This window comes from Ensifer adhaerens, from assembly GCF_028993555.1.
In the GTDB taxonomy this organism is placed as follows: domain Bacteria; phylum Pseudomonadota; class Alphaproteobacteria; order Rhizobiales; family Rhizobiaceae; genus Ensifer; species Ensifer adhaerens_I.
In genome coordinates, this window is record NZ_CP118610.1 from 1570427 (window position 1) to 1685769 (window position 115343).

At 62.2% G+C, this 115343-nt stretch carries 104 protein-coding genes, 1 tRNA gene, 2 pseudogenes and 1 riboswitch (2 of these 108 running past the window's edge); of the genes and pseudogenes, 58 read left to right on the forward strand and 49 right to left on the reverse strand.

The features are described 5' to 3' along the window. Positions 1-290, reverse strand: the 5' portion of a protein-coding gene (locus tag PWG15_RS07675; RefSeq protein ID WP_043614306.1) for an Lrp/AsnC family transcriptional regulator. It extends 181 nt beyond the left edge of the window; the window shows 290 of its 471 coding nt (coding positions 1-290); its start codon is at positions 288-290; its stop codon lies beyond the left edge, outside the window. Between the two features lie 659 nt (positions 291-949). On the opposite strand from PWG15_RS07675, the gene trxB reads away from it, so the two are divergent. The 5 genes from trxB (at position 950) to PWG15_RS07700 (ending at position 5884) form a co-directional block, all read left to right on the forward strand. Next, positions 950-1924, forward strand: coding sequence for a thioredoxin-disulfide reductase (trxB, locus tag PWG15_RS07680; protein WP_275023810.1), 975 nt, complete (start codon positions 950-952; stop codon positions 1922-1924). 117 nt (positions 1925-2041) lie between these two features. Next, entirely contained in the window at positions 2042-2938 is an 897-nt protein-coding gene (locus tag PWG15_RS07685) for a LysR family transcriptional regulator VtlR (RefSeq protein WP_034791460.1), read from the forward strand. A gap of 620 nt (positions 2939-3558) precedes the next feature. Then, the gene (locus tag PWG15_RS07690; RefSeq protein WP_058324177.1) at positions 3559-3849 is read left to right on the forward strand and encodes an ArsR/SmtB family transcription factor; all 291 of its coding nucleotides are present in this window, start codon (positions 3559-3561) and stop codon (positions 3847-3849) included. A 44-nt stretch (positions 3850-3893) separates the two neighbouring features. Continuing rightward, positions 3894-5015 carry an alkene reductase gene (locus tag PWG15_RS07695; RefSeq protein WP_275023811.1) on the forward strand — a complete coding sequence of 374 codons (1122 nt, stop codon included), beginning with the start codon at positions 3894-3896 and terminating at the stop codon, positions 5013-5015. Positions 5016-5080: 65 nt separating this feature from the next. Then, positions 5081-5884, forward strand: a complete 804-nt coding sequence (locus PWG15_RS07700; RefSeq protein ID WP_275023812.1) for an aminoglycoside phosphotransferase family protein — start codon at positions 5081-5083, stop codon at positions 5882-5884. A gap of 2 nt (positions 5885-5886) precedes the next feature. Here PWG15_RS07700 and PWG15_RS07705 read toward each other — a convergent pair whose 3' ends face one another. After that, entirely contained in the window at positions 5887-6456 is a 570-nt protein-coding gene (locus PWG15_RS07705; protein WP_275023813.1) for a helix-turn-helix domain-containing protein, read from the reverse strand. A gap of 37 nt (positions 6457-6493) precedes the next feature. On the opposite strand from PWG15_RS07705, the gene PWG15_RS07710 reads away from it, so the two are divergent. Next, a complete protein-coding gene (locus PWG15_RS07710; RefSeq protein WP_275023814.1) occupies positions 6494-7003 on the forward strand; it encodes a GNAT family N-acetyltransferase in 510 nt (169 codons plus the stop codon). 52 nt (positions 7004-7055) lie between these two features. After that, a complete protein-coding gene (locus tag PWG15_RS07715; RefSeq protein ID WP_275023815.1) occupies positions 7056-8054 on the forward strand; it encodes a lytic transglycosylase domain-containing protein in 999 nt (332 codons plus the stop codon). Between the two features lie 74 nt (positions 8055-8128). Here PWG15_RS07715 and PWG15_RS07720 read toward each other — a convergent pair whose 3' ends face one another. Further along, entirely contained in the window at positions 8129-9142 is a 1014-nt protein-coding gene (locus tag PWG15_RS07720; protein ID WP_275023816.1) for an SDR family NAD(P)-dependent oxidoreductase, read from the reverse strand. A gap of 92 nt (positions 9143-9234) precedes the next feature. Here PWG15_RS07720 and PWG15_RS07725 point away from each other — a divergent pair, with 92 nt between their 5' ends. Beyond that, on the forward strand, positions 9235-10170 hold the full coding sequence (locus PWG15_RS07725) for a LysR family transcriptional regulator (RefSeq protein ID WP_275023817.1): 936 nt from the start codon (positions 9235-9237) through the stop codon (positions 10168-10170). Here PWG15_RS07725 and PWG15_RS07730 read toward each other — a convergent pair. The 3 genes from PWG15_RS07730 to gyrA form a co-directional block, all read right to left on the reverse strand. Beyond that, a complete protein-coding gene (locus tag PWG15_RS07730) occupies positions 10140-10556 on the reverse strand; it encodes a YybH family protein (protein ID WP_275023818.1) in 417 nt (138 codons plus the stop codon). The genes PWG15_RS07725 and PWG15_RS07730 overlap by 31 nt on opposite strands. 77 nt (positions 10557-10633) lie before the next feature. Beyond that, positions 10634-10798, reverse strand: a complete 165-nt coding sequence (locus tag PWG15_RS07735) for a hypothetical protein (protein WP_275023819.1) — start codon at positions 10796-10798, stop codon at positions 10634-10636. A 28-nt stretch (positions 10799-10826) separates the two neighbouring features. After that, positions 10827-13604, reverse strand: a complete 2778-nt coding sequence (gene gyrA / locus PWG15_RS07740) for a DNA gyrase subunit A (protein WP_275023820.1) — start codon at positions 13602-13604, stop codon at positions 10827-10829. A 422-nt stretch (positions 13605-14026) separates the two neighbouring features. Here gyrA and PWG15_RS07745 point away from each other — a divergent pair, with 422 nt between their 5' ends. After that, positions 14027-14656, forward strand: coding sequence for a MarC family protein (locus tag PWG15_RS07745; RefSeq protein WP_275023821.1), 630 nt, complete (start codon positions 14027-14029; stop codon positions 14654-14656). 110 nt (positions 14657-14766) lie between these two features. Here the strand turns inward: PWG15_RS07745 and PWG15_RS07750 are convergent, their stop codons facing one another. After that, positions 14767-15321, reverse strand: a complete 555-nt coding sequence (locus PWG15_RS07750; RefSeq protein ID WP_275023822.1) for a single-stranded DNA-binding protein — start codon at positions 15319-15321, stop codon at positions 14767-14769. Positions 15322-15600: 279 nt separating this feature from the next. Here PWG15_RS07750 and uvrA point away from each other — a divergent pair, with 279 nt between their 5' ends. From uvrA to PWG15_RS07770, 4 genes and pseudogenes are all read left to right on the forward strand, one after another. Then, positions 15601-18522, forward strand: coding sequence for an excinuclease ABC subunit UvrA (gene uvrA / locus PWG15_RS07755; RefSeq protein ID WP_275023823.1), 2922 nt, complete (start codon positions 15601-15603; stop codon positions 18520-18522). Between the two features lie 45 nt (positions 18523-18567). Continuing rightward, positions 18568-19019, forward strand: a pseudogene (locus PWG15_RS07760) (GNAT family N-acetyltransferase). Between the two features lie 42 nt (positions 19020-19061). After that, positions 19062-19865 carry a DUF72 domain-containing protein gene (locus tag PWG15_RS07765; RefSeq protein WP_275023824.1) on the forward strand — a complete coding sequence of 268 codons (804 nt, stop codon included), beginning with the start codon at positions 19062-19064 and terminating at the stop codon, positions 19863-19865. A gap of 774 nt (positions 19866-20639) precedes the next feature. Next, on the forward strand, positions 20640-24446 hold the full coding sequence (locus PWG15_RS07770) for a vitamin B12-dependent ribonucleotide reductase (RefSeq protein WP_275023825.1): 3807 nt from the start codon (positions 20640-20642) through the stop codon (positions 24444-24446). A gap of 368 nt (positions 24447-24814) precedes the next feature. Here the strand turns inward: PWG15_RS07770 and PWG15_RS07775 are convergent, their stop codons facing one another. Further along, on the reverse strand, positions 24815-27163 hold the full coding sequence (locus PWG15_RS07775) for an ethanolamine ammonia-lyase (protein WP_275023826.1): 2349 nt from the start codon (positions 27161-27163) through the stop codon (positions 24815-24817). Between the two features lie 211 nt (positions 27164-27374). Beyond that, on the reverse strand, positions 27375-28400 hold the full coding sequence (adhP, locus tag PWG15_RS07780) for an alcohol dehydrogenase AdhP (RefSeq protein ID WP_275023827.1): 1026 nt from the start codon (positions 28398-28400) through the stop codon (positions 27375-27377). Between the two features lie 392 nt (positions 28401-28792). Here adhP and PWG15_RS07785 point away from each other — a divergent pair. From PWG15_RS07785 to PWG15_RS07805, 5 genes are all read left to right on the forward strand, one after another. Continuing rightward, positions 28793-28868 (forward strand) — tRNA-Ala (locus PWG15_RS07785). Between the two features lie 203 nt (positions 28869-29071). After that, positions 29072-29737 carry a CBS domain-containing protein gene (locus PWG15_RS07790; protein ID WP_275023828.1) on the forward strand — a complete coding sequence of 222 codons (666 nt, stop codon included), beginning with the start codon at positions 29072-29074 and terminating at the stop codon, positions 29735-29737. A gap of 211 nt (positions 29738-29948) precedes the next feature. After that, entirely contained in the window at positions 29949-32411 is a 2463-nt protein-coding gene (locus tag PWG15_RS07795) for a phosphoketolase family protein (protein WP_275023829.1), read from the forward strand. Between the two features lie 123 nt (positions 32412-32534). Then, the gene (locus PWG15_RS07800) at positions 32535-33854 is read left to right on the forward strand and encodes a glucoamylase family protein (protein WP_275024379.1); all 1320 of its coding nucleotides are present in this window, start codon (positions 32535-32537) and stop codon (positions 33852-33854) included. Between the two features lie 26 nt (positions 33855-33880). After that, positions 33881-35554, forward strand: coding sequence for an ABC transporter ATP-binding protein/permease (locus PWG15_RS07805; protein WP_275023830.1), 1674 nt, complete (start codon positions 33881-33883; stop codon positions 35552-35554). A 174-nt stretch (positions 35555-35728) separates the two neighbouring features. Here PWG15_RS07805 and PWG15_RS07810 read toward each other — a convergent pair whose 3' ends face one another. Both PWG15_RS07810 and PWG15_RS07815 read right to left on the reverse strand, forming a co-directional pair. Further along, positions 35729-35854 carry a hypothetical protein gene (locus PWG15_RS07810; protein WP_275023831.1) on the reverse strand — a complete coding sequence of 42 codons (126 nt, stop codon included), beginning with the start codon at positions 35852-35854 and terminating at the stop codon, positions 35729-35731. A gap of 216 nt (positions 35855-36070) precedes the next feature. Beyond that, a complete protein-coding gene (locus PWG15_RS07815) occupies positions 36071-36313 on the reverse strand; it encodes a hypothetical protein (RefSeq protein ID WP_275023832.1) in 243 nt (80 codons plus the stop codon). Positions 36314-36527: 214 nt separating this feature from the next. Between PWG15_RS07815 and PWG15_RS07820 the strand changes: the two genes are divergently transcribed. After that, the gene (locus PWG15_RS07820; protein ID WP_275023833.1) at positions 36528-37448 is read left to right on the forward strand and encodes a DnaJ C-terminal domain-containing protein; all 921 of its coding nucleotides are present in this window, start codon (positions 36528-36530) and stop codon (positions 37446-37448) included. Beyond that, on the forward strand, positions 37445-37759 hold the full coding sequence (locus PWG15_RS07825) for a chaperone modulator CbpM (RefSeq protein WP_275023834.1): 315 nt from the start codon (positions 37445-37447) through the stop codon (positions 37757-37759). Before PWG15_RS07820 ends, PWG15_RS07825 begins: the two co-directional genes overlap by 4 nt. Here PWG15_RS07825 and PWG15_RS07830 read toward each other — a convergent pair. Beyond that, positions 37723-38184, reverse strand: a complete 462-nt coding sequence (locus tag PWG15_RS07830; RefSeq protein ID WP_275023835.1) for a nuclear transport factor 2 family protein — start codon at positions 38182-38184, stop codon at positions 37723-37725. The two genes, PWG15_RS07825 and PWG15_RS07830, sit on opposite strands and share 37 nt — an antisense overlap. 208 nt (positions 38185-38392) lie before the next feature. Between PWG15_RS07830 and PWG15_RS07835 the strand changes: the two genes are divergently transcribed. After that, on the forward strand, positions 38393-38749 hold the full coding sequence (locus PWG15_RS07835) for a hypothetical protein (RefSeq protein ID WP_275023836.1): 357 nt from the start codon (positions 38393-38395) through the stop codon (positions 38747-38749). A 22-nt stretch (positions 38750-38771) separates the two neighbouring features. Here PWG15_RS07835 and PWG15_RS07840 read toward each other — a convergent pair whose 3' ends face one another. Both PWG15_RS07840 and PWG15_RS07845 read right to left on the reverse strand, forming a co-directional pair. Then, positions 38772-39758, reverse strand: coding sequence for a copper chaperone PCu(A)C domain-containing protein (locus PWG15_RS07840; protein WP_275023837.1), 987 nt, complete (start codon positions 39756-39758; stop codon positions 38772-38774). A gap of 96 nt (positions 39759-39854) precedes the next feature. Further along, positions 39855-40244, reverse strand: coding sequence for a hypothetical protein (locus tag PWG15_RS07845; RefSeq protein ID WP_275023838.1), 390 nt, complete (start codon positions 40242-40244; stop codon positions 39855-39857). Between the two features lie 162 nt (positions 40245-40406). Further along, positions 40407-40494: riboswitch (glycine riboswitch) on the forward strand. A gap of 99 nt (positions 40495-40593) precedes the next feature. Here PWG15_RS07845 and gcvT point away from each other — a divergent pair. From gcvT to gcvP, 3 genes are read left to right on the forward strand one after another with little or no spacing between them, the layout of a single operon-like run. Then, the gene (gcvT, locus tag PWG15_RS07850; protein WP_275023839.1) at positions 40594-41775 is read left to right on the forward strand and encodes a glycine cleavage system aminomethyltransferase GcvT; all 1182 of its coding nucleotides are present in this window, start codon (positions 40594-40596) and stop codon (positions 41773-41775) included. Between the two features lie 16 nt (positions 41776-41791). Then, positions 41792-42154 carry a glycine cleavage system protein GcvH gene (gene gcvH / locus PWG15_RS07855; protein ID WP_275023840.1) on the forward strand — a complete coding sequence of 121 codons (363 nt, stop codon included), beginning with the start codon at positions 41792-41794 and terminating at the stop codon, positions 42152-42154. Then, on the forward strand, positions 42154-45018 hold the full coding sequence (gene gcvP / locus PWG15_RS07860; protein ID WP_275023841.1) for an aminomethyl-transferring glycine dehydrogenase: 2865 nt from the start codon (positions 42154-42156) through the stop codon (positions 45016-45018). Before gcvH ends, gcvP begins: the two co-directional genes overlap by 1 nt. 165 nt (positions 45019-45183) lie before the next feature. Here gcvP and PWG15_RS07865 read toward each other — a convergent pair whose 3' ends face one another. The 10 genes from PWG15_RS07865 to PWG15_RS07910 form a co-directional block, all read right to left on the reverse strand. Then, on the reverse strand, positions 45184-45612 hold the full coding sequence (locus PWG15_RS07865; RefSeq protein ID WP_275023842.1) for a response regulator: 429 nt from the start codon (positions 45610-45612) through the stop codon (positions 45184-45186). Between the two features lie 10 nt (positions 45613-45622). Beyond that, positions 45623-47128, reverse strand: coding sequence for a sensor histidine kinase (locus PWG15_RS07870; protein ID WP_275023843.1), 1506 nt, complete (start codon positions 47126-47128; stop codon positions 45623-45625). 93 nt (positions 47129-47221) lie between these two features. Next, the gene (gene sufA, locus PWG15_RS07875) at positions 47222-47614 is read right to left on the reverse strand and encodes a Fe-S cluster assembly scaffold SufA (RefSeq protein WP_275023844.1); all 393 of its coding nucleotides are present in this window, start codon (positions 47612-47614) and stop codon (positions 47222-47224) included. Positions 47615-47712: 98 nt separating this feature from the next. Continuing rightward, a complete protein-coding gene (locus PWG15_RS07880) occupies positions 47713-48093 on the reverse strand; it encodes an SUF system Fe-S cluster assembly protein (protein WP_275023845.1) in 381 nt (126 codons plus the stop codon). Between the two features lie 69 nt (positions 48094-48162). After that, positions 48163-49404: a cysteine desulfurase gene (locus tag PWG15_RS07885; protein WP_275023846.1), complete on the reverse strand. Its 1242-nt coding sequence runs from the start codon at positions 49402-49404 to the stop codon at positions 48163-48165. A 128-nt stretch (positions 49405-49532) separates the two neighbouring features. Continuing rightward, positions 49533-50813, reverse strand: coding sequence for a Fe-S cluster assembly protein SufD (gene sufD, locus PWG15_RS07890; RefSeq protein ID WP_275023847.1), 1281 nt, complete (start codon positions 50811-50813; stop codon positions 49533-49535). Between the two features lie 22 nt (positions 50814-50835). Continuing rightward, a complete protein-coding gene (gene sufC, locus PWG15_RS07895; RefSeq protein WP_034794631.1) occupies positions 50836-51591 on the reverse strand; it encodes a Fe-S cluster assembly ATPase SufC in 756 nt (251 codons plus the stop codon). A gap of 10 nt (positions 51592-51601) precedes the next feature. Then, positions 51602-51826, reverse strand: a complete 225-nt coding sequence (locus PWG15_RS07900; RefSeq protein WP_275023848.1) for a hypothetical protein — start codon at positions 51824-51826, stop codon at positions 51602-51604. A 15-nt stretch (positions 51827-51841) separates the two neighbouring features. Further along, the gene (gene sufB, locus PWG15_RS07905; RefSeq protein ID WP_104664075.1) at positions 51842-53311 is read right to left on the reverse strand and encodes a Fe-S cluster assembly protein SufB; all 1470 of its coding nucleotides are present in this window, start codon (positions 53309-53311) and stop codon (positions 51842-51844) included. A 151-nt stretch (positions 53312-53462) separates the two neighbouring features. After that, entirely contained in the window at positions 53463-54629 is a 1167-nt protein-coding gene (locus tag PWG15_RS07910) for a cysteine desulfurase family protein (protein ID WP_275023849.1), read from the reverse strand. A gap of 224 nt (positions 54630-54853) precedes the next feature. Between PWG15_RS07910 and PWG15_RS07915 the strand changes: the two genes are divergently transcribed. Next, a complete protein-coding gene (locus PWG15_RS07915) occupies positions 54854-55531 on the forward strand; it encodes an alpha/beta hydrolase (RefSeq protein WP_043614433.1) in 678 nt (225 codons plus the stop codon). A gap of 304 nt (positions 55532-55835) precedes the next feature. Next, on the forward strand, positions 55836-56693 hold the full coding sequence (locus PWG15_RS07920) for an alpha/beta fold hydrolase (RefSeq protein ID WP_275023850.1): 858 nt from the start codon (positions 55836-55838) through the stop codon (positions 56691-56693). Positions 56694-56703: 10 nt separating this feature from the next. Here the strand turns inward: PWG15_RS07920 and PWG15_RS07925 are convergent, their stop codons facing one another. Both PWG15_RS07925 and PWG15_RS07930 read right to left on the reverse strand, forming a co-directional pair. Continuing rightward, positions 56704-57903, reverse strand: coding sequence for a GGDEF domain-containing protein (locus PWG15_RS07925; RefSeq protein WP_275024380.1), 1200 nt, complete (start codon positions 57901-57903; stop codon positions 56704-56706). A gap of 135 nt (positions 57904-58038) precedes the next feature. Then, the gene (locus PWG15_RS07930; RefSeq protein ID WP_275023851.1) at positions 58039-59166 is read right to left on the reverse strand and encodes an anhydro-N-acetylmuramic acid kinase; all 1128 of its coding nucleotides are present in this window, start codon (positions 59164-59166) and stop codon (positions 58039-58041) included. A gap of 98 nt (positions 59167-59264) precedes the next feature. Here PWG15_RS07930 and tyrS point away from each other — a divergent pair, with 98 nt between their 5' ends. After that, positions 59265-60518 carry a tyrosine--tRNA ligase gene (gene tyrS / locus PWG15_RS07935; RefSeq protein WP_275023852.1) on the forward strand — a complete coding sequence of 418 codons (1254 nt, stop codon included), beginning with the start codon at positions 59265-59267 and terminating at the stop codon, positions 60516-60518. A gap of 54 nt (positions 60519-60572) precedes the next feature. Here tyrS and PWG15_RS07940 read toward each other — a convergent pair whose 3' ends face one another. Continuing rightward, positions 60573-63965 (reverse strand): YhdP family protein, encoded by a 3393-nt coding sequence (locus tag PWG15_RS07940; protein WP_275023853.1) that lies wholly within the window; start codon positions 63963-63965, stop codon positions 60573-60575. Positions 63966-64377: 412 nt separating this feature from the next. Between PWG15_RS07940 and PWG15_RS07945 the strand changes: the two genes are divergently transcribed. The 5 genes and pseudogenes from PWG15_RS07945 (at position 64378) to PWG15_RS07965 (ending at position 69283) form a co-directional block, all read left to right on the forward strand. Next, on the forward strand, positions 64378-64845 hold the full coding sequence (locus PWG15_RS07945) for a peroxiredoxin (protein ID WP_275023854.1): 468 nt from the start codon (positions 64378-64380) through the stop codon (positions 64843-64845). A gap of 7 nt (positions 64846-64852) precedes the next feature. Next, complete coding sequence (locus PWG15_RS07950) at positions 64853-65680, forward strand: ferritin-like domain-containing protein (RefSeq protein WP_275023855.1); 828 nt, start codon at positions 64853-64855, stop codon at positions 65678-65680. A gap of 122 nt (positions 65681-65802) precedes the next feature. Further along, positions 65803-67134, forward strand: coding sequence for a M23 family metallopeptidase (locus PWG15_RS07955; RefSeq protein WP_275023856.1), 1332 nt, complete (start codon positions 65803-65805; stop codon positions 67132-67134). Between the two features lie 214 nt (positions 67135-67348). Continuing rightward, positions 67349-68857 carry a DEAD/DEAH box helicase gene (locus PWG15_RS07960; protein ID WP_275023857.1) on the forward strand — a complete coding sequence of 503 codons (1509 nt, stop codon included), beginning with the start codon at positions 67349-67351 and terminating at the stop codon, positions 68855-68857. Positions 68858-68864: 7 nt separating this feature from the next. Then, positions 68865-69283 (forward strand): annotated as a pseudogene (locus PWG15_RS07965) (NUDIX domain-containing protein). 100 nt (positions 69284-69383) lie between these two features. Here the strand turns inward: PWG15_RS07965 and PWG15_RS07970 are convergent. The 7 genes from PWG15_RS07970 to PWG15_RS08000 all read right to left on the reverse strand — a co-directional run bounded on the left by PWG15_RS07970 (position 69384) and on the right by PWG15_RS08000 (position 75151). Beyond that, entirely contained in the window at positions 69384-69701 is a 318-nt protein-coding gene (locus PWG15_RS07970) for a TfoX/Sxy family protein (RefSeq protein WP_275023858.1), read from the reverse strand. 4 nt (positions 69702-69705) lie between these two features. Further along, positions 69706-71322, reverse strand: coding sequence for an NTP transferase domain-containing protein (locus PWG15_RS07975; protein WP_275023859.1), 1617 nt, complete (start codon positions 71320-71322; stop codon positions 69706-69708). Continuing rightward, the gene (locus PWG15_RS07980; protein ID WP_275023860.1) at positions 71319-72026 is read right to left on the reverse strand and encodes an XdhC family protein; all 708 of its coding nucleotides are present in this window, start codon (positions 72024-72026) and stop codon (positions 71319-71321) included. The genes PWG15_RS07975 and PWG15_RS07980 overlap by 4 nt, the downstream gene beginning before the upstream one ends. A 2-nt stretch (positions 72027-72028) precedes the next feature. After that, the gene (locus PWG15_RS07985; protein ID WP_275023861.1) at positions 72029-72361 is read right to left on the reverse strand and encodes an XdhC family protein; all 333 of its coding nucleotides are present in this window, start codon (positions 72359-72361) and stop codon (positions 72029-72031) included. A gap of 25 nt (positions 72362-72386) precedes the next feature. Beyond that, complete coding sequence (locus tag PWG15_RS07990; protein ID WP_275023862.1) at positions 72387-73643, reverse strand: vWA domain-containing protein; 1257 nt, start codon at positions 73641-73643, stop codon at positions 72387-72389. Positions 73644-73645: 2 nt separating this feature from the next. Then, on the reverse strand, positions 73646-74575 hold the full coding sequence (locus tag PWG15_RS07995) for an AAA family ATPase (protein WP_275023863.1): 930 nt from the start codon (positions 74573-74575) through the stop codon (positions 73646-73648). A gap of 126 nt (positions 74576-74701) precedes the next feature. After that, positions 74702-75151: a flavin reductase family protein gene (locus PWG15_RS08000; protein ID WP_275024381.1), complete on the reverse strand. Its 450-nt coding sequence runs from the start codon at positions 75149-75151 to the stop codon at positions 74702-74704. 331 nt (positions 75152-75482) lie between these two features. Between PWG15_RS08000 and PWG15_RS08005 the strand changes: the two genes are divergently transcribed. The 7 genes from PWG15_RS08005 to PWG15_RS08035 all read left to right on the forward strand — a co-directional run bounded on the left by PWG15_RS08005 (position 75483) and on the right by PWG15_RS08035 (position 81550). Continuing rightward, positions 75483-76571 carry a branched-chain amino acid ABC transporter substrate-binding protein gene (locus PWG15_RS08005; RefSeq protein ID WP_275023864.1) on the forward strand — a complete coding sequence of 363 codons (1089 nt, stop codon included), beginning with the start codon at positions 75483-75485 and terminating at the stop codon, positions 76569-76571. After that, on the forward strand, positions 76568-77575 hold the full coding sequence (locus PWG15_RS08010; protein ID WP_275023865.1) for a P1 family peptidase: 1008 nt from the start codon (positions 76568-76570) through the stop codon (positions 77573-77575). Before PWG15_RS08005 ends, PWG15_RS08010 begins: the two co-directional genes overlap by 4 nt. 176 nt (positions 77576-77751) lie before the next feature. Next, positions 77752-78429: a ribulose-phosphate 3-epimerase gene (gene rpe / locus PWG15_RS08015; RefSeq protein WP_275023866.1), complete on the forward strand. Its 678-nt coding sequence runs from the start codon at positions 77752-77754 to the stop codon at positions 78427-78429. Beyond that, complete coding sequence (locus PWG15_RS08020) at positions 78426-79169, forward strand: DUF2259 domain-containing protein (protein WP_275023867.1); 744 nt, start codon at positions 78426-78428, stop codon at positions 79167-79169. The genes rpe and PWG15_RS08020 overlap by 4 nt, the downstream gene beginning before the upstream one ends. Continuing rightward, positions 79166-79726, forward strand: a complete 561-nt coding sequence (locus PWG15_RS08025) for a hypothetical protein (RefSeq protein ID WP_275023868.1) — start codon at positions 79166-79168, stop codon at positions 79724-79726. The genes PWG15_RS08020 and PWG15_RS08025 overlap by 4 nt, the downstream gene beginning before the upstream one ends. A 62-nt stretch (positions 79727-79788) precedes the next feature. Beyond that, on the forward strand, positions 79789-81090 hold the full coding sequence (gene purB, locus PWG15_RS08030; protein WP_275023869.1) for an adenylosuccinate lyase: 1302 nt from the start codon (positions 79789-79791) through the stop codon (positions 81088-81090). Between the two features lie 154 nt (positions 81091-81244). Next, entirely contained in the window at positions 81245-81550 is a 306-nt protein-coding gene (locus PWG15_RS08035) for a PilZ domain-containing protein (RefSeq protein WP_077961142.1), read from the forward strand. Between the two features lie 108 nt (positions 81551-81658). Here PWG15_RS08035 and PWG15_RS08040 read toward each other — a convergent pair whose 3' ends face one another. Further along, complete coding sequence (locus PWG15_RS08040; RefSeq protein WP_275023870.1) at positions 81659-82474, reverse strand: DUF2189 domain-containing protein; 816 nt, start codon at positions 82472-82474, stop codon at positions 81659-81661. Between the two features lie 259 nt (positions 82475-82733). Between PWG15_RS08040 and PWG15_RS08045 the strand changes: the two genes are divergently transcribed. Together PWG15_RS08045 and PWG15_RS08050 are read left to right on the forward strand one after the other, a co-directional pair. Next, positions 82734-83288, forward strand: a complete 555-nt coding sequence (locus PWG15_RS08045; RefSeq protein WP_275023871.1) for an RBBP9/YdeN family alpha/beta hydrolase — start codon at positions 82734-82736, stop codon at positions 83286-83288. 203 nt (positions 83289-83491) lie between these two features. Further along, the gene (locus PWG15_RS08050) at positions 83492-86026 is read left to right on the forward strand and encodes an EAL domain-containing protein (RefSeq protein WP_275023872.1); all 2535 of its coding nucleotides are present in this window, start codon (positions 83492-83494) and stop codon (positions 86024-86026) included. Between the two features lie 52 nt (positions 86027-86078). On the opposite strand, the gene PWG15_RS08055 is transcribed toward PWG15_RS08050, so the two are convergent. Continuing rightward, a complete protein-coding gene (locus tag PWG15_RS08055; RefSeq protein WP_275023873.1) occupies positions 86079-86393 on the reverse strand; it encodes a DUF1476 domain-containing protein in 315 nt (104 codons plus the stop codon). Positions 86394-86728: 335 nt separating this feature from the next. Between PWG15_RS08055 and purC the strand changes: the two genes are divergently transcribed. The 4 genes from purC to PWG15_RS08075 all read left to right on the forward strand — a co-directional run bounded on the left by purC (position 86729) and on the right by PWG15_RS08075 (position 89053). Further along, positions 86729-87493 carry a phosphoribosylaminoimidazolesuccinocarboxamide synthase gene (gene purC, locus PWG15_RS08060; protein ID WP_057248960.1) on the forward strand — a complete coding sequence of 255 codons (765 nt, stop codon included), beginning with the start codon at positions 86729-86731 and terminating at the stop codon, positions 87491-87493. A 16-nt stretch (positions 87494-87509) separates the two neighbouring features. After that, positions 87510-87752: a phosphoribosylformylglycinamidine synthase subunit PurS gene (purS, locus tag PWG15_RS08065; RefSeq protein ID WP_034794427.1), complete on the forward strand. Its 243-nt coding sequence runs from the start codon at positions 87510-87512 to the stop codon at positions 87750-87752. A 165-nt stretch (positions 87753-87917) separates the two neighbouring features. Further along, positions 87918-88589, forward strand: a complete 672-nt coding sequence (purQ, locus tag PWG15_RS08070; RefSeq protein ID WP_275023874.1) for a phosphoribosylformylglycinamidine synthase subunit PurQ — start codon at positions 87918-87920, stop codon at positions 88587-88589. 56 nt (positions 88590-88645) lie between these two features. Then, positions 88646-89053 carry a hypothetical protein gene (locus PWG15_RS08075; protein WP_275023875.1) on the forward strand — a complete coding sequence of 136 codons (408 nt, stop codon included), beginning with the start codon at positions 88646-88648 and terminating at the stop codon, positions 89051-89053. Between the two features lie 93 nt (positions 89054-89146). Here the strand turns inward: PWG15_RS08075 and PWG15_RS08080 are convergent, their stop codons facing one another. Then, complete coding sequence (locus PWG15_RS08080) at positions 89147-89401, reverse strand: DUF1127 domain-containing protein (RefSeq protein ID WP_275023876.1); 255 nt, start codon at positions 89399-89401, stop codon at positions 89147-89149. Between the two features lie 82 nt (positions 89402-89483). On the opposite strand from PWG15_RS08080, the gene PWG15_RS08085 reads away from it, so the two are divergent. The 4 genes from PWG15_RS08085 to PWG15_RS08100 all read left to right on the forward strand — a co-directional run bounded on the left by PWG15_RS08085 (position 89484) and on the right by PWG15_RS08100 (position 94961). Next, positions 89484-90902 carry an aminotransferase-like domain-containing protein gene (locus PWG15_RS08085; RefSeq protein ID WP_275023877.1) on the forward strand — a complete coding sequence of 473 codons (1419 nt, stop codon included), beginning with the start codon at positions 89484-89486 and terminating at the stop codon, positions 90900-90902. Between the two features lie 91 nt (positions 90903-90993). Then, on the forward strand, positions 90994-91575 hold the full coding sequence (locus PWG15_RS08090) for an acyloxyacyl hydrolase (protein WP_275023878.1): 582 nt from the start codon (positions 90994-90996) through the stop codon (positions 91573-91575). Positions 91576-91772: 197 nt separating this feature from the next. After that, positions 91773-94004, forward strand: a complete 2232-nt coding sequence (gene purL / locus PWG15_RS08095; protein WP_275023879.1) for a phosphoribosylformylglycinamidine synthase subunit PurL — start codon at positions 91773-91775, stop codon at positions 94002-94004. Between the two features lie 45 nt (positions 94005-94049). Next, positions 94050-94961, forward strand: a complete 912-nt coding sequence (locus PWG15_RS08100; RefSeq protein WP_275023880.1) for a LysR family transcriptional regulator — start codon at positions 94050-94052, stop codon at positions 94959-94961. Here the strand turns inward: PWG15_RS08100 and PWG15_RS08105 are convergent. Beyond that, entirely contained in the window at positions 94958-95413 is a 456-nt protein-coding gene (locus PWG15_RS08105) for an ester cyclase (protein ID WP_275023881.1), read from the reverse strand. The two genes, PWG15_RS08100 and PWG15_RS08105, sit on opposite strands and share 4 nt — an antisense overlap. Positions 95414-95716: 303 nt before the next feature. On the opposite strand from PWG15_RS08105, the gene PWG15_RS08110 reads away from it, so the two are divergent. From PWG15_RS08110 to PWG15_RS08130, 5 genes are all read left to right on the forward strand, one after another. Next, positions 95717-95950 carry a BolA family protein gene (locus PWG15_RS08110; protein ID WP_057248940.1) on the forward strand — a complete coding sequence of 78 codons (234 nt, stop codon included), beginning with the start codon at positions 95717-95719 and terminating at the stop codon, positions 95948-95950. A gap of 6 nt (positions 95951-95956) precedes the next feature. After that, positions 95957-96202, forward strand: coding sequence for a hypothetical protein (locus PWG15_RS08115; RefSeq protein WP_275023882.1), 246 nt, complete (start codon positions 95957-95959; stop codon positions 96200-96202). Between the two features lie 229 nt (positions 96203-96431). Beyond that, positions 96432-96770 (forward strand): Grx4 family monothiol glutaredoxin, encoded by a 339-nt coding sequence (grxD, locus tag PWG15_RS08120; protein ID WP_275023883.1) that lies wholly within the window; start codon positions 96432-96434, stop codon positions 96768-96770. 479 nt (positions 96771-97249) lie between these two features. After that, positions 97250-98488 carry a multidrug effflux MFS transporter gene (locus tag PWG15_RS08125; protein WP_275023884.1) on the forward strand — a complete coding sequence of 413 codons (1239 nt, stop codon included), beginning with the start codon at positions 97250-97252 and terminating at the stop codon, positions 98486-98488. A 49-nt stretch (positions 98489-98537) separates the two neighbouring features. After that, on the forward strand, positions 98538-99830 hold the full coding sequence (locus PWG15_RS08130; RefSeq protein WP_275023885.1) for a multidrug effflux MFS transporter: 1293 nt from the start codon (positions 98538-98540) through the stop codon (positions 99828-99830). Positions 99831-99909: 79 nt separating this feature from the next. On the opposite strand, the gene PWG15_RS08135 is transcribed toward PWG15_RS08130, so the two are convergent. The 5 genes from PWG15_RS08135 to PWG15_RS08155 form a co-directional block, all read right to left on the reverse strand. Then, complete coding sequence (locus tag PWG15_RS08135) at positions 99910-100734, reverse strand: inositol monophosphatase family protein (protein WP_275023886.1); 825 nt, start codon at positions 100732-100734, stop codon at positions 99910-99912. Next, complete coding sequence (gene ttcA / locus PWG15_RS08140) at positions 100731-101615, reverse strand: tRNA 2-thiocytidine(32) synthetase TtcA (RefSeq protein WP_275023888.1); 885 nt, start codon at positions 101613-101615, stop codon at positions 100731-100733. The genes PWG15_RS08135 and ttcA overlap by 4 nt, the downstream gene beginning before the upstream one ends. Positions 101616-101726: 111 nt before the next feature. Then, on the reverse strand, positions 101727-102674 hold the full coding sequence (locus PWG15_RS08145) for a glutaminase (protein WP_275023890.1): 948 nt from the start codon (positions 102672-102674) through the stop codon (positions 101727-101729). A gap of 150 nt (positions 102675-102824) precedes the next feature. Further along, entirely contained in the window at positions 102825-103442 is a 618-nt protein-coding gene (gene rpsD, locus PWG15_RS08150) for a 30S ribosomal protein S4 (RefSeq protein WP_034794529.1), read from the reverse strand. A gap of 227 nt (positions 103443-103669) precedes the next feature. Then, the gene (locus tag PWG15_RS08155; protein ID WP_275023891.1) at positions 103670-104197 is read right to left on the reverse strand and encodes a MarR family winged helix-turn-helix transcriptional regulator; all 528 of its coding nucleotides are present in this window, start codon (positions 104195-104197) and stop codon (positions 103670-103672) included. Between the two features lie 118 nt (positions 104198-104315). On the opposite strand from PWG15_RS08155, the gene PWG15_RS08160 reads away from it, so the two are divergent. Continuing rightward, positions 104316-104651, forward strand: a complete 336-nt coding sequence (locus PWG15_RS08160; protein ID WP_275023892.1) for a cupin domain-containing protein — start codon at positions 104316-104318, stop codon at positions 104649-104651. A gap of 67 nt (positions 104652-104718) precedes the next feature. Here the strand turns inward: PWG15_RS08160 and PWG15_RS08165 are convergent, their stop codons facing one another. Then, positions 104719-106233 (reverse strand): helicase HerA domain-containing protein, encoded by a 1515-nt coding sequence (locus PWG15_RS08165; RefSeq protein ID WP_275024382.1) that lies wholly within the window; start codon positions 106231-106233, stop codon positions 104719-104721. A 313-nt stretch (positions 106234-106546) separates the two neighbouring features. Here PWG15_RS08165 and PWG15_RS08170 point away from each other — a divergent pair, with 313 nt between their 5' ends. Next, positions 106547-106732: a hypothetical protein gene (locus PWG15_RS08170; RefSeq protein ID WP_275023893.1), complete on the forward strand. Its 186-nt coding sequence runs from the start codon at positions 106547-106549 to the stop codon at positions 106730-106732. Positions 106733-106768: 36 nt separating this feature from the next. Here the strand turns inward: PWG15_RS08170 and murI are convergent, their stop codons facing one another. From murI to PWG15_RS08185, 3 genes are all read right to left on the reverse strand, one after another. Beyond that, positions 106769-107617, reverse strand: coding sequence for a glutamate racemase (gene murI / locus PWG15_RS08175; RefSeq protein ID WP_275023894.1), 849 nt, complete (start codon positions 107615-107617; stop codon positions 106769-106771). Continuing rightward, on the reverse strand, positions 107601-108434 hold the full coding sequence (locus PWG15_RS08180) for an RNA methyltransferase (RefSeq protein WP_275023895.1): 834 nt from the start codon (positions 108432-108434) through the stop codon (positions 107601-107603). Before PWG15_RS08180 ends, murI begins: the two co-directional genes overlap by 17 nt. Before the next feature lie 65 nt (positions 108435-108499). Next, entirely contained in the window at positions 108500-110476 is a 1977-nt protein-coding gene (locus PWG15_RS08185; protein WP_275023896.1) for an FUSC family protein, read from the reverse strand. A gap of 276 nt (positions 110477-110752) precedes the next feature. Here PWG15_RS08185 and PWG15_RS08190 point away from each other — a divergent pair, with 276 nt between their 5' ends. Together PWG15_RS08190 and PWG15_RS08195 are read left to right on the forward strand one after the other, a co-directional pair. After that, positions 110753-111967, forward strand: coding sequence for an NADP-dependent isocitrate dehydrogenase (locus tag PWG15_RS08190; protein WP_275023897.1), 1215 nt, complete (start codon positions 110753-110755; stop codon positions 111965-111967). 22 nt (positions 111968-111989) lie between these two features. Continuing rightward, positions 111990-112583, forward strand: coding sequence for a demethoxyubiquinone hydroxylase family protein (locus tag PWG15_RS08195; RefSeq protein ID WP_275023898.1), 594 nt, complete (start codon positions 111990-111992; stop codon positions 112581-112583). Here PWG15_RS08195 and PWG15_RS08200 read toward each other — a convergent pair. Further along, positions 112573-113427 carry an AraC family transcriptional regulator gene (locus PWG15_RS08200; protein WP_275023899.1) on the reverse strand — a complete coding sequence of 285 codons (855 nt, stop codon included), beginning with the start codon at positions 113425-113427 and terminating at the stop codon, positions 112573-112575. The genes PWG15_RS08195 and PWG15_RS08200 overlap by 11 nt on opposite strands. A gap of 204 nt (positions 113428-113631) precedes the next feature. Beyond that, positions 113632-115343 carry the 3' portion of an alanine--tRNA ligase gene (gene alaS, locus PWG15_RS08205; RefSeq protein ID WP_275023900.1) on the reverse strand. It continues 952 nt past the right edge of the window, so the window shows 1712 of its 2664 coding nt (coding positions 953-2664); its start codon lies beyond the right edge, outside the window; its stop codon occupies positions 113632-113634.

Here is a 115343-nt window from a genome sequence, read left to right on the forward strand (position 1 = left end):
ATCTGCCATTCGGCGGTGGCCGCGGCGAAGGCCTTGAGATCGGCTTCCGACTGGCGCTTGAGGCCCACCATGCAGAAGGCGACCAGGTCGAAGCCGAGCGCCGGTGCGTTCAAGAGCGCATGATACCCCTTGATGACGCCCGTTTCCTCGAGCTTGCGCACGCGCCTGAGGCAGGGCGGCGCGGAGATGCCGACCCGTTGGGCGAGATCGACATTGGTCATCCGGCCATCACGCTGGAGCTCGCGAAGGATCTTGAGATCGATTGCGTCGAGCTCGACTTGTTTCGTCATGAACGTTCGTCCTTTTTGCGTGGTGACTTTATGCGCGAGGGCAAAGTCGAAAACTTGGTTTTTGCTGACGGCTGGGCTGGCCCCAATGGCCGGCGATGTTGACAGATGGCGTCCCCTATCCCGGCGCAGCCGCGATCGTCTCGGTCGAGGTTCTCGGTAAGGCGCGCTTCAAAAGGGCGAGGTCTCGAGTCGATGCGTGGCCGAGCGCAGCGCGTTCGCGATGGAACCAAGCACGGCCGGCATTCAACCCCATATGCTTCTCCAGCAAAGTGAATCCGCGTGAAATATCGCCAAACCCGCTGGACAACAAGCAGTCCCGCCGACTATTCGCGGGAAAATGGCTTGGCTGACACCGGTCTTGCCGCAAAAATGGGTCGCCACCGCCCGAAGCGGCACGGGCCAGGCCCGATGCGGCGTCCATTCCGGCGTCGCACCGCGCGCAGCTTGACGCTCGGTGTTGCCGATCGCAGGGCCGAACCTGGTGCACAAACGCGTCATCTGGTGGCAAAACTAGGCTTGGCGCTCAAGCACTTGTGTGTATCAGGCCCGACGCCCTTGAAAGTCATGGCAGGGAATCCCTAAACTATGGAACTATTTCCCATTGACGCAATGGAATCGGACGAGAGCGTTCCCTCTCCCCGTGAACGAAGGACAAGACTATGACTGCCCGTCACGTGAAAGTGCTGATCATCGGCTCCGGCCCGGCTGGCTATACGGCCGCCATCTATACGGCGCGCGCCATGCTTGAGCCGGTTTTGATCGCCGGCATGGAACAGGGCGGCCAGTTGATGATCACCACCGACGTGGAGAACTATCCGGGCTATGCCGATCCGGTTCAGGGTCCCTGGATGATGGAGCAGATGCTGAAGCAGGCGACCCATGTCGGCGCCGAGATCGTCAACGATCTCGTGACCGACGTCGATCTGTCGGTGCGCCCGTTCCGCATCAAGACCGATAGCGGTACCGACTGGACGGCGGACGCCCTGATCATCGCCACCGGCGCCAAGGCGAAGTGGCTCGGCATCGAGACCGAGCCGACCTTCATGGGCTTCGGCGTCTCGGCCTGCGCGACCTGTGACGGTTTCTTCTACCGCAACAAGGACGTGATCGTCGTCGGTGGCGGCAACTCGGCCGTGGAAGAAGCGCTGTACCTCTCGAACCTCGCCAAGACCGTCACCGTCGTGCACCGCCGCGATTCCTTCCGGGCTGAAAAGATCCTGCAAGAGCGCCTGTTCGCCAAGCCGAATGTCAAGGTGATCTGGGACCACGAGGTCGTCGAATATCTGGGTGCGCCCGCCAAGCCGCCAATGCCCGCATCGGTCAACGGCGTGAAGCTGCGCAACACCAAGACCGGCGAGACCTCGGACATGGTGACCGACGGCGTCTTCGTCGCGATCGGTCATGCCCCGGCGGTCGAACTTTTCAAAGGCAAGCTTCGGCAAAAGTCCAACGGCTATCTGTGGACCGCGGCCGATTCGACGGCGACCGACGTGCCCGGCGTTTTTGCCGCAGGCGACGTGACGGACGACATCTATCGTCAGGCGGTGACGGCGGCCGGCATGGGCTGCATGGCAGCGCTTGAGGCCGAGAAATACCTGGCGGGTCATATGCCCGTCGCAATTGCAGCCGAATAGAAGCTGCGAATCGGGGTGGTGCCGCTGAGGCACCTCGCCCCGTGTGGGAACAGACGCATCAGCCACATCCGGGAGACAAGACCCCGTCTCCCGGAGTGGTTTCATATGGGGGACTTCATGTCGCTGGACTGGGACAAACTGCGCATTTTTCACGCGGCGGCCGAGGCTGGGTCGTTCACCCATGCGGCAGACAAGCTTCATCTCTCTCAGTCTGCGATCAGCCGGCAGGTGAGTTCGCTAGAGCAGGACGTCGGCATCAAGCTTTTCCACCGTCATGCGCGCGGCCTGATCCTCACCGAACAGGGCGAGATCCTCTACCGGACGGCGCACGAAGTGCTGATGAAGCTCGAGAGCGTCAAAGTCCAGCTGAGCGAAACCACCGACAAACCGAGCGGCAAGCTGCGCATCACCACGACTGTCGGTCTCGGCCAGGGATGGCTCACGGACAAGATCCAGGAATTCATGTCCCTGCACCCGGACGTGCAGGTCCAGCTCATCCTCGACAACGAGGAGCTCGACGTGAACATGCGTCATGCCGACTGCGCCATCCGCCTGCGCCAGCCGCAGCAGTCGGACCTCATCCAGCGCAAGCTCTTCACGGTGCACATGCACGTCTACGCAGCGCCGTCCTACATCAACAAATACGGTGAGCCGCAGTCGGTCGAGGACCTCGACAATCACCGGATCATCACCTTCGGCGAACCGGCGCCGAATTATTTGCTCGACGTCAACTGGCTCGAGATCGCCGGGCGCGATTCCGACAATCCGCGGGTGTCGCACCTGCAGATCAACAGCCAGACCTCGATCAAGCGCGCCTGCCTTCTGGGCATCGGCGTCGCCATGCTGCCGGACTATATCGTCGGCCGCGACCCGGGCCTGATACAGTTGCCGATCAGTGCCGACATTCCGTCGTTCGATACCTATTTCTGCTATCCGGACGAGATGAAGAACGCAGCGAAGCTCAAGGTCTTCCGCGATTACATCGTCGCCAAGGCCCGAAACTGGAACTTCTGACGTCGAGCCAGCAAATGCTCTTTTTGTGAGCATTTCTTTATCATCTTTATAACTATCTGTTTTTGCTGTTTTATTTTTAATGCGCCCACATTCTTGTGCGGCGCATTTTCGTTGTGCGATGCAGAAATAGGCAGGGATGCGCACATGGCATGGCTGTCATGCATATTAAATGATTGCTGCCCGCCCAAAAAAGCAGCATACCAAACCCAGCTGATGCATCTTTGGTGGCTTCTCCTCCCAGTGCCACCGCAGCAGCTGTTCCCCTCTGGAGGTTTAAATTACCTTCACAACTTATAAGGGCCCAAGTCTTCTTGTGGCCCTCTTTTTTTGTCTACTACTGTTAGATACAGGCGAGCCGTGATGAAAATCACAGCCGGCTATTGAAAGCCGATACTTCGCTTCCCATATCAAAATGCAGCTGATGCATTCTTGGTGGCTTCTCCTCCCCCGCCACCGCATTAGCTGTTCCCCTCTGGAGGTTCTCATTACCTTCACAACTACAAGGGCCCAAGTTTTCTTGAGGCCCTCTTTTTTTGCCTTCATGCTGCTCACGGTCTTGTGATTTGAATATCGTGTTTCAGCGATACATCTATCGATAAAACACGATATGGCGATATGCGATGGACAGAGACGAGATATTGAAGGCGCTTGCCCATCCAGTGCGGGTGAACATCCTCGCCTGGCTGAAAGAGCCCCAGCTCCATTTCCCGACGCAGGAACATCCGCTCGATCTCGGCGTCTGCGCCGGTCAGTTCGAACGCTGCGGCCTGTCGCAGTCGACCGTTTCCTCGCATCTCGCGGTGCTTCAGCGCGCCGGCCTCGTAACGACGCGCCGGGTCGGCCAGTGGATTTTCTACCGCCGTGATGAAGAGACGATTGCCGCTTTTCTGAAGAGCATCGGCGATCTCTGAAGCCAGCAACTCCTCCCAAGCAGACCTCCCTGAAAGGACCTCCCATGGCCTCGCTTTTTGACCCCATCACCATCGGTGACATCGCGCTGAAGAACCGCATCGTCATGGCGCCGTTGACACGCAACCGTTCACCCGGCGCCGTTCCGAACACGCTGAACGTCACCTACTACGAGCAGCGCGCAACGGCTGGTTTGCTCATCACCGAGGGAACCGCGATCACCCAGCAGGGCCAGGGCTATGCCGACGTTCCCGGTCTCTACACGCCGGAGGCGTTGGAAGGCTGGCGCAAGGTGACGGATGCGGTGCACGCCAAGGGTGGCCGGATCGTCGTCCAGATGTGGCACGTCGGCCGAATCTCGCACAACTCTCTGCAGCCGAACGACCAGAAGCCCGTTGCGCCTTCTGCAATCCGTGCCAAATCCAAGACCTACCTGATCAATGCTGACGGTACCGGATCCTTTGCCGAAACCTCCGAGCCGCATGCGCTTGCTGTCACCGAGATCGAAGGCATCGTTGAAGACTATCGCAAGGCTGCGCGCGCCGCGATTGACGCCGGCTTCGATGGCATCGAGATCCATGCCGCCAACGGCTATCTCATCGATCAGTTCCTGCGTTCCGGCTCGAACCACCGCACCGATTCCTACGGTGGCTCGATCGAGAACCGTGCTCGCTTCCTGTTTGAGGTCATGGATACCGTGACGAAGGAAATCGGCGCCGGACGCGTCGGCATCCGTCTTTCGCCGGTCACGCCGGCCAACGACGTCTTCGATCCGGAGCCGCAGTCGGTGTTCGGCTATGTGGTCAAGAACCTGGCTCGCTATCCCCTCGCCTACATCCACATCATTGAAGGCGCGACGGGTGGCCCACGTGACCACCAGCAGGGCGACCGGCCGTTCGATTATGATGCGCTGCGCTCCACCTATGTCGCAGCCGGCGGCAAGGCGGCCTGGATGACGAACAACGGTTATGACAGGGCGCTGGCGGTAAAGACGATCGAGGACGGCGAAGCCGACCTCGTCGCTTTCGGCAAATCTTTCATCGCCAATCCGGATCTCGTCGAGCGGCTGAAGCTGGACGCGCCGCTCAACACCCCCGACCAGGCGACTTTCTATGGCGGCGGCGCCAAGGGCTACACCGACTATCCGGCCCTTGAACGGGTCGCCTGACGCTCCCACATGGCCCATGCCCCGTCACCCGACGGGGCATTTGTCCATTGGGAAATTAACCCCTTATGTTTTCTGGATATTTTGAGAAGTGGTCATTGCAGCCGGACGGCGAAATTATCGTCACGCCCTCCAGCCATCTTCATCCCGTCCGCTACCGCAACCAGTCGGCGATGCTGAAGGTCGCGCAGGATCCCGAAGAGAAATTCGGTCGCCTGCCGATGCTCTACTGGAACGGGCACGGCGCCGCCAAAGTCTTTGAGTCCGATGGTGATGCCGTCCTGATGGAGCGCGCGGACAGCCAACGCAACCTCTTCCTCATGGCGATGACGGGAAGCGATGAAGCCGTGACGCGCATCATCTGCCGCACGGTTGCCGAGCTTCACGCACCGCGCTCGACACCTGTACCGCAGGATCTTGTGCCGCTCGACAAGTGGTTCGCCTCGTTGGAGGCAGCCGCTCCTGCTCAAGGCGGCCTTTTTGCACGTGCGCTCGAGGCGGCCAAAGGCCTGTTTGTTGATCCGGAGCCGCCTGTGGTGCTTCATGGCGACGTGCATCATGCCAACATCCTCGATTTCGGCGACCGTGGCTGGCTGGCGATCGACCCGAAGCGCGTTATCGGCGATCGCGGCTACGACTATGCCAATCTCTTCTGCAATCCTGAACTGCCTCTGGTCACCGCGCCGGGCCGGCTGCAGCGGCACCTGCCCATCGTCGCCGAGGAGACCGGCCTTCACCCGCGCCGCATCCTGAATTGGGTGTTGGCCTATGCCGGGCTTTCCGCTGCCTGGTTCCTGGAGGATGGCGATGACTTCGGCGTGGAGAGCGACCTGACGATGGCGCAGATCGCAATCGCCGAGCTCGACCGTTAAGCTCAACCTGTCCTCAACAGGATGACGGCATAAATGCAGGTCTCGCCGCCGGTATTGCGGAAAACGCAATCCTGCGGCGGGCCAAGCTCCAGGCAGTCCCCCTCGCCGAGGGTGTGGGTCTCAAGGCCTTCCACGAAGGTCAGGCTGCCCTCTTTCACCCATATCCATCGACGATGGTGCGCATAGGCGGACGCCGGGATCGGTACGTCGGCGCCCGCCGGAAGCTCGACCTCGACAAGCTCGAGCGGCAGATCCGACATCGGCGACACGTGGCGCCTGAGATACCCCGTTTGCGGATCGCGCCAGACCGATTGATCCTGGCGTCGCGCCAGCCTGCCCTGGCTCATTTCTGCGCGCGCGATCAGGCTGGACATGGTGAGCCCGAACGCGCCCGCAAGCTTTGCCAGCAATGTCGCTGTCGGGCTGCTGTCGCCGCGCTCGACCTTGTGGATCATCGCGCGCGAGACACCCGAGCGCTCTGAAAGCTCGCTCAGCGACCAGCCGCGCGCTTCCCTTTCGAGCCGAATTCGTTCACTGAGCCGTTGATCCAGGCTGTCTACTTTAGTATTCATCTTGTAGTCATATAGTGAACGAATACGAGGAGCAAGCATGCTGATCCGGGCGGCCATTGAAGACGATCTGCCAGTCATCTGCGAGATCTACAACGACGCCGTGGCCAACACGACGGCGATCTGGAACGAGACCCTGGTCGATGTCGCCAATCGGACGGCCTGGCTGAAGGCCCGCGCGGACGCGGGCTATCCGGTGCTAGTGGCTGTATCCGACGAAGGCGACGTCGTCGGCTATGCGTCCTTTGGCGATTGGCGTGCCTTCGATGGTTATCGCCATACGGTCGAGCACTCCGTCTACGTTCACAAGGACCGCCGCGGCGGTGGCATTGGCCGGAAACTCATGGTCGCGCTGATCGCCGAGGCCGAACGGCTCGGCAAACATGTGATGATTGCCGGCATCGAATCGGAAAACTCGGCTTCGATCCGCCTTCACGCCCAACTGGGCTTTGTCGACACCGGCCGCATGCGCGAAGTCGGCACGAAATTCGGCCGTTGGCTCGATCTGACGTTCATGCAATTGGTGCTTCCGACAGGCTCACCACGCTAGTTCCCGGCGCCTGCCTCGACAATGGCCGTTTGTCGAGGCAGCCGGAGATGCTATGAACGCGCAGGGACAGTTTCTGGAACACCGCAACGTGGGTCTTCGACGGAAGGTGAGATCGGGCGCTTGGGCACGGGCAGCGAGAGCGGCGTTGGCGCTGCTTGTCAGTGTTCCCGCGTACAGAGCGGTCCCCGCGGCCGCTCGTATCGATGACCTCACCCTGCAACCGAAATGCGTCTATTCAGGGCTCTCGGCGGCCGACCCGGCAAAGGCACTCTGCATCAGCAAGGAGAACTTCGCCCGCGACGTCTGTGGCGTAATCGACCACTACGCCACCGTGAACGACCTGCCTTCGGCCTTCTTCGCCCGCCTGATCTGGCGCGAAAGCCTGTTTCGCCCGAACGCGGTCAGCCCCAAGGGGGCCGAAGGGATCGCGCAGTTCATGCCGGGAACGGCGAAGATGCGGGGGCTCAACAACAGCTTCGATGCCGTCGAGGCGCTCGGCAAGTCCGCGGAATACCTGAACGAGCTCAAGTCGCGCTACGGCAATCTCGGCTTTGCCGCCGCCGCCTACAATGCCGGCGAGAACGGCCTGGAGCGGTTTCTCGAGGTCGATTGGCTGCCGGCCGAAACGCGCAACTACGTACTGGCGATCACCGCCTACAGCGTCGAGGACTGGCGCGACAATCCACCGAAGACGCTCGACCTGACGCTCGACAAGGGCAAGACCTTTCTCGACGGCTGCGTGGCGCTCGCCAGCACCCGCAATCTTCGCGATATCGAGGTGATCGACGAAGCCGAATGGGCGCCCTGGGGCGTGCAACTTGCCGCACACTTTCAGAAGTCGGTGGCGCAGCGACTGTTCGTGAGCGCGGTCAAGCGTCTGCCGGAGGCGATCCGCAGCGAGAAGGCCCTCTTGCTCAGGGAGCGCAATGCCAGTTTTGGCCTGAGGATCCGCTACGCCGCACGTATCGGCCGTGAGACCCAGGCGGAAGCGAACAAGCTCTGCGCCGCCATTCGCAAGAGTGGCGGCGCCTGCCTTGTCTTCAAGAACTGACCGCGACCTGAACTCTTCGACGCGCAGCCATGCCGTTAGCCGGAACGGTTCGCCTCGCGATTCCGCGCAGCGCTTCACACTAGAACGCGATCACCAGTGGTCACGGCTGCTGACTCAACCGGCATGCAGCCCAGTCCCCTGAGCGTTGTCGCGACCGCTTCGTCGATCGGCGTATGCGGTTCTTCGCCGAGAACGGCAAGAAGTCGCTCGTTCGGCATTCTCAGAGGCTCGCGCCAAACGTAGCGCATCTTGCGCAGTTCCCTGAAGAGCGGAACGAAGGGTGAGGTAAGGCCGATCAGCCACCACGGGAAGGCCCGCACCGGCAGCTGTGGTTTGCCGGCAACGCGACGGATCGCCGCGACCATCTCCGTTCCGTCACGGTCGAGGAAGCCGCGCATGTGATAGACGGCAAAGCGCGGCAGGCGTTCGTCGCGCTCGACGAGGCGGAGCATGGTTTCGGCGACATCGGGCAGATAGGCCCATTGGTGCGCGGTGCCTTCACGGCCGGGATAGGAAATCGCCGTCAGCGGTCTTCCAGGTTTTACAAGGCCTTGCGAAAACCAGTTGTTGGCGGCGCCCGGGCCGAAGAAGTCGCCTGCCCTGACGATGATGACGCCGACCCCTGTCTCGGATGCGTCTTTCAGGCGGCGTTCCATCTCCCTGCGGATCAGGCCCTTGTCGGTATCCGGGTTCTGCGGTGCATCCTCGGTCAGAATGGGAAAGGCATCCCGGCCGAAATTGTAAATCGTTCCCGGCAGGAGGATGCGGGCACCTTCGGCTTTCGCCGCCGCGATGGTGCTGTCGAGCATCGGCAGCACCAGGGTTCCCCAGTTGCGGTAACCGGGCGGATTGACGGCGTGCACGATCAGATCGACTCCTTCTGCCGCGGCGCGAACGTCGCGCGCGTTCATGGCATCGCCTTGCCGCCAGTCGAATGCCGGCTCCGCCTGCGCCGCCTTCTCGGCGTTGCGGTTCAAGGCGCGCACCTGCCAGCCGCGCTTGCTAAGCCCGCGCGCCACGGCGCCGCCGATGCCGCCCGTCGCCCCGAGCACCAGTGCGATCTTTGTTTCTTCCTGCATCCTGGCCATGTCACGCTCCATCCGTTTCGATGGAGACAGGATCACGCATCGGTGCGCTAAACGGAATTGCCGAAAATCATTGATCGGATATACTCAAATATATGAGCAAGTTGGACCTGAGCTGGGATTTCTACAAAACGTTCCTTGCGGTGCTGCGAGAGGGATCGCTATCGGCGGCCGCCCGTGAGCTGGGTTTGACCCAGCCGACCGTTGGCCGGCACGTGGATGCCATGGAGGCAGCACTTGGCTATCCGCTCTTCGTGCGCTCCCCGCATGGGTTGCTGCCGACCGATGCCGCGCTGGCGCTCAAGCCCTATGCCGAGACGCTCTCCGCGACATCCGCGGCGCTGCTACGGGCTGCGTCCAGCCAGCGTGATGCCGTCAGCGGTACCGTGCGCATCAGCGCCAGCGAGGTCATCGGTATCGAAGTCCTGCCGCCGATCCTGGCAGCGCTTCACGAGGCCTATCCGGAGTTGACGATCGAACTCTCCGCCTCCGATGCGGTGGAAGACCTCTTGCGCCAGGAGGCCGATATCGCCGTGCGCATGGTCGCGCCCGCGCAGGAGGCTTTGATCGCCCGCCACCTCGGTGTTGTGCCCATCAGTTTTCATTCGCACCGCCGCTACATCGAGCGGCGTGGCATGCCTCAGGCCCTGGCCGACCTCGCCGATCACAGCCTGATCGGCTACGATCGGGAAACCGCGGCGATCCGGGCCATCATCGCCCGCTCGCCAGAACTGCCGGCCGCACGGTTTGCGCTCAAGGCCGATAGCAACCTTGCCCAACTGGCAGCGATCCGCGCCGGTTTCGGCATCGGCATCTGCCAGAACGGGCTGGCGGCGCGCGACCCCGATCTCCTCCCGGTGCTACCCGGCCTCTTCGAGATGAAGCTCGATACCTGGCTGGTAATGCACGAGAACTTGAAGTCGGCGCCGCGCTGCCGCGTCACGTTCGATGCGCTCGCCAAGGGCCTGCGCGACTACATTCGCGGTGTCGCGCCTGCAACTCACGACAGCGACGCTTCCGCCTCGTGCTGAGACTTACCCGGCAAGCAGCGTCGTGCCGTAGGAATTGTCGATGACACAAAGCCAGCCGGCACCCGCATTTCGAAAGACATAGGTAGCCCGCCGCACTCGGCGCCCTCCGCGTCTAGGGTGTCGAGCACCGTTTCCATGATGACAAGGGCGGTTTCGCCGCCTTCGATCACTTTCATCTCGCCCTGGCGGACCTTCAGTTGTTTCTTGAAATGTGTAGCAATCGCGACGAACGCTTTCCTGATCTCAGCCTTTCCGGTCGCATTGAGGCCGGGCTTGACGACCAGCGTCGCGTCGTCGGCGTAGAAGTCCATCAGCCTATCAACGTCTTGCGCCGTGATCGCACGGTCGGCAGCTTGGATGAGCTGTTTCAGTTCGTGATCTGACATGTCCGTCTCCTGGGCCGAAGACGGATACACAAAACCCGCCTTGCGGCGGGTTTCAGCTTCCGGAAAAAGAGCGCGCGTCAACCCACCATTCGATGAACGACGCGAATAATCGAAGCGTTGACGTTGCCGACATTTTCCATGCTTCGCGCGTAACACGCCTCGATCTCGTCGGCAAGTTGCGCCGCCCACAACGGGGCATGTGGGCTGCCAATAAAAAGCCCGCCATAACGGCGGGCTTTCAAGAAATTGGCGCTTCGATCGCGTGGACAGTTAACCCTCGGATTCGGCTGGCGTTTCCGGCGCGCCGTTTTCGATCGCCGCCTCCTCGCCTTCCTCGTCGCCCTCAGGCTCGCTGATGCGTTCGACCGAAACGACCTTCTCGTCCTTAGCGGTCGAGAAGATGGTGACACCCTTGGTGGCGCGGCTCGCAAGCCGAACGCCATTGATCGGCACGCGGATCAACTGGCCGCCATCGGAGACGAGCATGATCTGGTCGTTGTCTTCGATCGGGAAGGCTGCGACGAGTACGCCGATTTCCGCCGTCTTCGAGGTGTCGGTGGCGCGGATGCCCTTGCCGCCGCGGCCCGAGGTGCGGAAATCGTAGGAGGACGAACGTTTACCGAAGCCCTTCTCCGAGACCGTCAGCACGAACTGTTCGCGCGCTTTCAGCTCCTCGAAGCGTTCGTTCGAAAGCTCTCCGCCGTCGGTGACTTCCTCGCCGACGAGGGCGATTTCTTCCTCGTCGCCGTTCGTCGCCCGACGCTCCGCGGCAGCGCGCTTGAGATAGGCTGCACGCTCCCATGGTTCGGCATCGACATGGCCAAGGATCGCCATCGAGATGATGCGGTCGCCGTCGCCGAGGTTGATGCCACGAACGCCGATCGAGTTGCGGCCGGCAAAGACGCGCACGTCGTCGACCGGGAAGCGGATGCACTGGCCGAGCGCCGTCGTCAGCATGACGTCGTCATGCTCCGTGCAGGTGTCGACGGAGAGGATCTCGTCGCCCTCCTCTTCGAGCTTCATTGCGATCTTGCCGTTGCGGTTGACCTGGACGAAGTCCGACAGCTTGTTGCGGCGAACCGTGCCGCGCGTCGTCGAGAACATGACGTCGAGGTTTTCCCAGGTCGCCTCGTCCTCGGGCAGCGGCATGATGGTGGTGATGCGCTCGCCGGGTTCCAGCGGCAGCATGTTGATCAGCGCCTTGCCGCGCGATTGCGGCGTGCCGATCGGCAGGCGCCAGACCTTCTCCTTGTAGACGATACCACGGGAGGAGAAGAACAGAACCGGCGTATGGGTGTTGGCAACGAATAGCCGGGTAACGAAATCCTCGTCCCTGGTCGCCATGCCCGAACGGCCCTTGCCGCCGCGGCGCTGCGCCCGGTAGGTCGTCAGCGGCACGCGCTTGATATAGCCGAGATGCGAAACGGTCACGACCATGTCTTCACGGGCGATGAGATCCTCATCGTCCATGTCGGGGCCGCCTTCCATGATTTCGGACCGGCGCGGCGTGCCGAACTCGTCGCGGATGGCGACGAGTTCGTCCTTGACGATGCTCATGATGCGCAGGCGCGAGGACAGGATGTCGAGGTAATCCTTGATTTCCTCGCCGATCTTGTTGAGTTCGTCACCGATTTCATCACGGCCGAGCGCTGTCAGGCGCTGCAGGCGCAGGTCGAGAATGGCGCGGGCCTGCTCTTCCGAGAGGTTGTAGGTGCCGTCCTCGTTGATGCGGTGGCGCGGGTCGTCGATGAGGCGAATGAGGCTCTCGACGTCGTGGGCCGGCCAGCGACGCTCCATCAACTGCTCGCGCGCCGTTTGCGGGTCTGGCGCATGGCGAATGAGCTTGATGATTTCGTCGATATTGGCAACAGCGATGGCGAGACCGACGAGCACGTGGGCGCGGTCACGCGCCTTGCGCAGCAGGTACTTCGTACGCCGGCTAACAACTTCTTCGCGGAACGAGACGAAGGCCCTGAGCATGTCGAGCAGCGTCATGTGCTCGGGCTTGCCGCCGTTCAGCGCCACCATGTTGCAGCCGAAGGAGGTCTGCAGCGGCGTGTAGCGGTAGAGCTGGTTCAGGATGACGTCGGCATTGGCGTCGCGCTTCAGTTCGATGACGACGCGATAGCCCTGGCGGTCCGATTCGTCGCGCAGGTCCGAGATGCCCTCGATGCGCTTCTCGCGCACCAGTTCGGCCATCTTCTCGATCATCGTCGCCTTGTTCACCTGGAACGGGATCTCGGTGATGATGATCTGCTCACGGTCGCCGCGCATCGGCTCGATATGGGCGCGGCCGCGCATGATGACCGAGCCGCGGCCGGTCTCGTAGGCCGAGCGGATGCCGGAGCGGCCGAGGATCAGCGCGCCGGTCGGGAAATCGGGTCCCGGGATGATTTCCATCAGTTCCGGCAGTTCGATCGCCGGATTGTCGATCAGCGCCATGCAGCCGTTGATGACCTCGACGAGATTATGCGGCGGGATGTTCGTCGCCATGCCGACGGCGATGCCGCCGGCGCCGTTGACGAGCAGGTTCGGGAACTTCGCGGGAACGACGGCCGGCTCCTGGAGCGTGCCGTCATAGTTGTCGCGGAAGTCGACCGTTTCCTTGTCGAGGTCGTCGAGAAGCGAATGCGCGGCCTTCTGCAGGCGGCATTCGGTGTAGCGCTCGGCTGCCGGCGGGTCGCCGTCGACGGAACCGAAGTTGCCCTGGCCGTCGATCAGCGGCAGGCGGAGAGACCAATCCTGCGCCATGCGCGCCAGCGCGTCGTAGATCGCCGCGTTGCCGTGCGGGTGATACTTACCCATCACGTCCCCGGTCACACGGGCGCATTTGACGTATTTCTTGTTCCAGTCGATGCCGAGCTCGCTCATCCCGTAGAGGATGCGGCGGTGCACGGGTTTCAGACCGTCACGCACGTCGGGAAGCGCGCGGCTGACGATGACGCTCATCGCGTAATCGAGATAGGACCGCTGCATTTCCTCGATGATGGAAATCGGCTCGATGCCTGGCGGAGTTTTTCCGCCGCCGGGGGTGCTTTGCTCAGTCAATGGTGATCACGATCTTTGTTCAGAATCAGTCGGATATTTATAGCGGATTGCCACGGGAATCGCCAATTTGCGGCCCACAGCACCATTCGTCCGCCCGGGTGTGAAGATGTCACTGTAACGCTTTGATTCGCTGCATGATTCGTTCGAATGTCCGGATCCGGGGCCGAAGAGCCATGCGGCAGTTGTGAACAGTCTTTTGCCGCCAGAGCAGGCTTTTCTAGGGCATCACGCGGGAAATCGGAAGGCCCCCACCGCCAATGGCCGAGACGCCGTGCATTTGCGGCCCGATTGCGGAAAGGAATTGCTCATTAAGTCATTGCTGAGACTTTGTTTGCCGCCCTCTTTCCAAGCGCCCGCCGCTTGCCTAACAATGCCTTCCTGCCACCGGGAAAACCCGGGGCAAAATCCGGAAGGGGAAACGGATGTTCAATGTCGACCTCCTGGTCAATGCGCTCACCACGCTTCTCGTCACGCTCGATCCGCCTGGCCTTGCGCCGATCTTCCTGAGCCTGACGGTCGGCCTCAGCCGGCAGGAGCGCTTTCAGGTGGCGACGCGCGGTTCGCTCATCGCCTTCTTCATCCTTGCCGCCTTCGCCGTGTTCGGCAACGGCATTCTGGGGCTACTCGGCATTTCGATCGGCGCCTTCCGCATCGCCGGCGGCCTGCTGCTCTTCTGGATCGCCTTCGAGATGATTTTCGAGAAGCGGCAGGAGCGCAAGGAAAAGACCGGCGAAAACGCGACCGTCAAGGACCACATCCATAACATCGCGGTGTTCCCTCTGGCCTTGCCGCTGATTGCCGGGCCGGGCGCGATCTCGGCCACGATCCTGCTCGCCGGCTCGTTCCCGACGGCGGTCGAACGCGCGCAGCTCTTGATCGTCATAGCGCTGTCGATGTTCAGTCTGTTTCTGGCGCTTGTCATCGCCGAGCGCATCGATCGGTTCCTCGGCGTCACCGGCCGAGCTATCCTCACCCGCCTGCTCGGCGTCATCCTGGCGGCCCTTGCCGTCCAGTTCGTCGTCGATGGCGTCAAATCCGCAATGGCCCTCTAGCCCAGCCGGAAGCCGTCATCGTGAGGTGACTGCGGCCCCCTTCGGACAACAAAAAACGCCGTGCCCCAAAAGGACACGGCGCCCAAAACGAAGCGCGTTGGATACGGCGATCAGAACGGAATGTCGTCGTCCATATCGCGCGAGAAGCCGCCGCCCTGGCCGCCTTGACCACCCTGGCCACCACCCGAACGGCCTCCACCGGAGGACTGGCGCGGCTGGTCATAGTCATCGTAACCACCGCCCCCACCGCCGTAGTTGCTGCCACCAAAGTCGCCGCCACCACCACGGCTGACGCCGGAGCCACCGCCCTCGCCGCGGCCGTCGAGCATCGTCAGCGTCGAGTTGAAGCCCTGCAGCACGATTTCCGTCGAATAGCGGTCGTTGCCATTCTGGTCCTGCCACTTGCGGGTCTGCAGTGCGCCTTCGATGTAGAGCTTGGCGCCCTTCTTCACATATTGCTCGACAACCTTGCACAGGCCCTCGTTGAAGACGACGACCGTATGCCATTCGGTCTTTTCCTTGCGCTCGCCGCTGTTGCGGTCGCGCCAGGTTTCCGAGGTTGCGATGCGCAGGTTGGCGATCGGCCGGCCGTCCTGCGTGCGCCGGATTTCCGGGTCTGCCCCGACATTTCCGATCAAGATCACCTTGTTGACGCTTCCAGCCATGTTGCTTTTCCCGTGGTTTCACCGCGCCTAAGGCACGGCTTGGAATTTCAAGAGCGCGCATCTTAGCGGTCTGAACCCGCCGATACGCCCCGCCTCGCACATAATCCACAACAGTTTTGGTCGTTTTATGTGCGTTTTGTTCTTTCTTTGTTCTAGTATTTGGCTATGATCCTGTCAACCGACTCGAATTGGCCGCCTCTTTTGCCGATTGCGCCTCGACATGGGCGTTAGCGTCATTACATAGGGGGCTTTCAACCGACATGCAAAAGCTGGCTTCCGATGAGTGAACTCAAGACCATCTCCATTCGTGGTGCGCGCGAGCACAATCTGAAAGGCATCGACCTCGATCTGCCGCGCAACAAGCTGATCGTGATGACCGGCCTATCCGGTTCCGGCAAGTCGTCTCTTGCCTTCGACACGATCTACGCCGAAGGGCAGCGCCGCTATGTCGAGAGCCTGTCGGCCTATGCGCGTCAGTTCCTCGAAATGATGCAGAAGCCGGATGTCGACCAGATCGACGGCCTGTCGCCGGCGATTTCGATCGAACAGAAGACGACCTCGCGCAACCCGCGCTCGACGGTCGGTACCGTCACCGAAATCTACGACTATATGCGCCTGCTCTTTGCGCGCGTCGGCGTGCCCTATTCGCCGGCGACGGGCCTCCCGATCGAAAGCCAGACAGTCAGCCAGATGGTCGATCGCGTGCTCGAATTCGGCGAAGGCACGCGCCTGTACATTCTTGCGCCGCTCGTTCGCGGCCGCAAGGGCGAGTACAAGAAGGAACTCGCTGAGCTGATGAAGAAGGGCTTTCAGCGCGTCAAGGTCGACGGCACCTTCTACGAGATCGCCGAGGTTCCCACACTCGACAAGAAGTATAAGCACGACATCGACGTGGTGGTCGACCGTGTCGTCGTCCGCCCGGACCTGGCCAGTCGTCTTGCCGACAGCCTGGAGACCTGCCTGACGCTGGCCGATGGTCTTGCCGTGGCTGAGTTCGCCGACAAGCCGCTGCCGCCGGAAGAAACGGCTGCCGGCGGTTCGGCCAACAAGTCGCTGAACGAAACGCATGAACGCGTGCTGTTTTCTGAAAAGTTCGCCTGCCCGGTCTCCGGCTTCACGATCTCCGAGATTGAGCCGCGTCTGTTCTCGTTCAACAATCCCTTCGGCGCGTGCCCGACCTGCGACGGACTCGGCAGCCAGCAGAAGATCGACGTGGCGCTGATCGTGCCCGAGGAACACCGGACGCTTCGCGACGGCGCGATTGCGCCCTGGGCGAAATCCTCCTCTCCCTATTACAACCAGACGCTGGAAGCGCTCGGCAAGGTCTTCGGCTTCAAGCTCGGAAACCGCTGGGAGGAACTGTCCTCTGCAGCGCAGAATGCGATCCTGCACGGAACCGAAGAAAAGATCGTCTTCCATTACGAGGACGGCGCCCGCTCCTACAACACCACCAAGAACTTCGAAGGCATCGTGCCCAATCTCGAGCGCCGCTGGAAGGAAACCGACAGCGCCTGGGCGCGCGAGGAGATCGAGCGGTATATGTCGGCAGCGCCCTGCCCGGCCTGCGCCGGCTTCCGCCTGAAGCCTGAGGCGCTGGCGGTCAAGATCGACAAGCTGCACATTGGCCAGGTCACCGAGATGTCGATCCGCATTGCGCGCGACTGGTTCGAGGCTCTGCCGGCCCATCTCAATACCAAGCAGAACGAGATCGCCGTCCGCATCCTCAAGGAAATCCGCGACCGTCTGCGCTTCCTCAACGACGTTGGCCTCGAATATCTGAGCCTGTCGCGCAATTCCGGAACGCTCTCGGGCGGTGAAAGCCAGCGTATCCGGCTTGCCTCGCAGATCGGCTCGGGTCTCACGGGCGTTCTTTACGTGCTCGACGAGCCGTCGATCGGCCTGCACCAGCGCGACAACGCACGCTTGCTCGAGACGCTTCGCCATCTTCGCGACATCGGTAACACCGTGATCGTCGTCGAGCATGACGAGGACGCGATCCTGACGGCCGACTATGTCGTCGATATCGGTCCGGCTGCCGGCATTCATGGCGGCGAGGTCATCGCGCAAGGGGCGCCCACCGATATCATGGCCAATCCGAAGTCGCTGACCGGCAAGTATCTCTCCGGCGAACTTTCGGTCTCCGTTCCAGCCGAGCGTCGCAAGCCGAAGAAGAAGAAGGAAATCACCGTTGTCGGCGCCCGCGCCAACAACCTCAAGAACGTCACCGCCTCGATCCCGCTTGGCGTCTTCACCGCCGTGACCGGTGTTTCGGGTGGCGGCAAGTCGACCTTCCTGATCGAGACGCTCTACAAGGCTGCCGCCCGCCGCATCATGGGCGCGCGTGAAAACCCCTCCGAGCATGACCGCATCGATGGTTTCGAGCATATCGACAAGGTGATCGATATCGACCAGTCGCCGATCGGCCGCACGCCGCGCTCGAACCCGGCGACCTACACCGGTGCCTTCACGCCGATCCGTGACTGGTTCGCTGGCCTGCCGGAGGCAAAGGCGCGCGGCTACCAGCCGGGCCGCTTCTCCTTCAACGTCAAGGGCGGCCGCTGCGAAGCGTGCCAGGGCGACGGCGTCATCAAGATCGAGATGCACTTCCTGCCGGATGTCTACGTCACCTGCGACGTCTGCCACGGCAAACGCTACAACCGCGAAACGCTCGACGTGCACTTCAAGGGGAAGTCGATTGCCGACGTGCTCGACATGACCGTCGAGGAAGGCGTCGAGTTCTTTGCCGCCGTGCCTGCCGTGCGCGACAAGTTGGTGACGCTGAACCAGGTGGGCCTCGGCTACATCAAGGTCGGTCAGCAGGCAAACACGCTCTCAGGCGGTGAAGCGCAGCGCGTCAAGCTGGCCAAGGAGCTTTCGAAGCGCTCCACCGGCCGTACGCTTTATATCCTCGACGAGCCGACCACCGGTTTGCATTTCCACGACGTAGCCAAGCTTCTTGAAGTTTTGCATGAGCTCGTCAACCAGGGCAATTCCGTCGTGGTCATCGAGCACAATCTCGAGGTCATCAAGACCGCCGACTGGATCATCGACTTCGGTCCCGAAGGCGGCGACGGTGGCGGCGAGGTCATCGCCAAGGGCACGCCTGAGGAGGTGGTCAAGGAGAAACGCTCCTATACCGGCCAGTTCCTCAAGGAGTTGCTTGAGCGCCGGCCAATGAAGAAGGTCGAGGCGGCGGAGTGAACGCCTCGGCGCGGATCAGCGACCGGAAAAGGTGATCGCGGCGTGATGCGGCCTGCACGTCTGGAAGATCTGGCGGCGGTGCAAGGCGTGACGGAGGCGGCCTACGCGCCCTATCGGGTGCTCCTTGGCGGGCCGCCGCTCCGGTCACCGAGGATTACAGCCCGCGCATTCTTCGCGGCGAGGTTTGGCTTCGGGAGCGAGATGGCGTTGTCACGGCGGTTGCGGTCTTCGAGCGGCACGCCGATCACCTGTTGATCTTCAGCATTGCAGTTGCGCCTGCCTATCAGGGCCAGGGGCTCGGTATCGAACTGCTGAAGCTCCTGGACGGCAAGGCGGTTGAGTGGGGCTTGCCGGAAGTTCGACTCTATACCAATTCACGCATGGAGCGAAATATCGCGCTCTATCGCGACTATGGATTTCAAGAAACGGGTCGCCGACCCAATCCCTATCGTCCAGGGTGGACACTCGTGGACATGGCGAAATCGATCAAAGACTGAGAAGCACGCGGTCAAGCGACGACCGTTGTTGAGGAGGATGGCATGGCAAAATCCGGAAAGATCCGCGTTGGTATCGGCGGCTGGACCTTCGAGCCCTGGGAAGGCACCTTCTATCCGAGCACGCTGGCAAAGAAGCGGCAGCTCGAATATGCTGGCAAACAGCTGCGCGCCATCGAGGTGAACGGCACCTATTACTCCTCGCAAAAGCCTGAGACCTTCGCCAAGTGGGCTTCCGAGGTGCCCGAGGATTTCATCTTTTCGCTGAAGGCCAGCCGCTTCGTCACCAACCGCAAGGTTCTCTCGGAAGCCGGTGAATCCATGGAGCGATTCCTGACGCAAGGGTTGACTGAGCTCGGGCCGCATCTTGGACCGATCCTGTGGCAGTTCGCACCGACAAAGAAGTTTGAACCGGATGATTTCGAGGGTTTTCTGAAACTTCTGCCGGGGAAGCAGGATGGGCTTCCGCTCCGCCATGTGGTCGAGGTCCGCAATCCCACCTTCCAGGTTCCGGAGTTCGTGGCGCTGCTGGAGAAATACGGCGTCGCCGTGGTGCTCGCCGAACATGCTGATTATCCGATGATCGCCGACGTCACCGCCGATTTCGTCTATCTGCGCCTGCAGAAGGGCAGCGATGATATCGAGACCTGCTATGCGGCCGACAAGCTCGACCTCTGGGCCGAGCGCGCCAAGAGCTTTGCCGGCGGCGACGAGCCGAGCGGGCTTGAAAAGAGCGCCCCGGAGCGCACGGTCAAGAAGGAGCCGCGCGACGTGTTTGCCTACTTCATCACCGAGGGCAAGGTGAACGCGCCAAACGGTGCGCGCGAGCTGCAGAAGCGCGTCGATTGAGTTTCAAGGTGGGATCAGTGCCGCGCTACTGGTCCCGCTCGCCACTCACGAGCCCACTGGTCGTAGTGCCTGTGCCGGCCGGGAGTGGGATTGGAATATGGCGCCAGAGGTAGTGGCGGCATTCCGTTTGGCCCCCAAAAGACCAATGGTCTCAAGGCGTATGACGCGAATCACCACGCCCACCCCATATCGCTTTTCTGAACGCAACCGCGGGTGCCGTTAGGGGCGGTTTTTATGTGGTTTTTTACCCGTCAATTTTTTGATCTGGCGCTGGCCGTTGCGTCAGGCTCACAGGCAACCTCTGGAAGTGCCTGATTTTCATGGGGTTGGCCGATGTCCCCGTTTTCCACAGTCGGTTCACACAACATCTAGCGCTCAAACTTCCGTCACAAACCACCCCTTGACGCCCCCGGACGATTCACGGTTAATGGATTTCACGTTGCGACGGCGGCGGACCGGATTGTTTAAGTCCCGGTTCCTCTCACCAAATCGGCGGTTCTGACAGGCGGCAGTCATGGATTTCACCGTGCGGTCGCCGTGAGGATTTCTGTGCGATTTTTGGGACCTGCTTGAGCAACTTTTGGCTGGCGTAAATGAGCTGTTAACACTATATTTAGTGCTTGCAGTCAGCCTATCTCACAAGATACAGGGTCACCCAGTTATGGGTTTCCTTTCAAGGACGGAAGCTGAGACTGGCTGCGGAGAGCCCCCGCGGCCGGGCGGGGACAATTGCGCCTGTGGCTGGCGCATGGCAACACGAAGGACCAGGGACAAATGAAGATCGAACGTCGTTTCACCAAGGCCGGGCAATCCGCCTATGCGGAGATTGAATTCCGCAAGGCTACGAGTGAGATCAAGAACCCCGATGGTTCGATCGTTTTCCGCCTGGCCGATATCGACGTTCCGGCCCAGTTCAGCCAGGTTGCTGCCGACATCCTCGCCCAGAAGTATTTCCGCAAGGCTGGTGTACCGGCCAAGATGAAGCGCATCGAGGAGAACGATGTCCCCTCGTTCCTCTGGCGCTCCGTTCCCGATACCGACGTGCTGAAGTCGCTGCCGAAGGAAGAGCAGTACGGCTCTGAAACCGATGCGCGCCAGGTTTTCGATCGCCTGGCCGGCACCTGGGCCTATTGGGGCTGGAAGGGCGGCTACTTCGATAGCGAAGAAGACGCGTCCGCCTTCCAGGACGAACTTGCCTATATGCTCGCCACCCAGCGCGTCGCTCCGAACTCGCCGCAATGGTTTAACACCGGCCTGCACTGGGCCTACGGCATCGACGGACCTGGCCAGGGCCACTTCTACGTCGATCCCTTCACCGGCAAGCTGACCAAGTCCAAGTCGGCCTATGAGCACCCGCAGCCGCATGCCTGCTTCATCCAGTCGGTCGCTGACGATCTCGTCAACGAAGGCGGCATCATGGATCTCTGGGTGCGCGAAGCGCGCCTGTTCAAGTATGGCTCCGGCACCGGCTCCAACTTCTCGCACCTGCGCAGCGAAGGCGAAAAGCTCTCGGGCGGCGGCAAGTCCTCGGGCCTGATGTCGTTCCTGAAGATCGGCGACCGCGCTGCCGGAGCCATCAAGTCGGGCGGCACCACCCGTCGTGCTGCGAAGATGGTCGTCGTCGACATCGACCATCCGGATATCGAGGAATACATCAACTGGAAGGTCAAGGAAGAGCAGAAGGTCGCCGCCCTCGTCACCGGCTCCAAGGTCGTCGCCAAGCATCTGAAGGCGATCATGAAGGCCTGTGTCAACTGTGACGGCACCGACGACGCCTGCTACGACCCGAAGCATAACCCGGCGCTGAAGCGCGAGATCCGCGCTGCCAAGCAGGCACTGGTTCCGGAAAACTATGTCCAGCGCGTCATCCAGTTCGCCAAGCAGGGCTACAAGGACCTTGAGTTCAAGACCTATGACACCGACTGGGATTCGGAAGCCTATCTGACGGTTTCAGGCCAGAACTCGAACAACTCGGTCTCGATCAAGGATGACTTCCTGCGCGCCGTCGAAGCCGATGGCGACTGGCACCTGACCGCCCGCAAGGACGGCCGCGTGATGAAGACGCTGAAGGCCCGCGACCTCTGGGAGTCGATCTCCTACGCCGCCTGGGCATCGGCCGATCCGGGCCTGCACTTCAACACCACGATGAACGACTGGCACACGAGCCCCGCCGCCGGCCCGATCCGCGCGTCGAACCCGTGCTCGGAGTACATGTTCCTCGACGACACCGCCTGCAACCTCGCCTCGCTGAACCTGATGATGTTCAAGGATGCGGCGACCAAGCGCATCAACATCGCCGACTACGAGCACGCCGTCCGTCTGTGGACCATCGTTCTCGAAGTCTCGGTCATGATGGCGCAGTTCCCGTCCCGCGAGATTGCCGAGCTTTCCTATGAGTACCGCACGCTCGGCCTCGGCTATGCCAATATCGGCGGCCTCTTGATGTCTTCGGGCATCCCCTATGACAGCGCCGAAGGCCGCGCCATTGCGGGCGCCCTCACCGCCATCATGACCGGCATTTCCTACGCCACTTCGGCCGAGATGGCCGAGAAGCTGGGTCCGTTCCCAGGCTTTGCCCCGAACCGCGACAACATGCTGCGCGTCATCCGCAACCACCGCCGCGCCGCCTATGGCGAGACGACGGGCTACGAGGCGCTCTCGGTCAACCCGGTCGCGCTGATCCATGGAGACAACCCGGACCAGGACCTCGTCATCCACGCCATGAGCGCCTGGGACAAGGCGCTGGAACTCGGCGAGAAGCACGGCTACCGCAACGCCCAGGCAACCGTGATCGCGCCGACCGGCACGATCGGTCTCGTCATGGACTGCGACACGACCGGCATCGAGCCTGATTTCGCGCTGGTGAAGTTCAAGAAGCTCGCCGGCGGCGGCTACTTCAAGATCATCAACCGCGCCGTTCCGGAAGCGCTGCGCTCGCTCGGCTATAGCGAAAGCCAGATCGCCGAGATCGAGGCTTACGCCGTTGGCCACGGCAACCTGAACCAGGCACCGGCGATCAACCCGTCGACGCTGAAGGCCAAGGGCTTTACCGACGAGAAGGTCGAAGCGGTCAACGCTGCGCTCAAGAGCGCCTTCGACATCAAGTTCGTCTTCAACCAGTGGACACTCGGCGCCGACTTCCTGAAGGGCACGCTGAAGGTCACCGACGAACAGCTTGGCTCGATGGACTTCAACCTGCTCGACCACATGGGCTTTACGAAGAAGGACATCGAAGCGGCCAACATCCACGTCTGTGGTGCGATGACGCTTGAAGGCGCGCCGTTCCTGAAGAACGAGCACCTGCCGGTCTTCGATTGCGCCAACCCCTGCGGCAAGATCGGCAAGCGTTACCTGTCGGTCGAAAGCCACATTCGCATGATGGCGGCCGCCCAGCCGTTCATCTCCGGTGCGATCTCCAAGACGATCAACATGCCGAATGAGGCGACCGTCGAGGATTGCAAGAACGCCTACATGCTCTCGTGGAAGCTGGCGCTGAAGGCCAACGCGCTCTACCGCGACGGCTCCAAGCTGTCGCAGCCGCTGAACGCCTCGCTGATCGAGGACGACAAGGACGAGGATGCGCTGGAGGATCTGATCCAGGCGCCGGCCGCCGCCCAGGCCGTCACCATCACCGAGAAGATCGTCGAGCGCGTCATCGAGAAGGTGATCCGCGCCCGCGAAAAGCTGCCGAACCGTCGTCAGGGCTACACCCAGAAGGCCGTCGTCGGCGGACACAAGGTCTACCTGCGCACTGGCGAATTCGGTGACGGCCGCCTCGGCGAGATCTTCATCGACATGCACAAGGAAGGCGCTGCCTTCCGTGCGATGATGAACAATTTCGCGATCGCCATCTCGCTCGGCCTGCAATACGGCGTGCCGCTTGAAGAATATGTGGAGGCCTTCACCTTCACCAAGTTCGAGCCGGCCGGCATGGTCCAGGGCAACGACGCGATCAAGAACGCGACGTCGATCCTCGACTACGTCTTCCGCGAACTGGCGGTTTCCTACCTCGGCCGCCACGACCTTGCCCATGTCGATACCTCCGACTTCGGCAACACCGCGCTCGGCAAGGGCATCCAGGAAGGCAAGACCAACCTGATCTCCACCGGCTGGACCCGCGGCTACAAGCCGACGATCGTCGGCGGCACGGGTGACCGCACGGCGAGCGAGCCCAAGGGTTCCTCGACCGCCGCCCCTGCCCGAGCCTCCTCGGGCGCAACGGTGACGGCGATCGCCGGCAACACGGTGCGCAAGATCGAGACGACGACAGCGATCGCAACCTCCGAAATCGTCGCCTTCAAGCGCGACTATGAAGAGCGCGCCGCGGAACTGGCCGAAGAGATCGCCGAGGAAACGGCAGAGACGGTAACGGACGTGACCGCCCTCTTCTCAGACAAGGCTGCTGCGGAAGCAGCTTCGGCCAAGTCGGACGCCAAGAAGGTGGAAGCTGAACGCCGGGCCCGCTCGATCATGCAGGGCTACACCGGCAACATGTGCACCGAGTGCCAGAACTTCACCATGGTGCGCAACGGCACCTGCGAGAAGTGCGACACCTGCGGCGCGACCAGCGGTTGCAGCTAAGTGTTGACGACACCACCGATCATGGCAGCCAGGCGATTTCACTAGAAAGCCTGGTTGTCGCGGACAAGAAGTTTGCCCAGGGGCGTTGAGCCGTGCCCCTGGGCTTTTTTCATGCGCGCAACGTGTGGCGCCCAATCGGCGCGTCCTTTGGTGCTTGTGCGCGCGGCCAACGCCGCCTCTGTGGAAGCCGAACGCCGCGCCGCTCGCTCATGCAGGGCTACACCGGCAACATGTGCAGCGACGGCAAAAGCACCAGAGGAGCCGGACGTGGCCCCAGTTGGCCACTTCCGGAGCTCGGATCCGACTAGTTGACAGCATTGGAGCCGACACCTAGGGCGCGAAGTCTTGCCTGCGGTGCCTCATCGCCATCACCCATAACGCCGGCTGCCGTTCACGTCCTTGCCAATAATCTCCCGGATGATGGTCAGGGTTTCCTTTGCTGCCTCCTTGGGGGCAAGTGCTGTGTCGGCGACGTTGCTGACCAGTTTGGTCATGTCGTGGTCGATGTCCTTTTCCGCCCAACGCTTTCCCTTGGCGACAGTGATGTAGACCGAATAGGCGTGATGCATGGTTCCGGGCCGCTCACCGATAATGTGGAGAATCCCTCTGAAGCTGTTGGGATCGGCATCTGCAAAGAGCATTTCGCCGATCCTGTAGCCGGCCCGCACCCTGCCGCTGGTGACCAGGATGTTCTTGTCGCTCACCGTGACGCCGGCATCTCCAAGTAATCTGCGCATCTCTTCGAGGTAAGGCGTGAGGTGCCCGTCGTCCATGATGGCCTTGGCATTCAAGCCGTCCGAAATGACGATCTGGCCCTTGGGCATGTCGCTTTTCCAGGATGCCCTGATCCGTTCGATCTCGCTGATCGAAGCAGGGCTGAGCGTTTCGCCGGTGGTCGGGTGGGCGATGTAGTCGTTCCGGTCCTTGGATAGGGTGCGAAGCGGGACGACGTCGGGCACGGACGCGATAAATTCCGGAGTAAGTTCGGCCCAGAGCGATAGTTTGGCGTCGTCGTAGAGCCCCTTCACTTTCGTCGCGAGCGCAGGGTCGAGATCCCAGATCTTCTCGCCGTGGCCCGTCGCAAGATCGACGCCCCGCGCTTCGACCGCCGTCATCATTTTCCGGCCCTCGGCGTAAACAGCGTCCTTTGGCCGCTTGTCGCCCTTGGCGAGGCGGTACTGGTAATAGACCCAGAGCGGATCGCCGTAGTTTGACGTGTAGCTGTTGTCGTTGCCGACGATGCCGATGCGTTTGTAGAAATCCCACATAGCATCGTTGACCTTGAAGCCGAATTTCTCCCGAATGCGTACGTGGTCCTGAAAAGCTGTCGTGAGATAGCTCAGCATCGGGTCGTTTTTTGTGGGCAGCGCAATCAGATAGGCGGGATTGGCTGGCATGATCTGGTCCTGGCACCAATCGAGATCGTCGAGACTCACCGTCATGTGCAGGGTGGTGCAGATATCGAGGCCGATGGTCAGCCCGTGCAGCTTGCCCATGACCATGTCTTCGAGGCAGCATCGCACGAGTTGTTCGCGGCTCTTGAAGACCTCTGGGCCGATGAAGCCGGCCACATCGTTGACGTGGAGCCATGCGCCCCTGGGCTGTACCTTCGCAAGCTCGATGCCTACCGCTCTGCTGAAGCCGTATTTTCGAGACTCAAGCACCATCATGTCGACGCCGTTTGCCACGCCGTTGGTGAATTCCGAGCCCTGCCCGGTCTCGAAGTAGAGGCCATACCTTTCCCCGGCCTTAGCACTTGCATACTTCATGATCTTCTCATTGGTGATGTCGAAGATCTTGTTGCAGTCATCCGTTCCGGCGAGGCTCTGGAACACCGTGGAAACGGTACCCGGGAAGCTTTCGCTCACCTCGCCCTGGACGTCGATATGGGCGAGCACGCACCAGGGAATGACGTCGCCCAGATTGAAGGCATCCACGATCTCCTTGAGCGTACGCTCGACGGTGACGACGCTGTTGACGGTGCTGTCCACCGGGTTGGTACCGATGACAATGTCGCCGGTGGCATAGGAAAACGCATCGAGCACCTGCCACATGATGTCTTCGGGGTGGTCCGTTGGCGAATTCGGCTGGATCCGTGCGCCCATATATCCCTTCGCCCCCAGCTTGGTGCCGGGCATGACGTTGAAGATTTTCTGGCTGACGGCGATCAGCTCTTCGTTGCTCATCAGTTTCGGCACGCAGCCGATGGTATCGCTGCTCAGGCCATACATGACGCCTTTGATCTCTTCTTCCGATCCGGTCAGAAGAAATTCCTTCAACTGGCCCATGGTCCAGTCTTTGACCTTTTCGTGTTGGGCTTTGTCCGTGGTCTGCCAGATCAGTCGTTGTAGATCGTCCTCAAACAACGGGCGATGGTGCAGGTCGGCGATCTTCGTGTTTGCCAGGAGAGCCCGGGCGTTCGCTCGCGACGCATCGTTCTCCGCCGCCACTCCAATCGTCTGGTCACCTTCCTTGAACGCATTTGCACACCCCAGCACCTGCCGATAGGTCGTCTCGTCAAAACCACCTTTCATCCTGCCGATATAGGCAAAGACATCCTCGCCCTGCTTGACCTCATCGATCACGAGGGTGCTTGTGCCCGGTGCTGCCCCGGCAGCGTGGCTCGATGTGGCGAGCGTGGCCGCCGCAGTGCCTGCCACCAGCAGGAGATCCCGTCTGGACAGTGCGTGCTGATCCGAGAACATGCCCTTGCTCATTGCCATTTCCTTTCTGCAGAAGGTCTATAGGCATTTCGCCGAACGGCCCTGTCATCGACGGCGACTTGAGGAAGCACACGGACTGAGTGCGCGACACATTCTCTACTCTTGGCATCGACATCGGCTTGCAGTTTCCTCGCCCGCGTCGGCGACGTCCCCTGGGCGGGAACGAAGCGGAGCCTCTCGGACCAGACTGGCGCGTTTGCGCTGGCTACTGCAGGCTCATCACGATGCGACCGTCGATCTTGCCTGCTTCCATCCGGTGGAAGATCTCGTTGATGTTCTCGAGGCTGTCCCATGAGAAATGCGGCGCCACCTTGCCTTCAGCGGCAAACTGCAGCGATTCCTCCAGGTCCTGGCGAGTGCCGACGATCGATCCGCGCACCGTTATGCGCTTGAGCACTGTTTCAAATACCGGCACCGAGATCATCCCCGGGGGCAGGCCGACGAGCGCCATCGTCCCCCGCGATCTCAGGAATCCGAACGCCTGTTCCATTGCCGCAGGTGAAACCGCGGTTACGAGCGCGCCATGCACCCCGCCGGTCGCCTTTGTTACCTGCTCTATGGCATCCTTCGCCTTGCCGTTGACCGTCAGGTCGGCACCCAGTTTCTTTGCGAGCGCCAGCTTGTCGTCGAAGATGTCGGCGGCGACCACATGCATGCCCATCGCCTTTGCGTATTGCACCGCCATGTGGCCAAGGCCGCCGATGCCGGAGATGGCGACCCATTCCCCGGGACGAACTTCCGTTTCCTTCAAGCCTTTGTAAACCGTCACGCCGGCGCACAGAACCGGCGCGGCAGGGCCGAACTCCAGGCCGGCAGGCAGGCTGCCGACGAAGTCTGGATCCGCCAGTCCATACTCGGCAAATGTTCCATTGACCGAGTATCCGGTGTTCGACTGTGACGCGCAGAGTGTCTCCCAACCGGTGCGGCAATGCGGGCAGTAGCCACACGCGCTGTGAAGCCAGGGAACGCCAACCCTGTCCCCCTCTTTCACTCGCTTGACGCCGGCACCCACTGCCTGGACATAGCCGACACCCTCGTGTCCCGGAATGAACGGCGGGCTCGGCTTCACCGGCCAGTCTCCATTGGCTGCATGGAGGTCGGTATGGCAGACGCCGGTTGCTTCATACTTGACGAGGATCTGCCCCGGTTGCGGCGTGGGCACAGCCACTTCCTCGATCATAAGGGGAGCGCGGAACTGTCGAACGACGGCCGCCTTCATCGTCTGGGCCATTGCTGATCCTCCTCCAAATCGCCGGGCCACGGATAGAATTCCCAAGGGAGTTGCGGGGCCGGCAGGCGCCTGTTTCGGATGCGGAATGTTGTACACTGGCCCGGATGCCATGGACGTTCACGGCCGGAATTCGGGCGTCATTCGTGGTTGACGCGCAACGCCAAGATCTCACGAGGTTCGGGTGCGCCGTCGTGGATCGCCAGGGTAAACCCGCCGGCATGGTTCGACAATGGTTCTCAAGCGCGCCGGTGCGTGGCTACGGTAACATGCGGCGGCGAAACGGCATCCCCAAGGGGCGCCAGATCGAGCAGGTCATCTCTCGCACCGAATTCGCCGCTGGCCGTTGAGACCTGTTGACACGTTCGGCGCCGGTCGTGTTGACTGTAGGGCAAGGGGCCGTAGCTCAGTTGGGAGAGCGCCGCAATCGCACTGCGGAGGTCGAGGGTTCGACTCCCTTCGGCTCCACCAGACCCCCGCTTGCTTCGAGAGATAGAGAACGCATTTGGCTCATGCGTCAGTCCGCACGCTCGTCTAGAAGCTGCAGCATGAGCCGTGCCTGCGCTAGGGTCCTGCTAACATCTCCCCCACGAACAAGTTGTCGAACCGCCATGATAGGTTTACCTTACGCCCGCTGGTGACGGTACCAAGGTCCTTTTCGGGGTTGGATCGACATGCGCGTTAAAGATGTAATGACGACGTCCGTCGTCAAATTGTCCCCTGACAACAGCGTCAGACAGGCAGCCCGCATCATGCTCGACAATCACATCAGCGGCCTCCCCGTCGTTGACGACGACGGCCGCCTGGTGGGCTTGATCAGCGAGGGCGATCTGATCCGTCGAACGGAGCTTGGCGGCGGCGTCCCGATTGTGGACGCGACGATGGGCGCCGAAGATCGGGCCAATGCCTATGTGCGGCGCTCCTCCTGGAGGGTCGGCGACGCAATGACGACCGATCCCCTTACAATCGATGAGGATGCGTCCGTTGCGCGCGTGGCCGCGATAATGCACGAGCGCGGCATCAAGCGCATTCCCGTCCTGCGAAACAGTGTTCTGGTCGGCATTATCAGCCGCGCCGACCTGTTGCAGGCGGTTTTGTCGGCGAAGCAGGACGAGACGGCCGCGGGCGACGAAGCCATCCGGCGCAGCATTCTCGTGCGCCTCGGCGAGAACACCGGCCTCGAAGGGCTGGACGTAAAGGTCGCCGTGACCGATGGCATCGTTCATCTCTGGGGCAATGTGGAGACCGCCGAGTGCCGGAGGGCGGCACGCATCGTTGCCGAAAATGTCCGCGGCGTTCGGGGCGTGGTTGAGCACTTCTCGGAACCATATCCACAATAGGCGCCTATTGATCGTGTCGCGACACGCGGGTGTTCGCGACACCGAATTAGCAAGACGATCCCAGCCGCTGTCGTTCGAAGACAGGCGTTCACCCATTCCGCCCGTCGCCGGCAAACAGCAGCAACCGCAACGAATTCAAAAGACCGCAGTGGCCTGCACGGACCCCAGGCCGGAGAAATCCAGGCAATGTCCTAATGATCGGGAGGTTCAGATGGTTTCGCCTGAAACGGCATCGACGAAAGAGACGGCATCCGGGAGCTCGCATTCGACAACGCCATTGTCAGCAGACGAACTTCGTCTGATGGACGCCTATTGGCGCGCTTCGAACTACCTTTCTGTCGGTCAGATCTATCTGCTCGACAATCCGCTCCTGCGCGAGCCGCTGAAGCGGGAACACATCAAACCGCGCCTGCTTGGCCACTGGGGCACCTCGCCCGGTCTCAACATGCTCTATGTGCATCTCAACCGCGTGATCAAGCGCGACGATCTCAATATGATCTATATCATCGGGCCGGGACACGGCGGCCCGTCGCTGGTGGCGCATGCCTATCTCGAAGGGACCTACACCGAGTTCTACCCGAACATTGCCGAAGACGCCGAGGGCATGCAGCGGCTCTTCAAGCAGTTCAGTTTTCCGGGCGGCATACCGAGCCACGTCGCGCCGGAAACGCCCGGCAGCATCCACGAGGGCGGCGAACTCGGCTATGCACTCAGCCACGCCTATGGTGCGGCCTTCGATAATCCGGACCTTGTCGTCGCCTGCGTCGTCGGCGATGGCGAGGCCGAGACCGGGCCGCTTGCGACCGGCTGGCAGAGCAACAAGTTCCTGAACCCTGCCCGCGACGGCTGCGTGTTGCCGATCCTGCATTTGAACGGCTACAAGATCGCCAACCCCTGCTTCCTCGCCCGCATTCCGCGCGAGGAGTTGCAGAAGTTCTTCGAGGGCATGGGCTACAAGCCCTATTTCGTCGAAGGGCATGATCCGGCAAGCGTGCACCAGCAACTGGCCGGCGTGCTCGACACGGCGATGGCCGAGATCCGGCGGATCTGGGACGATGCCCGTGTGAGGGGCAATCTGAAGCGGCCGGCCTGGCCGATGATCGTCTTCCGCACACCTAAGGGCTGGACCTGCCCTCCGGAGATCGACGGCAAGAAATGTGAAGACTACTGGCGGGCGCACCAGGTGCCCATGGGCGAGATGGACAAGCCTGAGCATATCCGCATCCTCGAGCAGTGGATGAAGAGCTATCGCCCGGAGGAGCTTTTCAGCGCGGAAGGTCGGCTAAAGCCCGAGATCGCAGCGCTCGCCCCATCGGGGCGCCGTCGCATGAGCGACAACCCGCACGCAAACGGCGGTCTGCTGCTGCGCGACCTGAAGATGCCGGCCTTCCGCGACTATGCCGTCGACGTCCCGCTTCCCGGCGCAACCACCGTGGAAGCCGCCCGCGTCATGGGCAAGTTCCTGCGCGATGTGATGAAATCCAACATGGACGCAAAGAACTTCCGCCTGTTCAGCCCCGACGAAAACAATTCCAACCGCTGGCAGGACGTGCTGGAGGTCACCAATCGCTGCTACATGGCCGAGATCTATCCGGAGGACGATCACCTCGCACCGGATGGCCGCATCATGGAGGTGCTGAGCGAACACCAGTGCCAGGGCTGGCTCGAGGGCTATCTGCTCACCGGCCGCCACGGCTTCTTCTCCTGCTACGAAGCCTTCATCCACATCATCGATTCGATGTTCAACCAGCATGCCAAGTGGCTGAAGGTCTGCAACGAGATCCCCTGGCGCCGACCGGTTGCGTCGCTGAACTACTTCCTCAGTTCGCATGTCTGGCGGCAGGACCACAACGGCTTCAGCCATCAGGATCCCGGCTTCATCGATCACGTCGTCAACAAGAAGGCAGACGTCATCCGCGTCTACCTGCCGCCGGATGCCAACACACTGCTCTCCGTCACCGACCATTGCCTGCGCAGCCGCAACTACATCAACGTCGTCGTGGCCGGCAAACAGCCGGGGCCGCAATGGCTGACGATGGAAGAGGCCGTGCGCCATTGCAGCATGGGCGTCAGCATCTGGGACTGGGCGAGCAACGATGCCAACAGCGAACCGGATGTCGTCATGGCCTGCTGCGGTGACGTTCCGACACTCGAAACGCTGGCCGCGGTCCAGCTGCTGCGCGAGCACCTCCCGGAAGTGAAGGTTCGGGTCGTCAATGTCGTCAACCTGATGAAGCTTCAGCCGGCGGAGGAACATCCCCACGGCCTCACGGACCGCGACTTCGATGGCATCTTCACCAGGGACAAGCCGATCATCTTCGCCTTCCACGGCTATCCGTGGCTGATCCATCGGCTCACCTACCGCCGCACCAACCACGACAACCTGCATGTTCGTGGCTACAAGGAGGAAGGCACGACGACGACGCCATTCGACATGGTGGTGCTCAACGAGCTCGATCGTTTCCATCTCGCCGGCGATGTCATCGACCGCCTGCCGCAACTCGGCGCCCGTGCCGCCTATTTCAAGCAGGCAATTCAAGCCAAGCTGATCGAGCATCGCGAATATATCGAGAAGCATGGCGACGACATGCCGCCGATCAGCGGCTGGAAATGGGGCGTTCAGGGCGCGCAACAGGCGAAGCCGAGGACGTCGACGGAGGGTGACAATGTGTAGTCGGATCGTGCCGGATTGAGGACCTTGCTCTGATCACCCGATCGCGCTCGCGAGCCGCTCCGGGAGGAGCGTCTCGTTCACATTCGGTGAATGAACACCCGTCGTAATCGCAGCTGGCTCGCCATGTCGGAATTGTTGTCGACAGATACCGAACTCAACTGGATGCCGACCGAGCAGGATCTTGCCCGGCTCCAGTTCACGACGCTTCTCTACTATCTGCATTGCACCAATCCCGACAACGGCCTGGTGCGCGACAAGACGCAGGAAGATGCGCCGGCAAGTATCGCGGCGATCGGCATGGCGCTCGCGACGATACCCGTGCTTGTCGAGCGGGGCATTGTCATTCGCAAGTTCGCCGCGAAGATCGCGCGTCGGCGGCTGCAGTTTCTTCTGCAATGCCCGCAAGGGCCGGAGCCGGATGCCTCCGGCTACAGGGGCTTCTTTTATCACTTCCTTGACATCGAGACCGGCAGGCGCGTTTGGGAATGCGAATTGTCGACGATCGACTCCGCCTTCCTTTTCGCTGGCGCGCTGACGGTGGCCGCCTATTTTGATGGCGATACGGCGGACGAAGTCGAAATTCGGCGCTCGGCGAATGCGCTCTATGAGCGTGCCGACTGGAACTGGGCCTGCGATCATGGACTTACGCTGACCCATGGCTGGCGTCCGGAGAGCGGCTTCATTCCCTATCGCTGGCGCGGCTACGACGAAGGCCTGCTTCTCTACATACTCGGCCTCGGCTCGCCGACCCATCCGCTGCCGGTGGAAGCCTACGCCGCCTATACCGAAAGCTACGACTGGCGGAACCTTTATGGTCGCGAGCTGCTCTACTCGGGCCCTCTGTTCACGCACCAGTTGTCGCATATGTGGATCGATTTCCGCGGGATCCGCGACCATTTCATGCGCGAGCACAATAGCGACTACTTCCAGAACAGCCGGCATGCGACATTCGTCCAGCAGGAATACGCCATCCGCAATCCGCTGAATTTCGTCGGCTATGGCGAGCATTGCTGGGGCTTCACGGCGAGCGACGGGCCAGGCTGGACCAAGGGCACCGTGAACGGCAGAGAAAGGGAATTTTTCGATTATCTCGCCCGCGGCGCGCCCTTCGGCCCGGATGACGGAACCGTATCGCCCTGGGCCGTCGTCGCTTCTCTGCCGTTTGCGCCGGAGATCGTCATCCCAACGGTCTGGAACTGCGGCCGCATGAAGCTCGGCATGACCAGGCTCTATGGCTTCAGGCCGTCCTTTAACCGAAGCTTTCCGGTGGAAGGAAGCGAGGCCGGCTGGTGGGTCAGCCCCTACCACTTCGGCATCGATCAGGGCCCGGTGGTCCTGATGATCGAAAACTACCGAACCGGCCTGCTGTGGAACATCATGCGCCGGTGCGCGCCGATCGTGGTGGGTTTGAGGCGAGCAGGTTTTTCCGGCGGCTGGCTCTGAGGGCCAAACCAGCAAAAGGTATTCTGATGGACAGCCAGCCAGTGCCGATCCGAACGACCGCACTTCGTTTTGCACGAGCTGTCCGCATCTTTCTGTTCTCCGAAGTCGGCGGCCGGGCCAGGTGGATGTTTGCCGGGCTCATGGCGCTGCTCTTCGGCTTGAACGGCCTCAACGTCGTCAACAACTACGTCGGCCGCAATTTCATGACTGCGATCGCCGAGCGCCAGATGGATGAGTTCATTCGGCAGGCGGTTTTTTACGTCTGTGTGTTTGTAGTTCTCACCGTTACGGGCGTGATTGCACGCTTTGTCGAAGAACGGCTGGCGTTGCTCTGGCGCGAATTTCTGACGAGGCGCGCCGTCGGTCTCTATCTGGAGGATGAGGCCTACTACCGCCTGGAGGTCTCGGGGACCCTGACGCACCCGGACCAGCGGATTTCCGAGGATATCCAGGCATTCACGGTTACCACCCTCTCCTACATCATCATGCTCTTCAGCAGCACGCTGACCGTGGTGACGTTCTCAGGCGTGCTTTGGTCCATAAGCCCGCTGCTGTTTGTCGTCGCCGTGCTCTATGCGGCCTGCGGCTCCTACATGACGATCGTCTTGGGGCGCCCACTCATCGGCTTGAATTACGAACGGCTCGACAAGGAGGCGAGCTTCCGGTCCAGCCTCATGCATGTGCGCGAGAACGCCGAGTCGGTGATGGTGACGAATGTTGAAGGTCAGCAAAAAGCGCGATTGATGCAGCGCCTCGATGATCTGATCGGCAACATCCTCACCATTACCGCCGTCAATCGGAACCTGGCGTATTTTACGAGCGGCTACAATTGGATGATCCAGATCATCCCGGACCTGATCATTGCTCCGGCTTTCATGCGCGGGGAAATCGAATTCGGAGTGATCACGCAATCAGGCGCAGCCTTTGCCATGCTCGTGGGCGCGTTCTCCTTGATCGTCCGGCAATTCAATTCGATCTCGAACTTCGCCGTCGTTGTTTCCCGGTTGAGTTCCTTGCTGGAGGCCATTGAAAAGAGCCGGGCAAACGGTGGGGCCGGCATCGAGCTGGTCAAACAAGAGGGCGATCTGGTGTTCGATCACGTGACGTTGGGCTCGGCGGGCGGCCACGCACTGTTGCACGATCTGTCGATATCGATTCCGCAGGGGGCACCGGTGCTGATTTCCGGACCACACGCGGCTGCGGGCGCCGCGCTCTTCAAGGCGAGTGCCGGAATTCCGACCGCCGGCGCCGGGCGGATCCTACGCCCGAACGACGTGATGTTTCTTCCGCAGCGCCCCTACCTGCCGCCGGCTTCGCTTCGGCAGTTTCTTCTGCCTTCGGATAACCCGGGCGACATCTCCGATAGTCGAATGATCGAGGTCGTGCGAAGCGTTGGTCTCGACGGACTTGTTCACGACGCGCTCGGGCTGGAGAAGGAACAGGACCGGGAAATGTCCTTGGGCGAGCAGCAGCTCCTGGCTGTCGCCAAGGCCCTTCTTGCCAGGCCGCGATATGTCTTTCTTGACCGGCTTGAAGCGACCCTCGGGCATGAGACGTTCCGGAAAGCTCTGAGCCTGCTTGCCGAGAATTCGATCACCTGCATCAACAACGGCGAAGAGGGCGATGCGCGTGATCTTTACGAAGCGATCCTGGATTGCCAGGAGGATGGGCGCTGGACATGGACCCATGGCCAAACATGATAGTCCCGGGCCGTTTCCTCAAGCGATGCATGCCAAGCGTGATGCAACAATGGCTGCCACCCGCCGGCCACTTCGAGCCTGTGAAGTGCCGGGATATCTAGGCTAGTCCAAACTCTTCCTTCAGGCGAAGGTTCGGCCCGGACCAGCCAAATGATCGATGGAAAACGATCGCTGTTACCGGGGCGCGACGATGCCCTGGTAGTAGTCGCCGTCACCGCCAACATAGCGCGGACCACCGCCCCCGGTCTGCGAGCAAGCGGCCAGGGTGGTGAGTGCGAGCAGCAATACGATCGTTCTCATGAAGTCGGTTCCTTTCGGGCCTTAACGGCGCTATGTCCTTGAGACTAGTGGATATATAGGGACTGGCCTGCAGGACAAGCGGCATCTGGTCGGTGGTATAACAAAACACTTGATCGTTGAAGATGTAAATTGTGCTGGCGACCACCTGGCCGCTCGCGCACCTGGGATTTCCATGGATGAACGTGATTTTTGGTCAATGCTCGATGAGCGCGCGGGCTAGATCGGCTGTTGCTTGTTCCCCTGCTCCCGCTCCTGCCAGTATCTGAGACGAAGCCGCGGCGCGATGATCCAGGCGACGAACGGCGTCGTGACAAAGCAGGCAACCACCAGCGCCGGGATCGAATATTTGGCGTTGTCGGCGAGAACCGGGACTGACAAAACCGTCACGATGCCGATCCCGAATAGAATGGCATTGATCATAAGGCCGACCATGATGGCGAGTTGCAGGCGGACGGACATTTCGACCTCCCCGAGCTTCGAGGCAAATACCCCGAACAAAACTTCCCGACTTCGATTGTATCAGAGATCGCGAATTCGCGAAATGGTCGAAGGAGCAGAGCCGCAACGGCCACGCCGGCGACAATGCGTCACGCGTGGTGCGCCGCCCCTGTCGCACACGAAAATCCGCCCTATGCTCTTAGGCGAGTGATTGAGGACGCCTGAGGGAGACCGCATGACGAGCCCATACGAAACGCTTGGCGTCAGCCGCGAAGCGACACAAAAGGACATCCAGAGCGCCTATCGCAAGCTCGCCAAGAAATTGCACCCGGATCTAAACCCGGGAGACAAAGGGGCGGAGGACCGCTTCAAGGCGGTTTCAGCGGCCTACGCCCTCCTCAGCGACGAGGAAAAGCGCGGCAAATACGATCGCGGCGAAATTGACGAGACGGGCGCGGAGACCGCACCCCGCCACTACTACCGCGACTATGCCTCGTCCGGAGATGCCGCAGGACGTTACGAGAGCGCACATGGGTTCTCGGATTTCGCGGACACGGACGATATTTTCTCGAGTTTCTTTTCGCGGCGCAGCGGCGGTCAGCAGCAACGCCAGCGCGGGCGCGATCAGCACTTTTCCATGGAGATCAGCTTTCTGGATGCGGCCAACGGCACCAAGACCGAAATCAGCCTGCCGGGCGGCGGACCGGCGCTCGATCTCACCATCCCGGCCGGCACGCGCGACGGCCAGACGCTGCGGCTGCGTGGCAAGGGGGAGCCCGGCTTCAATGGCGCGCCAGCCGGCGATGCGCTGATCGATATCCGCGTCAGGCCGCATCCTCTGTTTGCAGCCGATGGTGACGACGTGCGCTACGAGCTGCCGATCTCACTCAGCGAAGCGGTGCTCGGCGGCAAGATCCGTGTCCCGACGATCGACGGCGCCGTCAATGTCACGATCCCGCCGCACTCCAACACCGGCAAGACGTTGCGCTTGAAGGGCAAGGGTCTGCACAAGTCAGGCGGCGGCCATGGCGATGCCTATGTCAGCCTGAAGATCGTGCTGCCGCATAGCCCCGATCCGGCGCTGTCGGCCTTCGTTGAAAGCTGGACGGCCGGAAAGACGGAAGACCCGCGCAAAGGCATGGGAGGCCAAGCATGAACGACCGTGAATTCTGCGAACACCTCGAGATCGAGGTCAAGGTCCTGCGCATCTGGGTCGAACAGCGCTGGCTGATGCCACGAGAGGCGGAAGCAGGTTGGCTTTTCGAAGAAGCTGACCTTGCCCGCGCCCGCCTGATCCAGGATCTGACGGGTCCTATGGGTGTCAATGATGACGGTGTCGACGTCGCCATGCGGTTGCTCGACCAGATCCACGGGTTGCGCGGCCGCCTCGCCGTGCTGATGAGCGCCATTCGATCCCAGGACCCGGAGGTTCAAAGGCTCATTCTGTCGAGGGTTGAGGACGAATAGTCTCTCTCCCGAGTGTCCAGTAGCCCGATCGTCTCGGCGACGAACAAGGTGTCGACGAACTCCGTCAGGTCGACGATCCGGCCGTCACGGAACGTGAACTTGTCGATGATTTCGGTCCGTTGTCGGGTTTGCGATGGAATGAAGCAGATGACGCCGGCGCGGTGGACGACGATGGTTTCGCCGTCAGCGTAAGCGCCGACCATTTCCATCTCGCTCAGGTCCCAGTTCTCCACGAGGGCCTGGAAACTGCTGCGCACCGTTTCCGGTGTGTTGACCGCGAGCGCCATCGTGCCGAGCCTGCCGTTTCCGACGATGCGGAAGCTGAAGTCCGGGTGGAGTTGCGCCATCATGGTGTCGAGATCGTTGACATTGCGGGCGAGATAGAGTGCGCGCACGCTGGTTTCCAACACGCTTCGCTCGGTCATGTGAAGCCTCCCATTTTCTATCTGGGCGAGTGTGCGTGAATTTTAGAAATGCCGCAAGTAAAGCTTGGCGTGTCGGGGTTCTTTCGCCGAAAATGCCGCAAATCCGGCCGTCCGTAGGATTTTACTAAAAGGCAGGCGCCGGCTTTTACGCGCCTGCAAGTGGAGTTGAGCGACAAGGAAGTTTGAACAACGGCAAGGCAGGAAAGACGTGACACAGGTCGTCACAGTATCCGCGACGACAGCGGCCTATGCAGCGGAAGCGCTGAAGCCGTCTGCGCGCGCGCGTGGTGACGGTCCGACTGACGAAGCGATCACGCTGCTTTCGACCCGGCGCGCCGAGGAGCCCGCGCTGACGCCGGTCACGGTTCCCAAGACCAAGGGTGCCCTGCCTCTCTCCTTCATGCTCATGAGCGCGGATGGCCGGTTGCCGGAGCGCTCCGAAGCCGAAGCGCTGCGGCGCTATCTCGAATTCATGCGCGACGACGACGACGGATCCGACGAGCAGGAAAACGAAGGCCGGCAGGATGAACCGGCCGGCCACGAGGAAGAAAGCGACGCCGCCTGAGGCGAGCGTCGCAACCGCTCGATCAATGATGCTTGTGGCCGCCCGCCGCCTCGCCGCCCTTGGCCGAGCCAACCGGGAATGTCGCATCGACCCTGCCAGCCTTTTCGAAGACGAGCGTGACGGGAACGGCTTCGCCTTCCTTGAACGGCGTCTTCACGTCCATGAACATCAGATGCAGGCCACCGGCCTTGAGCTCGACCGTTTCCCCGGCCGGTACCGCAACGCCGTCATCGAGCTTGCGCATCTTCATTACGTCGTTTTCCATCTTCATTTCATGGATTTCGACACGAGCGGCCGCGGGGCTTTCGACCGCCACCAGCCGGTCTTCACCTGCCCCGCCATTCCGGATCGTCAGGAAGCCGCCGCCGACCTTCGCACCGGGCAGCATGGCCTTGACCGAACCGCCGGATATCTCGAGGTCGCCGAGCTCCGCTGACCCGTCGGCCGCTGCCATATGTCCACCATGGCCCGCATGAGGATCGGCAGCATCGGCCATGGTTACCGTCACGGTTGGTGCCGGGCTCTTCAGGTCATGCGCATTCTGGCCTTCGGCGGCAACCTGATCCCAGACGACCTTGCCTTCGGCGCCGCAAAGCTGCGTGGTCGGGAAGGCAAGCACGGTCTCCTTGTCGAAGCCCGAGAGTTTGCCGCGAACGACGAAGGTATCGTAGTAATCGTCCGAGAGGTTGCCGCCCTTCCAGCGGATTTCCACAGGGCCGGACGGCACCTTCTCGCCGTGATTATCGTAGGTCTTCTGGTAGTCGCCCTTGATCACCTCGAGCTCCCAGCCGGGCTTCGGCTGCGGCTTGGCGAAGACGAAGCCTTCGGGCAGTTTGATCTGCACTTCGGTCGTCGGTTTGCCATCGCAGCCGTGTGGCACCTGCAGCACCGCCTTGAAGGTGCTCTCCACCGGCGCCGTGTCGTTTTCGAAGGTCGCATGGGCGTGGGCAATGCCGCTGGCGGCAAGGGTAAGGCCGAGCGAAAGCGAAGCGATCCTGGTCGTGTTCATGTCGTAATCTCCTGACCACACGCGGGCCTTTGCCCGGTTTCCGGTGGTCCAAGCCGCTTGAAGGCGGCGAATTGTCATGGGAATGCGAGAGGAGGATTACGACCGCGTCGGCGGCCCGCGCGAAGGCGGCAGCAGGCGCAGATGCTGATGGGGCGTGGCGTCGTGAGCGAGAACCGGCGAAAGCTGCCAGTCGCCTGCGTCGGCGCGAACGCCCTCGGTCGGTGGAACCGGCAGCAGCACCGAGCCCGAGAGCCGGCAGGCTTCGCAGACCGGGGCCATGGACTGGCCCTTGCCGCCTTGGTGGTCGACGCCGTCCATGCCGAAGCAGATTTCGGCGATCGAACCGTCAGGCAGCTGATAGGCGGCGATCTCGGCCGGCGTCAGCGTTTTGGCGATGAGCGGCTTGTGGGCAAAGGTCAGAAACACGAGCGCGAATACGGCGATGAGCCGCACTGCTATCCCGAATTTGCCTTCGCGCCCTGTCATGATCGTCCCCGGTATCACACTTGGGTTATCCTCAACCGGAGAAGAATGCAAAGACAGAATTGCCGCACCCGCCGTGGCTGCGTCTTTTGGTCATGCGACAAAAATGTGTTTCCGCGCGACACCGCCCCCTTGCCAACCTCCCGCCTTCGCCGTTATCTGGAGGCGATCTTGTTGGGAGAAACCGGTTCACTCCGGTGCCGAAGGAGCAACCGCCCCGGAAACTCTCAGGCCAAAGGACCAGCAAGGTGCCGGTAGGACTCTGGAGAGAAGCGTTTTTGCGCTCGCCGAAGGGATAACAATCTCAGGCAAAGGGACAGAGGGGGCTCGAATCGACGGCGATTGACGCCGGATGTGTGAGCCGGCGCGGGAGCGCCAGACCTGGAGGCCGGATTTGGAACAGAATCCCCATTTGAAACATACGCCGCTGCATGCGCTGCACCTCTCCTTGGGCGCGCGCATGGTGCCCTTTGCCGGTTACGACATGCCGGTGCAGTACCCCGATGGCGTGATGAAGGAACACCAGCACACCCGCGTTGCCGCTGGCCTCTTCGATGTCTCGCACATGGGCCAGGTCATTGTTCGGCCGAAGTCCGGCAAGGTCGAAGACGCAGCACTTGCGCTTGAGAAGCTGGTGCCGGTCGATGTGCTCGGCCTTGGCGAGGGTCGGCAGCGCTACGGCCTCTTCACCGATGCCGAAGGCGGCATTCTTGACGATCTGATGATCGCCAACCGTGGCGATCATCTCTTCCTCGTTGTCAACGCCGCCTGCAAGGACGCCGACTTCGAGCTTCTGAAGGCTGGCCTGTCCGACACCTGCGATGTGACGATGCTTGACGATCGCGCGCTGATCGCGCTTCAGGGACCGCACGCCGAGGCCGTTCTCGGCGAACTCTGGGCCGATGTCTCGGCCATGCGTTTCATGGACGTCGCCGAAGCCGACCTGCACGACGTCACCTGCATCATCTCCCGCTCGGGCTATACCGGCGAAGACGGTTTCGAAATCTCCATTCCCGTCGCATCCGCGGTCGACGTGACCCAGCGTCTGCTCGAACACCCCGACGTCAAGCCGATCGGCCTCGGCGCCCGCGATTCGCTGCGGCTCGAAGCCGGCCTTTGTCTCTATGGCAACGATATCGACACCACGACCACACCGGTCGAGGGCGCCATCGAATGGGCGATGCAGAAGGCTCGGCGGGCCGGCGGCGCCCGTGAGGGCGGCTTCCCGGGCGCCGATCGCATCCTCGGCCAGCTTGCTGACGGCGCCTCGCGTCGCCGCGTCGGGCTGAGGCCGGAGGGACGCGCGCCCGTGCGCGGCGGCGCCAAGCTCTTTGCCGATGCCGAGGGCAAGACGCCGGTCGGTCAGGTGACCTCGGGCGGCTTCGGCCCCTCGGTCGATGGCCCGGTCGCCATGGGCTACGTCGATGCCGGTCACACGGACGTCGGCACTACCCTTTTTGCGGAAGTGCGCGGCAAGTACCTGCCGGTGGCGGTCGCCGCCCTGCCTTTTGTCAAACAAACCTACAAACGCTGATCAGGAGAGAGCGATAATGTTGAAGTTCACTGAGGAACACGAGTGGCTGAAGATCGAAGCTGGTGTCGCAACCGTCGGCATCACCGAGCACGCCGCTGGCCAGCTCGGCGACCTCGTTTTCGTTGAGCTGCCGGAAACCGGCTCCACGTTCGCCAAGGGCGATTCCGCCGCCACCGTCGAATCCGTCAAGGCAGCTTCAGACGTCTATTGTCCGCTTGACGGCGAAATCGTCGAAGTGAACCAGGCGATCGTCGACGATCCGTCGCTGGTCAACAGCGACCCGCAGGGCGCTGCATGGTTCTTCAAGCTGAAGCTTGCCAACCCCAGCGAAGCCGACGCCCTTCTCGAAGAAGCGGCCTACAAGGAGCTCGTCGCCTGATGAGCATGCCCAAGGACTTCACCTTTACCGACTACAAGCCGTATGACTTCGCCAACCGGCGTCATATCGGCCCGTCGCCGGCCGAAATGGACGAGATGCTGAAGGTTGTCGGCTACCCGACGCTCGATGCGCTCATTGACGACACCGTTCCGCCGTCGATCCGCCAGAAGACGCCGCTTGCCTGGGGCGCACCGATGACCGAGCGCGAAGCGCTCGACAAGATGCGCGAAACGGCCAACCGCAACCAGAAGCTCGTCTCGCTGATCGGCCAGGGCTACTACGGCACGATCACGCCGCCGGTGATCCAGCGCAACATCCTGGAAAACCCGGCCTGGTATACGGCCTATACGCCCTACCAGCCGGAAATCAGCCAGGGTCGCCTCGAAGCGCTGCTCAACTACCAGACCATGGTCTGCGACCTGACGGGTCTCGACGTTGCCAACGCCTCGCTGCTCGATGAGGCGACCGCTGCCGCCGAAGCGATGGCGATGGCCGAGCGCGTCTCGAAGTCGAAGGCCAAGAGCTTCTTCGTCGACGAGAACTGCCACCCGCAGACGATCGCGCTTCTGAAGACCCGCGCCGAGCCGCTCGGCTGGCAGATCGTCATCGGCAATCCCTTTACCGATCTTGATCCGGTCGACGTCTTCGGCGCGATCTTCCAGTATCCAGGCACTTACGGCCACGTGCATGACTTCACCGGCCTGATCGCCCGTCTGCACCAGACCGGCGCGATCGCAACCGTCGCTGCCGATCCGCTGGCGCTGGCGCTCCTGAAGTCGCCCGGCGAAATGGGCGCCGACATCGCCATCGGTTGCACCCAGCGCTTCGGCGTTCCGGTCGGTTATGGTGGTCCGCACGCGGCCTACATGGCCGTCAAGGACGCGCACAAGCGCTCCATGCCCGGCCGTCTTGTCGGTGTCTCGGTCGATGCGCGCGGAAACCGCGCCTATCGCCTGTCGCTGCAGACCCGCGAACAGCACATCCGCCGCGAAAAGGCGACGTCGAACATCTGCACCGCGCAAGTGCTGCTCGCCGTCATGGCCTCGATGTACGCCGTCTTCCATGGGCCGAAGGGCATCAAGGCGATCGCCCAGAGCGTTCACCAGAAGACCGTCCGTCTCGCCATGGGCCTCGAAAAGCTCGGCTACACCGTCGAGCCGGGCGTGTTCTTCGACACGATCACCGTTGAAGTTGGCAAGCTGCAGGGCATTATCCTCAAGACTGCTGTCGCCGAGGAAGTGAACCTGCGCAAGATCGGCGAGACCAAGATCGGCATCAGCCTCGACGAGCGTTCGCGCCCTGTCACGCTCGAAGCTGTCTGGCGCGCCTTCGGTGGCGATTTCAAGGTGGAAGAGTTCGAGCCGGGCTACCGCCTGCCGGAAAGCCTCCTGCGCACCAGTGAGTACCTGACGCACCCGATCTTCCACATGAACCGCGCCGAAAGCGAGATGACGCGCTACATCCGCCGTCTGTCCGACCGCGACCTCGCGCTCGACCGTGCGATGATCCCGCTCGGCTCGTGCACGATGAAGCTGAACGCGACGGCGGAAATGCTGCCGATCACCTGGCCGGAATTCTCGGAAATCCATCCGTTCGTTCCGAAGGAGCAGGCGGCCGGCTACCAGCACATGATCGAGGATCTGTCGGAGAAGCTCTGCGCCGTCACCGGCTATGACGCGATCTCGATGCAGCCGAACTCGGGTGCGCAAGGTGAATATGCCGGTCTCCTCACGATCCGCGCGTACCACCTGGCACGAGGCGACGCCCATCGCGACGTCTGCCTGATCCCGACCTCGGCGCACGGCACCAACCCGGCGTCCGCCCAGATGGCCGGCATGAAGGTGGTGGTCATCAAGGTCAGCGACAACGGCGACATCGACATGGATGATTTCCGTGCGAAAGCCGAGCAGTACGCGGAAAACCTCTCGTGCTGCATGATCACCTATCCGTCGACCCATGGCGTGTTCGAAGAGAACGTGCGCGAGGTCTGCGAGATCGTGCACAAACATGGCGGTCAGGTCTACATGGACGGCGCCAACATGAACGCCATGGTCGGCCTTGCCCGCCCGGGCGATATCGGCTCCGACGTCAGCCACCTGAACCTGCACAAGACCTTCTGCATCCCGCACGGCGGCGGTGGTCCCGGCATGGGCCCGATCGGCGTCAAGGCGCACCTCGCACCCTACCTGCCCGGCCATCCGGAAACGGACGGCAACGACGGCGCGGTGTCTGCAGCTCCCTTCGGTTCGGCTTCGATCCTGCCGATCTCCTGGAGCTACTGCCTGATGATGGGTGGCGAAGGCCTGACCCAGGCGACGAAGGTGGCGATCCTCAACGCCAACTACATCGCAGCAAGGCTGAAGGGCGCCTATGAAGTGCTCTACAAGTCGTCGAAGGGCCGCGTGGCGCATGAGTGCATCATCGACACCCGTCCGCTGGTCGAAAGCGCCGGCGTCACGGTTGACGACGTTGCCAAGCGCCTGATCGACTGCGGTTTCCACGCCCCGACCATGAGCTGGCCGGTTGCCGGCACGCTGATGATCGAGCCGACGGAATCGGAGACCAAGGCCGAGATCGACCGCTTCTGCGATGCGATGCTGGCGATCCGCGAGGAAGCCCGCGCGATCGAAGAAGGCCGGATGGACAAGACCAACAACCCGCTGAAGAACGCACCGCACACGGTCGAAGACCTGGTCGGCGAGTGGGATCGTCCCTATTCGCGCGAACAGGCCTGCTTCCCGCCGGGCGCCTTCCGGGTCGACAAGTACTGGTCGCCGGTCAACCGCGTCGACAACGTCTATGGCGACCGCAATCTCATCTGCACCTGCCCGCCGCTGGAAAGCTACGCGGAAGCGGCTGAGTAACGTCAAGAAGGCCGGCGGGGCGCTTGCTCCGCCGGTTTTCTCAGCGCCGTCCGGCGCCCGTGGCAGCGCGCAGCGTGCGCCCGCATCCAGGTTCACTGCCGAAATCTACAAGGATCGGCACAGGCACGGGACGCACTCGTCCGCCCGCGCTTCTTGGCGCGCTGGTTAGCGGCGTGAGGTCATTCCGGGAGGCAGGATGGTGTTTTCAATCCAGAAGCGGACGAAGGCCTCGGCAAAATGCCTGTAGCCGGAGACCGAATCCGGCTTGGCAACATAGGCATTGGCTCCGGCGCGATAGCACTGGAGCACGTCGGTCGGGTTGCTGGATGACGTCAGGATGATGATCGGGATGAGGACGGTCGCCGGTCCCCTGCGGATGCGCCGCAGAAGCTCGATACCGTCGCTGCCGGGCATTTTGATATCCAGGAGCACATAGTCGAAATGGGTCTGGGCGAGCTGGGCGATGGCGTCCTCCGCATCCGCTGCCAGCGCCAGATCGATGGTGCCGTCGACCTGTGCGAAGGCGCGCTTCACGAAGCGCGCGTCGTGCGCGTCGTCCTCCACCAAGAGCAGTCGCTTTGGCGTCGAGACCACCTGTTCCGCCCTAATTTGCCTTCCGCAGCCGCCTCGGAAGAAGCACGATGAAACGTGCGCCTTCGCGGAAGGTGGTGTCAAGTCGGATCGAACCGTCATGGCTCTCGGCTATGCGTTTGGCAAGTGCCAGACCGATCCCCGTGCCGCCATAGGTGCTCTCGTCCTTGTGCAACCGCTGGAACACCTCGAAGATCCGTGTCGAATAGCGCGGGTCGATGCCGATGCCATTGTCTTCGACCACAAACTCAACGATCTGATCGGCGACGCCGCCCTGAATGCGGATCGCCGGTTGGCGGTCGGCGTGCCGATACTTGATCGCGTTGCCGATCAGGTTCTGGACCAGGCGGCGGAGGAGCTCCGGGTCCCCTTCCAGTTCCGGCAGCTCGCCAACCTCGAAGGTTGCCTGCGCGTCCTGAACATCGCTGGCAAGAATGGTCAGCGTCTCGGCGACGATGTCCGCGAGCCGCACCTCCGTCCAGTGGCTGATACGGTGCGCGATCTGCGCATAGTCGAGCAGGCTGTCGATTACCCTGTTCATGCGCTTCACGCTGTCGCGTAAGTGACGCGCGTTCTCGGCGAGTTCAGCCTCGTCTCCTGCCGCCAGATCGTCCTCGATCATTTCGGAGAACATGGCGATGTGTCTGAGCGGTGCCTTGAGGTCATGGGAGACCGTCGCGGTGAATTGATCGAGCGCCTCGTTCTTATGCTCGAGTTCCTGCCTCTGGCGCTCGAGCGCAAGTTCGGCGCGTTTCAGATCCGTAACGTCGATGCGGGCGACGACAGTGTTCCCGTCCTTGGCCTTGATGTTTTCCACACGCAGCCAACGATCATCGGCGTAGCGGTAGATCTTGGGACGCCCATCGGGATGGCGGAAATCGTGCAGGCGTGAGGCGATCCATTCGTCGCCTTCGCGTGTGCCCGGCAGGGCATCGGGATAGTGACCACCCTGTCGCGCCAGAAGCATGATTTCTTCGGCCGTGATGCCAGGCTCCAGCGCTGCACCTGCCGGCCCGCAGATCGCCTGATAGGCCCTGTTGTAGACGATCAGCCGCTCTTGCCGATCGAATATGGCAAAGCCCTCAGGCATGGCTTCCAGCGCTGCGTTGAGCATCTCGGACGCCTTCTGACGCTCGCCTACGGCCTCCGTGAGATCCGAAACATCGCGGATGATGCCGATGAGCGCCAGTTCCTCGCCCTGCTCGTCGAGCAGCGGCGTGGTGCGAAGGTGGCCGGAAAATGTAGACCCGTCGCGCCTGACATAGAGATAGTTCGACGTCCGTGCGGCGGTTTCGTCGACGCGCGCCGCGCGGTTGCGCAGGCGCTTTTCATATTCAGCGTCGTTGGCATAGATCAGCCGTACGGAGCGGTCGATGAATTCTTCCGGGGAATAGCCGAACTGGCGAAGGGCGGCATTGTTCGCGGAGCGGATGATGCGCTCGGCATCGATGATGATCACGGGGTCGGGAAACGTCTCGTAGAGCGCCTTGAAGACGAGATCCTCATTGAACGCCGCCATGCGCAATCCCCTGTTCCATGTTCACGCATCTCAGCAGAAAAATGGCCCGGCGAAAACCGGGCCAACCTATCCGTTTGAAGGAATGGAGGAAACTTAGTTGGCGCGCACCACCGCATCGCCCTGTGCGGCGAGAGCCGCGAGGTCGGCGGGCTTCAGTTCGACCGATTCGCCGCAGCCGCACGCGGACGTCTGGTTCGGATTGTGGAAGGTGAATCCGGAACGAAGCGTCGTGACTTCGAAATCCATCTGCGTGCCAAGCAGGTAGAGCACGGCCTCGGGCGCGACCCAGACGCTGGCGCCCTGATGTTCGATCAGGTCGTCCTTGGGGTTGGGCTCAGTCACCAGGTCGACGGCATACTCCATGCCGGCGCAGCCGCCCTTCTTGATGCCGACGCGAATGCCCTTGGCATCGGCACCGGCGCCTTCGACGATCGCACGGACGCGATCAGCGGCGGCATCGGTCAGGCTCATTACGGCAAAGCCCATGGGCTCGTTCTCCTTGTCGTCACCGGGGTAAAGGCCCGGCGCCTTACAGAATCAAATGTAGTATCCGTGCCTTAACGGATCAATATGCAGGTCCCGGCTCAGTACCAGCCGACCGCGACCTGTGCCTCCTCGGACATACGGTCCGGCGTCCACGGCGGATCGAAGGTCATTGCGACCTCGACGCCTGATACGCCCTCGACTGCGCCGACGGCATTCTCCACCCAGCCCGGCATTTCGCCGGCAACCGGGCAGCCCGGTGCGGTCAGCGTCATGTCGATCTTGACCATGCGGTCGTCCTCGATGTCGATCTTGTAGATCAGACCAAGCTCGAAAATGTCGGCAGGGATTTCCGGGTCGTAGACCGTCTTCAGCGCGGCGATGATATCATCACTGAGGCGCGCCAGTTCCTCGGCCGGGATTGCCGAATGCACGATGCCCTCGCGGACATCGACTTTTTCTTCCGTTGCATCAAGGCTCATATCGGCCTCCTGGACTTTCTCTTTTGGTTCAAAAGACTACGAGAACTACTTGAACCTTTTACAAATTTCTCAAGCGAAGAACTTGCGCGCATGCTCCAGCGCATCCGCCAGCGCATCCACCTCGGCCCTGGTATTGTAAAGGCCGAAAGATGCACGGCATGTGGAGGTAACGCCAAAGCGTTTCAAGAGCGGCTGAGCGCAATGCGTGCCGGCGCGAACGGCGACACCGGCGCGATCGATCACCATCGACACATCGTGCGAGTGGATGCCGGCGAGTTCGAAGGCGAAGATGCTGCCCTTGCCGGGCGCATTGCCGAAGACGCGCAGCGAATTGACCGACGACAGGCGTTCGCGCGCATAGGCCGTCAGATCCGCCTCGTGCGCCTGGATCGCTGCCCGACCGAGCTTGTCCATATAGTCGAGCGCATAGCCGAGGCCGATTGCCTGCACGATCGGTGGCGTGCCGGCTTCGAAGCGGTGCGGCGGATCGTTGTAAGTGACGGTGTCTTCAGTCACCACCTCGATCATCTCGCCGCCGCCGAGGAACGGCCGCATCTCCTTCAAGCGATCGGTCTTGCCGTAGAGCACGCCGATGCCTGAGGGACCATAGAGCTTGTGACCGGTCATCACGTACCAGTCGCAATCGATGTCCTGGACATCGACCGGCATGTGAACGGCACCCTGACTGCCGTCGACCAGAACCGGAATGCCGCGCTCGCGGGCAATGCGGCAGATCTCCTTGACGGGAACCACCGTGCCCAGCGCATTCGACATATGGGTGATGGCGATGAGCTTGGTCTTGTCGGTCAGGCATTTGACGAAGTCTTCGACGTGGAGCGCGCCGTCGTCGTCGACCGGGATCCAGACAAGCTTGGCGCCCTGGCGTTCGCGGATGAAGTGCCAGGGAACGATGTTGGAATGGTGCTCCATGATCGAGAGCACGATCTCGTCGCCTTCCCCAAGCTTCGGCATGCCGTAGCCATAGGCGACCGTGTTGATCGCCTCGGTCGAGGATTTGGTGAAGATGACGTTGTCGACCGAGGGGGCATTGAGGAAGCGGCGTACTTTCTCGCGCGCCGCCTCATAGGCTTCCGTCGCGGCATTTGACAGGAAATGCAGGCCGCGATGGACGTTGGCATACTCATTGGCATAGGCATGGGCCACCGCGTCGATCACGACCTGCGGCTTCTGCGCCGATGCGCCGTTGTCGAGATAGACAAGCGGCTTGCCGTAGACGGTTCGCGACAGGATCGGGAAATCCTTGCGGATCGTTTCGACGTCGTAGGCAGGCACCGGTACAGAGTGTTCCATGTCTTTCAATCCAATTTCGCTACAGCACCGCGCGCATTTGAAGACGCACTAAGGTCGCTGTAACATGTTGAACTGCTGCATAACTTTACCCTCAAATCGATTTCGAGTTGAGGAATTACGCAATAGCCTTAGGCGTGCTTGTCGAGCCAGGTCGAGATGACCTCTTCGAGGGACTCGACCAGCGCCTCGTGATCTTCCAGCTCTTCGACGATCTCGGCGACGAAGGCGTTGACGAGCATCGCCCGCGCCTTGTTCTCCGGAACGCCGCGCGCCATCAGGTAGAAGAGCTGCGTATGGTCGATGTCGGCAACCGTTGCGCCGTGACCGCACTGCACGTCGTCGGCGAAGATTTCCAGTTCCGGCTTGGCCGAGAGATCGGCATCGTCGGAAAGAAGCAGCGTGTTGCACGCCATCTTCGCGTCCGTCTTCTGCGCGTCCTTGGCGACCAGGATCTTGCCCTGGAACACACCCTTGGCGCGGTCGAACACGACATTGCGGATGATCTCGGTCGAGGTCGTGTGCGGCACGTTGTGGCCGAGCGTGAAGGTGACGTCGGTATGGGTTTCGCCGCCGAGCAGGTTGATGCCGCGCAATTTGAAGTCAGCGCCCTCGCCGCTCGTCTTGCCGTGAATCTCCTGGCGTACCAGCTTGCCGCCGGCATTGATCACGAAGAGATGCAGCTTGGCATTCTTGCCGAGGTCGAAGCGGATCTGGCCGAGATGGGTATCGGCAGCGCCCTGCTGCTGCAGGATGATCCAGATGACGTCGGCGCCTTCGCCAAGCGTCACGTCGCTGACGGAGGAAACGAAGCTTTCGGCGTCGTTGGTCGACAGATGCCGCTCGATCACGGTCGCCTTGGCGCCAGCACCGAAGGTCACCGGAAAGCGCGTATGCGCCTGGCCTAGGCTCTGCACCAGCTGGATTTCCAGCGGATCTTCGAGAGCAGCTTCAGCTGCCACGTCGATTTCGAGACCGCCGCGAACGAGACCGCCGTTGATGCGCCCGATCGCGTCGTCAAAGCCGAGCACGGCGAGCCCGGCCGCAGCCGAACCGTCGAGCAGGCTGTCGACATAGGAGCGCACGGTCACGCCATCGGGCAGGCTGCCCTTGACCTCAGCATGGCCGTTGCGGACGGAAAGCACCGTCGAGCCCGGAACCAGCGCGTCGACGCGATCGGCAAAGGCCGTCGGGTCGGCTGCGGGTACCGCGCGCAGCAGGGTGCGCAGGTCGGTATAGTGCCAGGATTCGACACGGCGGGTCGGCAGGCCAGCCGTCTTCAGTTCGTGCACCAGCGCGTCGCGGACCGAAAGCACCGAGCCGTCACCCGGCAGATCGCCGATCTGAGCGGTATAGGCGTCGACGAGCGCCGTCTCGGCTGCCGTCATCTTGATTGCCTGTTGCATATTCATTCGAACACTCCTTCAACAGGCGTCAAGCCGCGGCCTCGATGATGTCCGCGTAGCCGTTGGCTTCGAGTTCGTGCGCCAGCGTCTTGTCGCCCGACTTGATGACCTGGCCCTTGTAGAGGACGTGCACCGTATCAGGAACGATGTAGTCGAGCAGGCGCTGGTAGTGGGTGATGACCACGACGGCGCGATCCGGCGAGCGCAGCGCATTGACGCCGTCTGCAACGATCTTCAGCGCGTCGATGTCGAGGCCCGAATCCGTCTCGTCCAGCACGCACAGCTTCGGCTGGAGCAGCGACATCTGCAGGATTTCGGCGCGCTTCTTCTCACCGCCGGAAAAGCCGACGTTGAGCGGACGACGCAGCATTTCCGGAGCGATCTTCAGCTCGGCTGCGGCTTCCTTGACGCGGCGCATGAATTCCGGCGTCGTCAGTTCGTCTTCGCCGCGATACTTGCGCTGTTCGTTCATCGCCACCTTCAGGAACTGCATGGTGGCAACGCCGGGGATTTCGACCGGATACTGGAAGGCAAGGAAGATGCCCTTGGCCGCGCGCTCGGAAGCGTCGAGCTCGAGGATGCTTTCGCCGTTATAGAGGATGTCGCCTTCGGTGACTTCGTAGTCTTCGCGGCCCGACAGGATGTAGGAAAGCGTCGACTTGCCGGAGCCGTTCGGGCCCATGATGGCGGCGACTTCGCCCGCCTTCACGGTGAGGTTCAGGCCGCGGATGATCTCGGTGCCGTCTTCGGCGATGCGGGCGTGCAGGTTCTTGATTTCAAGCATTTCGTGTCTCTCAATCTCGTCTTCCAAGAAGGAAGCGGTTCAATGTCTCATCTTTGACGTTGGCGCTGAGCCAGAAAACGACGACCAGAAGCAGGCCGGAACAGACACCAATTCCCTTTGCGATGGGCCAATCTGCGATCAGCCCGACAACTCCGGTGGCAAGGCCGATGACGGAAACGAAGATGGACAGAACCATCAATTTCATCCCCGCCGACAGAGCCTTCTGCTCGACCAAATGGTCCGCCTCCCTTTAGCCGACCGAGCCTTCCAGCGAGATGCCGATCAGCTTCTGCGCTTCGACGGCGAATTCCATCGGCAGTTCCTGGATGACTTCCTTGACGAAGCCGTTGACGATCAGAGCGATCGCCGCTTCGGTCGGGATGCCGCGCTGCAGGCAGTAGAACAGCTGGTCCTCGGAAATCTTCGACGTCGTGGCTTCGTGCTCGAACTGTGCCGTCGAGTTCTTCGCCTCGATGTAAGGAACGGTGTGCGCGCCGCACTTATCGCCGATCAGCAGCGAATCGCACTGCGTGAAGTTGCGGGCGTTTTCTGCCTTGCGGTGCGCCGAAACCTGGCCGCGATAGGTGTTTTCCGAAACGCCGGCGGCGATGCCCTTGGATACGATGCGGCTCGACGTGTTCTTGCCAAGATGGATCATCTTGGTGCCAGAATCGATCTGCTGGTGGCCGTTGGACACCGCGATCGAGTAGAACTCGCCGCGCGAACCGTCGCCGCGCAGGATGCAGGACGGGTACTTCCAGGTGATCGCCGAGCCGGTTTCGACCTGCGTCCAGGAGATCTTGGAGTTCTTGCCACGGCAATCGCCACGCTTGGTGACGAAGTTGTAGATGCCGCCCTTGCCTTCCTTGTCGCCCGGATACCAGTTCTGCACCGTCGAGTACTTGATCTCGGCGTCATCGAGCGCAACGAGTTCGACGACGGCGGCGTGAAGCTGGTTCTCGTCGCGCTGCGGCGCCGTGCAGCCTTCCAGATAGGAGACATAGGCGCCGTCCTCGGCGATGATCAGCGTGCGCTCGAACTGGCCGGTGTTCTTCTCGTTGATGCGGAAGTAGGTGGACAGTTCCATCGGGCAACGAACGCCCTTCGGCACGAAGACGAAGGAGCCGTCGGTAAAGACAGCCGAATTCAGCGTCGCATAGTAGTTGTCGGTCGTCGGAACGACGGAGCCGAGATACTTCTTCACGAGGTCAGGGTGCTCGCGGATCGCCTCGGAGATCGACATGAAGATCACGCCGGCCTTCTTCAGCTCTTCCTTGAAGGTGGTGACGACCGAGACGCTGTCGAACACGGCGTCGACCGCGATCTTCGACTTCTGGACGCCGGCCAGGATTTCCTGTTCCTTCAGCGGAATGCCGAGCTTCTCGTAGACCTTGAGAATCTCCGGGTCGACTTCGTCGAGCGACTTCGGACCGGTCACGCCCTTCGGTGCGGCGTAGTAATAGATCTCGTTGAAGTCGATCTTCGGGTAGCTGACGCGCGCCCAGGTCGGCTCTTCGAGCGTCAGCCAACGGCGATAGGCCTCAAGCCGCCACTCGAGCATCCATTCCGGCTCGTTCTTCTTCTCGGAGATGAAGCGAATGATGTCTTCCGAGAGACCCTTCGGGGCCTTCTCCACTTCGATGGTGGTTTCGAAGCCGTATTTGTACTGGTCGACGTCGATCTGACGGACCTGATCAATGGTCTCCTGCACGGCAGGCATGTCGTTCTCCAATCTTGCCGGATCCAAGGTCCGGCAGCTTGTCAACACGATGCGGCTGAGCGCATCGCTTATGTAATGGCTAAAAGGCGCTTTTCACCCTGTTTGCCAAGCGGAAAATTGCTTTTCCGCAATTTCGTCCCATCGCCCGGGCTTAGGCCGCCTGTCCCGGTGCCCGGCGTCTTGCTGCTACCTTTGCAAAGACCGCGGCGCAACGTTCGATTTCAGCCGCTGTCGTCGCTTCGCCGATCGATATTCTAAGCGCACCCTGGCGCGGATCGTAGCCCATCGCCGTCAGCACGTGGCTCTGCCCGACCTTGCCTGACGAGCAGGCCGATCCGGCCGAAAGCGCCACCCCTTCGAGATCGAAGGCGATCTGGCCCGTTTCGGCCTTCAGGCCGGGAAGCGTGAAGAATGTCGTGTTGCCGACGCGCGAAACGTCGCGGCCGTGAATGACCACATCTGTCGCTGCTGCCAGCATCTCGCTTTCCAGCCTGTCACGCAACGCGGCAATCGCGCTCATGCGTTGGCCAACGCCTTCGCCGACTTTCCTGGCGGCTGCGGCAAAGCCGGCAATCGCCACCGAATTTTCGGTACCGGAACGATGCCCCTTCTCCTGTCCGCCACCGCGGATCAGCGGCGCCGGCATCATCACCTCGCCACGCGCCACCAGCGCGCCGGCGCCCTTCGGGCCGCCGATCTTGTGGGATGAGAGAATGAGGAAGTCGGCACCGAGGTCTTCGATCGAAAGCGGTACGCGGCCGGCAGCCTGCACCGCGTCGACGACGATAATGCCACCGTGGGTGCGAACGATCTCGGCGATTTCGGCAATGGGCTGGATGATACCGGTCTCGTTGTTGACCAGCATGACGGCAACCATCGGCAGGCCAAGCTGACGGTCATGTGCCGCCAACAGCGCACGAAGCGCCTCAAGATCGACGATCCCAGCGGAGGTCACGGGTATTTCGCTCACTGCGTCGCGCTGGAAGCGCCCGCCTTCGCGCAGTGCCGGGTGCTCGATTGCCGAGGCGTAGAGCCGGCTGATCTTCAGAGGCGTGCGGCCCATACGGAAATCGGGCGTCAGCACCAGGTTGGCCGCTTCCGTCGCGCCGCTGGTAAAGATGACGCTGGCGGCTTTCGCACCGCAAAGGGCGGCCACATCGCGGCGGGCGCCTTCAATGAGCGTGCGCAGCGCGCGGCCCTCGCCATGGACGGAAGACGGATTGCCGACGAGGTCGAGCGCCGACAGGCAGGCCTCGCGCGCTTCAGGCAGAAGCGGCGCCGTGGCGTTCCAGTCCATGTAGATGCGCGAACCCGACATGATTTCCTTCGCTAGAACAACAGGCTGCGACCCGGCAACCTCTGGCGATGCATTTTCCTTGAATTTTCCGCGTCGCTTGCCTTATGAGACGAAGCACAAGGCGGAATGCCCGCACAGAAGTTTTGAACGGTTCTAAACTAGGTTTTAGAAAAGCTGACTGCTTTCGTCAAGACTGATCGCGATCTGAACCCAAGATTCGAACCAGGAACACTCCCGGAGAGCCAATGCCCGAAATCATCTTCAACGGACCCGCTGGCCGCCTCGAAGGCCGCTATCAGCCTTCGAAGCAGAAGAGCGCGCCGATCGCCATCATCCTGCACCCGCATCCGCAGTTCGGTGGCACGATGAACAACCAGATCGTCTACCAGCTCTTCTATATGTTCCAGAAGCGCGGCTTCACCACGCTGCGGTTCAATTTCCGCGGCATCGGTCGCAGCCAGGGCGAGTTCGACCACGGCGCCGGCGAACTGTCGGACGCGGCGTCCGCGCTCGACTGGGTGCAGAGCCTGCATCCGGATTCGAAGAGCTGCTGGGTTGCCGGCTATTCCTTCGGCGCCTGGATCGGCATGCAGCTGCTGATGCGCCGCCCGGAAATCGAAGGCTTCATGGCGGTCGCCCCGCAGCCGAACATCTACGACTTCTCGTTCCTGGCACCCTGCCCGTCCTCGGGCCTGATCATCAACGGTGATTCCGACAAGGTGGCGCCGGAGAAGGACGTGAACGGCCTCGTCGAGAAGCTGAAGGCGCAGAAGGGCATTCTCATCACCCACAAGACCGTTCCCGGCGCCAACCACTTCTTCAACGGTCAGGTCGAAGGCCTGATGGGTGAATGCGAGGACTATCTCGACCGTCGCCTCAACGGCGAGCTGACGCCGGAACCGGCCGCAAAGCGCATTCGCTGACCGTTCGCCGAAATGAGCACAAGGGCCGCGCGTTCTTCGGATCGCGCGGCCCTTTTCGTTTCAGGTTGGCTTTGCGGGCGGTCGAGCGCTTGCGCTGTCGAAGTCACCACGTCTCGCTGCAACGCCCATTAATCCCGAAGACTGGTCGCCGCTCACCCGCCGGGGTGATTTCAGAGACGTGCAAACAGCGTATGGTGCAAGTCTGGGCTGTCTACGGGATGGCGAGATTATTTTGAGTTGATCCGCTGCATCCGTTGTTGCCGTCGGGTCGACGATCACGCCGAGCGTCTTTTGGGAGGGAACGATGACGGGAGTATTGGGCGTCTCATTTGGCGAAGCGAAATGGCAGACCCTTCCCGTCACTCCTACGCTTCCAGCGGCCACGCGGGACGGGTTCTTGCCCGTATCGGGTGCGGAGATCTGGTACGCAGTCTACGGCTCAGGTGACCCCGTCATCTTGTTGCACGGGGGCCTCGCCAATTCCAGCTACTGGGGACGTCAGGTTCCTGAACTCGCCAAGTTCTGCCAGGTCATCGTTCTCGACAGCCGCGGCCACGGCCGCAGCACCTGGGACAACCTTGTCGGCTACGACCTCATGGTTTCCGACGTCGTCGGGGTGATGGAGCAGTTGAACATAACCAGAAGTGCCATCGTCGGCTGGAGCGATGGTGCCATTACCGGCCTCAAGCTGGCGATGCGGTATCCCGAGCGGGTCAGCGGTGTTTTCGCCTTCGGGGCGAATAGCAGCCCGTCTGGAACCTTCGATCTAACCAACAGCGTCATGTTCAGCGCATACGAGGCCCGGGCCCGCGTCGAATATGCGAGCTTGTCCCGCACTCCCGGCGGATACCCTGCCTTCTATGATCAGATGCTCAAGATGTGGACCTCGGAGCCAAACATGACGGACCGCGATCTCCAGGGAATCCAGGTTCCCGTCTGGGTCGTGGATGGCGATCATGAGGAAGTCATCCAACGAACGGACACACTGTTCATCGCCGACAACATTCCGAACTGCGGTTTGCTGATTCAGCCGGAAGTCAGTCACTTCTCCCTCTTGCAGGATCCTGACCAGTTCACCCAGGATATTATTCGCTTCTTGCAGGCGAAGGGTATCGCCAAGATATCCGACGCGCTTGCGGACGCCCGTCCAATCTATGCTTGAGCCCATTGCTCTACGGGCGGGCGACCCACTGCGGCACGGCCGGATTGACGACCTTGGTCGGCGTCGCCGTGCATTCGACCCGATTGCGCCCATTCGCCTTGGCCGAGTAGAGCGCCATGTCGGCGCGCTGCATGACGGGATCCAGAGCCTCGCCGCTCCCGACGGCGGTGACACCGAAGCTCGCCGTTACACGCGCTGCTTCCGGGAGGCCGACGATCTGCTGGGACATGATGGCAGCGCGCATGCCGTGCGCAACGACGCGGGCTTCTGACAAGTCCGTGCAGGGCAGAAATACCGCGAACTCCTCACCGCCAAGGCGGCCGGCCACGGCACGGTTCGGCATGACGTCCATCAGCACCCGCGCAAAACGACGAATCACCTCGTCACCGGCGAGGTGGCCGTAGGTGTCGTTGACCAGCTTGAAGCGATCGAGGTCGGCGAGGATCAGCGTACCTGGTGTCTGGGTCGCACGCGCATGCAGGAGCGGAATGACGCGATCCATGAAGCCGCGACGATTGTAGAGCCCCGAGAGAAGGTCTATTTCCGAGCGGGCCTGCACATCGTCGACGATGTCCTTCACCATCACGCCGAGCATCGCAAGCCCTGCTCCAACGATCAGCATCGCGCCAAGCGCCTGGGAAATGAGTGCGAACGGGCTCGAAACGTAGTCCTGTGCGGTGGCGCCCGAGCCGGCCGCAACGGCGGCATAGATCTTCACGAGATAGTAGAGCGAGCAGAGCGCCAGAAGGCCGAAAAGCAGCCAATCGAAGAACGAGCGTCGCCCCGAGCGCAGCACCACGGACGCGGTCCACAGCTGAATGAGGAAGAACGGCATCTGGTAGGGAATGGCGTGCTGCCAGGTGCCACGTGGCAGATCGTAGATCGCCATGTCCAGCGCAACGCCCGCAACGAACCACACGCCAAGCACCGGCCAACGCACCGGTACCTGATAGAAGAGGCCGAGGCCGAACCGCAAAAGACAGAAGCCGCCGAGCATGCAGGCGAAAGCGCCGATGGCAAAGGGCCGCGGCGCGGACGAGAACGGAACGATCGCTTCGCAAACGGCAGCAAGCGAGGCGACGGCAAAACCGGCTCCACACCACAGGGCCGCGCGGCGCTGTCGGCTCTTTGCTGCAATGGTGAGGAAGGCGGCCGTGAAAATCTGGGCGATGATGAAGTTCACAGCCAGCAGAGAGATCGCACCACCCATCGAAGAACCCGAAACCTTCGTCCTGCGGCTCACCGCCGTTTGCCACCTCCGGCGGTAGCGGATGCCGATCCTAATTGGCCGATGCGAAGAATTGATTAATCCGTTTGGTGGATAGCATACACCGTTTCGGGCCTTTCAGCGAGCAGGCGTAGTGGCGTGTTTTCCGCCTGTGACGGGCTGGCGGACCCCGGTCGTTCCCGGATAGGTCAGCGGCAGGCCCTGCAGCGAGCGCACGGCGAGGTAGGCCCAGGCCTCGGCCTCCATGGAATCGCCGTTGAGACCGGCGTCCTCGGCCGGCAGCACCATGGCGCCCGCTGCCTTGGCGAGCGCCACGAGGTCGCGCATGATCACCGGATTGAGGCGGCCGCCGCCGCAGATGATGTAGGTCGATGGCCGCTGTGGCAGATGCCCGGCCGACTTGAGGATCGCCGCCGCGGTCACATGGGCAAGCGTGCGGGCACCGTCGGCAAGGCCGGCGTCACCTCCCGCTGGCGGCGCGAAATCGTTTCGGTCGAGCGACCGGCGCTTTTTTGCAGTGAAAAAGGGATTGGCGAGGTAGCGCTCTGCAAGATCAGGGAGAACGGCCCCTTCGCTCGCAATCATGCCGCCCTGGTCAAAGGGAATGCCGGCATGGGCCTCGACCCATTGATCGATCAGCGTGTTGCCGGGGCCGCTATCATAGGCAACGAGCGTCTCGCCGGCGCCAATGAAGGTCAGGTTGGAGATGCCGCCGATATTGACGAAGACGACCGGCGCAAGAAGGCCGGCTGCTCCCCGCGCCAGCGCGGCGTGGTAGGCGGGGATCAGCGGCGCGCCCTGCCCGCCATGCACCATGTCGTTGGCGCGCATGTCGTAGACGACGTCGATGCCGGTTTCGCCGGCAAGCAACTGGCCATCGCCGATCTGCACCGTCAAGGCCTCGTCGGGACGGTGCAGCACGGTCTGCCCGTGGAAGCCGATCACGTCGATTTCCGCCGGCGACAGGTTGTTTTGCTGCAGGAAGGCTTTGACTGCTTCGGCATGCCGCAACGTCAACTCGCGCTCAAGCTCCGCGAGCGCTCCAGGTCTTTGATCCCGTTGCGTGATCGTCTTCGCGTCGACCAGTCCCTGCTTCAATCGGTCGCGAAAGCGGGCATCGTAGGCAAAACCGGCAGTGGGGCCGCGTTCGACGACGGTGACGCCATCTGTCCTCAGCAAGGCGACATCGATGCCGTCCATGCTCGTGCCGCTCATCAGGCCGATTGCCGTTCTTGTCCGTGTCATGCCGTCAACATTTCCAGAATCACTTTTGAAGTGATTATGCGCGGAAACAGTGCTAAACGCCCGTTCGTTCAAAAACTTCCCCGCAAGAGAGACAGAATATGTCCGGTTTCAAGTCCGATTTCCTTCACACCCTCAGCGAGCGTGGTTTCATCCACCAGATCTCCGACGAGTCTGGCCTGGATGAACTGTTCCGGAAGGAAACCGTGACGGCCTATATCGGCTTCGACCCGACTGCGCCAAGCCTGCATGCCGGCGGTCTGATCCAGATCATGATGCTGCACTGGATGCAGGCGACGGGCCACCGGCCGATTTCGCTGATGGGCGGCGGCACCGGCATGGTGGGCGACCCGTCCTTCAAGGACGAGGCGCGTCAGTTGATGACGCCGGCGACGATCGAAGCCAACATCGCCAGCATCAAGACGGTCTTTTCCAACTACCTCACCTATGGAGACGGCCCGAAGGACGCGTTGATGATCAACAACGCCGACTGGCTGCTTGGCATCAACTACCTCGAATTCCTGCGCGACGTCGGCCGTCACTTCTCGGTCAACCGCATGCTGTCCTTCGACAGCGTCAAGACGCGGCTTGATCGCGAACAGTCGCTGTCGTTCCTTGAGTTCAACTACATGATCCTGCAGGCCTACGACTTTGTCGAACTGCACAAGCGCACCGGCTGCCGCCTGCAGATGGGTGGGTCGGACCAGTGGGGCAACATCATCAACGGCATCGACCTCGGCCATCGCATGGGCACGCAGCAGCTCTACGCGCTGACCTCGCCGCTCCTGACGACGGCGTCGGGCGCCAAGATGGGCAAGTCCGTCAACGGCGCAATCTGGCTGAACCCGGATATGCTGTCGGCCTATGACTTCTGGCAGTACTGGCGCAACACCGAGGACGCCGACGTCACCCGCTTCCTGAAGCTCTATACGACGCTGCCGATGGCCGAGATCGAGCGGTTGTCGAAGCTTGGCGGCTCGGAGATCAACGAGGTCAAGAAGATCCTTGCAACCGAGATCACCGCCATGCTGCACGGCCGCCCGGCCGCCGAGGAGGCGGCTGAAACCGCACGCAAGACCTTCGAGGAAGGCGCGCTCTCGGACAACCTGCCTTCGGTCGAAATCCCGACAGCCGAGCTTGAGGCCGGCCTCGGCCTGCTGACGCTGATCGTGCGCGCCGGCCTCGCCGCCTCCAACGGCGAAGCCCGCCGCCATGTTCAGGGCGGTGCCGTCCGCATCAACGACGAGGCCGTCAGCGACGAGCGCCGACTGATCGGCACCGGCGACGTTACCGCCGACAATGTCGTCAAGCTGTCGCTCGGCAAGAAGAAGCACATCCTCGTGCGCCCGGCCTGACCTGGCCGAGGCATCCAACAAGATCTGAGAGGCCGGCCTTGGCGCCGGCCTTTTTCATTGGAACTCGAAGATGCTGCGGAAGACGCCGGGGGCGATGATCGACAAGGGGTTGATCGTCAGCTTCGGCTGATTGAAGGGACCGTTGAGCTTGAAGGTGATGCCGAGCAGGCCGCGGTCGCGGCCATTGCCGAGCAGGGCGCCGATCAGCGGCAGCTCGCCGAAGATTCGGTTCAAGCCATAGGCCGGCATGAAGGTTCCGGTCATATCCATGATGCCGTTGTTGTCGCGCACCGTGCCCTGGAAGGTCGCGCCGACATCGGTTCCGCGCAACACGCCGCCGTCGACGCGGATTGCGCCGCGGTCGAGCGCAAGCTGGGCGAAGCCACGCTCGAAGCGGGCCGAGCTCACGTCGATGTCGCGACGGACGGCCTGATTGAGGCTTCGCCCGTCGGCGCCGGTCGGAGTCGACACCATGGATTGCAGGCGTTGTTCGCCGACGAGCTGGAACTTGCGGATATCGACGCTGCCGCGCCAGGAACGGCCGCCGCGATCACGCAGTTTGAGATTGAGAAGGCCGCCGCGCATGTTCTGATAGATATCGGCAAAGCGCGCCAGCGCGCCGGCATCGCCTGTCGTCAGCTCGAGCGTATTGTCTGCGCCGGCCTTGGCGATGCGGGCAACGAGCGCCTGGCCGCTGCCGGTGACAGCCGAAAGATTGACGTCCTCGATCTGGCTTCCGCGCTCGACATAGACCAGGTTCACGTTCGAGAGCGACTCGCCGTTGAAACCGGTGACGCGATCGAGCTGGGCCTTGATGGTGATGTTATCACCACCACCCTGGTTCTGGTCGCTTCCCGCCTTTATCTGGGCGAGGATCGGCCTGATGTCTGCGGCCGCGCCGCTGAGCGTGGCCGTATAGCCCCCCTTGCTGCGGTCGACCGAAACCTTGAAGTCGTCGCCCTGGGCCAGGCGGACGTTGTCGAGGTCGGCCGACACGAGACCGTTATTGTCGACCTGCAGATTGCCGCGCGCGCCGAAACCATCGCCGGCGACCGCGAAATCGCTGATCGTGGCCAAATCGCCGTCCATGCTCGACGTGAACTGCGCCTCAGCCGGGATGCCGATGCCCTTGCTCCAGCCGATCCAGGGAAGGGATAGCGCCGCCTTGGCAAGACCGACCTTGACCTTCTGCTTGCCGGTCTCGTCGATCGTGACATCGATGGTGATCGGTCCGGAGATGATTCTCGACGGACCTGAGGCGATTTTCTGCCAGACACCATCTTCCAGCGTGCCGGAGATATGGCGCGAACGCTTCACCGTCGAACCCGCGTCGACCGGCTCGGTCAGTGCGACCTTGACCTTTGCGCCTTCGATCTTCGCATCGGCGTCCAGGACCGCCTGCTGATTGTCGACGCGGAACGTGCCGACGAGGTCGGTCACAGGGCGTCCTTGGAGCGCCTTATTGACGCTGACCTTGTCGAGCTGCATTTCGACTTGGTAGAGCGGTTTGGGCGGATGCTGGTCCGAGATCAGGCCGAAGCGGGCACCGACGACAGCCGTCAAGGGACCGCTGAAGTCCTCCGGCAACAACTGCGTCTTCTGCAGTGCCTGGATCGGCTTGTAGCTGACGAGCTCGGCAATCGCATCTGCGGCGCCTCCAACCTCGATCTTCATCTCCGCCATCAGCGGCTTGGTGTAGACATCGGGAAGGATGAAGTCGCCGCCATTCAGCGCCACGGACCGCCCTGACGGGAAGTAGGCGGTGCCTTGCCCGACCTCTACCGTCATGCGCTGTCCGCTCAGCTTGAACTTGCCGGACGTGTCGCGCAGCGGCGGTATTTCTCCCGTGATGTTGATGCGGGTGTCGTCGATGTCGAAGTTGATGTTGAGTTCCTGCTCGTTGAGCTTCAACTCCCCTTTGTTGTTGGCAATGCGGCCCGCGGCGACCGACACCTCGATGCGGGCATTGGTGACGATGCCGCCGAAGAGGTTGCCGATCGCCCAGCGGCGAGCGCCCTTGGCGAGCCACCATGGCCATAACTGCTTGACAGCCGTCGCCTCCATGCGATCGCTGACGGAGGCAAAGCTGATCTGCGGCGAGGTCTTGCCGAAGGCGACGGAAAGCGAGCCATACATCGAGCCAAGCGGGCTCGACACCGCGAGCTGATCAAAGATCAGCTGGTGAGTATCCGAGGTGAACCGGCCGCTTGCCTTGGCATCGAAGATCAGCGGTTGCTCGGTGACGTCTTCCGGGGCCGAGCTGGCGTTCTTCAGGAGGAGATCGATCGCGAAGCCCTTCTCCGTCACGCCCGAGAGCTTGTCGAGGTCGATGACCGCGCCGGTGAACGGAAAGGTCGAACGGCCGATCTTGACGACCGATGGCAGGATCTCGACCGAGGAGCGGCCGAAATCATAGGCGATGTCCATTTGTGAGGGATTGAGCGTCGAGACCAGGCCGCCGGCATGGAAGGCGCCCTTGGAGGTGCGCACTGCCACACGCAGGTCCGGTTTTGCCTCCCCGGCTGCCCGCGTCGCCTTCAGCGTCAACCCCGCCGTTGCGTCGATGCCAAAGGCCTGCTCGGCACCCGACTTGCCGTGGTAGAAGAATGGCGCGAGCGGCAGGTTGGTGATCGCCGCCTCAAAGCCGGTCACGTGCCCCTTCTGGCCAAGCGCATCGGCGGTGATATCGACCGCGACCCCGTCGACCGTGGCGCTGCCCTTCACGCTCATCGAGCCGCTGGCATCTCGGTTGAATTCAAGCGCGGAGGCGACAACCGGAACGACGCGGTTGCGGGCCCCGACGATGGAAAAACTGAAGTCGGAGAGCGCGACGGTCTGACTGCCCCGCCCGGCCGCCATCTGCGACATACGGTCGACATGGGAGAAGAGTCCCTCAAGCGCCTCGCCGACATCTGCAATACGGATCTTGGTCAGATCGAGCGGCTCGCCCCGTGGAAGGAGCCCGGTATCGAAATCGCCGCCTTCGGCCTCCAGGCGGGAGACGGCGATGCGGCCGGTCATCAGCGCCAGCGGGTCAAGCGCGATGGAGATCGAGTGAAGCTTTGCGACGGGTTGGCCGGATGCCGCTTCGCTTAGCGCCACCTCGCGGGCCTTGAGTGCAATCGCGCCGCTTGCCGTCATGCGCACGACCGTGCTGCCGACATCGGCGCGGTAGGCGTTTCCGAGCGCACTATTGAGGGCCATCCGGGCACGCGCGTTCAGCGTGCTGTCCATCATGCCGCTTTCGATCACGGTCACCAGAATGGCCACCATGACGAAGGCGATCAAAGAAATGGACAGGGCAATCTTGGCACAGAGACGCAGCAAGCCGCGTTTGCGTGGTGCATGCACGATCATGGGATCGTGAGCCTGCGCCGAAGGCAACGCATGCAGCGCGACGATGTCTTTCTTGCGAAAGCCGACTTTTTCGCCGCGGATCTCACTCATCAGCGCGGACGTCCTCCGTTCAATACGAGCTTTTTCGCCGCGCCTTGTTTTCAATCGTTGCGGACGGCTGTTTCTCGTTTCCTGTAGACCACATGTCTTCGCCCAAAGTCACCATGAGACACGGGACCATGCTGTGGAAAGCCACCACCCTCAACGGGAATCGCGCGGGCGAGCGACTGCAACGTTTCGTAGCGGCCGATGCCGTCCGAAACCTGTCGAATCTAGCACAAATGCGCTGGACGGCAGTCGACGAATTTCGATATGCCCCTAAAGCGCCGCGTGCCTTGCGAGGCGCACAAAGTCGCTTTGGAACTTTGAGTTGCCGCATATCCTGCATTGATCGGCGACGATCAAGGGCCACATGCAGTAGCGTCCGATTGTCTGCAAAACTTGGCAGAAGGAAGGTTTAATCATGGCAAGACCCGTTCCCGGAGATGTCGCTCCCGACTTCACGCTGCCACGCGACGGCGGCGGCACGATCTCGCTTTCGGCCTATCGCGGCCGCCCCGTCGTGCTGTTCTTCTATCCGAAGGACGACACCCAGGCCTGCACGCTGGAGGCGATCTCCTTCTCCGAACTTGCGGAAGACTTCGCCGCAGCCGGCATAACGTTGATCGGCCTCTCACCCGATTCGGTGAAAAAGCACGATCGCTTCGCCAAGAAACACAATCTCACGGTGGCGCTCGCCGCCGACGAGGAAAAGGCTGTGGTCGAAGCCTACGGCGTCTGGGTGGAGAAAATGATGTATGGCCGCAAATACATGGGGGTCGAGCGCAGCACCTTCCTGATCGGCGCCGACGGCGTCGTCGTCAGGGTATGGGAAAAGGTGAAGGTCGACGGCCACGCCCAGGAGGTCCTGGCTGCGGCAAAGGCCCTTTGAGGAACCCATGACCGAATTGCCCGTGTTTCACAGCCTGCGCGGGGGCGCAGTCGAAGCCATCCGCGCTGCTGACCTCGAGATCAAGACGGCGCTTGCGCAAGAAGCAGCGCGGCGCTGGCAGCGCCGCGCGCTGTCGTTGCGCTCGCCGCTCGACCGACCTGTTCCGGTTCGCCCCGGGCGGCCGGACAAGCCGCTGCTGACCCCGCCGACGCAGGTGAAGCGGCGGTCTCTCGGTTCCCTCAAGGGGCGCATCGCCTTGCTGCACTCGATTGCCCATATCGAGTTGAACGCCGTCGACCTGGCCCTCGATATCGTCGCCCGCTTCGCGACCGAATCAGTGCCCAACTCCTTCTTCGACGGCTGGATGCGTGTCGCCTTCGAGGAGGCCAAGCACTTCCGTCTGGTCCGGCAGAGGCTGAACGATCTCGGTGCCGACTATGGCGACCTGCCGGCCCACGACGGGCTCTGGCAGGCGGCGCACGATACCCGCAATGACCTGACCGCACGCCTTGCCGTGGTGCCGCTCATTCTCGAAGCGCGTGGTCTCGACGTGACCCCGGCCCTTCAGGCCAAGATGCGCGAAACCGGCGACTTCGAGAGCGCCGCCGTCCTGGATGTGATCTACGAGGACGAGAAAGGCCATGTTGCCGTCGGCGCCAAGTGGTTCCGCTTTCTCTGTGCTCGCGAGAAGAAGGATCCTGCAGCGACCTTCCAGGCGCTGGTGCGCGCCAACTTTCGCGGGCCGCTGAAGGCGCCGTTCAACGACATTGCCCGCGCCGAGGCCGGACTGACGCCGTCCTTTTACCGATCGATGACCGCTTCGACCAATCGTTGACGACAAAAAGCAACGGCGTCTCCGTCACGCTGATGCAATCATGCTCAATGAATTGTTAACCCTAACAAAGTGTAATGATCCGCAGGTGAGCGAGGCAACGCGCACATGGCGGGAGAGAACGGGTGTCTGGACGTTCGGCAAATCGTGCTTTCGGAAAACGTAAGGAACATCATGTCCTGATCCTGGCAAGTGGCGACAAGGTTCGTCACATGACGGTTCGTCCCTGGATGGCGGCAATCGCCGTATCCTTCGCCGGCGTCTGCAGCATCGGCTATCTCGCGGCCACATCCTATCTGGTCCTGCGTGATGATCTCATCGGCGGCACGATCGCCCGCCAGGCGCGCATGCAGCACGAATACGAAGATCGAATCACGGCACTGAGAGCGCAGGTCGATCGCGTAACCAGCCGCCAACTCCTCGACCAGCAGGTGGTCGAAGAAAAGGTCGAGAAACTGCTGCGCCAGCAGATGGCGCTGACCTCGCGCAACGGAAAGCTCGGTGCGCTGGTCGAAAGGGCCGAAAGTTCCGGCCTGACGACGGAAAGCAACGAGACCCCTGAGATCGAACCCCTCGCCTATGAAAAACGAGCCGATGCCAGCAGCAACGGCGTAAAGGCGATCGAGAAGCTGATGGGCCTGAGCGGCGCATCGGTCACCGGTGCAATTCGCTCCGCTCCCCTCGCCTATGCCGCACCGGATGCGGCCGAATCGACCTCGGATCGCGCCGACCGGATCTTCTCCAAAGTGACGCTGTCGCTGAAGGACGTCGAGCTTGACCAGATGGCGCGCCTGAAGCAACTGACGGATGGCGCTGCAAAGACGTCGGATGCGATTCGCTCGATCGTCGGTCGGACCGGCGTCGACCTGCCGGTCGGCGACGTCGCAGAAATGGTCCCAGCCGCGGCGTCGGATTCTGCCGATAGCGCCATTGGCGGCCCGTTCGTCGAGCCCGCGAATGATGACGAGTTCGGCCGGTCGCTGGCGGCTCTCGATACGGCCCTTCTGGAGCTGGAACGGACGCGGGCCCAGGTCCGCGCGCTGCCGTTCGGCAACCCGTCTCCGGCAAGCGACATCACCAGCGACTTCGGCAATCGTCTCGATCCGTTCCTCGGCCGCCTGGCACTTCATGCCGGCATCGATTTCCGCGCGACGGTCGGCACGCGCATTCGCGCGGCAGCACCGGGCACCGTGACCAACGCCGGCTTGACCGGCGGCTATGGAAACATGGTCGAAATCGACCATGGAAACGGTGTGTCGAGCCGGTACGCCCACCTCTCCGCCGTTCTGGTGAAGGTCGGCGACCATGTGACGGAAGGTGACGTCATTGCCAAGTCCGGCAATACGGGCCGTTCCACCGGGCCGCACCTGCATTATGAAATCCGCCTGAATGGCGAAGCGGTGGATCCGATGCGGTTTATCGACGCCAGCCGGAAGCTCGCCTCGTACATGAACTGACGGGCATGAACTGACGGGTCGTCTGGCTGCCTTTAGGTCTTGCGCGGCTTGACAAGAAATGCGACAGATTCGCCACTATTTACCTTTTGCTGCTTCAACGTGCTGGATTTCTTGACTTTCAGCGACGTTCAGCTTATGAGCGCGGCCACGTGCTCGTGCGTTTTCCATCGATCGATCAGTGTTCTATTGAACCGGAACGGAAACAGATTTCCCTTTGACCAATTTTGCTGACCTTGGCCTGAGCCAAAAAGTTCTCTCCGCTGTCACCGATGCGGGCTACACAACCCCGACCCCAATCCAGGCTGGCGCCATCCCGCCGGCGCTGCAGCGTCGTGACATTCTGGGCATCGCCCAGACGGGTACGGGCAAGACGGCTTCGTTCGTGCTGCCGATGCTGACGCTGCTCGAAAAGGGCCGCGCTCGCGCTCGCATGCCGCGTACGCTCATTCTGGAGCCGACGCGCGAACTCGCCGCTCAGGTTGCAGAGAACTTCGACAAGTACGGCAAGAACCACAAGCTCAACATCGCGCTTCTGATCGGCGGCGTGTCGTTCGATGAGCAGGACCGCAAGCTCGAGCGCGGCGCCGACGTGCTGATCTGCACGCCCGGTCGTCTGCTCGATCACTTCGAGCGCGGCAAACTCCTGATGACCGGTGTCGAGATCCTGGTCATCGACGAAGCAGACCGCATGCTCGACATGGGCTTCATTCCGGATATCGAGCGTATCGCCAAGCTCATTCCGTTCACGCGCCAGACGCTGTTCTTCTCGGCGACCATGCCGCCGGAAATCCAGAAGCTCGCCGACCGCTTCCTGCAGAACCCCGAGCGCGTCGAAGTCGCTCGGCCGTCCTCGACGGCGCAGACGGTGACGCAGCGCTTCGTTGCGGCGCACGCCAAGGATTACGAAAAGCGCGCGGTGCTGCGCGATCTGATTCGCGCCCAGGACGAACTCAAGAACGCGATCATCTTCTGCAACCGCAAGAAGGATGTCGCCGACCTCTTCCGTTCGCTCGACCGTCACGGCTTCTCCGTCGGCGCGCTTCATGGCGATATGGATCAGCGGTCGCGCATGACGATGCTCGCGAACTTCAAGGACGGCAACATCAAGCTGCTCGTTGCCTCGGACGTCGCCGCACGCGGCCTCGATATCCCTGACGTCAGCCACGTTTTCAATTTCGACGTTCCGATCCATGCGGAAGACTACGTGCACCGTATCGGCCGCACCGGTCGTGCCGGTCGCTCCGGCGCCTCCTTCACGCTGGTGACGAAGCGCGACACGAAGTTCTCCGATGCCATCGAAAAGCTGATCGGCCAGAAGGTCGAATGGCTGAACGGCGACCTTTCCAATCTGCCTGAGCCGATGGAAAGCCACGATACTGGCCGCCGCGATCGCGGCCGTGACGGCCGCAAGGACCGGAAAAAAGATGGGGATCGCGGCTCGAAGGGCCGTCCCGATCATAAATCCGATACCGTGCGTGCCGATAGTGAGGCCGAAATTGAAACAGTCGCGGAAAGGGCGGAATCGGTGAAACCGGCACGCAGCGCAGAAAACAAGCAGGGACAGAACAACCGCGCCGATCGTCCGGTGCGTGCATCGAACCCGGCTAACGATGACAATCGCGACCGCCGCAACCGTCACCGCCGCGACTACGACGACGGCCCGACGCCCGTCGGCTTCGGCGACGAAATCCCCGCTTTCATGCTGATTGCCGGCAAGGCCTGATATTCCTATGGGCCTGCCGGGCATCGATTTTCCGGGCCTCGGCTGCGGACTTGCAATCGTGCGCGACGGTAAGATCCTGCTCTACAAGCGCGTCAATGCGCCTGAAGCCGGCACTGGAATATCGTCGGCGGCAAGGTCGACCATATGGAGCGCTCGGAAGCCGCTGCGCGACGCGAGGCCGAAGAAGAAAGCGGCCTCAATATCCTTTCGAGCGAGTTCCTGTGCTTCAGTGAACAGGTGATCGAGGCTGATCGCCAGCATTGGATCTCGATGATCTATGTGACCCAGGATTTTACCGGTGAGCCCGAACTCACCGAGCCGGACAAGCTTTCCGCTCTCGGCTGGTTCGATCTCGACGCCCTGCCCCAGCCGCTGTCACGTTTTGCGGCCGATGCCGTCGATGCGCTGCGCAAGCTGAAACACTAGGTCGCAACTGGCTGCGGCGCGACCGGACATATTGCTTCCCATTCCTTCAATCGATGCCGACCGACGACGCGGATTGCGTCCTCGGGCCTGATTGGTTGTTCTATTTTCGGGACCGGAGCGCGGCGTCATAGGCAAGCCGCACCCAGCGCGCCATTTCGTCGGGGTCGTCAAAGGCGTCGTCCGGAATGCTCCAATAGGGCATCTTCACCTGCTTGCCCTTGCCGTCATAGGCCCATTGCCTCGAGCCGGCCGCCTCGAAGGCCGGCGTCGTCTGCTCGTCCCCCTTCAGCAGGATCTCTCCGTCCACCTCGAGGGCGAAGATCACGCCCTGGCAATAGATGCCTTTGCCGCCAAACATCCGCTTGATGGTCACCGGTCCAAGCGTCTCGAACATCTCTTCGATGGCGGCATTGTCCACGCGTTCATTCCTCCAGGATACCGCCGGCAGCCATGATCTGCTCCGGCGTGTCGAGATCAAGACGGGCGGCCGGACCAAGCTCGACATCGATGACCGGCAATCCGCATTTCTCGATGATGTGCCTTGCGCCAACGTCTCCAACCAATTGCCTGACGGCTGAAAAGGTCTGTCGCGGCAGGATGACCGGATTGCCGCGTTGCCCGTCGGCGGTTGCCCGGATGACAGCACGGCCACCTTCGGCAACGAAACGATCGAGCAGCCTGCGCAGATCACCGCTGCTGACGCCCGGCATGTCGGCGAGCGTCACCAACATGCCGGCGGCCCGCTCGTCGACCGCCGAAAGTCCAGTCGTCAGAGATGAGGCCATTCCGGACATGTAGTCGGGATTCGAGACGAGCGTTGCCGGCAGGCCCTCCAACGCAGCGCGGATATCGGCCTCGCGGTGGCCGGTTACCACGACGACCCTGCCGGGTGCTGCAGCGATCGCCGCCTCGACGCTACGGCGGACCAGGGGCACGCCGTCAAAGGTCGCCAGCAGCTTGTGTCCGCCGGCCGGTCCCATCCGGCTGGCGCGGCCGGCGGCCAGAACCACGATCTCGACCGGTCCTGGCGGCAAAGTCGTTGCTTCTTCGCGCGGCTGCGGTCGGGTCGGGATTTCACCCAGCAAGCCGCCGACGCCAAGGCCGGTAATGTCGTCGAAGCTCGGCCACTCGCCGGCGAGGATACGGTCGAGGATCCAGTCGAAACCGTTCTCGCGCGGGCTGCGGGCGCATCCGGGCGCCCCGATCACGGGGATCTCGCCGACACGGCCAAGCACGAGAAGATTGCCGGGATCGACGGGCATGCCGACGTGGTCGACGACGCCGCCTGCCTGCCGGACAGCCGCCGGAATCACATCATCCGGATCGGCGACGGCAGAGGCCCCAAAGACCACCAGCAGGTCATGATCTGCTCGCAGGGCGTCGATTGCCGCGGCGACGGCACTTTCCGTGTGTGCAACGCGCCTTTCGGTCAAAAGCTCGCTTCCCGATTGCCGCAGACGCGCCGCCAGGATGGCTCTCGTCTTGTCCATCACCTGCGATTTCAATGTCGGCAACTCAGTTGCTATCAGTGCCGCGCGCCGGGCGGCAAAGGGCTTGACTTCGAAAGCGGCATGGCTTCGGAGCAGGTTCTGCGCTTGCTCAACGAGATGACCGGCCACGGCAAGCGGAATGATCTTGATCGTCGCGACCATGTCGCCGGCCTGCACGGGCACATGGTCGGCAAGACAGGCGAGCGTGATCGCCGGATCGATGCGGTTCAATCGGTCGACCGTGTCGCGCGTGGCGACGAAGAGACCGGTGACGTTCGAATAGACGTTCACTCGGCCGGTTGCCGCCTGGGAGAAGCGCAAGTGATCGGGCGCGATTGCCGCCGCAATGCGCGCTGCGGCTACGTCTTCCATGAGATCGCCGGGGTCAAGGCGGGCAACGACCACCTCCGGTGTGCCGGAGGCGATCAAGGCGGCGATATCGGTGGACGAGAGCCGGTGGCCCTTCGGCAGGCGAAATTCATCCGTCTTGACCGCATGCGCCAGGACGGCGCCCTCCGCTTTGATGGTCCCGACCGGCCCGAACTTCACGCGATCGCTCCTTTGACATGGCTGGTATCTCGGCGCCGAAGCGCCTCGACGATCTGGGCCAGGATTGCGACGGCAATCTCGGCGGGGCTTGCCGCACCGATGTCGAGGCCGATCGGTGCGCGGATGCGGGCTATGTCGGCATCGGAAACTCCGGCCTGTCGCAACCGTTCGACCCGCGTCGCATGGGTTTTCCGGCTGCCGAGCGCGCCGACATAAAAACAGCCCGCCTCAAGGGCGGATCGGATCGGGTGGTCGTCGATCTTCGGATCATGCGTGACGGCGACCAGCGCGGTGAAACGATCGAGTGGCCGCTCTCTCAGGGCATCCTCGGGCCATTCGGCGATGAGCTCGACGCCTGCAAAGCGTTCCGGTGTTGCAAACGCAGTACGCGGATCGATGATCGTCATGTCGAAACCGGCAACCGGCGCCAGCTTGGCCAACGCTTGTGAAATATGGACGGCGCCGATCACGAGAATGCGTGATGGCGGCAAATAGACATTGAGAAAGAAGGAGCCCTGCTCCGTCTCCGCGATCCCGGCCCTGCCGGATTGCAGGGCGCGCGCAACGGACGTGCGCCAGGGGGCGGGACAGTCGTCACCCTCAAGATAGACCTGGCTGCCGCCGCTGACGAGATCGCTGACGGTGACGGCGGCCCGACGCGCCGAACGCGCCGCATTGAGTGCTTCAAGGATACTGCGTTCCATCGCTAGCCTTCGATCCGTTCAACAAACACCCGGATCCTGCCGCCGCAGGAAAGCCCGACGCGCCAGGCGGTCTCGTCGGCGACACCGAAATCGAGGATTTTGGGCGCGCCCGAAGCGATCACGTCTGCAGCTTCGGTGATCACCGCGCCCTCCACACAACCGCCGGAAACCGAACCTTGAAAATTACCGTCGCCGTCGATCACCAGATGGCTGCCGACCGGACGCGGCGCCGAACCCCAGGTCTCGATCACCGTGGCAATCGCCACCTTGCGCCCTTGCTTCGTCCAGGCTTCGGCGATGTCGAGCGGATCCAGAACATTTGCAGCTTCGAGCACGTTGCCACCCTCCCGCCTTACCCGATCACCGTGGAACCAGGAACCGCCGCGGGTCTGCTTGCCGGGAGCTTTGCCCGGAAAGCGCCTTCACCAGTTCCCCAATCGATTCAAGATTGTGCACGGCCCGGAATTCGTCAACATGCGGCAGCATCGCCCTGACGCCGCGGGCGCGTGCCTCGAAGCCGTCGAAGCGCAGCAGCGGATTGAGCCAGATCAGCCGCCGGCAGGATCGGTGCAACCGATCGATTTCGATTTCAAGATCGCCTACATCGTCACGCTCCAGGCCGTCGGTGATCATCAGCACGATGGCGCCTTGCGCAAGCACGCGCCGCGACCAGCGTCTGTTGAATTCATGCAGCGTTTCACCAATGCGCGTACCGCCGGACCAGTCTTTCACCGCAGCCACGCAGTCGTCGATCGCGGCATCAGGATCGCGATTGCGCAACTGGCGGGAGACATTGGTCAGCCGTGTGCCGAAGAGGAAGGTGTGCACGCGCCGGCGCTCCTCGGTCAGCGCATGCAGGAAATGCAGGAAGATGCGGGTGTACTGGCTCATCGAGCCGGAGATATCGGCAAGCACGACGAGCGGCGGATGCACCACGCGCCGCTCCCGGAACCGCGGCAGGATCAGTTCTCCGCCAAAACGCATGGCGTCGCGCATGGTGGCGCGCGGGTCGATGCGGATCTGCCTCCTGGATGAACGGAAGCGGCGTGTGACAACGCGATCCATCGGCAACGTCAGCGCGGCAAGGGCGCGCTTCGCCTCGGCAAGCTCGGCCGTGCTCATCTGGGCGAAATCGGCCCGGCGCAGCAGTTCGCGGCCCGAGACCGTGAAGCGCGCATCGATATCGATCTCCGGTTCCTCCCTTGGCGGTCGATCCGTTTCGTGTCCGGAAAGCAAGGCGTCGCTGACGCGTGTCTCGCCCGCCCGACGCTGCTGCCGCTCGCTCTCGCGCTCCGGCGCCAGCGGCGACATCATCGCGATCATCTTTTCGACGAGGCCGCGGGAGCGCCAGAACAGCCGAAAAGCTTCGTCGAACACCGGCTGGTCCTCGTGGCGCTTCACAAAGACGCATTGCAGCGCCGCGTAAAATGCGTCCCGCCCGCCGATCCCGATCAGCGCCACCGCATCGATGGCGTCGGCAATCGCCCCGGGCCCGATCTTGATGCCGGCGCGACGCAGGGCGCGTGCAAAGAAGACGATGTTGTCGGCGAGCCGCCCGTCGCCTTCCGCTGGTGGCGGGAGAGTGGCACCATCCCTGTGCTCGCCTCGCTCTTCCATGGTCAGCCCGCCGCCAGCAGTTCCGCCTTGACTTCGGCGAGCAACCTTCGCCCCTCGGCGCCGTCGATCCTGGCGATGTCGTCCTGGTATTTGAGCAATGTTCCGAGCGTATCGGCGATCGTTTCCGGATCGAGCGCCAGCCGATCGAGCTCCGTCAGGGCCGTTGCCCAGTCTATCGTTTCGGCGACGCCCGGGTTCTTGAAGAGGTCGATGGTGCGCAGCCGCTGCACATAGGCGATGACTTCGCGCGACAGCGTCGCGTTGCAGCCGGGAACCTTGCGGCGGATGATCTCCAACTCCTGCGCCGCGTTGGGGTAATCAACCCAATGATAGAGGCAGCGCCGCTTGAGCGCGTCATGGATTTCGCGGGTGCGGTTGGTGGTGATGATGACGATCGGCGGTTCGTCCGCCCGGATTGTACCAAGTTCCGGAATGGTGACCTGAAAATCGGACAGAACTTCCAGCAGGAAGGCCTCGAACGCCTCATCCGTCCGGTCGAGTTCGTCGATCAGGAACACGGGTGCGCGGCCCGCATTGGAAGAAATTGCCTGCAGAACCGGGCGGCGGATCAGAAATCGTTCGGAAAAGATATCGCTTTCGACCCGTTTTCGATCGACCTTGCCGGCAGCTTCCGAAAGCCGGATTTCCAGCATCTGCGCCGGATAGTTCCATTCGTAGACGGCCGAGGCGACATCGAGACCCTCATAGCATTGCAGCCGGATCAACGGCCGATCGAGCGCCTTTGCCAGAACCTTGGCGATCTCGGTCTTGCCGACGCCTGCTTCGCCCTCGAGAAAGAGCGGGCGCTTCATCCGGAGCGCCAGAAACAGCACGGTCGCAAGCGCCGTACCCGCGAGATAGTCATGGGCCGTGAGCAGCGCCATCGTCTCCTCGATGGACTGCGGCAGGCCCGTTGTTGCCTGTGTCGCCATGTCTCCTCCGCCACGGCTCGAATCGATCGCTTGATGTCGGCAGACGAATGAATTCGTCCGGCCAACTCAAAGACTTACGGCGATCTTCTCATGTCTCAGAGGGCATGCGTTGTCGCCACGTAAAACTTATAGCGAGTGGTATCCGCGGTCCACATAAATGAGCGGCGGCCGCGCCGGTCCGATCGCGACATCGACGACTTCGCCGAAGAGCACCAGATGCGTGGCGATCGTCTTCACCTCGATGAGACGGCAATCGAACGAGGCGATTGCGTTGGTGAGGATCGGAGCGCCTGTCGAAAGCTTGGTCCACTGGCCGAGCGCAAAGCGCAGATCCATGTTGAGCTGATCGCGGCCGGAAAAAGCGTGTGCAATGGCGCGATGCTCATCGCCAAGCAGATTGAGCGCGAAACTGTCGCTGCGCGTGAAGATCTCATTGCGCGGATTGGCGCCGTTGAGGCAGGCCAGAACCGTCGGCGGACTGTCGGACACGGAGCAGGAGGCGGTGACGGTGACACCGCGCCGCTCCATCCCGTCGGCCACGGTAATGATCTGCACGTGACCGGCCAGGCGACTCATGGCGTCGCGGTAACTGATGGGGTCCAGCCGGGTTTTGTTCAACACTTCTTTCTCCGAGCGAAGTCAGCCACATACATAGACAGTACCGGGAAATATGAAACCCGCTGCAATGAGAATCTTGCAGTTCTGCGACATGGTTGCGACGCGGATGGAACCATCCGCGACCGAAGTCACATCTTTTCCTTTGACGCGGCAGGGCACATCCTTAAAACATGCGGCCACTACCGTGCCGCGCGCCCGTCGCCGCCGGCGACGGGTAAGGCAATGTTTGGGCTCGCCGCAGGTTCCGGATCGCTCCCGGTCCGGGGAAGTGCGGCAGCGGAGAAAGTGAATGCTTCGATCGATCGTCGCCAGCCTTGTCGTGGCCGGATTGGTACAGGCCGCACCGGCTACGGCGGCCGGCATCAAGGTGGCCGTCGTCGCACCGGTCGAAGGCCCGTTTGCACTTCTCGGCAAGCAGATCGTCGATGGCGCCGCATTCCAGGCGGGCGATCGCGGCAGTGAGATCGTCGTCATTCCCGAGACCTGCGATACGGCCGGCAACGAAGCGCTGACGAAGGCGCTGCTTGCGGCCGGCGCCGAAGCGGCAATCGGTTTCCTCTGCACCGAAAGCCTGGATGCCACGCTTCCGGCGCTTGCCGAAGCGGGCCTTCCTGCGATCACCCTCAGCGTGCGTTCTGATATCCTGATGGAGGATGCGCTGAAGAAGAAATGGCCGCTCTTCCGCCTCGCGCCGAGCGGCAATGCCGAAGCTGCCAGCATCGTCGACACGATCGTCCAGCGTTGGAAGGACAAGCCGATCGCATTGATCGACGATGGAACCATTCACAGCCGCGAACTGGTCGAAAGCGTGCGTTCTGCCCTTGGCGAAATCGGGCTGACACCGGTCTTCACCGATACCTATCGCCCGGCCCAGGAGCAGCAGGTCAGCCTGGTGCGGCGCCTGGTGAAAAGCGGAGCGACCCATGTCTTCACGGGTGGCGACAGACAGGATACGGCGGTGATCGCGCGCGATGCGCAAGGCGAAGGCGCGAGCCTCACCTTGCTCGGCGGCGACGCGCTCAATGCCGCCGATCTCACTGTACCGCTCGCCGACGGCGTGCTCGCGGTCACCTTGCCGGACGCATCGCAGTCGCCCGAGGGCAAGCCGGTCGCAGACGCCATGCGTGCGGCCGGAACCGAAGCGGACGGGTATGTAATGCCGGCATTTGCGGCCGTCTCCCTGCTCGAGCAGGCCAAGGACCAGGCGGAGAAGGACGACAAGCCTCTTCTCGATGCGTTTGCCAAGGGACCCTACGCGACTGTGCTCGGCCCCATCGCCTTTAACGCGCAGCACGAGCGCGCCAACAATCCCTATCGCCTGATGCAGTGGCAAGGCGGCCGCTTCGAGCCGGCGCCTGCCGAAGGAACCGCCCAATGATGCGCACCGGACCGCTGAACCTGATTACCGACGTCGCGGGCCTGGCGGTCGGCAATGCCGAGGATCACCGGCTGAAGTCCGGCGTCACCGCGATTGTCTGCGATCCGCCGGCAACGGCGGCAGTCCAGGTGCTGGGCGGCGCCCCCGGAACGCGCGAAACCGACCTGCTAGACCCGCACAATACGGTACAGACGGTCGATGCCCTGGTATTGTCAGGCGGCTCGGCCTTTGGCCTCGATGCTGCGTCCGGAGCCCAGGCGGCCCTCAGAGAGATGGGTCGCGGCTTTGCCGTCGGTCCGCACCGGATACCGATCGTGCCCACCGCCATCCTGTTTGACCTCATCAACGGCGGCGACAAGGATTGGGGGCGCTATCCGCCCTATCGCGAACTCGGCTTCGAGGCCGTTCGTCGCGCCGGCCCGTCGTTCGCAACCGGAACAACGGGCGCCGGGACCGGCGCGCTGACTGCCACCTTCAAGGGTGGTCTCGGCTCGGCATCGACTGTTCTGCCGAGCGGGATCACCATCGGCGCGCTGGTCGCGGTCAACGCACTCGGTTCGGCGACTGTTGGTGACAGCCAGCATTTCTGGTCGGCGCCTTTCGAACTGGATGCTGAGTTCGGTGCACTCGGCCTGCCACACCCCCTGCCCGCCGATGCCGCCGATATCCGCATCAAGTTCCGCGACCGGCAGTCTGCCGCCACCAACACGACGATCGCCGTCATCGCGACGGACGCGGTGCTGACCAAGGCTGAGGCCAAGCGACTGGCGATCGCCGCCCATGACGGTTTCTCCCGCGGGCTCTGGCCGGCGCATACGCCGCTAGACGGCGATCTCATCTTTGCGCTTGCCACCGGTGCCAGCGGCAAGACCCCCACACTTGAGGATTTCATCGACCTCGGCGCGATCGCGGCATCGACGATGGCCCGCGCCATCGCCCGTGGCGTCCATGACGCGACACCGGCCGAAAACGACCTCATGCGCTCCTGGTCGCAAGGCGCCTGACGCAGCTTTGATCGCTGACATGTTGTTTGCACGCGTCTGCGATGCTATTGCGCGGGAAACTGGAGCATTTCCAGCAAAGGTGCGTAGCGGTTTTGCTTCCGGAAATGCGTAAGAACCCAAGATACAGCGCGGTTCCAATGGCCCTGTTCCTGGAACCGCTCGAGCCGGAGCGCGCCATGACCCACCCCATCCGTATTGCACCGTCCATTCTGGCGGCCGATTTCTCCAAGCTCGGACAGGAAGTCCGCGACGTCGTTGATGCCGGCGCCGACTGGATCCATCTCGATGTCATGGACGGACACTTCGTGCCCAACATCACTTTCGGCCCCGATGTGATCAAGTCGCTGCGCCGCTACACCGATGCGACCTTCGATTGCCATCTGATGATTTCTCCGGCGGATCCGTTCCTCGAAGCCTTTGCGAAAGCCGGCTGCGATATCCTGACCGTGCATGCCGAAGCGGGTCCACACCTTCACCGTTCGCTCCAGACCGTCCGGTCGCTCGGCAAGAAGGCGGGCGTCTCGCTCAATCCGGCAACGCCGGAAAGCGCCATCGAATATGTGCTCGATCAGGTTGATCTGATCCTGGTCATGACCGTCAACCCGGGCTTCGGTGGACAGAGGTTCATCGATGCCACGGCGGAGAAGATCCGCCGGATCAAGGCCATGATCGGCGACCGTCCAATCGAGATCGAAGTCGATGGCGGCATTGCGCCCGACACGGCGGCCGTCGCATCAGGCGCCGGCGCCAACGTTCTCGTCGCCGGTTCGGCAATCTTCAAGGGCGGCTCCGTCGAAGCCTATCGCACGGCGATCGAAGCGATCCGCGCGCCGGCCGAGAAGGCCTATCGATGAAGCCACGCGCGGCAGTATCCAGCGTGCTGTTCCTGGGCGTTGCGGCTGCCGCAGCGCCGGCCCTGGCGGGCGATTATGCCGCGCTCCAGCCGATCGGCTTTTCGGCCGATGGCAATGTCTTCGCCTTCGAGGAATACGGCGTTCAGGATGGCTCCGGCTTTCCCTATTCGACCATCTATGTGATCGATACGCGCAACGATAGCTTCTTGCCCGGCGCGCCCGTGCGTGCCGTCAGCCGCGAGGATGGCAGCCCGCTCTCCAAGGCGCGCCACGAGGCACGCCGTCGTGCGGCGCCCTTGATCGACGCCTATCGTCTGGCCGATGCGCCCGGGCTGCTTGCCGCTTTCAATCCGATCACCGAGGCGAACGCCAGGCCACAGGCGTTGACCTACGATTCCTTTGCGGCCGACGAAGGGTTCCGCGAGACCTATTCGGTCACGCTCGAAGAAAAACCCTTCGAGCCGGAAGGCCTCTGTAAGGACTTTCTGAAGGAGGTGAAAGGCTTTCGTCTGTCGATGACGATGAAGGCCGGCCAGCCGGCGACAGACGTCCTGCAGGACGACAGCCGCTTGCCCGAGAGCCGCCGCTGCCCCACCGGCTATCAGGTGGGAGGCGCCGTCACCCACCGGAATGACGACGGCTCCGAAACCCATGTCATCATGGTTCTCGTCAAGTCGCTCGGCTTCGAAGGCACGACCGATGGACGCTGGATTGCGATCCCGACCCGGATCGCCAAATGAACGAGGCGGCGGCCGGCGTCGAGGCAAATGCAGATCCGGCGCCGGTCGGCGTCCTGCGTCGAAGCCGGCTCGCCCAATCCCTTCCGACGATGCGGGAGCTTGTCATTGGCGCGCCACTCTGGGGCGGCGCAATGGCACTTTCGGCCTGGTGCGGGCTCTGGTTTCGCGAACGTGCACTCACCTTTCATCTGGGTGAGCTGCTTTTGATCTTCGGCTTCGGCGCGTTGCTGACCTGGTGGCCATCGCTGTTCCTGGCCCGTTTTGCAGCCTTGGGGCGTCGGCCTGAAACGCGCTTTGCAGCCTTCCTTTTCTTCCTTTCGCTTGGCACCATCGCGATGACGGCGATGCTCTACGCCCTCGACTACCGCCAATTTTATGCGCAATGGCACGCGCCTGCCGGCACCAGGACGTGGTTCTTCCAGTTCGCCTTTACCTCGCTCATCGCGTTTTACCAGTTCCTGGTGTTGGGTGTTCGCCTCTATCTGCCTCTCGGCGGTGTTATACTGGTCGGCGTCAGCCTGTGGCTGGCAAGCAGGCGTGTGAGCCAAACGCGTTGAGCTTCAGCGCTATCTTTGCTAGAGGCACGGCCATCCTCCACTGACGACGAAAGCTAAAGCCCATGATCCCGCGCTACTCCCGTCCGGAAATGGTGGCCATCTGGTCACCGGAAACCAAGTTCCGCATCTGGTTCGAGATCGAGGCCCATGCCTGCGATGCGCTTGCCGAAATCGGCGTGATCCCGAAGGATGCGGCCCGCACGATCTGGGAAAAGGGCGGCGCTGCCACCTTCGACGTCGCCCGCATCGATGAGATCGAGGCCGTCACCAAGCATGACGTCATCGCCTTCCTGACGCACCTCGCCGAATTCGTCGGCCCGGACAGCCGCTTCATCCACCAGGGCATGACTTCGTCTGACGTGCTCGACACCTGCTTCAACGTCCAGCTCGTCCGCGCGACGGATCTGCTGCTTGCCGACCTCGACAAGCTGCTCGACGCCCTGAAGCGTCGCGCTTTCGAACACAAGGACACGGTGACGATCGGCCGTTCGCACGGCATCCACGCCGAACCGACCACCTTCGGGGTCAAGCTGGCGCTTGCCTATGCCGAGTTCGACCGCTGCAAGCAGCGGCTGCTGGCCGCGCGCGAGGAAGTCGCCACCTGCGCGATCTCCGGCGCCGTCGGCACCTTCGCCAACATCGATCCGCGTGTCGAAGAACATGTCGCCAAGGCGCTCGGCCTGAAGCCGGAACCGGTTTCGACCCAGGTCATCCCGCGCGACCGTCATGCCATGTACTTCGCCACCCTTGGCGTCATCGCTTCGTCCATCGAGCGCCTGGCGACGGAAATCCGTCACCTGCAGCGCACTGAAGTGCTCGAAGCCGAAGAGTATTTCTCGCCGGGCCAGAAGGGTTCGTCGGCAATGCCGCACAAGCGCAACCCTGTTCTGACCGAGAACCTGACGGGTCTTGCCCGCATGGTCCGCGCCTTCTCTGTACCGGCGATGGAAAACGTTGCGCTCTGGCACGAGCGCGACATCTCGCACTCCTCCGTCGAGCGCATGATCGGACCGGACGCGACGGTGACGCTCGATTTCGCGCTCGCTCGCCTGACCGGCGTGATCGACAAGCTGCTCGTCTACCCCGAGAACATGATCAAGAACATGAACAAGTTCCGCGGTCTCGTGCATTCGCAGCGCGTACTGCTGGCGCTGACCCAGGCCGGTGTTTCGCGTGAGGATGCCTATCGCCTCGTGCAGCGCAACGCCATGAAGGTCTGGGAACAGGGCAAGGACTTCCTCGAGGAACTGCTGGCCGACACGGAAGTGCGTGCGGCGCTTTCCGAGGAAGACATCCGCGAGAAGTTCGATCTCGGCTACCACACCAAGCACGTCGACACGATTTTCAAGCGCGTCTTCGGCTGAGCCTGACCGTCCGCGGGCCATGCGTCCGCGTTCCACCATATGAATATGCCCGCATTTGGCGCACATCGCTCAAATGCGGGCATTTTTATTAGCTGGATGTTCAATCATTGCGTGCGACCATAGGGGCCTGTCAACTAAGGTTTCTGAGGATCACATGGCCTATAAGGACAGTGTCGAGCGGGCGACCCAGCGCACGCAAACGAAAATCACCGGAACGGTGACCGTCAAGTCCGGCTCCAGCAACGGCATCGTCAAGGACCTTTCGGCCGAGGGCATTTGCTTTCAGTTGCTCTTCGATATCGGCGCCAAGACCGGGCAGGAAGTGACGATCAGGAGCGAGGAACTAGGCTTCCTGACCGGCATGGTCCGCTGGTACCGCGGCGACAAGATCGGCATCAAGCTCAATCTGTCCTCCAATACGGCGGCGCAGATTTCCTCCTACTACAAGCACTTCCGCTAGACCGGGAGCCAGTCATCGCTGACCCTGCAAAGCGCCGCAAGTCGATTGACCTGCGGCGCTTTCTGTTTTGAGCGGTTGCGTCGGCTCTCGCCGCGCCGCCCGAAACGCCTATCTTGAACGGGCGCGGGGACCTGGCTCCACCATCTTGCGATAGAGATGCCATGTCGCGTGGCCGAAGATCGGCATGATGACGGCAAGACCGACAAAGACCGGGATCGAGCCGATCACCAGGCCGGCGGCGATGATGAAGCCCCAGAGCGCGACAGGTATCGGATTGACCAAGGTCGCGCGGATCGATGTTTCGACTGCGGCAACTGCACCGACATCGCGATCGATCAGCAACGGGAAGGATACGACCGTTGTCGCCAACACGATGACGGCGAAGACGAAGCCGACGGCATTGCCGACGAGGATCAGGTTCCAGCCCTGTTCGGTCCCGATAATGCCATTCCAGAAGGCGGCGATCGAGTCCGGCGGTGCGGCCCCGAAGATCTGCGCGTAGAGCGCCTGGGCCACCAGCAGCCAGACAATGAAAACCGCGAAGAGCATGGCGGCAACGGCCATGATCGACGGCAAGGCTGGAGAGCGATGCAGGCGAAGTGCATGCGGCCATGAATAGTCCATGCCCAGTTCACGCCGTCGACTGATTTCGTAAAGACCGATCGCCGCGACAGGGCCGATCAGGGCAAAGCCCGAGACCAGCGGATAGAGAAGCGGCAGCATGTTTGCGCCCGCGCTCCAGGTAATCAGGACGGCGCCGGCAATCGGGTAGATCAGGCATAGAAAGACGTAGTGCGACGGCTTTTCGCGAAAATCGTCAAATCCGAGACGCAAGGCGTCGAACACATCCGAGACGCCAATTTTCTTTATGCCGGGGTGGGCGACACTCGCGTCCGGCCCCGACAGAACATGGAATGTTGTCATGGCTCACACTCCTCAACGAACCAGAGCGGCCACGGAAAAGCGATGCGACGATACAAAGTCGCACCAACCGCGACCGTCATGCCGATTATACAGAAAATGAAGGCGCTGTCGCCTGCCCCATCTTTTCTCGGAGCGTCACCGATCCAGGGTTGAAAACATCCGGCCGCGCGTCGTGTTCAGCACCCATAGCGTTTCTCAATTGGCACATGGCGCCGCAGGCCTTGACTTCGGCCGCTTTCAGCGCCACATCGCGGCCACTATGAAAGTATCCGACGCCCATATCCTCATCGTCCCTGGCTACACCAACTCCGGACCGGAGCACTGGCAGACCCGCTGGGAGCGCAAGATGTCCACCGCACGCCGCGTCGAGCAGGCCGAGTGGGCAAAGCCGGTGCGCGAGGATTGGGTGGCGCGCATGGTCGAAGAGGTCAACGCCGCCGAGAAGCCGGTCGTGATCGTCGCCCATTCGCTTGGGGTCGCGACTGCGGTGCACGCCCTGCCGCATTTCAACAAGCCGATCGCCGGTGCTTTCCTGGTCGCACCCCCGGATGTGGCCAACCCGACGATCCGCCCGAAGCACCTGATGACATTCGGCCCCTATCCGCGGGACCCCTTGCCGTTCCCGTCGCTGATGGTTGCAAGCCGCAACGATCCTTTCGGCTCCTACGAGCACGCCGACGATATCGCCAATGCCTGGGGTTCGCTGCTCGTCGACGCTGGCGAGTCCGGCCACATCAACACCGAATCCGGCCATGGCCCCTGGCCGGAGGGCACGATGGTGTTCGCCCAGTTCCTGAGCCGGCTGAAGCCCTGATGCTTCTCGGACACTGGTTGACGGCCCATTAGCCCTGCGATCCGCCATTAATCCGACGTTCATTGTCCGCGGTCATCATCGCTCGGCATGGCAGCGTGACTCGTCCCCAAGGGGCGTTGAGCGTTGTCGAATCTTGATTTGCGGTCTGATTTCCGGCTCCCGATGCCCTGGAAATCCTGCCGCAAACACTGGACATGGGATAAGTGGCCGTCAACGAAGGTCTCACCAAAGGTGCGCGTGGCGCGCCGGCGAATTCGGATGTTCTCACGCAGGCCGCTCTGGAGCGCTTGCCGGCGGGGGCAATCATTGCCAGTGACCTGGGACGGATCATTACGACCAACGCGCGCGCCGGCGAACTGCTGCTAAGGCCCCCCGCGTCGCTCCGGAAAGCCCTTCTCGCAGATCTCGTGCTGGATGAGGACAGGCCCCTGTTGCCGGCGCGGAAGATCTTGCCGCCTGCGACGGCGTCTGGCACGACGCTCCGTTTCGAGAGCCTCTCCGGCCCGCTGCCGATGCTTGTCTCCTGGTCGCCTGTGCTTTTCGCCGACCAGGACGCCTTTCTGCTGCTGATGCTGCCCGTTCATGAGTTCGTCGACGAAATCGCTGGTCTTCGCAACGACGAGACCCGCTGGAAATATGCGCTCGACAGCGCACTTGAAGGCGTTTGGGACCATGACTTCGAAACCGGCAACCTTTTCTACTCCACCACCTGGAAGCGGCTTCGTGGCCTGCCTGACAATGCCGAGGTCGACGGCAACCTTGAGACCTGGATCCAGAACGTTCACCCGGATGACCACGCGCATGTGCGCGCCGCAATCGAGCGGCAGGATTCCGGCGAGGCCGTGTTCAACACCTTCGAGTACCGCGAGCGCCACGCAGACGGGCACTGGATCTGGATCGAGAGCCGTGGCGCGTCCGTTGCCTATTGGCCGGATGGCAGGCCCAGCCGCATCATCGGCACGGACACGGACATTACGGCGCGCAAGGAGGCAGAAGCCCGTCTTGAGGAGGTCTCTCGCCGCCTGAGGCTCGCGCTCGGCGTCTCGAAGATCGGCGTGTTCGATTTCAACCTCGACGCCCTGCGGGACGATTGGGACGAGCGCATGTTCGAGATCTACGGCCTCGACCCAAGTGACGGGCCGCCGAGCTCCGAAGCCTGGGAAAACACGCTGCATCCCGATGACCGCGACAGGATCATCGCTCGGACCAATGAAGGCATCGCGTCCGGCAAGCCCTACGGCAACGCCTTTCGGATCGTGCGCCCTGATGGTTCGATCCGGCATATCCGCTCCAATGCCGCTACCTATATCGATCATCTCGGGACGCGAAAACTCATCGGGGCGAACTGGGACGTCACCGAAGACATCGCCTTGCAGGAGGACCTGCGCCATGCCCAGGCTTCCGCCGAAGCGCGCAACCGCGAGCTCGAGCAGGCGCACATCAGGATCGAATACAACGCCCTGCACGACTACCTGACGGATCTGCCAAACCGGCGCTACCTTGATCAGATGCTGGCGGAGAACGTCGCGGTCAATGCCATCCTGCATATCGACCTCGATCGTTTCAAACAGATCAACGACACGCTCGGGCACCAGGCCGGCGATGCCATGCTGACCCATGCCGCTGCCATTCTGCGCGCGCACGCGCGCCATGACGATTTCATCGCCCGCATCGGTGGCGATGAATTCGTCATTCTCTGCCGCCGCGGCCGCAACCTGCCGCAACTCTCCGAGCTTGCAGAGCGCATCGTGCACGCCTTCCGTCGCCCTATTCCCCATGAGGGCCAGCTCTGCCGTCTGGGCGCGAGCATCGGCATCGCCTGGAAAGGGCATGACGATTTCGATGCGAAGCAGTTGTTGATGAATGCCGACATCGCGCTCTATAGGGCAAAGAGCCTCGGCCGCGACCGCGTCGAAGCGTTTTCCGAGCAAATCCAGACACAGATCCTGACCGCCAAGCGGATCGGCGACGATATCCGCCAGGCGATCGAGGAAGGGCAGTTCACCGTCTACTATCAGCCGCAGTTCGATGCGACTTCGCTCGAGATCACCGGTGTCGAGGCTCTGGTGCGCTGGAACCATCCAGAGCGCGGCGTGCTCGCTCCCTTCCACTTTCTGAAGGTCGCCGAGGAGATCAACGTCCTGCCGGCGATCGACCGGAAGGTCGTGGAGCTTGCCTATGCCGACTTTCAATCGTGGCGGCAGTCCGGCTTTGCCATTCCCAAGATCTCTGTCAACATGTCGTCGCCCCGCCTGCGCGACCCCGGCCTGATCGGCGACCTGCGCGATCTGCAGATCCCCCCTGGCGTCCTCTCGTTCGAATTGCTCGAATCGATCTTCCTCGACGATCCCGAAGATGAAATCGCCGAGACGATCTCGGCCCTTGGTGCGCTTGGCATCGAGGTGGAGATCGACGATTTCGGTACCGGGCACGCTTCCATCATCGGCCTGCTCAACCTCAACCCTGCGCGGTTGAAGATTGACCGGGCGCTCGTCGGCCCGATCACGGAGAGCGCGAAACAGGCCAAGCTGGTCCGCGCGATCATCGACATCGGTCACTCGCTCAACATCGAGGTTGTCGGCGAAGGCGTCGAAACCTGGGAGCACGCAGCGATGCTGCGGGATCTCGGCTGCGATGTGTTGCAGGGCTACGCGCTCGCTCGCCCGATGGACCGTCTGGAGCTCGAACGCCGTCTTCGGCGCGGATGGAAGCCGATCTTCGGCACGGAAGACAAATAAAAACGCCCGGCTTGTGGCCGGGCGTGAATGGTCGGCGTTGATGCCGGAAGACTTACTTGTTCTGGATCTGCTGGACGGCTTCGCCGAGAAGCTCGAGCATCCGCAAGCGGATCTGCTCTTCCGTCTGGGCAACGCCTGCAGCGTCAAAGTCGGCCTTGATCTTGCGGACGACATCCTCGTGGCCAGCCTCTTCGAAATCGGCAGCCACCACTTCGTTGGCGTAGGCGTCGGCGTCGGTCTTGCCGAGCAGGCCGGCAGCCCAGAGACCGACAAGCTTGTTGCGGCGCGCTTCAGCCTTGAACTTCAGCTCTTCGTCCAGCGCAAACTTCGCTTCGAAGGCCTTTTCGCGATCCTGCATCGTCGTCATTTATCGATCTCCCTGAGAATTCCATGCCGGAAACAGTTATCGCCATAAACCAAAACGGAGGTCAAACTGCAATGCGTAGTTTTCCGGTTTGATGACTTTCATGTTACCCTCCGGATGGTTCCTGAAATCGCCTTTGATTTGAGGACTGTGAACGTCGCAGCGCTCAAAGTGCCACGGCGACCTCGACGCGTCCGGGAGGACGCGCGGGCGCCCCTATGCAAATCAGGGGACGGGAAGATACGCCGATTGTGAAATCCGTTCTTTTCGGCTATGGACCCCGAGAGATATTCCACGCGCGTGACCCAAGAGCGCCAACAACCACAGAGACAGAATCCATGAATCGTCGCCGCCGTATCTACGAGGGCAAGGCCAAGATCCTCTATGAGGGTCCGGAGCCAGGCACGCTCATCCAGTTCTTCAAGGACGACGCGACCGCCTTCAACAAGAAAAAGCATGACGTCATCGACGGCAAGGGCGTGCTGAACAACCGGATTTCCGAGTACATCTTCACGCATCTGAACAAGATCGGCATCCCCACGCACTTCATCCGCCGCCTCAACATGCGCGAGCAGTTGATCAAGGAAGTCGAGATCATCCCGCTTGAGATCGTCGTGCGCAACGTCGCCGCCGGCTCGCTGTCCAAGCGCCTCGGCATCGAGGAAGGCACCGTTCTGCCCCGTTCGATCATCGAGTTCTACTACAAGGCAGACGCGCTCGAAGACCCGATGGTCTCCGAAGAGCACATCACTGCCTTCGGCTGGGCAAGCCCCCAGGAACTCGACGACATCATGGCGCTCGCCATCCGCATCAACGACTTCCTTTCGGGCCTGTTCCTTGGCGTCGGCATCCAGCTCGTCGACTTCAAGATCGAGTGCGGCCGTCTGTTCGAGGGCGACATGATGCGCATCGTGCTCGCCGACGAGATCTCGCCGGACAGCTGCCGTCTCTGGGACATCGAGACCCGCGAGAAGCTCGACAAGGACCGTTTTCGCCGCGACCTCGGCGGCCTCGTCGAGGCCTATCAGGAAGTCGCCCGCCGTCTCGGCATCATGAACGAGAACGAACCGGTGCGCGGCACCGGTCCCGTTCTGGTGAAATAACTTCGGGGAAATCAAAGTGATCAAGGCACGTGTAACCGTGACGCTGAAGAACGGCGTTCTCGATCCGCAGGGCAAGGCAATCGAAGGCGCGCTCGGCGCACTCGGCTTCGATGGCATCGGCCAGGTCCGTCAGGGCAAGGTTTTCGATCTGCAGATCGAATCCGCAGATAAGGCCAAGGCCGAAGAAGACCTCAAGGCGATGTGCGAAAAGCTGCTCGCCAACACGGTCATCGAGAATTACAGCATCTCGTTCGCCTGATCCGTCGGGCATCGAAATTGTTCCGCGCCTTCGGGCGTGGAACCAGACGTTAAGAAATGCCGGAGCAGCACGAGCGCCCAACGGAGCAGTGCTGCGATCGGGAGGTGCCTGGCTCGTCGGGGGTGCGGCATCAAGATACACCTCGTCGCTTACGGAGACAGAGTTATGAAGTCAGCCGTCGTCCAGCTTCCGGGCCTCAACCGCGACCGCGACATGATCGCGGCCCTCACCAAGATTTCCGGCAAGGCGCCTGTCACCGTCTGGCAGACGGAAACGGATATTCCCGATGTCGACCTGATCGTCATCCCCGGTGGCTTTTCCTATGGCGACTATCTGCGCTGCGGCGCGATCGCCGCGCGCATGCCGGTGATGCAGGCGATCAAGGCCAAGGCGGAAAAGGGCGTCAAGGTTCTCGGTGTATGCAACGGCTTCCAGATCCTCGTCGAGGCCGGCCTGCTGCCGGGCGCGCTGATGCGCAATGCCTCGCTCAAGTTCGTCTGCCGCGAGATCAAGCTCGAAGTGGTCAACGCCGACACCGACTTCACCCGCGCCTATTCGAAGGGCCAGGTGATCCGCTCGCCGGTCGCGCACCACGACGGCAACTACTTCGCCGATGCCGAGACTCTGAAGACGATCGAAGGCAATGGCCAGGTGGTGTTCCGGTATGCCGAAGGCACCAATCCGAACGGCTCTATGAACGATATCGCCGGCGTCATGAACGCTGAGGGCAACGTGCTCGGCATGATGCCGCATCCGGAAAACCTGATCGAAGCGGCCCATGGCGGCTCCGACGGCCGCGGCCTCTTTGCGTCGGCGCTCGAAGTAATCGCCGCTTAACCATCCGGCTGATAGAAGGCATCCGATCCATCCCCCAAATGCGAGCGAGACCGTCGATGCCTTCATTTGTCCCTGCACGCTTGGCCAGCCTGGCCTGCGCAACGTTTGGCCTTGCTCTTCTCGCTTCGTGCCAATCGCCGAAGCCGCCTGCGCCGAGCCCGAACACGGCGGCGCTGCCGACCATGGAGCGCGTGGCACTTGGCGCCAATAGCTGCTGGTTCAAGTCGGGCGACGCCGAGTTCAAATCCTATCGCCTGGCGCCGGAGCTCAATTCCTTCTCCGGTCGCCCGCGCATTCTGATCGTGCCGCGCAAGTCACCGGAAGCACGCCCGCTCGCCGTGGTTCAGGCCGAGGGCAACCCGGCCCGCCTGCAGGCCTTCGGGCCGCTGATGAGTGAGCCGACGGGCACCCGCATGGCCGCCGATATCAAGCGCTGGGCTGCCGGCGGACAGGGCTGCAAGTAACAAGTCGAATTATCGGGACGACGCAAGGGCCGGTCCACCTCTAAGGTGGGTCGGCCCTTGTGTATTGTGGTTCAGTTGTTCCAGCGCGATAGGCTAGCGCCAGAACGGGACAGTCGATTGCTGGCGCGCATCCTTCTCGGAAACGCCGATATCCCTCAGATGCCAATCACTCATTTCCCCAAGCGCCAGGCGACCGCGTCGCTTCGCCGCCAGTTCGCAATAGAGCCCCCACAGGCGCTTCAGCACGCTTTCGCGCTCCTCCGAATAGTCGCCGCCAAACAATGTGCTGGTGCGCTCAACGGATTTCGCTTCCGAGCGGGACAAACAAATTGTATCGATTGTACTCATTGATAACCCCAATGCAGCGATTGCTATCGTTGTATCGGTGATAATTGACATATTTCCCGCTGTAATCTAAAGAATTGTCACTATGACAAATTGGCTCCCGGACATTCAGCAGGGTCACGGTCCACTCTATGCGCGGATCGCGGACCAGATCGAACAGGCAATTGGCAACGGCGCCCTGCCCGTCGGTGCCAAATTGCCACCCCAGCGCAACCTCGCCTACGACATAGGCGTGACAATCGGCACCATTGGACGCGCCTACAATATCGTTCGCGAACGTGGACTGGTGAGCGGCGAGGTCGGGCGCGGCACCTATGTGCTCGATCACCCCGAAAGCCGTCCGCCTGAACAGGCAGATCCGCTGACGACTTCCCTCGCCGGCACTCGGCCGCTCGTGGCACCTGCCGGCAAGTTGAGGTTCGACAGCACAGCCGCCCCGGATATCGGCCAGGGCTCGGTCTTGAGCGAGGTGCTTGGCGAGATCAGTCACGACCATCATGCAGACATTGCAAGCTACGCCCGCAACTTCCCGGACCATTGGTTCGAGGCGGGTTGCCTATGGCTGGCGCGTGGTGGCTTCCGTCCGAAGCCGGAAAACATCGTGCCGACGCTCGGTGCCCATGCGGCCGTCGTTGCCGTTATCACTGCCGTTACCGCGCCCGGCGACCGTATCGCCTTCGAGACACTGACCTATTCGCAGGTCAGCCGCAGCGCCGGCCTGGTCGGACGCCGGACGACGCTGGTCGAAAGTGACGAGTTCGGCATGATCCCGGAGGATTTCGAGCGCGTCTGCGCGCAACAGCATCCGAAGCTCGCCTTCCTGATGCCGAGCGCCCAGAACCCGACTGTCGCCGTCATGCCGCTGGCGCGCCGCCAGGCGATCGCCGACATCGCCCGCAAGTATGGCGTCTGGCTTGTCGAGGACGATCTCTATGGCGCCATGTCCGGTGATCAGACGCCGCTCTTGGCTGAGCTTGCGCCGGAACGTACCTTCCTGGTCGGCGGTCTCTCGAAGTCGGTGGCTGCCGGGGTCCGCGGTGGCTGGGTCGCCTGCCCTCCGCATTTCAGCCAGCGTATCCGAATTGCGCACAAGATGGTGAGCGGCGGTTTGCCGTTCATTCTCGCTGAGCTTTGCGCGCGCCTTGTGCTGTCCGGTTCGGCCGCAATCCTGCGCAGCAAGGGCATCGAAGAAGTGCGCGCCCGCGAGGCGATGGCCCGCGAAATCTTCGAGGGCATCGAGTTCACTTCGCACCCTTGCATTCCATTCCTTTGGATGAAGCTGCCCGACCCCTGGCTATCAGGCACCTTCAAGCAGGCGGCCCTGCAGGAGGGTGTGCTTGTCGACGACGAGGACGAGTTCAAGGCCGGACGAACCGACCGCGTCTTCCACCGCATCCGCATCGGCTTTTCTTCGCCGCCGGACCGCGCCCAGGTAAGAGCGGGCTTTCAGACGCTGAAACGGCTGCTCGACAGTGGGCGCGCAGGCTACGACAGTTTTGAGTGACTATCGAAATCCTCGGGGTGACTTTCGCGCAAGGTTACGCAAAATACTGTTTTAGCAGTTTTGCGCATATGATTCGCCTTAAGGATTACGCATGCCGCTATCGTCGAGCTCCATTCGCCCTCGCAACGTCGGCGCCTGTCTTCTTCTTGCTACAGTCATGTTCACCGCGGCGCCGACCTTCGCCGCCGATGGTGTTTTCGATGAAATGCGCTTCGGCGTGACGACGTCGATCGCCGCCGGCGACAAGCAGGAAGACGGGGTGTTTCCGTCATTCACCGTGTACTTCGACCCGTTCGATGCCGATGGGGCAGCAGACCTCGGCGAAAAATTGCTGCGCCCCCGGGTCTATACCGGCGCAGCGGTTGCGACGTCGTCCAACGGGGTCAATCAGGCCTATGGCGGTTTGAGCTGGACCTTCGACATGACGAAGCGACTTTTCGTCGAGTTCGGCGCCGGCGGTACGGTTCATGATGGCGATCTCGATGACCCCAACGGTTCCGGTCCCCAACTCGGCTGCCGATTCCTCTTCCGCGAATACGCCGCTGCCGGCGTCCGCCTCGACGAGCACTGGAACGTCTCGGCGACCGTGGAACATGCGTCGCATGCCAATCTGTGCGACGGTCCGAACAATGGCCTGACGCGCGCCGGACTTGCGCTCGGCTACCAGTTCTGACGCTGGTTGCCGCACTAGCCTTCTGCAAAGCTTCATACGGGCGTCAACCGCTGTTGATCGCCCGTATTTTTCTGTCGCGCCGCGCCGCAGCATAGGCTAAAGAAGCCGCAAAGCGCCCCCTGTGTCTGTTGCGGTTCGCACGCGCCATATTCCTCTTAAGTGGATTGCGCGCCGCCCGAAGGATTTGACGGTCGACGATGACGATTTCGAACACCCGCCCCATCACCCCGGACCTCATCGCATCGCACGGGCTGAAGCCCGACGAATACGAGCGCATTCTCGGCCTGATCGGGCGCGAGCCGACCTTTACCGAGCTCGGCATCTTCTCGGCGATGTGGAACGAGCACTGCTCCTACAAGTCCTCGAAGAAGTGGCTGCGCACGCTGCCAACCAAGGGCCCGCGCGTCATCCAGGGCCCGGGCGAAAACGCCGGTGTGGTCGATATCGATGACGGCGACTGCGTCGTCTTCAAGATGGAGAGCCACAACCACCCGTCCTATATCGAGCCCTACCAGGGGGCTGCGACCGGCGTCGGCGGTATCCTGCGCGACGTCTTCACCATGGGCGCTCGTCCGGTGGCGGCGATGAATGCGCTCCGCTTCGGCTCACCGGATCATCCGAAGACCCGCCACCTCGTTTCCGGCGTCGTTGCCGGCGTTGGCGGCTACGGCAACTCCTTCGGCGTTCCGACCGTCGGCGGTGAAGTCGAGTTCGATGCCCGCTACAACGGCAACATTCTCGTCAACGCCTTTGCCGCTGGCCTCGCCAAGAGCGACGCGATCTTCTACTCCAAGGCTGAAGGCGTCGGCTTGCCGGTCGTCTATCTCGGCGCCAAGACCGGCCGCGACGGCGTCGGCGGCGCGACCATGGCTTCTGCCGAATTCGACGAGTCGATCGAAGAGAAGCGCCCGACCGTTCAGGTCGGCGACCCCTTCACCGAAAAGTGCCTGCTCGAAGCCTGCCTCGAACTGATGCAGACCGGCGCCGTCATCGCCATCCAGGACATGGGTGCCGCCGGTCTCACCTGCTCGGCAGTCGAAATGGGCGCCAAGGGCGACCTCGGCATCGAGCTCAACCTCGACAGCGTTCCGGTGCGCGAAGAGCGCATGACGGCCTATGAGATGATGCTGTCTGAAAGCCAGGAGCGCATGCTCATGGTGCTCGAGCCCGCCAAGGAAGAAGTCGCCAAGGCGATCTTCGTCAAGTGGGGCCTCGACTTCGCGATCGTCGGCAAGACCACGGACGACCTGCGTTTCCGCATCCTGCACCAAGGCGAGGAAGTCGCGAACCTGCCGATCAAGGAACTGGGCGACGAAGCGCCGGAATACGACCGCCCCTGGACCCCGGCAAAGACCTCGGTACCGCTCGCAACCAACGACATCCCGCAGGCCGATGTCGCTGATGCACTCGTCAAGCTCGTCGGTTCGGCCAACAACTCCTCGCGCCGCTGGGTCTACGAACAGTACGACACGCTGATCCAGGGCAATTCGTTGCAGCTGCCGGGCGGCGACGCCGGCGTCGTGCGCGTCGAAGGCCATGCCACGAAGGCGCTCGCATTCTCCTCCGACGTCACGCCGCGCTATGTCGAGGCTGATCCCTACGAAGGTGGCAAGCAGGCGGTCGCCGAATGCTGGCGCAACCTGACGGCAACCGGCTCGCTGCCGCTCGCTGCCACCGACAACCTCAACTTCGGCAATCCGGAACGCCCTGAAATCATGAGCCAGCTGGTCCATGCCATCAAGGGCATCGGCGAAGCCTGCACCGCGCTCGACTTCCCGATCGTTTCCGGCAACGTCTCGCTCTACAACGAGACCAACGGCCAGGCGATCCTGCCGACGCCGACCATCGGTGGCGTTGGCCTCATCAAGGACTGGTCGAAGATGGCGCGCATCCGCTTTGCCGCTGCAGGCGAAACGATCCTGCTCGCCGGCGCGCCTGCCGGTCTCGGTTCGCACATCGCCCAGTCGGTCTACATGCGCGACGTTCACGGCCGTACCGATGGTCCGGCGCCGCATGTCGATCTGGCGCATGAGCGCAAGGTCGGCGATTTCGTCCGCGGCCTGATCGTCGACGGTCTCGTAACTGCCGTTCACGACTGCTCGTCGGGTGGCCTCGCACTCGCCGTTGCGGAGATGGCGATGGCTTCGGGCATCGGTGCCACGGTTGACGCCGTTAGCGGTCATAACCCGATTGCCACCTTCTATGGCGAAGACCAGGGGCGCTACGTCGTGACCGTCGCTGCCGGCGCACTCGATGCAGTTGCCGCCCGTGCCAAGACGGCAGGCGTTGCCCTGCCCGTCATCGGCAAGACCGGTGGCGACGCCGTCAAGCTCGGCGATGCCAAGGCAGTTTCGGTCGCAGATCTGCGTGCCGCCCACGAAGGCTGGTTCCCGGACTTCATGCAGGGCGATCTCGCTCCCGAAAACTGAGACAGGAACAGCGCCACCACGGCGGATGATTTTTCCGGACGCGCCATGTTCGATTGGAACGACCTGAAATATTTTCTCGCCGTGGCGCGCACCGGGTCCACGCTTGCCGCCGCGCGTAGCCTCGGGGTCAATCAGACGACAGTTGCTCGCCGGATTGATGCACTCGAACGCGACCTGGGACTCGCGCTTTTCGCGCGCCTGCCGAACGGCTATCGACTGACGGAGCGCGGGGAAGCGACTGTCGTGCTCGCGGAACAGGTCGAGCAAGGCGCCACGCTGCTGGCCGACGCCGCACGCGGATGGAATCGCACGATCGCCGGAACCGTGCGTATAACCACGACAGAGATTCTTGCCATCGACGTGGTGGCGCCGCTCGTCTCCGAATTGCGCCACCAGCACCCGTCATTGTCCATTGAGTTGATTGCCGACGATCGCCGGCTCGATCTTTCGCGTGGTGAAGTGGACGTCGCGCTGCGCGTCGGCTCCTGTCCCGAAGAGGCTGGGATCGTGCGGCGGCGGCTTGCGACCAGCGTATGGGCGCTGCATTGCGCCAGATCCTACGCCGAGCGCCATGGCCTACCCGGCAGTATCGCCGACCTTGAGCGGCACGAGATCGTAGGTGGCACCGGCGGTCTTGCCGCCCTGAGGCCGCTCGTCGCCTTGCGGAAAGCGGCGCCTGGCGCCCCGATCGGAATCCGCTGCAATTCCGTGCCCAATCTGATTGCAGCGGTTCGCTCCGGCGTTGCAGTTGGCCCGCTGCCTTGTTGGGCAGCATTCGAAGACGACGGTTTGCTGCGTTGTGCTATCCCCGAGCTTGAAGCCCGATCGGACATTTGGCTCCTCTATCATGAAAGCCTGCGCGACAGCCCGCATGTGCGACTGTTCCGCGAAGCGGTGACGGCTCGTTTCGAAGCCGTCCGCCATCGGTTCGAGGGACGTTCCGCCCCCGAGGCCTAAGCCGATTCCGACCTCTCCTCTCTTGTTGCCGGACAATGGCTGGCCGAGCCTGGGAAGCCCAGTTGTCGCGCCTGCGAACCGCCGTCCCGGGCGCCCCAACGCCGAGCGATCTTGCCATCGGTGAGTTCGAACCATTCGATCGCCAGCAACTCGTAGGAGCGGCCGGTCGGTTGTTTGAAGTCCAGAAACGGACCGGTCCACTTGCCGCTTTCGCGCAGGCGCACCACGACTGTGTCGCCATTGGCGACCAAGGACAGGACGTCAAGCTTCATGTTCAGCCCATGATGAAGGTCGTGCCAGACGCGTGCGGCGAAATCGAAGACGCCAGCACCCACTACACCCTGGATCTCCGCATCGGCGGTGAAGAGCGGGCGTAGCGCTGCGATGTCGCCCGCATTCATCGCCTGCACATAGGCTTCGACTGTCGCCGTGTTGACCTGATCGCGTGTCATATGACTTCCTTGCCGGTACCCGGCGCATCGGCACGGGTGGTGTTGAAATGAAGAGGGTTGCGCTGGCTTTCACTTAGCCTCGCCAGCGCTCTCGCGCAGTAGAGCGGAACCTGCATTTCGCCGCTATCAGCTTTGTCGCAGCGACCCTCTGCAGATTTGCAGAACGTCAATTGCCGTCGACACCTCATTGTTGCTCACCCGATTCAGCAATTGCGTTTCGCCCCTGAATCGTGGTTCCCTGATAGTATGGAGCGGCGTCGGCGACGCGGCCGGCGCTGCAGAAAAACAAGGAGTTGGCGTATCATGCCCATGACACCAGGCGACATCGAAGACATGATCAAGGCGGGGATTCCCGGTGCCAAGGTCACGATCCGCGATCTGGCCGGTGACGGCGACCACTATGCCGCCGAAGTCGTGGCCGAAGCATTTCGCGGCAAGACTCGCGTGCAGCAGCACCAGATGGTCTACAATGCACTCAAGGGTAACATGGGGGGTGTTCTGCACGCCCTTGCCCTGCAGACGAGCGCACCGGAGTAAGCCGGAATGGCTGACCTGATCAAGGAACTCGTTAGCGGCGTCGTCGACAGTGCGTTGAAGGAAATCCTCAAGAAGACCGGCGTCAAGCGGACGACGACCAAGCGGACGAAGCGCCGCACGCGGACGACCTCGTCCGGCGGCGGCATCCTCGCGGATATCCTCGAAGCGGCCATCCGCAAGCCGGCCAAGAAACAGGTCAGCCGCCGTCGCACGGCCGCCGCGCGCAGCAAGACCCGGCGCCGCACCGCATGACTGCATGTTTCCTTAACTCGTAACCGACTTAAGGATGGAAACATTGCGGCATATCAACGTGCGACAGCGCCGCGTCTGATACGACGCGCGGCGCTGTAGTGGTATTAAAACCACATCTTGAGGCCCATCAATATTTGTTGCGATTGGGTGGTGAAAATCACCGATATGCATGCTATCTAGGATCCAATCGATATCCGGCCCTTGAAGCCGGCGCAGGAAGGAAGACAAGATGAGCGGAATTCACGAATTCATCGACAACGAAGTCAAGACGAACGATGTGGTGCTCTTCATGAAGGGTACGCCGCAGTTCCCGCAGTGTGGCTTCTCCGGTCAGGTGGTCCAGATTCTCGATTACATCGGCGTCGACTACAAGGGCATCAACGTGCTCGCTGACGCGGACCTGCGCCAGGGCATCAAGGATTACTCCAACTGGCCGACGATCCCGCAGCTTTACGTCAAGGGCGAATTCGTTGGCGGTTGCGACATCGTGCGCGAGATGTTCCAGGCCGGCGAACTGCAGTCGCATCTCGAGGCGCAGGGCATTGCCGTCAAGGGCGCCGCCGCCTGATCCAAGGACGCCTCGTCCCCGATCTATCGGAGAAGGCGGGCAACCGCCTTTTTTGATTCCGGGCGTAGTTCCGGATCGCCTAATTTTCGTTGTCCTTCAGAAGGCTTTGCGCGCGGTTCGCGCAGGAGCCGCCACGATACGTTCAGAGCGTGCTTCCTTCGTGAAAGCCTTTCGGCGTTCCGAAGCGGAGTGAAGGGCCGGATGACCGGCCTGTCATGAATCGGTTGCGATCGTTCGGCATAAGCTGCTCGTAGAGGTTCCCGCCTCGCCCTTTGGCGCCGGAAAGTCCGGTCCCGCCGTTCGACGCTTCCCTTGCTTCATGCCGGCCCGGTCCGTGCGGTTTCAAATCGCCCCGGCTGCCCTCGCTCGAGATTCAATACGCCTGTCGGCATGACGCCAGCCGACACCCTTCTTTTCCGGACTTGCTCCGGACCAACCTGTTCCGCTTGCGCCCGATGCGCCGTTAGGACTTTTTGAAAATGACAAGTACGACCAACGACGACGCCCTGCCGGGCCTGACGAAGTTCCAGTTTATCGCGCTGATGGCGATGCTGATGGCGACCAACGCAATCTCGATCGACATCATGTTGCCCGGCCTGCAGCAGATCGGAGCCAGCCTCGGCGTCGCCTCTGAAAATGAGCGGCAATACATCATCACCGCCTATCTGCTGGGCATGGGGGTGGCGCAGCTGTTTTTCGGCCCGCTTTCGGACCGCTTCGGGCGTCGGCCACCGCTGATTGCCGGTCTGGCGCTCTATGCGCTCTGCGCGCTGGCGATCGCCGTCGTGCCAAGCTTCGGCCTGATGCTGGCGCTGCGCTTCGTCCAGGGTGCCGGTGCAGCGGCCACGCGCGTCATCACCATCTCGATCGTGCGCGACGTCTATGGCGGCCGGCAGATGGCCGAGGTGATGTCGCTGGTCATGATGGTGTTCATGATCGTGCCGGTCGTGGCGCCCTCGATCGGCCAGCTCATCATCAGCCTCGCCGAGTGGCACATGATCTTCGTCGTTGTCGCGCTCTATGCCGTGATGAACATCGCAATCGTCGTGTCGAAGCTCGGCGAAACCCTTGATCCGGCCCATCGCCGCGACTTCACGCCGTCGGTCATCCTCAGCGGTTTCCGCATCGTGCTGACGAACCGGCTGTCGCTGCTCTATACGCTCGCGACATCGGTCATCCTCGGCGCGCTCTTCGGGTTCATCAACTCTGCGCAGCAGGTGCTCGTCGGCGTCTACGACCTCGGCGTGTGGTTTCCGCTTGTCTTCGCGGCATTTGCCAGTATGATGGCGGTCGCTTCCTTCACCAACTCCCGTCTCGTCCGCCGCTTCGGCATGCGGCCGCTATCGCATGCGGCACTCGTCGGCTTCACGCTGGCCAGCTTCGTCTGGATGTCGGCCTCGCTCTATGCGCCGCTGCCCTTCCCGGTCTTCGTGGTCCTCTACTGCGCCACGATGTTCCAGTTCGGGCTGATCGCGCCGAACTTCAACGCCATGGCCATGGAGCCGCTCGGCCACGTTGCCGGTACAGCGTCATCGGTACTCGGCTTCATGCAGACGATCGGCGGAAGCGTGATTGGAGCCTTCATCGGCCAGTCCTTCGACGGCACCGCCACGCCGCTTGCGACCGGCTACTTCACTGTCGCCGCGATCGGCCTGGTCTTCGTTCTGATTGCCGAACGCGGCAAGCTTTTCAAACCGCACCATCAACCGGCCGGCTGATCCCAGAGCCGGCCAGTCTTTTCCAGATTTGAGTTTACGGGTTTTCCCAATGTCCACCATCACCAATCAATCTGAACATATCGACGGGGTTTCCGGGGCTCAGCGCCTCAACATGGGAATCGTCGAGTTCATCATCACCATCGCCGTCATGACGGCGAGTGTCGCCATCGCCATCGACAGCATGCTGCCGGCACTTCCCGCCATCGGCCAGTCGTTGAACGTCGCCAACACCAACGACAGCCAGTTGGTGATCGGCGTCTTCTTCCTCGGCTTCGGTATTTCGCAGATCTTCTTCGGCAGCCTTTCCGATGCTTTCGGCCGGCGCCGCGTGCTGCTCGGCGGTCTCGCCTTCTTCACCGTGTCGATGTTTGCGGCCGCCCTCACCGAGAGCTTCGAGACGCTGCTGATCCTGCGCTTCATCCAGGGCATCGGTGCGGCTGCGATCCGCATCACCACCATGGCGATCGTGCGCGACTGCTTCGGCGGCCGCGAGATGGCGCGTGTCATGTCCTATGTCATGATCGTCTTCATGATCGTGCCGATCGTTGCCCCCTCGATCGGCCAGCTGGTGATCCTCTATGCCAACTGGCACTGGATCTTCATCCTGATCGGCGTCATCGGCGCGATCCTGTTCCTGTGGGCCTTTTCCCGCATGACGGAATCCCTGCCGCGGGAGGAACGCATGCCACTTTCCGTTGGGGCAGTCGCTTCGGGCTTCAAGACCGTTCTCACCAACCGCATCACCTGCGGCTACATGATCGGCATGACGCTCTTCACCGCGGTCATCTGCGCCTACATCGTCACGGTTCAGCAGATCTTCGGTGAGGTCTACGGCCTCGGCGACTGGCTGCCGATCGCCTTTGCCGGCACGGCGGGCGGCATCGCGGTCGCTAACTTCGCCAACGGCTTCTTCGTGCGCAGCTTCGGCATGCGCCGCATCTCGCACGTCTCGATGATCCTGTTCACGCTGATCTCGATCGCCGGTTTCGTTATGTCGCTCTCCGGTACGCCGGCTTTCGTCGTCAGCTATCTGATGTTCTCGGTGCTTTTGATGTTCTTCGCCGTCATCGCGACGAACTTCACTGCGATCAGCCTCGAGCCGATGGGCCACCTCGCCGGCACCGCAACGGCGATCACCGGCTTCGTCTCCACAACCGGTGGCGCCTTGATCGGCGGCACCGTCGGTCAGCTCTTCAACGGCACGCTGCAGCCGCTGTTTGGCGGCTTCGCCCTCTTCGGAGCAGTGACGATCCTGGCGACGCTCTGGGCCGAGAAGGGCAAGCTCTTCACCCATCCTGGCGACAAGGACGTCACCATGGATCACGGTGGCGGCCACATGTAACTGGCGTCAGCATCACATGAGAAAGCCCGCCCGGAGCGCTCCGGGCGGGCTTCTTTGTTTCAAGCACGGAATGCCGAAATCAGACCGTGAAAACCTCGCGACGAAGCGTCTCCCAGCTCTCCTTGTCGGTGGCAAGCAGCAGGCCGCCGTTGAGGTGAGAAGGCAGATAGGGCGAACCGTCGAAGCGCGCCGCATACGCGCCGGCTTCCTGCGAAATCAGCGTTCCCGCCAGATGATCCCAGGGCATCAGCTTCTGGTACATCAGGAAGTGGATGTGGCCGGCGGCGAACATGCGGTATTCGTGCGCGGCGCAGCGATAGCTGGTGGCGATACGGACCTTGGCCATGTTGGCCATGACTTCCCGGCGTGCTTCCTGCTGGTAGAAGCCTGTCGAGGCGCCACCGACCATGGCTTCGAGCGGTACGCCGGCCGTCACCGAGAGGCGCTCCTGCGATCCGTCGGGACGGCACATCCAGGCACCCGAGCCCTTCTCCGCGATCACCCAGTCGTTGCCGAGCGGATCGTAGATGATGCCGGCCACCGTCTCGCCCTTCGCGACGACGCTCGCCATCACGCCGAAGAGCGGCAGGCCGGCAGCGAAGTTGAAGGTGCCGTCGATCGGGTCGACGACCACGGCGAGATCGGCCTCGTTGAGCTTGTCGAGAAGCGTCGGATCGGCCGCGACCGATTCTTCGCCGACGAACAGAGCCCCCGGTGCCACCTCTTCGATGCGCGATTTCATCAGCCGTTCGGCCGCCTCGTCGCCTTCGGTCACGAGGTCGATCGCTTCCGACTTCATCCGGACATCATCCGCCCCGAGATTGCGGAACCGCGGCAGGATCTCTTTGACTGCCGCCTCCTGCATGAGATTGGCAAGGCCGGCGATGTCGACGGAATGGCTCATTCTTTGGGCTCCGGTGTGAGGGACTGGAAATCGAACAGCTTGGGATCGAGCAGATGCGACGGGTTCACGTGGCCGAGCGCGCGCAGCATCGTGTCCTTGCGGCCGGGCATGCGCCGCTCGAGATCGGCAAGCATCGTCTTCATCGCGTTGCGCTCAAGGCCGTCCTGCGAGCCGCAGAGGTCGCAGGGGATGATCGGAAACTCCATCGCGGAGGCAAACTTGGCAAGATCGTCCTCGGCCGCATAGGCAAGCGGCCTGAGCAGCGTCAGGTCGCCTTCGTCGTTGAGGAGTTTTGCCGGCATCGAGGCGAGCCGGCCGCCATGGAAAAAGTTCATGAAGAAGGTTTCGAGAATGTCTTCGCGGTGGTGGCCGAGCACCAGCGCGTCGCAGCCCTCTTCGCGGGCGATGCGGTAGAGGTTGCCGCGCCTCAGCCGCGAACAGAGCGAGCAGTAGGTCGCGCCGGTCGGAACCTTCTCCTTCACGATCGAATAGGTGTCGCGATATTCGATGCGGTGCTTGACGCCGATCGATGCCAGATATTCCGGCAGGATGTGCTTCGGGAAGTTCGGCTGGCCCTGATCGAGATTGCAGGCGATGAGTTCCACCGGCAGCAACCCGCGCCATTGCAGATCCATCAGCAGCGCCAGAAGGCTGTAGCTGTCCTTGCCTCCGGAAAGGCCGATCAGCCAGCGCTTCGCGCCCTTCAGCATGCCGAAGTCGTCGAGCGCCTGCCGCGTCTGGCGCAACAGGCGTTTGCGCAGCTTGTTGAACGAGACGGAGGACGGCATGCGGCTGAACAGCGGATGCGTGCCGGCGCCGAATTCGCCCTCATCGAAATTGGTTTCGGCCTGGTCTTGCGACGGCGTGAGCGAAAGGTCCATGGCGGGGATCCTGTACGGCAGGCGGGCACAACCAGCGCCCGGCAAATCTTGGGCCAGCACTTGCCCGCTCCGGCAGTCAAGATCAAGGGAAATCGGCGGACGGCCGGCTACTTACGGCCCGAATACCGACCAGCCGGTGCGCGCGGCGAGCATTTCCAGTGCCAGCGAACCGAGCAGCGAGTTGCCGTTTTCGTTGAGACCAGGCGACCAGACGGCAACCGAAGCCTTGCCCGGCGCCACCGCCAGAATGCCGCCACCCACGCCGCTCTTGCCCGGCAGGCCGACGCGGTAGGCAAAATCGCCTGAGCCATCATAGTGGCCGCAGGTCAGCATCAGCGCGTTGATGCGTCGCGCCCGCTGTCGCGAGACGACATTGTGGCCTGTGAGCGGATTGCTGCCGCCAGCGGCCAGAAACAGGCCGGCCTTGGCCAGCTGGCTGCAGGTCATCGCCAAGGCGCAATGGTGGAAATAGACGCCGAGTACATGCTCGACCGGATGGTCGAGCTTGCCGAAGGAGCGCATGAAATTGGCAAGGGCAAAGTTCCGGTAGCCGGTGGCCGTCTCGGAGCGTGCAACCTCGTGGTCGATGACGATCTGATCGTCGTCGGCGAGATAGCGCACGAACTGTACGATTTCGCCGATCAGTTCGCGCGGCGTATGGCCGGCGAGGATCAGGTCGCTGATGGTGATGGCGCCGGCATTGATGAAGGGATTGCGCGGCTTGCCGCCTTCCTGCTCCAACTGGACGATCGAATTGAAGGCCGAGCCGGATGGTTCGCGGCCGACACGATGCCAGATGTTCTCGCCGTGTTTGCCAAGCGCCAATGTCAGCGTGAACACCTTGGATACGCTCTGGATGGAGAAAGGCACTTCCGCATCGCCGACCCGGTAGATCTTGCCATCGGTTGTGACGATCGCCATGCCGAAATGCTTGGCATCGACGCGTGCGAGCTGCGGGATGTAATCGGCGACCTTGCCCTGGCCGAACCGCGGGCTCAATTCGCGATGGATGTCCTCAATGATCGCCTGCAGGTCCTGCGGCACGCTCTGATCGGGCATCGGGCTTCCCTCTTACTCATCGCCCCCGGACGAAGGGACGAAACGGCGGATAAGCGCTGGGGTCCGCGCTGTGCGGATGCTGGTCGCAATGACAAAAAAACCGCCCGTTTCCGGGCGGTTCTTGATACGTCACAAGGCGTGAGCCTCGGATTAACGCGAATAGAATTCGACGACCAGGTGCGGTTCCATGACGACGGCATAAGGAACGTCGGAGAGAACCGGAACGCGGACGAAGGTCGCGACCATCTTGTTGTGATCGGCTTCGATGTAATCCGGAACGTCGCGTTCAGCGAGCGAAACCGATTCGAGAACGGTTACGAGCTGCTTGGACTTTTCCTTGACTTCGATGACGTCGCCCGGCTTGCAACGGTAAGAACCGATGTTGACGCGGACACCGTTAACCTTGACGTGGCCATGGTTGACGAACTGACGTGCAGCGAAAACGGTCGGAACGAACTTTGCGCGGTAGACGATCGCGTCGAGACGCGACTCGAGCAGGCCGATCAGGTTTTCCGGGGTGTCGCCCTTGCGGCGGTCGGCTTCAGCGAAGATCGCGCGGAACTGCTTCTCGCGGATGTCGCCGTAGTAGCCCTTGAGCTTCTGCTTGGCGCGCAGCTGTACACCGAAGTCCGAAAGCTTGGACTTGCGGCGCTGGCCGTGCTGGCCCGGGCCGTATTCGCGGCGGTTCACCGGGGACTTCGGACGGCCCCAGATGTTTTCGCCCATACGGCGGTCAATTTTGTACTTGGACGATTCGCGCTTGCTCATCGCATTTCCTTTCATACTGTTACACCGGCTTGTTTCCAAACCGGATCAAGGAAACACGCCCTCCTCTGAACCCATTTGCAGGGTTCTGACAGGTTTCTCACGATCACGCTGACGGAGAAGCCACGGGACATGTCAAATGAAACACCGGACATTTCTGCCCGGCGTTGGGGCGGCTTTAGTGGGTCCGGCCCCTATTGTCAACGAAATTGTGACAGCCAAGCATCCGTTCAAGCCGGGTCAATGGCTTCGGCCCGCTCCAGCGAGACCAGAAGTTTCCTGAGCAGCGCCGCCAATGTGGTGCGATCGTCCCTGCTCAGCCCTTCGAGATATCGCGATTCGCTGGTCATATCAGCGCGAATCGCCGTCTCCGCAAGCGCTATACCCTTGTCGGTCAGCCCGACGACGCTGCTTCGGCCGTCGGATGCCGAGCGCTCGCGCACGATCAGCCCTGCCTTTTGTAGCCGATCGAGCCGGTGCGTAAGCCCGCCTGACGAGATCATCAGCAACGTATAAAGGTCGGTCGGCGTCAGACGATAGGGCGGGCCCGAACGCCTGAGCGTCGAGATCACGTCGAACTCGCCGCGGTCGAGGCCGAAGGAAGCGAACGTCTCCTCGATCGACGGGCGCACAAGGTTGGAAAGGCGGTAGGCGCGCCCAAGGACGGTCATTGGCTCGGTATTGAGGTCGGGCAGTTCGGCCGCCCACTGCGCCTGCAACCGATCGACGTGATCCTTCGCCTCGTTCTCATCCTGCATCGCTCACCTCTGTATTCCATCAATATATCTTGACGGGAAGATAGTTTCGAATAATATCTTCTCGTGAAGATAATTCATCCGCAGCAGGAAGCCAACCCGACCGGAGATGGAGGCCAGCATGTTTCATGTCATTCCGCGTGCAGAGCAGAAGCAGAGCCCCAACCGAACCATCCTGTTTGAAGGTGGGCAATACGGCACGCCGATTTCGCTGTTTCTGATGGATGCCGAGCCCGGCCAGGGGCCTGCCCTCCACATCCATCCCTATCCGGAAACCTGGATCGTGCATTCCGGCGAAGCGGAGTTCACCGTCGGTGAGCAAAAGATCATGGGCAAGGCCGGCGACATCATCGTTGTCGATCCCGAGACACCGCACCGTTTCGTCAACACCGGCATCGGCCGGCTGCAGATGACCTGCATCCACGCGTCCGACCGGGTCGTTCAAAGCTGGCTTTAGGCCCGATGAATCAACAGGCGCAGCGGTAAAGCCACTGCCAGCCTGTTGGAATTCTGCTTGGGCGTGTTTACTCGGCGGCAGCGGCCGTGCCCGCCATATCCGGTCCGTTCGCATCCCCAGGCGCCGTTTCGCTGCCAAGGTCCGGAAAGGCGACGATGCGCTTGCCGGAAAAGTCCGCATGGACGACGATCAGACCATGCTCCTCGAAATAGCCGAGCAGACGACGTGCACGGCGGGCGGAATGCGTACCATAGGCACGCGCGATCATAGCATCTGACGGACACGGCAACCCGCGGACAGCCGCCTGTGCCATCATCAGGAACACGGCCTGAAGATCCTCGGTCACACGATCGGCAAGCAGCAGGGCCTGCGCCCAGGTCTCGGTCGCCGCCGTCTCCGCATCGACACCGGACCGCGCGACCGCCATCTTGCGGCGGAAGGCACTGAGGGAAAGGGCCGCACCGGACGGTAGGCGGCGGATGCGGCAGCGCACCAGGAAGTCCTGGAACAGTTCCGCATCGGGACGGAATGCCGCCTCCGGATTGGTGAGGATTTCCGTAAAGACGCTGTCGAGCAGACTCTCCTTCTCGTCAGCGGTCATCTCCGGCTGAGCCGGCCTCGCCTCCATCGGCGCTGCTGCTTCCGCCCGCGGGCGTGACAGTTCGGCGAGGATGTCCGTTGTCGGGCGCGGCGGCGCGACGGCGCGGCGCATGATCGGCCGCGTCAACTCGTCTGGATCCGGCGTGAAGATGAGGTCCTCGACGTCCTGCGGCGCTTCCGGCAGCGGCATGAGCTTCGGGCTCGTCGAACGGGCCGACGTCTCGACCGTGCCGATCGTCACCTTGAGTGGGCGGCGCGACAGCGCCGGGCCGAGTGCGACAAAGGAGCCGCGCTTCAGGTCGCGGAACATTTCCGCCGTGCGCCGGTCCATACCGAGCAGATCGGCCGCGCGCAGCATGTCGATGTCGAGGAAGGTACGCCCCATCAGGAAGTTGGAGGCTTCGGCCGCCACGTTCTTGGCGAGCTTCGCCAGACGCTGCGTGGCGATCACGCCAGCAAGCCCACGCTTGCGGCCGCGGCACATGAGGTTGGTCATGGCGCCAAGCGAAATCTTGCGCACCTCTTCGGTGACGTCACCTGCAACCGACGGCGCAAACATCTGCGCCTCGTCGACGACCACCAGAACCGGGTACCAGTATTCGCGGTCGGCATCGAACATGGCGTTGAGGAACACGCCGGCATTGCGCATCTGCTGCTCGATATCGAGCCCTTCGAGCGAGAGCACGCAGGAGACGCGATGCTGGCGAATGCGGTTGGCGATGCCAATCAGCTCCGCATCAGTGCGTTCACCCTCGACGACGACATGGCCGAACTTGTCGGCAAGCGTGACGAAATCGCCCTCGGGGTCGATGATGCATTGCTGCACCCAGGGGGCAGATTGCTCAAGCAGCCGGCGCAGCAGGTGCGACTTGCCCGAACCGGAATTGCCCTGCACCAGGAGACGGGTAGCCAGAAGCTCCTCGATATCGAGCGAGGCCGATGTCCCTTCGGACGTCGCTCCCATGTCGATGCCGACCTTCATTTCCACCTCGTCGAGTTCGTCTTGCGCACGGCCGGACACAAAGCCGCTGCGCATTTTTGCCGGAATGCTCTGGATTGATTCGCGTTCATGCGGAGACCGCCTATCGGGCGACACCTAGCACGGTTTTCTGGAAAATCGTGCCTCCGACGCAGAAAACCCACAGGGAATACGCGCCGGAAGGTCGCCCGGAAAGAACTGTATGCACAATCCACTCTCCGCAAGATAAAGTTGAGATTGGCCGAAGATCGTACTTTTGCGAGCAAGGACGAATGCCCATATCGGGTATGGTCGAAGCGCTTTGCCAGGGGTAGTGATGGAACACTATGAGACGGAGCAGCAGATGGAGATGAACAATCTCGATCAGCGCATGCGCGACGCTTACGAGGACGGGCAACGCATCACGTCAAGGGATGAAGCCGCACGCACCAGCCGCATGCACTTCCGGGCCGCCTGCGTCCTCGCAGTGCTGATCGGCATCTTACTGGCGATCTTCTTCTAGAGCATCCTTTGTGCGTTCACTTGTACGCACGGCGCTCTAGCCGATCGTCTCAGTCCGTCCGATCCGGTGCGCCACGGCCGCGTCGGGCGTTACCGTCAGGCCGAAGCCCTGCATCAGTCGCCGGGTCGCAAAATCCGGATTGCCGGAGGTGAAAATTGCCGGGTCCTGGCCGTTGAGCGGCTCGAATCCATTTGGCAGCGGCACGAGCGAACGCGCCCGCCGGGCAATGGCTTCGGCCGGATCCAGCCAGTCGACCGGCCAGGGCGCGAGCCGGCGGAAGACGTTGGCCATGAAGGGATAGTGGGTGCAGGCAAGCACGACGATATCTGTTTTTTTGCCGTCCATCTCGACGAAACACGGCGCGATCTCCGCAAGCACCGTCTCATCGTCCAGCTTCTCGCCGCGAATATAGGCCTCCGCCATCTTTGCGAGGTTCTCCGAACCGACGAGCCGCACATGGCACTGGCTGGCGAAGGACTGGATGAGATCGCGCGTATAGGCGCGCTTGACCGTGCCGGGCGTTGCAAGGACCGAGACGAGCCCGGAGCGCGTGCGCTCGGCCGCCGGCTTGATGGCCGGGACCGTACCAACGAAGGTCATCTCGGGATAAGCTGCACGCAGATCGGCGCCGACAAGCGTGAAGGCTGTGTTGCAGGCGATCACGCAAATTTCCGGATCATGTTCGGCAAGCAGCCGGCCGAAGAGCTCGATCACCCGCTCTTTCAGTGCCGCCTCCTCCCAGCCGCCATAGGGAAAGCCGGCGTCGTCGGCCACATAGATGAAATGCCGCTCGGGCATCAGCACCCTCGCCTCGCGCAGCACGGTCAGGCCGCCGATGCCGCTGTCGAAAACGAGGATGGGTTTCAGTTCATTCGCTGCTGTCACCTTTGTCTCGCGCTTTCCTGCTGTGTTCACCCGGAGCGCCGGAGCCGCGCGGGTTTTCCCGCGTGAACCGGTCGAGCGAAGAAATGACGCCGCGCAGCACCTGGATTTCGGATTCGGTAAAGGACGGTCTGGTCAGAACCGCGCGCAGGTTCTCGACCAATTTCGGCTTTTTGTCGGCAGAGCGGAAATAGTTGCGCGCATCGAGCGCTTCCTCGACATGCTCGAACAGTCCCTGCAGATGTTCCTTGGTCGCCGGCCGCTGCTCGATCGCCTGGAACGAAGTCTGGTCCTCCGATTCCATGCCTGTCTTCAGCCATTCATAGGACATCAAGAGAACGGCCTGGGCGAGATTGAGCGAGGCAAACGCCGGGTTGACCGGGAAAGTCACGATCTCGTCGGCAAGCGCCACCTCCTCGTTGGTGAGGCCGGTACGCTCGCGACCGAACAGGATGCCTGTCTTCTCACCGGTCTGGAAGCGCTGGCGAAGCGTGCGAGCGGCGACAATCGGAGAACGCACCGGCTTGTAGCCGTCGCGGTCGCGTGCCGTGGTCGCGTAGACGAAATTGAGGTCGGCAATCGCCTCTTCGACCGAACTGTAGAGCTTGGCGGCATCGATGACATGGTCGGCGCGGCTTGCGGCAGATCGCGCCTTTTCGCTTGGCCAGCCGTCGCGCGGATTGACGAGCCGGAGCTCTGCCAGGCCGAAATTCGCCATCGCCCTGGCGACCATGCCGATGTTTTCGCCGAGCTGCGGATAGGCGAGGATGATCGCCGGCCCTTCCGCCAGAAGTTCGCGCTCGCTGTTCGTACCTGCCATTTTCCCGTGCCTTCGCCTGTCGTTCGGCGCTTCCCTTGCACAAATGGCGCGAAAATTAAAGTCCACTACAAATGAAGCCGGTTGAGAGAGACCCCGATCATCTCGAGACCAAGCTCCGCATCGTCCTTCGAGATCGGCAAGTGCCGATCGACCGGCGCACCGATGCGGCCGACCTCGTAGAAATAGGCAGACGCCTTGTCGCGCACCGATTGGACGAGTTCGAGATTGGTGTCGATGTCGTCCTTGAAATCGGCCCTCTGCAGCTCCGCATCAGTGCCGACACGCCGCGCAAAGACCCGTGCCCAGTAGGTGCAGGCCATGAAGATTGCCAGCGCCTGGCGCACATGGCCGGGGCGCGTCACCAGCTGCCATGGAAGCCCGAGCGGCTTTGCCGCCGCTGCGAGCTCGCGATAGGCTCGGTCGAGTGCCTGGGAGCGGGCAACGAGAACCATGCCGGAGGTTCCGCCCCTTGCCGCCTGCAACAGACCGATCAGTTCGTCGCACCAGGTTGCGACAGCTGTGTCGAGCGTGGTGCGGGTGCGGGTCGGAAAGGCGATGAAGGCGACGGCCGCACCGGCGATCGAGCCGATCATGGTTTCTTCGAGACGCAGCTGTAGCAGATGCGGGGTCAGCACGCCCATGAGGCTGTAGACCAGCGACAGCACGACGGAGATGAAGAAGGTCATCGTCGCATAGGAGACCGCGAGGAAATAGAAGGCGAGAAAGATGCAGAGCGCGCTGAGCGGCAGCACCAGATAGATGTTGCCGCCAACCAGCGTGCCGACGACGATGCCCACCACGATGCCGAAGAGCGTGCCCGCGGAACGCTGCAGTGCCTTGACCGCCGTATCGCCGCGCGAGCGCGTGTTGGTGAAGACCAGGAAGGCGGCGAGCACCGCCCAGAACCAGCGCTCGCGCGACAGCATCAGCCCGAACACCATGGCGATGCCGGTGGCAAGCGTGATCTGGATCGCCGCCTTCAGCGCCGGGTCGGCAAGCGATGGCTTCCAGCGGTTCGCTCCGCCAGTCATGTGTACTGCAGGCTCTTCAAGGTCGGCCGGCGTCAGCTTTGCAAGGCTGCGCGCAAGTCTCTGCCTGACATTGCGAAGCCAGAGTAGCGCCTTCACCGTTTCCGCACGGCGCGGTGCGGCATCGGAAAGCCGCGCGATCTCCTCGTCGATCCGCTCTCCGTCGCGCGCCAGCATCGCCTCGACCAGCGCCGGCGGCGGCATGGACTGGAAGCTCACCACGATCACGCTCTCGGCCGCGAGATGCAGGTCGAAAAGATTGACGACGACATCGGCCGAGGCAAGGCCCGGCTCCGGTTCCGGCCGCCGGTTCTCGGTCGGGATGAAGCTTTCGGCCATCAGCACCGCTTCCTTCAATCGCTCTTCCGCCGTGTGCAGCCGGCGGCGGTCGACCTCGGAGAGAACGGGCTTGCGGGCAATCTCCGCCAGTTGCAGCAGCATCTGGTCGACGCGGCGCTGCACGCTGGCCGTTGCCCGCAGCAGGTCCCGGTAGCGATCATCCGGCAGCAGGCGTGTGCGAACGAGATGCGCGACCGTGGCGGACACCGCCGCGCCGAAGAACAGGGCCGGCAACTGGTCGAGCGTCGGTTGCAGATAGGCACCGGTGAAATAGGACATGAAGGCGAACATGCCGACGGCAAAGCCGCGGGGCCCGAAGGAGCGGCCGTAGACAGCAAGGAAGATGATCAGCAGGAAAACGACATCGGATACGTAGCGATGATTCTCGAGAACCGATGCAAACCCGACCATCGAAACGCCGACGAGGACGGCGATGATACGGGTCAGGCGCTGGCCTGCCACGGTGCGATCGCGCACCGCCAGACCGCCTTCGACCGACAGCGATGCAGCCAGGCCGAAAGCGGCCGGAGGCAGCGGCGCGACAAGGTAATGGAACGCCATCAGCAACAGGATGGAAACGACGACCGTCGCGGTGATGCGCGAGGCCTGTCGCAGGCGGGAGAAGGCCGGGTCGTTGGCAAGAAGCCAATCGCGCATACGGGAACGAAGTGCCATCGGATGCCTTTGTCTGTCTGCGTTCGCCGCTGGAGGCGTGCCGCTCTCGCCGGTTCTTCCTGCATAGCGGCAGACGCGATCTTTGCAAGGTCGTCGCGCTGAAAGCCCAGACGGAAAGACATACCGAAGCCCCGTATTCGGCCGGTCGCAACCTCCGTCCAAAGTTTCAGCCAAGCATGCTTTGCCTTGCCGGTTCTGAGTGCTATAGGGCACAGGATTTTTCAGAGAGGAAGGGACATCGCTCCCGCTGTCCCGCATAAGCTACGAGGCATATTCATGGCAAAGATCAAGGTCGCCAATCCGGTCGTCGAACTCGACGGCGATGAGATGACCCGCATCATCTGGCAGTTCATCAAGGACAAGCTGATCCATCCCTACCTCGACATCGATCTGGAATATTACGACCTCAGCGTCGAAAACCGCGATGCCACCGAAGACCAGGTGACGGTCGACGCCGCCAACGCGATCAAGAAGCACGGCGTCGGCGTCAAGTGCGCCACGATCACGCCGGACGAAGCGCGCGTCGAGGAGTTCAAGCTGAAGAAGATGTGGAAGTCGCCGAACGGCACGATCCGCAACATCCTCGGCGGCGTCATCTTCCGCGAGCCGATCATCTGCAAGAACGTTCCGCGCCTGGTTCCGGGCTGGACCAAGCCGATCATCGTCGGCCGTCACGCCTTCGGCGACCAGTACCGCGCCACCGACTTCAAGTTCCCGGGCAAGGGCAAGCTGACGATGAAGTTCGTCGGCGAAGACGGCAAGGAAATCGAATACGACGTGTTCGACGCACCGTCGGCTGGCGTTGCCATGGGCATGTACAACCTCGACGATTCGATCACCGAATTCGCGCGCGCTTCGTTCAACTACGGCATCCAGCGCAAGGTTCCGGTCTACCTGTCGACCAAGAACACCATCCTCAAGGTCTATGACGGTCGCTTCAAGGACATCTTCCAGCAGGTCTTCGACGCCGAATTCGCCGAGAAGTTCAAGGAACTGAAGATCTGGTACGAACACCGCCTGATCGACGACATGGTCGCATCCGCTCTGAAGTGGTCCGGCGGCTACGTCTGGGCGTGCAAGAACTACGACGGCGACGTGCAGTCGGACATCGTGGCGCAGGGCTTCGGCTCGCTCGGCCTGATGACCTCGGTTCTGATGACGCCGGATGGCAAGACGGTTGAAGCCGAAGCCGCGCACGGCACGGTGACCCGTCACTACCGCCAGCACCAGAAGGGCGAGGAAACCTCGACCAACTCGATCGCCTCGATCTTTGCCTGGACCCGTGGCCTTGCCCACCGCGCCAAGCTCGACGGCAATGCCGAACTCGCGAAGTTCTCCGAAACGCTCGAGAAGGTTTGCGTCGACACCGTCGAAGCCGGCTTCATGACCAAGGACCTGGCGCTGCTCATCGGCCCCGATCAGCCGTGGCTCTCGACCACCGGCTTCCTCGACAAGATCGACGAGAACCTGCAGAAGGCCATGGCTGCCTGATAAGGCTCGAAAGAGCTTGAAAATGATCGCGCCGATTTCCCCGCGCAACGCCCTGACGATCGCTCGCATCGTCAGAGTCAACCACGCCGGGGAATTTGGCGCGATCCGCATCTATACGGCGCAGATCGCGGTGGCGCGCAGGCTTTATCCTGATTGCGTTGCGATGCTCTCGGAAATGCTCAGCCACGAGATTGAGCACTGCGCGCTGTTTCACGGCGCGATGCCGGTGCGGAACTCCCGCCCTTGCCGCATCATGCAATTCTGGAGTTGGGGCGGTTGGCTGCTCGGATTCCTGACCGCACTCCTCGGCCGCCGCGGTACATGGGCCTGCACGGCAGCCGTGGAAGCCGCCGTGCATCATCATCTTGACGATCAGTTGCATTTCCTCGCCGGCAAGGATGCCGAGCTTCACGCCCTCATCCTGTCGATCCGCGAACAGGAACTGGCCCATCTCCATCACGCGGAAGCGCAACTGGACGACCGAGACGCGCTGGCGGAAGCACTGCGCGCCGTCATTTCCTTCTCAACCAATGTGTTGATCTGGCTCTCGACCTGGGGCGATTCCACCCGGATGGCTACGGCCTTGCGGCAGGCGAAAGCCGCCTCTAGCTCTTGAGTGGCAGGTAAATCTCGCTCAGAAGCTCGGTCGGCGCCACTTCACGGGGGTTGTTGAGATACTTCTCGAACATCAGGCTGTCGCGGATCTCACGACCCGATTGCGGCAGCCAAGTGCCGTAGAGCCATTGGTAGGCCTTGGGCATGTCGGCGTAGGGCCCCTTGTGACGAAGCACGGCGTAACAGCCACCGTCGAGATGCTGGCGCGTCAACGGCGCTTCCGTCGTCATTGGTGCGCGAGCGCTGACGCAGGCAAAGGAGCGCAGCTTGTCCGTCGGCACCAGTTCCGGATCGTCGAGGTAGATGCCTATCATCTCCATGTCCGGCCGGAACAGCTGGCGCGAAAACAGGGTGCCGTAGAGCGTTTCGAATGCCTTGCCGATCTCCATATAGGAGCCGTTGTGGGCGACGCCGACGAGGTCGAAGGCTTCGACGTCCTTGAGTGTGACTTCATACATGTCGGTAATTCCTTCCGTTGAGGCGGTTGTAAAAGCGACATGGCTGCCCTCCTTCCGGTAGCGCGCCGGCGGTAGCCCGTAAGCTCCCTTGAAGGTGCGATTGAAGGATTGGAGGTTGGGGTAGCCAGAGCGCTGCGCGATCGTTTCGACGGGAAGATCGGACTGGGCGAGATCGGCCGCGGCCCGCTGCAGCCGCAGCCGCTTCACGGTTGCCGCCAGCGTCTCGCCATGGACGGCCCGGTAGATTCGGTGCCAGTGATGCGGCGACAGGCAGGCGATCTCGGACAGACGATCGAGGTCGAGATCGCCGTCGAGGTGGCCGTAAATATAGTCGCTGACCCTGTGCAGACGCCTTTCATAGGTCGCCCACGCCACCCGCTCATCCATGTCTAACCTTTCGTGCTTTGCTCACGGATCGGTAGACCATAGATCAATTTGACAAATCCTGCGGAGTTGCCTGCGGACATGGCCAAGGTTTTTCACCGGCCGCGTTGTCCGGCCCCGGAGGGGCCGAGGGCATGCCTGAGCGCCATCTCCGCAAATAAAAAGGGCGCCGCAATGGGCGCCCTTTCCGAATTCTGTCGCTGCCGATCAGCCGGCCAGTGCCACGGCCACGGCCTCGATGGCTTCGGCCGCCTTCTCACCATCCGGTCCGCCGGCCTGGGCCATGTCGGGACGTCCGCCGCCGCCCTTGCCGCCGAGGGCGGCCGAGGCAACACGAACGAGGTCGACGGCGCTGAGCTTCGACGTCAAGTCGTCGGTGACAGCCACGACGGCGCTCGCCTTGCCGTCGCCCGACACGCCGACGAAAGCGACGACGCCGGAGCCGAGGCTCTTCTTGCCGTCGTCAGCCAGGCTCTTCAGGTCCTTGGGCTCGACGCCCGAGACGACCTTGCCGAGGAAGCGAACGCCAGCGATGTCGCGGGCAGCATCGGCCGAACCCGCCTCGCCGCCACCGCCGAGCGCCAGCTTCTTCTTGGCTTCGGTCAGTTCGCGCTCGAGCTTGCGGCGCTCGTCGAGCAGCGCCTCGACACGGCCGAGCACGTCGCCCGGCTGAACCTTCAGCGTGTTGGCAAGCGTCTTCACGCGCTCGTCCTGTTCGTTGAGATAAGCGCGTGCGGCTTCGCCGGTCAGTGCCTCGATGCGGCGAACGCCGGCGCCGACGGCGCTTTCCGAGACGACCCGCACGAGGCCGATGTCACCGGTGGCCGACACGTGCGTGCCGCCGCAAAGTTCGACGGAATAGGCGCGGTTGGCCTTGGAGCCGTGAATGCCGCGGCCCATCGAGACGACGCGGACTTCGTCGCCATACTTCTCGCCAAAGAGTGCCATCGCGCCCTCGGCGATCGCATCGTCGACGCTCATCAGGCGCGTGGTCACCGGCGTGTTCTGCACGATGATCTCGTTTGCCATTTCTTCCACGACCTTCAGCTCGTCGGCTGTCATCGGCTTCGGATGCGAAACGTCGAAGCGCAGGCGTTCCGGTGCCACCAGCGAGCCCTTCTGGGCGACATGGGTCCCGAGCACTTCGCGCAGCGCCTCGTGCAGCAGGTGCGTTGCCGAGTGGTTGGCGCGAAGGCGCGAGCGACGCGCGTGGTCGACGTCGAGCTGGGCGGCGTCGCCGGTCTTGACCGTACCTTCGGAAACGGTCGCGAAGTGCACGAAGAGCCCCTCGCCGCGCTTCTGCGTATCCGTCACGGTGAGCTTGCCGCCTTCCGTGGTGATCGTGCCCGTGTCGCCCATCTGGCCGCCCGATTCGCCGTAGAACGGCGTCTGGTTGAGGATCACCTGGACGGTATCGCCCTTGGCAGCGGACGCGACGACGGCACCGTCGCGCACGATCGCCTGGATCACGCCTTCGGCGGTCTCGGTGTCATAGCCGAGGAAGTCGGTCGCACCGTGCTTTTCCTTGAGCTCGAACCAGATCGTCTCGGTCGCAGCTTCGCCGGAACCGGCCCAGTTGGCGCGGGCCTCCGCCTTCTGGCGCTCCATGGCGGCCGAGAAGGCGTCGGTATCGACGGTGATGCCCTTGGCGCGCAGAGCGTCCTGGGTCAGGTCGAGCGGGAAGCCGTAGGTGTCGTAGAGCTTGAAGGCGGTCTCGCCGTTGAACTGGTCGCCCTCGGAGAGATCGGCAGAGGCGTCCGAAAGCAGGTTCAGGCCACGCTCCAGCGTCTTGCGGAAGCGGGTTTCCTCGAGCTTCAGCGTTTCGGAAATCAGCGCTTCAGCGCGCACCAGTTCCGGATAGGCGCGGCCCATCTGGCCGACGAGCGCCGGCAGCAGCTTCCACATCAACGGATCCTGAG

Coding starts and splice junctions, on each gene's coding strand:
- PWG15_RS07715 (WP_275023815.1), top strand. CDS start 7,056: ATGAACGCGCAGGGACAGTTTCTGGAACACCGCAACGTGGGTCTTCGA.
- PWG15_RS07990 (WP_275023862.1), bottom strand. CDS start 73,643: ATGGAAGAGCGAGGCGAGCACAGGGATGGTGCCACTCTCCCGCCACCA.
- PWG15_RS07695 (WP_275023811.1), top strand. CDS start 3,894: ATGGCCTCGCTTTTTGACCCCATCACCATCGGTGACATCGCGCTGAAG.
- PWG15_RS08045 (WP_275023871.1), top strand. CDS start 82,734: ATGAAAGTATCCGACGCCCATATCCTCATCGTCCCTGGCTACACCAAC.
- gcvH (WP_275023840.1), top strand. CDS start 41,792: ATGTTGAAGTTCACTGAGGAACACGAGTGGCTGAAGATCGAAGCTGGT.
- PWG15_RS07700 (WP_275023812.1), top strand. CDS start 5,081: ATGTTTTCTGGATATTTTGAGAAGTGGTCATTGCAGCCGGACGGCGAA.
- PWG15_RS07930 (WP_275023851.1), bottom strand. CDS start 59,166: ATGACACGGACAAGAACGGCAATCGGCCTGATGAGCGGCACGAGCATG.
- PWG15_RS07770 (WP_275023825.1), top strand. CDS start 20,640: ATGAAGATCGAACGTCGTTTCACCAAGGCCGGGCAATCCGCCTATGCG.
- PWG15_RS08075 (WP_275023875.1), top strand. CDS start 88,646: ATGCCTTCATTTGTCCCTGCACGCTTGGCCAGCCTGGCCTGCGCAACG.
- PWG15_RS08005 (WP_275023864.1), top strand. CDS start 75,483: ATGCTTCGATCGATCGTCGCCAGCCTTGTCGTGGCCGGATTGGTACAG.
- PWG15_RS08110 (WP_057248940.1), top strand. CDS start 95,717: ATGCCCATGACACCAGGCGACATCGAAGACATGATCAAGGCGGGGATT.
- gcvT (WP_275023839.1), top strand. CDS start 40,594: ATGTGTGAGCCGGCGCGGGAGCGCCAGACCTGGAGGCCGGATTTGGAA.
- PWG15_RS08165 (WP_275024382.1), bottom strand. CDS start 106,233: ATGAAGGTCGGCATCGACATGGGAGCGACGTCCGAAGGGACATCGGCC.
- PWG15_RS07880 (WP_275023845.1), bottom strand. CDS start 48,093: ATGAGCCTTGATGCAACGGAAGAAAAAGTCGATGTCCGCGAGGGCATC.
- PWG15_RS08130 (WP_275023885.1), top strand. CDS start 98,538: ATGTCCACCATCACCAATCAATCTGAACATATCGACGGGGTTTCCGGG.
- PWG15_RS07790 (WP_275023828.1), top strand. CDS start 29,072: ATGCGCGTTAAAGATGTAATGACGACGTCCGTCGTCAAATTGTCCCCT.
- sufC (WP_034794631.1), bottom strand. CDS start 51,591: ATGCTTGAAATCAAGAACCTGCACGCCCGCATCGCCGAAGACGGCACC.
- PWG15_RS07745 (WP_275023821.1), top strand. CDS start 14,027: ATGTTCAATGTCGACCTCCTGGTCAATGCGCTCACCACGCTTCTCGTC.
- PWG15_RS08025 (WP_275023868.1), top strand. CDS start 79,166: ATGAACGAGGCGGCGGCCGGCGTCGAGGCAAATGCAGATCCGGCGCCG.
- PWG15_RS07800 (WP_275024379.1), top strand. CDS start 32,535: ATGTCGGAATTGTTGTCGACAGATACCGAACTCAACTGGATGCCGACC.
- PWG15_RS08105 (WP_275023881.1), bottom strand. CDS start 95,413: ATGACACGCGATCAGGTCAACACGGCGACAGTCGAAGCCTATGTGCAG.
- PWG15_RS07825 (WP_275023834.1), top strand. CDS start 37,445: ATGAACGACCGTGAATTCTGCGAACACCTCGAGATCGAGGTCAAGGTC.
- PWG15_RS07885 (WP_275023846.1), bottom strand. CDS start 49,404: ATGGAACACTCTGTACCGGTGCCTGCCTACGACGTCGAAACGATCCGC.
- PWG15_RS08185 (WP_275023896.1), bottom strand. CDS start 110,476: ATGGCACTTCGTTCCCGTATGCGCGATTGGCTTCTTGCCAACGACCCG.
- PWG15_RS07920 (WP_275023850.1), top strand. CDS start 55,836: ATGACGGGAGTATTGGGCGTCTCATTTGGCGAAGCGAAATGGCAGACC.
- PWG15_RS07815 (WP_275023832.1), bottom strand. CDS start 36,313: ATGTCCGTCCGCCTGCAACTCGCCATCATGGTCGGCCTTATGATCAAT.
- ttcA (WP_275023888.1), bottom strand. CDS start 101,615: ATGGACCTTTCGCTCACGCCGTCGCAAGACCAGGCCGAAACCAATTTC.
- PWG15_RS07950 (WP_275023855.1), top strand. CDS start 64,853: ATGACCGAATTGCCCGTGTTTCACAGCCTGCGCGGGGGCGCAGTCGAA.
- sufB (WP_104664075.1), bottom strand. CDS start 53,311: ATGCCTGCCGTGCAGGAGACCATTGATCAGGTCCGTCAGATCGACGTC.
- PWG15_RS08135 (WP_275023886.1), bottom strand. CDS start 100,734: ATGAGCCATTCCGTCGACATCGCCGGCCTTGCCAATCTCATGCAGGAG.
- sufD (WP_275023847.1), bottom strand. CDS start 50,813: ATGAATATGCAACAGGCAATCAAGATGACGGCAGCCGAGACGGCGCTC.
- PWG15_RS07765 (WP_275023824.1), top strand. CDS start 19,062: ATGGCAAAATCCGGAAAGATCCGCGTTGGTATCGGCGGCTGGACCTTC.
- PWG15_RS07915 (WP_043614433.1), top strand. CDS start 54,854: ATGCCCGAAATCATCTTCAACGGACCCGCTGGCCGCCTCGAAGGCCGC.
- PWG15_RS07795 (WP_275023829.1), top strand. CDS start 29,949: ATGGTTTCGCCTGAAACGGCATCGACGAAAGAGACGGCATCCGGGAGC.
- PWG15_RS07925 (WP_275024380.1), bottom strand. CDS start 57,903: ATGGGTGGTGCGATCTCTCTGCTGGCTGTGAACTTCATCATCGCCCAG.
- trxB (WP_275023810.1), top strand. CDS start 950: ATGACTGCCCGTCACGTGAAAGTGCTGATCATCGGCTCCGGCCCGGCT.
- uvrA (WP_275023823.1), top strand. CDS start 15,601: ATGAGTGAACTCAAGACCATCTCCATTCGTGGTGCGCGCGAGCACAAT.
- PWG15_RS07725 (WP_275023817.1), top strand. CDS start 9,235: ATGAGCAAGTTGGACCTGAGCTGGGATTTCTACAAAACGTTCCTTGCG.
- PWG15_RS07690 (WP_058324177.1), top strand. CDS start 3,559: ATGGACAGAGACGAGATATTGAAGGCGCTTGCCCATCCAGTGCGGGTG.
- PWG15_RS08000 (WP_275024381.1), bottom strand. CDS start 75,151: ATGAGTCGCCTGGCCGGTCACGTGCAGATCATTACCGTGGCCGACGGG.
- PWG15_RS07995 (WP_275023863.1), bottom strand. CDS start 74,575: ATGGCGACACAGGCAACAACGGGCCTGCCGCAGTCCATCGAGGAGACG.
- PWG15_RS07820 (WP_275023833.1), top strand. CDS start 36,528: ATGACGAGCCCATACGAAACGCTTGGCGTCAGCCGCGAAGCGACACAA.
- rpsD (WP_034794529.1), bottom strand. CDS start 103,442: ATGAGCAAGCGCGAATCGTCCAAGTACAAAATTGACCGCCGTATGGGC.
- PWG15_RS07750 (WP_275023822.1), bottom strand. CDS start 15,321: ATGGCTGGAAGCGTCAACAAGGTGATCTTGATCGGAAATGTCGGGGCA.
- PWG15_RS07980 (WP_275023860.1), bottom strand. CDS start 72,026: ATGGAACGCAGTATCCTTGAAGCACTCAATGCGGCGCGTTCGGCGCGT.
- purB (WP_275023869.1), top strand. CDS start 79,789: ATGATCCCGCGCTACTCCCGTCCGGAAATGGTGGCCATCTGGTCACCG.
- PWG15_RS07710 (WP_275023814.1), top strand. CDS start 6,494: ATGCTGATCCGGGCGGCCATTGAAGACGATCTGCCAGTCATCTGCGAG.
- sufA (WP_275023844.1), bottom strand. CDS start 47,614: ATGGGCTTTGCCGTAATGAGCCTGACCGATGCCGCCGCTGATCGCGTC.
- purL (WP_275023879.1), top strand. CDS start 91,773: ATGACGATTTCGAACACCCGCCCCATCACCCCGGACCTCATCGCATCG.
- PWG15_RS08200 (WP_275023899.1), bottom strand. CDS start 113,427: ATGGATGAGCGGGTGGCGTGGGCGACCTATGAAAGGCGTCTGCACAGG.
- PWG15_RS07940 (WP_275023853.1), bottom strand. CDS start 63,965: ATGAGTGAGATCCGCGGCGAAAAAGTCGGCTTTCGCAAGAAAGACATC.
- PWG15_RS08080 (WP_275023876.1), bottom strand. CDS start 89,401: ATGAGTACAATCGATACAATTTGTTTGTCCCGCTCGGAAGCGAAATCC.
- PWG15_RS08085 (WP_275023877.1), top strand. CDS start 89,484: ATGACAAATTGGCTCCCGGACATTCAGCAGGGTCACGGTCCACTCTAT.
- PWG15_RS07805 (WP_275023830.1), top strand. CDS start 33,881: ATGGACAGCCAGCCAGTGCCGATCCGAACGACCGCACTTCGTTTTGCA.
- rpe (WP_275023866.1), top strand. CDS start 77,752: ATGACCCACCCCATCCGTATTGCACCGTCCATTCTGGCGGCCGATTTC.
- PWG15_RS08090 (WP_275023878.1), top strand. CDS start 90,994: ATGCCGCTATCGTCGAGCTCCATTCGCCCTCGCAACGTCGGCGCCTGT.
- PWG15_RS08115 (WP_275023882.1), top strand. CDS start 95,957: ATGGCTGACCTGATCAAGGAACTCGTTAGCGGCGTCGTCGACAGTGCG.
- PWG15_RS07870 (WP_275023843.1), bottom strand. CDS start 47,128: ATGGCGGCGTTCAATGAGGATCTCGTCTTCAAGGCGCTCTACGAGACG.
- PWG15_RS08035 (WP_077961142.1), top strand. CDS start 81,245: ATGGCCTATAAGGACAGTGTCGAGCGGGCGACCCAGCGCACGCAAACG.
- PWG15_RS08020 (WP_275023867.1), top strand. CDS start 78,426: ATGAAGCCACGCGCGGCAGTATCCAGCGTGCTGTTCCTGGGCGTTGCG.
- PWG15_RS08040 (WP_275023870.1), bottom strand. CDS start 82,474: ATGACAACATTCCATGTTCTGTCGGGGCCGGACGCGAGTGTCGCCCAC.
- PWG15_RS08145 (WP_275023890.1), bottom strand. CDS start 102,674: ATGCCCGATCAGAGCGTGCCGCAGGACCTGCAGGCGATCATTGAGGAC.
- tyrS (WP_275023852.1), top strand. CDS start 59,265: ATGTCCGGTTTCAAGTCCGATTTCCTTCACACCCTCAGCGAGCGTGGT.
- grxD (WP_275023883.1), top strand. CDS start 96,432: ATGAGCGGAATTCACGAATTCATCGACAACGAAGTCAAGACGAACGAT.
- PWG15_RS08190 (WP_275023897.1), top strand. CDS start 110,753: ATGGCAAAGATCAAGGTCGCCAATCCGGTCGTCGAACTCGACGGCGAT.
- PWG15_RS07945 (WP_275023854.1), top strand. CDS start 64,378: ATGGCAAGACCCGTTCCCGGAGATGTCGCTCCCGACTTCACGCTGCCA.
- PWG15_RS07775 (WP_275023826.1), bottom strand. CDS start 27,163: ATGAGCAAGGGCATGTTCTCGGATCAGCACGCACTGTCCAGACGGGAT.
- PWG15_RS08155 (WP_275023891.1), bottom strand. CDS start 104,197: ATGCAGGATGAGAACGAGGCGAAGGATCACGTCGATCGGTTGCAGGCG.
- PWG15_RS07830 (WP_275023835.1), bottom strand. CDS start 38,184: ATGACCGAGCGAAGCGTGTTGGAAACCAGCGTGCGCGCACTCTATCTC.
- PWG15_RS08180 (WP_275023895.1), bottom strand. CDS start 108,434: ATGGCAGGTACGAACAGCGAGCGCGAACTTCTGGCGGAAGGGCCGGCG.
- PWG15_RS08100 (WP_275023880.1), top strand. CDS start 94,050: ATGTTCGATTGGAACGACCTGAAATATTTTCTCGCCGTGGCGCGCACC.
- PWG15_RS07845 (WP_275023838.1), bottom strand. CDS start 40,244: ATGACAGGGCGCGAAGGCAAATTCGGGATAGCAGTGCGGCTCATCGCC.
- gcvP (WP_275023841.1), top strand. CDS start 42,154: ATGAGCATGCCCAAGGACTTCACCTTTACCGACTACAAGCCGTATGAC.
- PWG15_RS07840 (WP_275023837.1), bottom strand. CDS start 39,758: ATGAACACGACCAGGATCGCTTCGCTTTCGCTCGGCCTTACCCTTGCC.
- PWG15_RS07720 (WP_275023816.1), bottom strand. CDS start 9,142: ATGGCCAGGATGCAGGAAGAAACAAAGATCGCACTGGTGCTCGGGGCG.
- PWG15_RS07910 (WP_275023849.1), bottom strand. CDS start 54,629: ATGTCGGGTTCGCGCATCTACATGGACTGGAACGCCACGGCGCCGCTT.
- purQ (WP_275023874.1), top strand. CDS start 87,918: ATGAAGTCAGCCGTCGTCCAGCTTCCGGGCCTCAACCGCGACCGCGAC.
- PWG15_RS08010 (WP_275023865.1), top strand. CDS start 76,568: ATGATGCGCACCGGACCGCTGAACCTGATTACCGACGTCGCGGGCCTG.
- PWG15_RS07705 (WP_275023813.1), bottom strand. CDS start 6,456: ATGAATACTAAAGTAGACAGCCTGGATCAACGGCTCAGTGAACGAATT.
- PWG15_RS07810 (WP_275023831.1), bottom strand. CDS start 35,854: ATGAGAACGATCGTATTGCTGCTCGCACTCACCACCCTGGCCGCTTGC.
- PWG15_RS07730 (WP_275023818.1), bottom strand. CDS start 10,556: ATGTCAGATCACGAACTGAAACAGCTCATCCAAGCTGCCGACCGTGCG.
- adhP (WP_275023827.1), bottom strand. CDS start 28,400: ATGGCCCAGACGATGAAGGCGGCCGTCGTTCGACAGTTCCGCGCTCCC.
- PWG15_RS08125 (WP_275023884.1), top strand. CDS start 97,250: ATGACAAGTACGACCAACGACGACGCCCTGCCGGGCCTGACGAAGTTC.
- PWG15_RS08170 (WP_275023893.1), top strand. CDS start 106,547: ATGGAACACTATGAGACGGAGCAGCAGATGGAGATGAACAATCTCGAT.
- PWG15_RS08160 (WP_275023892.1), top strand. CDS start 104,316: ATGTTTCATGTCATTCCGCGTGCAGAGCAGAAGCAGAGCCCCAACCGA.
- PWG15_RS08195 (WP_275023898.1), top strand. CDS start 111,990: ATGATCGCGCCGATTTCCCCGCGCAACGCCCTGACGATCGCTCGCATC.
- PWG15_RS08055 (WP_275023873.1), bottom strand. CDS start 86,393: ATGACGACGATGCAGGATCGCGAAAAGGCCTTCGAAGCGAAGTTTGCG.
- PWG15_RS07685 (WP_034791460.1), top strand. CDS start 2,042: ATGTCGCTGGACTGGGACAAACTGCGCATTTTTCACGCGGCGGCCGAG.
- purC (WP_057248960.1), top strand. CDS start 86,729: ATGAATCGTCGCCGCCGTATCTACGAGGGCAAGGCCAAGATCCTCTAT.